Origin of the sequence: Ottowia thiooxydans (assembly GCF_040548795.1) — a bacterium.
GTDB lineage: Bacteria > Pseudomonadota > Gammaproteobacteria > Burkholderiales > Burkholderiaceae_C > Ottowia > Ottowia thiooxydans_A.
Genome location: NZ_JBEPSH010000002.1, coordinates 1 through 113648 on the forward strand (window position 1 = coordinate 1; position 113648 = coordinate 113648).

The 113648-nt window shown below is 58.6% G+C and carries 109 protein-coding genes (1 of these 109 running past the window's edge); 61 read left to right on the forward strand and 48 right to left on the reverse strand.

The features are described 5' to 3' along the window. The first annotated feature begins 237 nt into the window (after nt 1-237). Nucleotides 238-633, forward strand: a complete 396-nt coding sequence (locus ABIE13_RS03635; protein WP_354441256.1) for an SWIB/MDM2 domain-containing protein — start codon at nt 238-240, stop codon at nt 631-633. A 208-nt stretch (nt 634-841) separates the two neighbouring features. Here ABIE13_RS03635 and ABIE13_RS03640 read toward each other — a convergent pair whose 3' ends face one another. Then, a complete protein-coding gene (locus ABIE13_RS03640) occupies nt 842-2089 on the reverse strand; it encodes an MFS transporter (protein ID WP_354441258.1) in 1248 nt (415 codons plus the stop codon). Between the two features lie 51 nt (nt 2090-2140). On the opposite strand from ABIE13_RS03640, the gene ABIE13_RS03645 reads away from it, so the two are divergent. Continuing rightward, complete coding sequence (locus tag ABIE13_RS03645) at nt 2141-3010, forward strand: AraC family transcriptional regulator (protein ID WP_354441260.1); 870 nt, start codon at nt 2141-2143, stop codon at nt 3008-3010. A gap of 26 nt (nt 3011-3036) precedes the next feature. Here the strand turns inward: ABIE13_RS03645 and ABIE13_RS03650 are convergent, their stop codons facing one another. From ABIE13_RS03650 to ABIE13_RS03700, 11 genes are all read right to left on the reverse strand, one after another. Continuing rightward, nucleotides 3037-4455 carry an aldehyde dehydrogenase family protein gene (locus ABIE13_RS03650; protein ID WP_354441262.1) on the reverse strand — a complete coding sequence of 473 codons (1419 nt, stop codon included), beginning with the start codon at nt 4453-4455 and terminating at the stop codon, nt 3037-3039. A gap of 104 nt (nt 4456-4559) precedes the next feature. Then, the gene (clpB, locus tag ABIE13_RS03655; RefSeq protein WP_354441264.1) at nt 4560-7148 is read right to left on the reverse strand and encodes an ATP-dependent chaperone ClpB; all 2589 of its coding nucleotides are present in this window, start codon (nt 7146-7148) and stop codon (nt 4560-4562) included. Nucleotides 7149-7213: 65 nt separating this feature from the next. Then, nucleotides 7214-7747, reverse strand: coding sequence for a thermonuclease family protein (locus ABIE13_RS03660; RefSeq protein ID WP_354441265.1), 534 nt, complete (start codon nt 7745-7747; stop codon nt 7214-7216). A 98-nt stretch (nt 7748-7845) separates the two neighbouring features. After that, nucleotides 7846-8322: a molybdopterin synthase catalytic subunit MoaE gene (moaE, locus tag ABIE13_RS03665; RefSeq protein ID WP_354441267.1), complete on the reverse strand. Its 477-nt coding sequence runs from the start codon at nt 8320-8322 to the stop codon at nt 7846-7848. A 169-nt stretch (nt 8323-8491) separates the two neighbouring features. Continuing rightward, a complete protein-coding gene (locus ABIE13_RS03670) occupies nt 8492-9838 on the reverse strand; it encodes a dicarboxylate/amino acid:cation symporter (RefSeq protein WP_354441268.1) in 1347 nt (448 codons plus the stop codon). Nucleotides 9839-10327: 489 nt separating this feature from the next. Beyond that, entirely contained in the window at nt 10328-10582 is a 255-nt protein-coding gene (locus ABIE13_RS03675; RefSeq protein ID WP_354441270.1) for a MoaD/ThiS family protein, read from the reverse strand. A 6-nt stretch (nt 10583-10588) separates the two neighbouring features. After that, nucleotides 10589-11854 carry a molybdopterin molybdotransferase MoeA gene (locus ABIE13_RS03680; protein WP_354441271.1) on the reverse strand — a complete coding sequence of 422 codons (1266 nt, stop codon included), beginning with the start codon at nt 11852-11854 and terminating at the stop codon, nt 10589-10591. Beyond that, nucleotides 11844-12401, reverse strand: a complete 558-nt coding sequence (gene mobB, locus ABIE13_RS03685) for a molybdopterin-guanine dinucleotide biosynthesis protein B (protein WP_354442336.1) — start codon at nt 12399-12401, stop codon at nt 11844-11846. The genes ABIE13_RS03680 and mobB overlap by 11 nt, the downstream gene beginning before the upstream one ends. Nucleotides 12402-12571: 170 nt before the next feature. After that, a complete protein-coding gene (gene thrC / locus ABIE13_RS03690) occupies nt 12572-13996 on the reverse strand; it encodes a threonine synthase (RefSeq protein WP_354441273.1) in 1425 nt (474 codons plus the stop codon). Between the two features lie 22 nt (nt 13997-14018). Then, nucleotides 14019-15365: a homoserine dehydrogenase gene (locus ABIE13_RS03695; protein WP_354441274.1), complete on the reverse strand. Its 1347-nt coding sequence runs from the start codon at nt 15363-15365 to the stop codon at nt 14019-14021. Nucleotides 15366-15416: 51 nt separating this feature from the next. Next, complete coding sequence (locus ABIE13_RS03700; protein ID WP_354441276.1) at nt 15417-16691, reverse strand: pyridoxal phosphate-dependent aminotransferase; 1275 nt, start codon at nt 16689-16691, stop codon at nt 15417-15419. A gap of 81 nt (nt 16692-16772) precedes the next feature. Here ABIE13_RS03700 and ABIE13_RS03705 point away from each other — a divergent pair, with 81 nt between their 5' ends. From ABIE13_RS03705 to ABIE13_RS03720, 4 genes are all read left to right on the forward strand, one after another. After that, nucleotides 16773-17174 (forward strand): Mth938-like domain-containing protein, encoded by a 402-nt coding sequence (locus ABIE13_RS03705; protein WP_354441278.1) that lies wholly within the window; start codon nt 16773-16775, stop codon nt 17172-17174. Between the two features lie 238 nt (nt 17175-17412). Next, a complete protein-coding gene (locus tag ABIE13_RS03710; RefSeq protein ID WP_354441280.1) occupies nt 17413-17889 on the forward strand; it encodes a peroxiredoxin in 477 nt (158 codons plus the stop codon). Between the two features lie 128 nt (nt 17890-18017). After that, on the forward strand, nt 18018-19751 hold the full coding sequence (locus ABIE13_RS03715; protein WP_354441281.1) for a PhoH family protein: 1734 nt from the start codon (nt 18018-18020) through the stop codon (nt 19749-19751). Between the two features lie 138 nt (nt 19752-19889). Next, entirely contained in the window at nt 19890-21860 is a 1971-nt protein-coding gene (locus ABIE13_RS03720; RefSeq protein WP_354441283.1) for a hypothetical protein, read from the forward strand. A gap of 125 nt (nt 21861-21985) precedes the next feature. Here the strand turns inward: ABIE13_RS03720 and ABIE13_RS03725 are convergent, their stop codons facing one another. Beyond that, nucleotides 21986-22819, reverse strand: a complete 834-nt coding sequence (locus tag ABIE13_RS03725) for a class I SAM-dependent methyltransferase (RefSeq protein WP_354441285.1) — start codon at nt 22817-22819, stop codon at nt 21986-21988. Nucleotides 22820-23026: 207 nt separating this feature from the next. Here ABIE13_RS03725 and ABIE13_RS03730 point away from each other — a divergent pair, with 207 nt between their 5' ends. The 12 genes from ABIE13_RS03730 to ABIE13_RS03785 all read left to right on the forward strand — a co-directional run bounded on the left by ABIE13_RS03730 (nt 23027) and on the right by ABIE13_RS03785 (nt 34845). Beyond that, nucleotides 23027-23554: an OsmC family protein gene (locus ABIE13_RS03730; RefSeq protein ID WP_354441287.1), complete on the forward strand. Its 528-nt coding sequence runs from the start codon at nt 23027-23029 to the stop codon at nt 23552-23554. Nucleotides 23555-23564: 10 nt separating this feature from the next. Beyond that, nucleotides 23565-24536 (forward strand): AraC family transcriptional regulator, encoded by a 972-nt coding sequence (locus ABIE13_RS03735; protein WP_354441288.1) that lies wholly within the window; start codon nt 23565-23567, stop codon nt 24534-24536. Nucleotides 24537-24811: 275 nt separating this feature from the next. Beyond that, the gene (locus tag ABIE13_RS03740; RefSeq protein WP_354441289.1) at nt 24812-26617 is read left to right on the forward strand and encodes a nitrite/sulfite reductase; all 1806 of its coding nucleotides are present in this window, start codon (nt 24812-24814) and stop codon (nt 26615-26617) included. A 59-nt stretch (nt 26618-26676) separates the two neighbouring features. Then, nucleotides 26677-27069 (forward strand): DUF934 domain-containing protein, encoded by a 393-nt coding sequence (locus ABIE13_RS03745; protein WP_354441290.1) that lies wholly within the window; start codon nt 26677-26679, stop codon nt 27067-27069. Then, entirely contained in the window at nt 27066-27899 is an 834-nt protein-coding gene (locus ABIE13_RS03750) for a phosphoadenylyl-sulfate reductase (RefSeq protein WP_436278370.1), read from the forward strand. The genes ABIE13_RS03745 and ABIE13_RS03750 overlap by 4 nt, the downstream gene beginning before the upstream one ends. Continuing rightward, nucleotides 27896-28837 (forward strand): sulfate adenylyltransferase subunit CysD, encoded by a 942-nt coding sequence (gene cysD / locus ABIE13_RS03755; RefSeq protein WP_354441292.1) that lies wholly within the window; start codon nt 27896-27898, stop codon nt 28835-28837. The genes ABIE13_RS03750 and cysD overlap by 4 nt, the downstream gene beginning before the upstream one ends. Nucleotides 28838-29180: 343 nt before the next feature. Continuing rightward, nucleotides 29181-30554: a sulfate adenylyltransferase subunit 1 gene (locus ABIE13_RS03760; protein WP_354441294.1), complete on the forward strand. Its 1374-nt coding sequence runs from the start codon at nt 29181-29183 to the stop codon at nt 30552-30554. Between the two features lie 193 nt (nt 30555-30747). Then, complete coding sequence (gene fdxA, locus ABIE13_RS03765; protein ID WP_354441296.1) at nt 30748-31077, forward strand: ferredoxin FdxA; 330 nt, start codon at nt 30748-30750, stop codon at nt 31075-31077. A gap of 150 nt (nt 31078-31227) precedes the next feature. Further along, entirely contained in the window at nt 31228-32289 is a 1062-nt protein-coding gene (locus ABIE13_RS03770) for an NAD(P)/FAD-dependent oxidoreductase (protein ID WP_354441297.1), read from the forward strand. Then, nucleotides 32286-33590, forward strand: coding sequence for a purine-cytosine permease family protein (locus tag ABIE13_RS03775; RefSeq protein WP_354441298.1), 1305 nt, complete (start codon nt 32286-32288; stop codon nt 33588-33590). The genes ABIE13_RS03770 and ABIE13_RS03775 overlap by 4 nt, the downstream gene beginning before the upstream one ends. 37 nt (nt 33591-33627) lie before the next feature. Then, nucleotides 33628-34386 carry a 3-hydroxyacyl-CoA dehydrogenase gene (locus tag ABIE13_RS03780; RefSeq protein WP_354441300.1) on the forward strand — a complete coding sequence of 253 codons (759 nt, stop codon included), beginning with the start codon at nt 33628-33630 and terminating at the stop codon, nt 34384-34386. Nucleotides 34387-34476: 90 nt separating this feature from the next. Then, on the forward strand, nt 34477-34845 hold the full coding sequence (locus ABIE13_RS03785) for a TfoX/Sxy family protein (protein ID WP_354441301.1): 369 nt from the start codon (nt 34477-34479) through the stop codon (nt 34843-34845). A gap of 128 nt (nt 34846-34973) precedes the next feature. Here the strand turns inward: ABIE13_RS03785 and ABIE13_RS03790 are convergent, their stop codons facing one another. From ABIE13_RS03790 to ABIE13_RS03845, 12 genes are all read right to left on the reverse strand, one after another. Beyond that, on the reverse strand, nt 34974-35387 hold the full coding sequence (locus tag ABIE13_RS03790) for a polyhydroxyalkanoate granule-associated phasin (protein ID WP_354441303.1): 414 nt from the start codon (nt 35385-35387) through the stop codon (nt 34974-34976). A 232-nt stretch (nt 35388-35619) separates the two neighbouring features. Next, on the reverse strand, nt 35620-37182 hold the full coding sequence (gene gshA / locus ABIE13_RS03795; RefSeq protein WP_354441304.1) for a glutamate--cysteine ligase: 1563 nt from the start codon (nt 37180-37182) through the stop codon (nt 35620-35622). A gap of 162 nt (nt 37183-37344) precedes the next feature. Next, nucleotides 37345-38259 carry an SDR family NAD(P)-dependent oxidoreductase gene (locus ABIE13_RS03800; protein WP_354441306.1) on the reverse strand — a complete coding sequence of 305 codons (915 nt, stop codon included), beginning with the start codon at nt 38257-38259 and terminating at the stop codon, nt 37345-37347. A 131-nt stretch (nt 38260-38390) separates the two neighbouring features. After that, nucleotides 38391-39356: a PDR/VanB family oxidoreductase gene (locus ABIE13_RS03805; protein WP_354442339.1), complete on the reverse strand. Its 966-nt coding sequence runs from the start codon at nt 39354-39356 to the stop codon at nt 38391-38393. A 407-nt stretch (nt 39357-39763) separates the two neighbouring features. After that, the gene (locus ABIE13_RS03810; protein ID WP_354441307.1) at nt 39764-40543 is read right to left on the reverse strand and encodes a GntR family transcriptional regulator; all 780 of its coding nucleotides are present in this window, start codon (nt 40541-40543) and stop codon (nt 39764-39766) included. 48 nt (nt 40544-40591) lie between these two features. Next, nucleotides 40592-41086, reverse strand: a complete 495-nt coding sequence (locus ABIE13_RS03815; RefSeq protein WP_354441309.1) for an aromatic-ring-hydroxylating dioxygenase subunit beta — start codon at nt 41084-41086, stop codon at nt 40592-40594. Further along, nucleotides 41083-42411, reverse strand: a complete 1329-nt coding sequence (locus ABIE13_RS03820) for an aromatic ring-hydroxylating oxygenase subunit alpha (RefSeq protein ID WP_354441311.1) — start codon at nt 42409-42411, stop codon at nt 41083-41085. Before ABIE13_RS03820 ends, ABIE13_RS03815 begins: the two co-directional genes overlap by 4 nt. Before the next feature lie 148 nt (nt 42412-42559). Continuing rightward, nucleotides 42560-43540 (reverse strand): Bug family tripartite tricarboxylate transporter substrate binding protein, encoded by a 981-nt coding sequence (locus ABIE13_RS03825; RefSeq protein WP_354441313.1) that lies wholly within the window; start codon nt 43538-43540, stop codon nt 42560-42562. A 71-nt stretch (nt 43541-43611) separates the two neighbouring features. After that, complete coding sequence (locus ABIE13_RS03830) at nt 43612-44355, reverse strand: SDR family NAD(P)-dependent oxidoreductase (RefSeq protein WP_354441315.1); 744 nt, start codon at nt 44353-44355, stop codon at nt 43612-43614. Further along, a complete protein-coding gene (locus ABIE13_RS03835; RefSeq protein WP_354441317.1) occupies nt 44352-45788 on the reverse strand; it encodes an MmgE/PrpD family protein in 1437 nt (478 codons plus the stop codon). Before ABIE13_RS03835 ends, ABIE13_RS03830 begins: the two co-directional genes overlap by 4 nt. After that, on the reverse strand, nt 45785-46582 hold the full coding sequence (locus ABIE13_RS03840; RefSeq protein WP_354441319.1) for an HpcH/HpaI aldolase family protein: 798 nt from the start codon (nt 46580-46582) through the stop codon (nt 45785-45787). The genes ABIE13_RS03835 and ABIE13_RS03840 overlap by 4 nt, the downstream gene beginning before the upstream one ends. A gap of 430 nt (nt 46583-47012) precedes the next feature. Continuing rightward, nucleotides 47013-48311, reverse strand: a complete 1299-nt coding sequence (locus ABIE13_RS03845; protein ID WP_354441321.1) for a glycerate kinase type-2 family protein — start codon at nt 48309-48311, stop codon at nt 47013-47015. A gap of 405 nt (nt 48312-48716) precedes the next feature. Between ABIE13_RS03845 and ABIE13_RS03850 the strand changes: the two genes are divergently transcribed. Next, a complete protein-coding gene (locus ABIE13_RS03850) occupies nt 48717-49604 on the forward strand; it encodes an NUDIX hydrolase (RefSeq protein ID WP_354441323.1) in 888 nt (295 codons plus the stop codon). Between the two features lie 108 nt (nt 49605-49712). On the opposite strand, the gene ABIE13_RS03855 is transcribed toward ABIE13_RS03850, so the two are convergent. Beyond that, on the reverse strand, nt 49713-50669 hold the full coding sequence (locus tag ABIE13_RS03855; RefSeq protein WP_354441324.1) for a DUF808 domain-containing protein: 957 nt from the start codon (nt 50667-50669) through the stop codon (nt 49713-49715). Between the two features lie 197 nt (nt 50670-50866). On the opposite strand from ABIE13_RS03855, the gene ABIE13_RS03860 reads away from it, so the two are divergent. Further along, on the forward strand, nt 50867-52093 hold the full coding sequence (locus tag ABIE13_RS03860) for an IPTL-CTERM sorting domain-containing protein (protein ID WP_354441326.1): 1227 nt from the start codon (nt 50867-50869) through the stop codon (nt 52091-52093). Between the two features lie 65 nt (nt 52094-52158). On the opposite strand, the gene ABIE13_RS03865 is transcribed toward ABIE13_RS03860, so the two are convergent. Continuing rightward, nucleotides 52159-53169, reverse strand: a complete 1011-nt coding sequence (locus ABIE13_RS03865) for a tRNA dihydrouridine synthase (RefSeq protein WP_354442341.1) — start codon at nt 53167-53169, stop codon at nt 52159-52161. 198 nt (nt 53170-53367) lie between these two features. On the opposite strand from ABIE13_RS03865, the gene ABIE13_RS03870 reads away from it, so the two are divergent. The 8 genes from ABIE13_RS03870 to ABIE13_RS03905 all read left to right on the forward strand — a co-directional run bounded on the left by ABIE13_RS03870 (nt 53368) and on the right by ABIE13_RS03905 (nt 59713). Further along, nucleotides 53368-53904: a FecR family protein gene (locus ABIE13_RS03870; RefSeq protein WP_354441328.1), complete on the forward strand. Its 537-nt coding sequence runs from the start codon at nt 53368-53370 to the stop codon at nt 53902-53904. 137 nt (nt 53905-54041) lie between these two features. Continuing rightward, on the forward strand, nt 54042-54485 hold the full coding sequence (locus ABIE13_RS03875) for an OmpA family protein (protein ID WP_354441330.1): 444 nt from the start codon (nt 54042-54044) through the stop codon (nt 54483-54485). Between the two features lie 16 nt (nt 54486-54501). Continuing rightward, nucleotides 54502-55551, forward strand: a complete 1050-nt coding sequence (locus tag ABIE13_RS03880) for a 6-phosphofructokinase (RefSeq protein ID WP_354441331.1) — start codon at nt 54502-54504, stop codon at nt 55549-55551. 152 nt (nt 55552-55703) lie between these two features. Continuing rightward, complete coding sequence (locus ABIE13_RS03885) at nt 55704-56492, forward strand: c-type cytochrome (RefSeq protein WP_354441332.1); 789 nt, start codon at nt 55704-55706, stop codon at nt 56490-56492. Further along, on the forward strand, nt 56456-57793 hold the full coding sequence (locus tag ABIE13_RS03890) for a c-type cytochrome (protein WP_436278371.1): 1338 nt from the start codon (nt 56456-56458) through the stop codon (nt 57791-57793). The genes ABIE13_RS03885 and ABIE13_RS03890 overlap by 37 nt, the downstream gene beginning before the upstream one ends. Nucleotides 57794-57812: 19 nt before the next feature. Continuing rightward, nucleotides 57813-58451, forward strand: a complete 639-nt coding sequence (locus tag ABIE13_RS03895) for an RluA family pseudouridine synthase (RefSeq protein ID WP_354442342.1) — start codon at nt 57813-57815, stop codon at nt 58449-58451. A 131-nt stretch (nt 58452-58582) separates the two neighbouring features. Next, nucleotides 58583-59170, forward strand: coding sequence for a BPSL1445 family SYLF domain-containing lipoprotein (locus ABIE13_RS03900; protein WP_354441335.1), 588 nt, complete (start codon nt 58583-58585; stop codon nt 59168-59170). 150 nt (nt 59171-59320) lie between these two features. After that, nucleotides 59321-59713 (forward strand): VOC family protein, encoded by a 393-nt coding sequence (locus ABIE13_RS03905; RefSeq protein WP_354441336.1) that lies wholly within the window; start codon nt 59321-59323, stop codon nt 59711-59713. 80 nt (nt 59714-59793) lie between these two features. Here the strand turns inward: ABIE13_RS03905 and ABIE13_RS03910 are convergent, their stop codons facing one another. After that, nucleotides 59794-60633 carry an undecaprenyl-diphosphate phosphatase gene (locus ABIE13_RS03910; RefSeq protein ID WP_354441337.1) on the reverse strand — a complete coding sequence of 280 codons (840 nt, stop codon included), beginning with the start codon at nt 60631-60633 and terminating at the stop codon, nt 59794-59796. A gap of 478 nt (nt 60634-61111) precedes the next feature. Between ABIE13_RS03910 and ABIE13_RS03915 the strand changes: the two genes are divergently transcribed. From ABIE13_RS03915 to ABIE13_RS03930, 4 genes are all read left to right on the forward strand, one after another. Next, nucleotides 61112-62722: a sulfatase family protein gene (locus ABIE13_RS03915; RefSeq protein WP_354441339.1), complete on the forward strand. Its 1611-nt coding sequence runs from the start codon at nt 61112-61114 to the stop codon at nt 62720-62722. A 99-nt stretch (nt 62723-62821) separates the two neighbouring features. Further along, nucleotides 62822-63817: a Bug family tripartite tricarboxylate transporter substrate binding protein gene (locus ABIE13_RS03920; protein ID WP_354441341.1), complete on the forward strand. Its 996-nt coding sequence runs from the start codon at nt 62822-62824 to the stop codon at nt 63815-63817. 77 nt (nt 63818-63894) lie between these two features. Continuing rightward, nucleotides 63895-64824 carry a LysR family transcriptional regulator gene (locus ABIE13_RS03925; protein WP_354441343.1) on the forward strand — a complete coding sequence of 310 codons (930 nt, stop codon included), beginning with the start codon at nt 63895-63897 and terminating at the stop codon, nt 64822-64824. A 92-nt stretch (nt 64825-64916) separates the two neighbouring features. Further along, nucleotides 64917-65708, forward strand: coding sequence for an SDR family NAD(P)-dependent oxidoreductase (locus ABIE13_RS03930; RefSeq protein WP_354441345.1), 792 nt, complete (start codon nt 64917-64919; stop codon nt 65706-65708). Between the two features lie 13 nt (nt 65709-65721). Here ABIE13_RS03930 and ABIE13_RS03935 read toward each other — a convergent pair whose 3' ends face one another. Then, complete coding sequence (locus tag ABIE13_RS03935; protein ID WP_354441346.1) at nt 65722-66270, reverse strand: dTDP-4-dehydrorhamnose 3,5-epimerase family protein; 549 nt, start codon at nt 66268-66270, stop codon at nt 65722-65724. Between the two features lie 45 nt (nt 66271-66315). Between ABIE13_RS03935 and ABIE13_RS03940 the strand changes: the two genes are divergently transcribed. Then, nucleotides 66316-67098, forward strand: coding sequence for a glycosyltransferase family 2 protein (locus tag ABIE13_RS03940; RefSeq protein WP_354441348.1), 783 nt, complete (start codon nt 66316-66318; stop codon nt 67096-67098). A gap of 60 nt (nt 67099-67158) precedes the next feature. Here ABIE13_RS03940 and ppk2 read toward each other — a convergent pair whose 3' ends face one another. Beyond that, nucleotides 67159-68064, reverse strand: a complete 906-nt coding sequence (gene ppk2, locus ABIE13_RS03945) for a polyphosphate kinase 2 (RefSeq protein WP_354441350.1) — start codon at nt 68062-68064, stop codon at nt 67159-67161. A gap of 413 nt (nt 68065-68477) precedes the next feature. On the opposite strand from ppk2, the gene ABIE13_RS03950 reads away from it, so the two are divergent. Both ABIE13_RS03950 and bktB read left to right on the forward strand, forming a co-directional pair. Beyond that, nucleotides 68478-69752: a hypothetical protein gene (locus tag ABIE13_RS03950; RefSeq protein WP_354441352.1), complete on the forward strand. Its 1275-nt coding sequence runs from the start codon at nt 68478-68480 to the stop codon at nt 69750-69752. Between the two features lie 207 nt (nt 69753-69959). Next, complete coding sequence (gene bktB / locus ABIE13_RS03955) at nt 69960-71144, forward strand: beta-ketothiolase BktB (protein WP_354441354.1); 1185 nt, start codon at nt 69960-69962, stop codon at nt 71142-71144. A gap of 121 nt (nt 71145-71265) precedes the next feature. On the opposite strand, the gene ABIE13_RS03960 is transcribed toward bktB, so the two are convergent. The 4 genes from ABIE13_RS03960 to ABIE13_RS03975 all read right to left on the reverse strand — a co-directional run bounded on the left by ABIE13_RS03960 (nt 71266) and on the right by ABIE13_RS03975 (nt 75574). Then, nucleotides 71266-71715 (reverse strand): universal stress protein, encoded by a 450-nt coding sequence (locus ABIE13_RS03960; protein WP_354441355.1) that lies wholly within the window; start codon nt 71713-71715, stop codon nt 71266-71268. 87 nt (nt 71716-71802) lie between these two features. Continuing rightward, nucleotides 71803-72546 (reverse strand): 2OG-Fe dioxygenase family protein, encoded by a 744-nt coding sequence (locus ABIE13_RS03965; RefSeq protein ID WP_354441357.1) that lies wholly within the window; start codon nt 72544-72546, stop codon nt 71803-71805. 113 nt (nt 72547-72659) lie between these two features. Next, nucleotides 72660-74339, reverse strand: a complete 1680-nt coding sequence (locus ABIE13_RS03970; protein ID WP_354441359.1) for an acyl-CoA dehydrogenase family protein — start codon at nt 74337-74339, stop codon at nt 72660-72662. After that, a complete protein-coding gene (locus tag ABIE13_RS03975) occupies nt 74336-75574 on the reverse strand; it encodes a CoA transferase (RefSeq protein WP_354441361.1) in 1239 nt (412 codons plus the stop codon). Before ABIE13_RS03975 ends, ABIE13_RS03970 begins: the two co-directional genes overlap by 4 nt. Nucleotides 75575-75677: 103 nt before the next feature. Here ABIE13_RS03975 and ABIE13_RS03980 point away from each other — a divergent pair, with 103 nt between their 5' ends. The 3 genes from ABIE13_RS03980 (at nt 75678) to ABIE13_RS03990 (ending at nt 78735) form a co-directional block, all read left to right on the forward strand. Next, nucleotides 75678-76880 carry a LysR family transcriptional regulator gene (locus ABIE13_RS03980; RefSeq protein WP_354441363.1) on the forward strand — a complete coding sequence of 401 codons (1203 nt, stop codon included), beginning with the start codon at nt 75678-75680 and terminating at the stop codon, nt 76878-76880. A 99-nt stretch (nt 76881-76979) separates the two neighbouring features. Next, a complete protein-coding gene (locus ABIE13_RS03985; protein ID WP_354441365.1) occupies nt 76980-77993 on the forward strand; it encodes a Bug family tripartite tricarboxylate transporter substrate binding protein in 1014 nt (337 codons plus the stop codon). Next, nucleotides 77986-78735, forward strand: coding sequence for an alpha/beta fold hydrolase (locus tag ABIE13_RS03990; RefSeq protein ID WP_354441367.1), 750 nt, complete (start codon nt 77986-77988; stop codon nt 78733-78735). The genes ABIE13_RS03985 and ABIE13_RS03990 overlap by 8 nt, the downstream gene beginning before the upstream one ends. Before the next feature lie 44 nt (nt 78736-78779). Here ABIE13_RS03990 and ABIE13_RS03995 read toward each other — a convergent pair whose 3' ends face one another. The 6 genes from ABIE13_RS03995 to ABIE13_RS04020 form a co-directional block, all read right to left on the reverse strand. After that, on the reverse strand, nt 78780-79655 hold the full coding sequence (locus ABIE13_RS03995) for a DUF1684 domain-containing protein (RefSeq protein ID WP_354441368.1): 876 nt from the start codon (nt 79653-79655) through the stop codon (nt 78780-78782). Between the two features lie 12 nt (nt 79656-79667). After that, nucleotides 79668-81011, reverse strand: a complete 1344-nt coding sequence (locus tag ABIE13_RS04000) for an acyl-CoA thioester hydrolase/BAAT C-terminal domain-containing protein (RefSeq protein WP_354441369.1) — start codon at nt 81009-81011, stop codon at nt 79668-79670. A gap of 75 nt (nt 81012-81086) precedes the next feature. Continuing rightward, entirely contained in the window at nt 81087-82079 is a 993-nt protein-coding gene (locus tag ABIE13_RS04005) for an Ldh family oxidoreductase (protein WP_354441371.1), read from the reverse strand. Between the two features lie 96 nt (nt 82080-82175). Beyond that, entirely contained in the window at nt 82176-83006 is an 831-nt protein-coding gene (locus ABIE13_RS04010; protein WP_354441373.1) for an ABC transporter permease, read from the reverse strand. Beyond that, the gene (locus ABIE13_RS04015; protein ID WP_354441375.1) at nt 83003-83791 is read right to left on the reverse strand and encodes an ABC transporter ATP-binding protein; all 789 of its coding nucleotides are present in this window, start codon (nt 83789-83791) and stop codon (nt 83003-83005) included. Before ABIE13_RS04015 ends, ABIE13_RS04010 begins: the two co-directional genes overlap by 4 nt. After that, entirely contained in the window at nt 83778-84830 is a 1053-nt protein-coding gene (locus ABIE13_RS04020) for an ABC transporter substrate-binding protein (RefSeq protein ID WP_354441377.1), read from the reverse strand. Before ABIE13_RS04020 ends, ABIE13_RS04015 begins: the two co-directional genes overlap by 14 nt. A 144-nt stretch (nt 84831-84974) precedes the next feature. Here ABIE13_RS04020 and argA point away from each other — a divergent pair, with 144 nt between their 5' ends. Further along, the gene (gene argA / locus ABIE13_RS04025) at nt 84975-86321 is read left to right on the forward strand and encodes an amino-acid N-acetyltransferase (protein WP_354441379.1); all 1347 of its coding nucleotides are present in this window, start codon (nt 84975-84977) and stop codon (nt 86319-86321) included. 78 nt (nt 86322-86399) lie between these two features. On the opposite strand, the gene ABIE13_RS04030 is transcribed toward argA, so the two are convergent. Together ABIE13_RS04030 and ABIE13_RS04035 are read right to left on the reverse strand one after the other, a co-directional pair. Then, on the reverse strand, nt 86400-86927 hold the full coding sequence (locus ABIE13_RS04030) for a disulfide bond formation protein B (protein WP_354441381.1): 528 nt from the start codon (nt 86925-86927) through the stop codon (nt 86400-86402). A 442-nt stretch (nt 86928-87369) separates the two neighbouring features. Further along, nucleotides 87370-87912, reverse strand: a complete 543-nt coding sequence (locus ABIE13_RS04035; protein ID WP_354441382.1) for an NADPH-dependent FMN reductase — start codon at nt 87910-87912, stop codon at nt 87370-87372. A 134-nt stretch (nt 87913-88046) separates the two neighbouring features. Between ABIE13_RS04035 and ABIE13_RS04040 the strand changes: the two genes are divergently transcribed. From ABIE13_RS04040 to ABIE13_RS04060, 5 genes are all read left to right on the forward strand, one after another. Continuing rightward, on the forward strand, nt 88047-88874 hold the full coding sequence (locus ABIE13_RS04040; RefSeq protein WP_354441384.1) for an IclR family transcriptional regulator: 828 nt from the start codon (nt 88047-88049) through the stop codon (nt 88872-88874). Between the two features lie 324 nt (nt 88875-89198). Beyond that, the gene (locus ABIE13_RS04045) at nt 89199-90161 is read left to right on the forward strand and encodes an MBL fold metallo-hydrolase (protein ID WP_354441385.1); all 963 of its coding nucleotides are present in this window, start codon (nt 89199-89201) and stop codon (nt 90159-90161) included. A gap of 406 nt (nt 90162-90567) precedes the next feature. Next, a complete protein-coding gene (locus tag ABIE13_RS04050; protein WP_354441387.1) occupies nt 90568-92235 on the forward strand; it encodes an FAD-dependent oxidoreductase in 1668 nt (555 codons plus the stop codon). A gap of 22 nt (nt 92236-92257) precedes the next feature. Then, nucleotides 92258-92482 (forward strand): DUF2783 domain-containing protein, encoded by a 225-nt coding sequence (locus tag ABIE13_RS04055; protein ID WP_354441388.1) that lies wholly within the window; start codon nt 92258-92260, stop codon nt 92480-92482. Nucleotides 92483-92523: 41 nt separating this feature from the next. Continuing rightward, on the forward strand, nt 92524-93072 hold the full coding sequence (locus tag ABIE13_RS04060) for a VOC family protein (RefSeq protein ID WP_354441389.1): 549 nt from the start codon (nt 92524-92526) through the stop codon (nt 93070-93072). 6 nt (nt 93073-93078) lie between these two features. Here ABIE13_RS04060 and ABIE13_RS04065 read toward each other — a convergent pair whose 3' ends face one another. From ABIE13_RS04065 to ABIE13_RS04085, 5 genes are all read right to left on the reverse strand, one after another. Beyond that, on the reverse strand, nt 93079-93372 hold the full coding sequence (locus tag ABIE13_RS04065; protein WP_354441390.1) for a hypothetical protein: 294 nt from the start codon (nt 93370-93372) through the stop codon (nt 93079-93081). Between the two features lie 2 nt (nt 93373-93374). Continuing rightward, the gene (locus tag ABIE13_RS04070; protein WP_436278372.1) at nt 93375-94697 is read right to left on the reverse strand and encodes an ammonium transporter; all 1323 of its coding nucleotides are present in this window, start codon (nt 94695-94697) and stop codon (nt 93375-93377) included. 278 nt (nt 94698-94975) lie between these two features. Then, nucleotides 94976-95356, reverse strand: coding sequence for a RidA family protein (locus ABIE13_RS04075; RefSeq protein WP_354441392.1), 381 nt, complete (start codon nt 95354-95356; stop codon nt 94976-94978). A 30-nt stretch (nt 95357-95386) separates the two neighbouring features. Further along, complete coding sequence (locus tag ABIE13_RS04080) at nt 95387-96088, reverse strand: aspartate/glutamate racemase family protein (RefSeq protein WP_354441394.1); 702 nt, start codon at nt 96086-96088, stop codon at nt 95387-95389. A gap of 4 nt (nt 96089-96092) precedes the next feature. Continuing rightward, nucleotides 96093-97106: a Bug family tripartite tricarboxylate transporter substrate binding protein gene (locus tag ABIE13_RS04085; RefSeq protein ID WP_354441395.1), complete on the reverse strand. Its 1014-nt coding sequence runs from the start codon at nt 97104-97106 to the stop codon at nt 96093-96095. A gap of 51 nt (nt 97107-97157) precedes the next feature. Here ABIE13_RS04085 and ABIE13_RS04090 point away from each other — a divergent pair, with 51 nt between their 5' ends. Beyond that, nucleotides 97158-98204 (forward strand): helix-turn-helix transcriptional regulator, encoded by a 1047-nt coding sequence (locus ABIE13_RS04090; protein ID WP_354441397.1) that lies wholly within the window; start codon nt 97158-97160, stop codon nt 98202-98204. A gap of 45 nt (nt 98205-98249) precedes the next feature. Here the strand turns inward: ABIE13_RS04090 and ABIE13_RS04095 are convergent, their stop codons facing one another. Beyond that, nucleotides 98250-99542, reverse strand: a complete 1293-nt coding sequence (locus ABIE13_RS04095; protein ID WP_354441399.1) for an O-acetylhomoserine aminocarboxypropyltransferase/cysteine synthase family protein — start codon at nt 99540-99542, stop codon at nt 98250-98252. Nucleotides 99543-99781: 239 nt separating this feature from the next. Between ABIE13_RS04095 and ABIE13_RS04100 the strand changes: the two genes are divergently transcribed. The 16 genes from ABIE13_RS04100 to ABIE13_RS04175 form a co-directional block, all read left to right on the forward strand. Further along, the gene (locus ABIE13_RS04100) at nt 99782-100054 is read left to right on the forward strand and encodes an oxidative damage protection protein (protein WP_354441401.1); all 273 of its coding nucleotides are present in this window, start codon (nt 99782-99784) and stop codon (nt 100052-100054) included. Next, nucleotides 100051-100479 carry a hypothetical protein gene (locus ABIE13_RS04105; RefSeq protein WP_354441403.1) on the forward strand — a complete coding sequence of 143 codons (429 nt, stop codon included), beginning with the start codon at nt 100051-100053 and terminating at the stop codon, nt 100477-100479. The genes ABIE13_RS04100 and ABIE13_RS04105 overlap by 4 nt, the downstream gene beginning before the upstream one ends. A 13-nt stretch (nt 100480-100492) precedes the next feature. Next, the gene (gene mnmC, locus ABIE13_RS04110) at nt 100493-102493 is read left to right on the forward strand and encodes an FAD-dependent 5-carboxymethylaminomethyl-2-thiouridine(34) oxidoreductase MnmC (RefSeq protein ID WP_354441404.1); all 2001 of its coding nucleotides are present in this window, start codon (nt 100493-100495) and stop codon (nt 102491-102493) included. Between the two features lie 161 nt (nt 102494-102654). Then, the gene (locus ABIE13_RS04115) at nt 102655-102969 is read left to right on the forward strand and encodes a DUF2322 family protein (RefSeq protein WP_354441406.1); all 315 of its coding nucleotides are present in this window, start codon (nt 102655-102657) and stop codon (nt 102967-102969) included. A gap of 350 nt (nt 102970-103319) precedes the next feature. Next, nucleotides 103320-103895 (forward strand): sigma-70 family RNA polymerase sigma factor, encoded by a 576-nt coding sequence (locus ABIE13_RS04120; RefSeq protein ID WP_354441407.1) that lies wholly within the window; start codon nt 103320-103322, stop codon nt 103893-103895. Between the two features lie 9 nt (nt 103896-103904). Next, nucleotides 103905-104687: an anti-sigma factor gene (locus ABIE13_RS04125; RefSeq protein ID WP_354441409.1), complete on the forward strand. Its 783-nt coding sequence runs from the start codon at nt 103905-103907 to the stop codon at nt 104685-104687. Nucleotides 104688-104723: 36 nt separating this feature from the next. Continuing rightward, on the forward strand, nt 104724-105398 hold the full coding sequence (locus tag ABIE13_RS04130; protein ID WP_354441410.1) for a DUF4336 domain-containing protein: 675 nt from the start codon (nt 104724-104726) through the stop codon (nt 105396-105398). Between the two features lie 264 nt (nt 105399-105662). Continuing rightward, nucleotides 105663-106400 carry a GntR family transcriptional regulator gene (locus tag ABIE13_RS04135; protein ID WP_354441412.1) on the forward strand — a complete coding sequence of 246 codons (738 nt, stop codon included), beginning with the start codon at nt 105663-105665 and terminating at the stop codon, nt 106398-106400. A gap of 28 nt (nt 106401-106428) precedes the next feature. After that, nucleotides 106429-107637, forward strand: coding sequence for a CaiB/BaiF CoA transferase family protein (locus ABIE13_RS04140; protein ID WP_354441414.1), 1209 nt, complete (start codon nt 106429-106431; stop codon nt 107635-107637). After that, a complete protein-coding gene (locus ABIE13_RS04145) occupies nt 107634-108413 on the forward strand; it encodes an enoyl-CoA hydratase/isomerase family protein (RefSeq protein ID WP_354441416.1) in 780 nt (259 codons plus the stop codon). The genes ABIE13_RS04140 and ABIE13_RS04145 overlap by 4 nt, the downstream gene beginning before the upstream one ends. 240 nt (nt 108414-108653) lie before the next feature. After that, nucleotides 108654-109109 (forward strand): cupin domain-containing protein, encoded by a 456-nt coding sequence (locus tag ABIE13_RS04150; protein ID WP_354441418.1) that lies wholly within the window; start codon nt 108654-108656, stop codon nt 109107-109109. 116 nt (nt 109110-109225) lie between these two features. Beyond that, the gene (locus ABIE13_RS04155; protein ID WP_354441420.1) at nt 109226-110089 is read left to right on the forward strand and encodes an amidohydrolase family protein; all 864 of its coding nucleotides are present in this window, start codon (nt 109226-109228) and stop codon (nt 110087-110089) included. Next, a complete protein-coding gene (locus tag ABIE13_RS04160) occupies nt 110086-110847 on the forward strand; it encodes an SDR family oxidoreductase (RefSeq protein ID WP_354441421.1) in 762 nt (253 codons plus the stop codon). Before ABIE13_RS04155 ends, ABIE13_RS04160 begins: the two co-directional genes overlap by 4 nt. 138 nt (nt 110848-110985) lie before the next feature. Continuing rightward, on the forward strand, nt 110986-111957 hold the full coding sequence (locus ABIE13_RS04165) for a C-terminal binding protein (protein ID WP_354441422.1): 972 nt from the start codon (nt 110986-110988) through the stop codon (nt 111955-111957). A gap of 32 nt (nt 111958-111989) precedes the next feature. Further along, nucleotides 111990-113183, forward strand: coding sequence for a fumarylacetoacetate hydrolase family protein (locus ABIE13_RS04170; protein WP_354441423.1), 1194 nt, complete (start codon nt 111990-111992; stop codon nt 113181-113183). A gap of 197 nt (nt 113184-113380) precedes the next feature. After that, nucleotides 113381-113648 carry the beginning of a tripartite tricarboxylate transporter substrate binding protein gene (locus ABIE13_RS04175; RefSeq protein WP_354441424.1) on the forward strand. 713 nt of this gene lie beyond the right edge of the window, so only the first 268 of its 981 coding nucleotides appear in the window; its start codon is at nt 113381-113383; its stop codon lies off the right edge, out of view.

A 113648-nucleotide genomic window follows, 5' to 3' on the forward strand; every position in this document is an offset into this window, starting at 1 on the left:
GCGGCCCAGCGACAAAACGGACCCCCACGCTCGCCACTTCGTGGACTTCGCTGCCCCCTGAGGGGGCCTTTTTGTCTCGGGGCGGCCCAGCGACAGAAAAAAGCAACATCACAGAGGGAAAAAGGACATTTTCCTCTTGGAAGGGTGCTACTTATCCAGTAGCATGGCGATCAGCCTGCAAGGTGCAAACACTGCGCCGGCCAAATGTTCCCAATTTCAAACAAAGAGGATCCAACCATGGCAACTGCAAAGAAAGCTCCCGTCGCGGCGCCGGCCAAGAAAGCCGCTGCTCCAGCCAAGAAAGCCGCCGCTCCGGTGAAAGCCGCTGCTCCTGCCAAGAAAGCTGCTGCACCTGCGAAGAAGGCTGCCGCTCCAGCCAAGAAGCGCACACCAAACGCTGCCTTCATGAAGGCTATGACACCTAGCGCCGCTTTGGCTGCAGTGATCGGCAACAAGCCAGTTCCACGCACTGAAGTGACGAAAAAGGTCTGGGAGTACATCAAGGCCAACAAGCTGCAAGACAACGAGAACAAGCGCAACATCAATGCAGATGCCAAGCTGAAGCCTATCTTCGGCAAAGCACAAGTCACGATGTTCGAGATGACCAAACTCATCAACGCGCACCTGTCTTGATCCACGCGCCTTTGGGCCAAAGAAAAGCCAGCTCTTGTAGCTGGCTTTTTTATTGCCGGGCCGTCCCAAAATAAAAAGTACCCCCCAAGGGGGCGCCCGGCATAGGGGGCAGCGGACTACGCGAAGCAAGGAAGCGTGGAAAATTCCTTTAGTCGTGAAGTCAGCAGGGTTCACGACATGGTCAAAACAATGCGGGATCCTCCTCCTGTCAGGCCGCAACGGGAGAAGCGGTTTTGCGAGCCTTGCGTACATTGAACGCGCTGGCGATCAGCACAGCTTGCGTCAACGCCAGCACAAGCCAAAGGTTCTGGTACTGCCCTTTGTCCATCATGACGCCAAACAGCAGCGGCATGGCCGCTTGACCGATGTCAAGACCGGAATAGACCACTCCGTACACGCGACCCGACGCATTCGGAGGTGCCGATCGCTTGACCAGCATGTCGCGCGAAGGGCCTGCGCTGCCGGCTGCGAAGCCCATCATGCCGAACAGCACCGGTACCATCCACACCGGCAAATCTCCGAAACCGAGCCAAAGCGATATACAGACGACCACTCCAAAACCTATGCCCACGATGCGCTCACAACGCTCCGGGTTGCTGATAAGAAACCCACCCAACACCATCCCGGCTGCAGCCGCCAGCATATAAATCGTCAGGCACATGGCCACAAGCCCTGGAGGCACCGCGTGCAGCTTGCCAGCAGCCTCGGGAGCGAAGGTCTGCACAGCGCTGAGAGCGGCAGCGTAGAAAAAGAAAAAACCAAAGCACATCCAAACCGCTGGAATGGCGAGAAAGTCAAACCGCCCTTCCCCTTTTGCCTCTCCTTGCGAATTGCTCGCAGGAGCAACCGGCAGATGCAAATGTGCCCGGTACACCAGCAGTAAGGCCAAGACGAGGACAATCAAGGAACCCGCGGCGACCAATGCCACGCGCCACGAATAGGTGATGGCCAACGGCACGAGCATCGCAGGCGCCAGTGCCCAGCCCAGACTGCCCGTGATGCCATGAACACTGTAGGCGTGCCCCAATCGGCCAGCACTCACCTTGCGGTTGAGCAAGGTGTAGTCCACCGGGTGAAAAACACCGTTGCCTATGCCGCCCACTACAGAAAAAAACATCAGCATGCCGTAGCTGGTACTGGCGGCAAAGCCGAAGGCCGCGAAGGCCAGCAATGTCAGTCCAAAAAACAGTATGGGTCGCGGGCCAAAACGGTCCACCATAAACCCGGAGGTGGTTTGAACAGCGCAAGAGACAACGAAATACACGGTCATCAAGAAACCGAGTTCGGTGTAGCTGACATTGAATTCCGTCTTAAGCCATGGAAAAAGCGGTGCAAGAAGCAGGTGGCTGTAGTGGCTGAGCAAGTGCCCGGCACCCACCAGTCCAATCACAGACGCATCGTCTTTCAGGGACGCAGGTCCGGAGGCAGCAGCAGGGTCAACGATGGATGAACTCATAATTCGCAATGCTACGTCAGAGCACGGTTTTCCACTATTCGATAAACTGCCATGGATCGTCGAATACACGCCATGCCACTCGCTCACGCCGCCAGGCAACGCCTTTTTGCCGACCAATCCCTCTTGGTCGCCGACCCTATGGCGTTCGCTCCATCGAGCCAGCACCCTGTTCGCACGCGCCCTCGGAATCTTCCTGCTGAGTGGCACTTTGAGCGGCATCACCATGCGTGGGCACAATTGGCCTATTGCACAGATGGCCTCCTGCAAGTGGTGCTCGGCAGTGATGCGCAGCTCAGCTTTATTGTGCCGCCCTCAAGAGCAATACTGATTCCTCCGAACGAGCCTCACGCCATCACAGCGCTTCAGGCAGCCCGCATGCATACGCTATATATAGACGGGGCTGCGCTACCTCAGGACTGGACGACACCTCGCGTCCTGGCAGTGAGCGGTCTGTTTCGTGAATTGGCGCTCGCACTCGATGACAGCAATCTGTCGATCGCGCGTGAAGGACTCTTGAGTCAGCTTGTTCTGGACGAGCTCCAACGCGCAGACCTGCAGACTCTGGGAGTGCCCTTGCCGCGCATCAGTGACGGTGACAAACGACTGAGCGCACTGTGCGAGGCGGTCATGCGCAACCCTGCCAAACGGGCCACACTGGCTGACTGGGCCAAAAGCGTAGGAGCCAGTGAGCGAACTGCAGCGCGGCTGTTTCACGAAGAGTTGGGCACCAGCTATCAGCAGTGGCGCCAGCAGGTCGTGCTCGCCCATGCCCTGCCGCTCCTGGCCAATGGCATACCCGTCGGGCAGGTCGCGACCCGCTGCGGCTACGCCAGTGAAAGCGCCTTCAGCGCCATGTTCAAAGGTACGCTGGGACAGTCGCCTCGTGCATTCTCTCGTATGCAAGCAAAGCGAAACGGCTGAAGGCATTTCGAGGCCCTCTTTACGCCCTAAAGCAGCTTTCTGATCCAGCCCATGATGCGCTCAAAACGCGCGCCATAGGGCGGGTACAGCAGGCCCCCTTGCGCCCAACGCGATTGCACCAACACACTTTTCTGGTGGGTAAAGCGCAGAAAGCCAGCCTCGCCGTGGTAGGCGCCCTGACCGCTCTCGCCTACTCCGCCAAACGGCAAGCGTTCATGCGCGACGTGCAGCAAGGTGTCATTGATCGTGACGCCGCCACTCACAGTTCCTCTGAGCACTTTGTCCCGGCGCGCAGTGTCTTCCCCAAACCAATACAAGGCCAAAGGCCTTGGACCGGCATTGATTCTGACCAACACTTCATCGATTTGGTCGTAGAGCACCACGGGTAGAACCGGGCCAAAAATCTCTTCGTCCATGATCCGCATGTCCGGCCGCACATCCAACACCAGCACAGGACGCATGCGACGGCTGGCGTCGGTGGTGCCCGTGGCTGCAGGTCCCACGTCCATCACCTTGGCATCCAGAGCCACTGCGTCGTCGAGCAAGCCCTTCAACCGAGCCTGGTGATGCTCGTTCACAATGGCAGCATAGTCTGGATTGCCTTCGACTTGCGGAAACATCTGAGCGATCGCACCTCGGTAAGCATCGACGAACGCGGCCTCCATATGCCGTGGCAGCACAAGGTAATCTGGCGCGATGCAGGTTTGACCGCCGTTGAGCAACTTGCCATGGGCAATTTTCAGCGCAGCGTCACGCAGATCCTCACAGGAAACGTCCACAATGCAAGGTGACTTGCCTCCAAGCTCCAGGGTAACGGGGGTCAGATTGCGGGCGGCAGACTCCGCCACTTTTCGCCCTACCGCTGTAGAGCCCGTGAAGAAAAGGTGATCGAAAGGCAGCGCCGCGAAAGCAGCCGCCTCTTCGGCCCCACCTTGCACCACGGTCATTTCGCTCTCGGGGAAATATTTCTTCACCAACTTGGCCAATAAGGCCGAAGTGCCAGGTGTCAGTTCGCTGGGTTTGACCATCACCCGATTACCTGCAGCAAGCGCTGTGGCCGCAGGGCCTAACGTCAGTTGCAACGGGTAATTCCAAGGCCCAATGATGCCCACCACGCCGAGGGCCTGGCGCTCTATGCGTGCCGTTGAAGGCTGCAGGTAGATCGGCGTACGTACGCGCTTGGGTTTGCTCCAGTGGACCAGATTCCGCTTGAGCTCGGCAAACGTAGCGCGCAGCACAAACATATCGGCGATATCCGTCAACGCAGCGCCCCGTCCTCCGAAATCCGCGTCCACAGCCGCCGCCAGTGCTTCGGCGTTGTCTGTCAGCAAGCGTTCAAGCAGATCCAGGCGCCGACGACGCTCTTCAATCGGCGTGTCGATCTGGGCTCGGCTTGCGCGAAACTGCTCGTCAAAAACAGCTCGCAGGTGGCTCGGTAAAGTCATGTCCGAATGATAGAGAAAAGAAAGGCACACCGGCATGATGCCGGTGTGCCTTTCTTGGGCTGAGGCGGATAACCCGCCCCTATGCCAGCTAACGAGCAATCACCTCAAGTCGTGAACTTGAAGACTCCAGGCTCTTTGATGGGGTCAACCGACACGTCAATGTCTGACTTCGGCGGAAATTTACCTTCCAGCAAAAGCTTGGAGAGCGGGTTCTCGATGCGCTGCTGAATGGCCCGTTTGAGAGGCCGCGCACCGAAGACAGGGTCGAACCCCACCTTGGCAAGTTCATCCACCGCCTGATCCGACACCCTAAGCTGCAGATCCATCTTGGCCATGCGCTCTGTCAACGTACGCAGCTGTATGCGGGCAATCGAGCCAATCTGCGATGCATCCAGACCGTGGAAAACGACGATCTCATCGATCCGGTTCAAGAACTCTGGCCGGAAGTGGTTCTTCAGTTCGCCGAACACAGCGTCTTTGACGTCGTCGTAGGGCTGGCCAGCCATGCTCTGAATCATGGGCGAGCCAATATTGCTGGTCATGATGAGCACAGTGTTCTTGAAGTCCACAGTTCGGCCCTGGCCGTCTGTCAGTCTGCCATCGTCCAACACTTGAAGCAGAACGTTGAAAACGTCCGGATGAGCCTTCTCGATTTCGTCAAACAGGACCACGCTGTAGGGCTTGCGACGAACGGCTTCGGTCAGGTAGCCGCCCTCGTCGTACCCCACGTAGCCAGGAGGCGCGCCAATCAGCCGAGCCACACTGTGCTTTTCCATGAATTCGCTCATGTCGATGCGAATCATGTGATCGGTACTGTCGAACAAGAATCCAGCCAAGGCTTTCGTCAACTCGGTTTTACCTACCCCGGTAGGACCCAGGAACAGAAAGCTGCCAAGGGGTCGGTTGGGATCGCCAAGACCCGAGCGTGATCGGCGAATGGCATTGGCCACCGCGCTGATCGCCTCTTCCTGCCCCACGACACGTTGGTGCAAGGCATCTTCCATCTGCAGAAGTTTTTCGCGCTCGCCTTCCATCATCTTGCTGACAGGAATGCCCGTGGCGCGGCTGACCACTTCAGCGATTTCCTCTGCGCCCACCTGGGTACGAAGCAATTGCGGTGCAGTCTGCGCCTTGTTGCCTTCGCTGGCCTGAGCTTCCTTCAGCTGCTTTTCCAGAGTGGGCAGCTTCCCGTACTGGAGCTCCGCAACCTGGTTGAAATCACCTTTGCGAGTGGCCTCCTGAATCTGGAACTTGATGTGGTCAATGTCTTTGCGCAGCTGTTCACTGCCTTGAGCATTGGCTTTTTCAGCCTTCCAGATCTCATCCAGGTCGGCGTATTCCTTTTCCAGCTTGCCAAGGTCTTCTTCGATCAGGCCCAGCCGCTTTTGAGAGGCTTCGTCTTTTTCCCTTTTCACCGCTTCGCGCTCGATCTTGAGCTGAATCATGCGGCGATCAAGCTTGTCCATCACCTCAGGCTTGGAATCAATTTCTATCTTGATCTTGGCTGCGGCCTCATCGATCAGATCGATGGCCTTGTCTGGCAAAAAGCGGTCCGTGATGTAGCGGGCACTCAGCTCGGCAGCGGCAACAATGGCCGGGTCAGTGATGTCGACACCGTGGTGAATTTCGTATTTTTCCTGCAAGCCGCGCAAGATGGCGATGGTGTCTTCCACACTTGGCTCGCCCACCAGCACCTTTTGAAAACGCCGCTCCAACGCAGCATCTTTCTCCAGATACTTGCGGTATTCGTCGAGTGTGGTGGCTCCAATGCAATGCAACTCACCGCGGGCCAGCGCAGGTTTGAGCATATTGCCGGCGTCCATGGCGCCTTCGGCCTTTCCAGCGCCCACCATGGTGTGGATTTCGTCTATGAAGAGAATGATGCGCCCTTCCTCAGCCGCGACCTCTTTCAACACAGACTTCAGGCGCTCTTCGAACTCGCCCCGGTACTTGGCTCCGGCCAAAAGGCCAGCCATGTCCAGCGAAAGGACCTGCTTGTCTCTCAGAGTGTCCGGAACTTCGCCGGCGACGATGCGCTGAGCCAGGCCTTCAACGATGGCCGTCTTGCCCACGCCCGGCTCGCCGATCAGTACCGGGTTGTTCTTGGTGCGCCGCTGCAGCACCTGGATAGTGCGGCGAATTTCATCGTCGCGACCGATCACCGGATCGAGCTTGCCTTGGCGCGCCCGCTCCGTCAGGTCCAGCGTGTATTTTTTCAATGACTCGCGCTGCGACTCGCCTTCCGCAGAATCCATGGTCTGGCCGCCGCGGACCGCGTCAATGGCTGCTTCAAGGCTCTTGCGGGCCAGCCCGTTCTCCCGAGCCAGGCGTCCTGCCTCATCCTTGGCGTCCGCCAAAGCCAGCAGGAACAATTCCGCAGCGATGAACTGGTCACCGCGCTTTATGGCTTCCTTTTCGGTCGCCTGAAGCAGCTTGTTCATTTCCTGGCCGACGTTGACCTGCTCGTGCCCATGCACGCTGGGCAAGCGCTTGATGGCCGCTTCAGTCTCCTGCGCCAGTTTGGCTACGTTGACGCCTGCACGCTGAAGCAATGCCTTTGGCCCCTCGTTTTGCCGCAGCATGGCTGCCAGCAGGTGAACGGGCTCGATATAGGCGTTGTCATTTCCGAGGGCGAGTGTCTGTGCGTCGCCCAGTGCTTCCTGAAATTTGGTGGTAAGTTTGTCCAATCGCATGAATAGCCTCCAATTGAACCCCAGTTGAGGGCCTGCACCCGGGCTTTCAAGACTAAAACTCAGACTTAAGAATACGCCTTGGCTCCACACGGGCCATGTTTTTTTCGAAATTCGGCGGGAGACATGGGCGTCTGCTCTGAAAAAACACCCCTGCCCTGCTCACGCGCAACCGCTTCTTGACGCCAATATTTGCCACGCCGGCCTTGGTAGACCGGCGTCCAAGACCAACCCTGCTCCACCATGGCCGCAGCAATGTCCAGCTTGTCCGAAGTCCTGCGGACCGACGCGATACCACGGCCAAATCGGTCATAGGCGCGCACGGTGACCAGCACAGGTCCTCCTTTCACCAAAGCTTGCATGGCCGCTCTCGCCTCAGGACCGTAAGTCTGGCAAATCTCCGGTGCGTCGACGCCGTCCAACCTCAACTTGCGGCGCCGACCGTCTGGCTCCGATCGCACCCAGATCGAATCGCCGTCGACCACGTAGGTAACCTCGGCCTTCCAGGTCTGGCCAGCTCGGGGCCTGGCACCTTCTTGCGCTTGGGCCGCCAAGCCGAGGGCGAACAACAACATCGCGGACAGGTATCGCGAAAAGTGCATCAACATACATCTCATTGAAAAAGACCAGCCAACGCGAGGGCGCGCGGTCAAGGTCATCGTTTGAAGGCGGCGTAGCGCCACCACTTGGCGCCGCAAACTCAGGAATTGGCAGCCTGAATGCCCCAACGGGCCAGCGCCGCGTCGTCTGAAGTCCTGGCATCCACCCACCGCGCCCCATCAGGGGTTTCTTCTTTCTTCCAGAACGGCGCCTGGGTCTTCAAGTAATCCATCAGGAATTCACAGGCCTGAAAGCTCTCCCCCCTGTGTGCTGAGGTCACAGCCACCATGACGATCTGGTCCTGCGGGGCGAGCAAACCCACACGGTGGATGACACGCACCCCAAACAGGTCAAAGCGAGCGTGCGCCTCGTCAATCATGGCCTCAATGGCCTTTTCGGTCATACCGGGATAGTGCTCAAGCTCCATCGCTGCCACGGATTGCCCATCGTTGCGATCACGAACCGTGCCGATGAATGCACAAACTGCACCCACCCGCGCATCGCCAGCGCGAAGTGCGGCCACTTCCTTGCTGAGGTTGAAATCTTCGGTCTGGATGGAAACGCGTGCAGAAGCCATTGAGAGATTGTGCACTGCCCCGGGACCTTCATGGGAGTCGCGCACAAGCTGTTTCTTCTCCAGGAGCGTTACACCCACCGAAGGGGCGCGCTCTTAAGGGAAGAGGCTCCAGGGACTCCAAGGGCTCCTGAGACCAAGCACCCTCGCAGCGCTTCGAAATGCCCGGTTTTCATGAACGTACGTTCATGGTCTCCGTCTTGGCATCCAGCACCTCTTCTGGCTCTTCGTTCAGCTCGACGGATTCACCATTCAACACTTGCCGCATACGCTGGGCATCCAGTTCACCGGTGAGCTTGCCAACCACCACAGTAGCGACGCCGTTGCCCACCAGGTTGGTCAGCGCGCGCGCCTCGCTCATGAAACGGTCAATGCCAAGAATCAACGCGATCCCCGCTACGGGCACCTGCCCCACAGCCCCCAGCGTGGCTGCCAGCACAATGAAGCCACTGCCTGTCACACCTGCAGCGCCCTTGGAAGTCAGGAGCAGAACAAAGAGCAAGGTCAGTTGATGAGAGAGGTCCAGGGGCGTATTGGTCGCCTGGGCAATAAATACCGCAGCCATCGTCAAATAGATCGAAGTGCCATCCAGGTTAAAGGAGTACCCGGTTGGAATCACCAGCCCGACCACGGATTTGCGCACACCCAGATTCTCCAGTTTGGCCATCATGCGCGGCATCACGGTTTCCGAAGAAGAGGTCCCCAGCACAATCAAAAGCTCCTCTTTCATGTACTTCAGAAATTTGAAGATAGAGAAGCCCGCCCAGCGAGCCACAAGCCCGAGCACGACAAAAATGAAGATCAGGCAGGTGGCATAGAAGGTCAGCATCAAAGAGCCAAGCTGTACCAGCGAACCCAGTCCGTATTGGCCGATGGTGAATGCCATGGCACCAAACGCCCCTATAGGCGCAGCCTTCATGATGTAGCCGACGATGACGAACAGTACGTGGGAGAATTTCTCGATAAAGTCGAACACCAAGGTTCCGCGCCCGCCGAACTTATGCAGTGCGAATCCGAACAGCACCGCGAACAGCAGCACCTGGAGAATCTCGCCCTTTGCAAACGCGTCCACAATGGTCTCGGGAATCACGTGAAGCAGAAAATCAGCCGTTGTCTGCATCTGCCCAGGCTTTGTGTAGCTCTCTATGGACTTGGTATCTAGCGTAGTGGGGTCCACATTCATGCCCACTCCGGGCTTGACCACGTTGATGACCACCAGACCGACCACCAGTGCCAACGTGCTGAGGATTTCGAAGTAAAGCAAGGCAATGCCGCCTGTCTTGCCCACGCGCTTCATGTCTTCCATGCCCGCAATACCCACCACCACCGTGCAGAATATGATGGGCGCAATGCTCATCTTGATGAGCTTGATGAAGCCATCGCCTAGCGGCTGCATTTTGACAGCAGTGCCTGGCGCAAAATGTCCTAGAGCGACCCCCAGCACGATGGCCAGGATCACCTGAAAATAAAGAGAATGATAGATCGGACGATTTCGCGAATCGTCTCTTAGTTCGAGCATGAATGCCTCCCGGCTGATGGCTTGGAACGCCCTCTTTCTGGCTGCTGGCCTTCCTCGATCCACACGGGGGAATAGGTAAGGTTGGAGTCGCGCTGCTTTTGACAGCGCACCTCATTGCTTGCCACGCTGCCGCGCACGGCAGCAGGTGTCAGAGGACGGGTGGTTAGGCCTTGATAGGTGCTGGATGTCAACGCGCGACAGAACGCATCGGGCCCTGTAGCTCAATAGTCTGAATAGACTGAGTACGGCGAGCGGCTGTCACGCTTTATTGGACGGCTTCGAATCTGCAGCCCCGTTGTACCGGCGCATTTTTCAAAAAAACCGCTCTGGACGTACCATCCATCAAATCCCCTCGAAATCTCGCTATAGCGAAGATGATTGCGGGAATTTCATGGCTGGCGCGCACATTCCCCTATTTTCCTTCGGCGCGGGGATGCATGCAAACTTAAGTTGTACATTGCCAACGAAAGCCCTCTCGTCAGTGAAGTGTCAGCCGCCTGTCACTGGAGGAAAAAATGCCAGCTCTGCCCCGTCGATCAATTCGGCCGCCTCTGAACTCATGATCTGATTCAATGCGACTCGCACTGCCTTGCCCCGGGCGAGGACTTCCGCATGAATGCCGCCGCGTGCGATCAGTTCGTCACGTAGCGCTTCAATCGTAGTGGCGGAAGTTTGCACTGTCTCGCTGCCCGTCCCCAATGCTTCACGGATGCTGGCAAAGTAGCGGATGGTGATGGTTTTCATGTCGACTTACTGGAACTCCGCCATCGGGATGAAACGTACAAGCTGCCCCTTGGCAATGGTTGCGCCTGCGGGGTTGTCTACCAGACCATCGGCCCAGTGCGCGGAGGTGAGCACTCCCGAACTTTGATTCGGATAAAGGTCAAGACCCCCGTCGGCATTGCGCCTGGCCCGCAGGAATTCGCGTCGCTTATCGGCTTTGGGCCAATCGAAATCAGCCCTGACAGCAACTGATGCAACACCTACTTCGCTGGCACCTTGGAGCTTGAGCAAAAAGGGCCTGACCAGCATTAGAAAAGTCACGAAACTCGAAACCGGGTTACCGGGCAGTCCGACGAAATGAGTGCGGTCAGCACCAGCAATGGCATCAGATCGCTTCACGTGACCGTATGCGAAAGGCTTTCCAGGCTTCATGCCAATCTGCCAAAGATCAAGTGCGCCTAGCTCTTCGACAGACGGCTTGATATGGTCCTCTTCTCCGACAGATACGCCGCCGCTGGTGAGAATCAAATCATGTTGATCGGCAGCACTCTGCAGCGCACTCAGCGTAGCCGACCGCTGATCAGGAACGATGCCCAGATCGGTCACTGCGCAACCCAATTGACGGAGTAGCGCGCGGAGAAAGTAGCGGTTGCTGTTGTAGATGGCCCCAGGTTTCATGAGTTCTGGTGGCGTTTCCCCTGGCATGACCAGCTCGTCGCCGGTGGAAAACAGGGCCACACGCGGCCGCGCACTCACCTGAAGACGATCCCGGCCTATGCCCGCCGCAAGTCCAATGCTGGCCGCACGGAGGCGCTCTCCCCTCTTGAGGATCACCGCACCGCGCGTGACATCTTCGCCTGCACTGCGCACCCATTGACCTTTGGCCGGTGGAGCATGGATGCGCACGCGTGCACCGTCGTCCAAGGCCTCTGCGTCTTCTTGCATGACTACCGCGTCAGCGCCAGCAGGAATGGGTGCACCGGTAAAAATTCGCGCAGCACTTCCCGCCAGGAGCGGTGCACCCGCATGCCCTGCAGCGATGCGCTGCGTGACAGGCAGCACCGCCCCGGAAGAGGTCACATCTGCTGCACGGACAGCGTAGCCATCCATGGCGGAGTTATCTTGGGGCGGCACCTGCAGACCCGAAACGACGTCTTCCATCAAGACCCTGCCATCGGCCTCGAAGGTATCTACCAGCTCCCGACCAGATAATGGGGTTGCTTGCGCAAGCACCCTCTCCAAAGCCTCGTCAAGGGGCATCAGCGGAGGACGGCGAGGTGAATCAGCAGGCATCGGTCAGACTGAGCTTAAGATTTGGAGAAGAATCGTATTCGAAGCGATCTTGATTTTCGAGCAACCACGCCGCCACCGCTTCCGTAGCATTCAGATCCAGCAAAGGATAAGAGGGCAGAACCGAAAGCTCGCCCGGTGAATCAGTGGCCATGGCGGCCATGAACTCGTCGTTGATGTAGCGCGGAGGCTCGCCGCACGCAGCGCGCCAGACTTCAATCTTCAGTAAGTCTGCGTGTTTGAAGCCTTCGACGAAAACCCAGTCTACGCGGTGGTCAAGTTCCGCAATGAGATCTCGCACCGAGAGCTGCGTTTCACGCTCGAACTCGCGCATCAGCGCCAATCGCCGCCCAGACGCCACCACAACCTCAAAGGCCCCCGCTTCGCGATGACGGAAGCTGTCCTTGCCGGGATGATCCAGGTCGAACTTGTGGTGGGCGTGCTTGGCAACGGAAACCCGCAAGCCACGCGCTTTGAAGACAGGAATAAGACGCTCAATCAAATGTGTCTTGCCGGAGCCGGAGTACCCGGCAAAGCAAACCACTTTCATGGGCATATCAGAAGGTGTGAATGCATCCGGCATGCTCGAAAGGACCGTCAAAAGCCGCCCGATCAAGGCGCAAAGCGCAGCCATAGCTCGTGCTATGGCGAGTATTTGTTACGCGGAGCGGGTGGTTTTTGGCGGTCAAGGCGGGCATGAGGGATTCGTTCACACCTTCTCTAGCAATTGGCGGCGATGAGTCGCTGCACGGCACCTGAATCTGCGGACATGATCTGCACGCGGCGCGGCAGCGCTTCGATGCCCTCGAACTTGGCGGGCCGATCAGGCTCGCGACCCAGTGCCTCTACGATGGTCGCAGCAAATTTGATCGGCAGCGCAGTTTCCAGCACGATCATGGGCACGCCCGCCTGCTCATGCTCACGAGCGACTTTCACGCCATCGGCGGTATGGGTATCCACCATCACGCCATGCTGTTCAAAGAGTTGGCGAATCGTGTCAAGGCGATCGGCATGGGAGCTTTTGCCGCTCACAAATCCGTAAGTCGAACTGGCTTGCTTAAAGGCAGGGTCTGCACTCAGATCGAAGCTGCCTGAACTTGCCAGGGCATCCGTGAAGAGTTTCTTCACCCGGGGACCATCTCGCCCAAGTAGATCGAACACAAAACGCTCGAAGTTGCTGGCCTTGCTGATGTCCATGGACGGGCTGGATGTCTCATGCGTGTCCGCAGCCGAACGCACACGGTAGAGGCCGGTGCGAAAGAACTCGTCGAGCACATCGTTTTCGTTGGTGGCAACCACCAGTTGATGGATGGGCAAGCCCATCATGCGCGCAACATGGCCGGCGCAAACATTGCCAAAATTGCCGCTGGGAACCGCAAAGCTGACGCGCTCGTCGTTGGAGGCCGTAGCCTGGAAATACCCAGCAAAATAGTAGACCACCTGAGCCAGCAGCCGTGCCCAGTTGATGGAATTGACAGTCCCAATGCTATAGCGCCGTTTGAACGCCAGATCATTGCTCACTGCCTTGACGATGTCCTGGCAGTCGTCAAACACACCTTCGACCGCGATATTGTGAATGTTCTCGTCCTGCAGAGAAAACATCTGCGCCTGCTGAAACGCACTCATGCGCCCGTGAGGACTCAGCATGAATACGCGAATACCCTTCTTGCCCCGCATGGCGTATTCCGCCGCACTGCCAGTATCGCCACTGGTCGCGCCAAGGATGTTGAGCTGCTGGCCCCGTCGTGCCAACTCATACTCGAACAGATTGCCCAACAACTGCATGGCCATGTCCTTGAAGGCCAATGTGGGGCCGTTGGACAGTGCCTCGAGGAAAAATCCGTCGCGCAGCTTTTTCAAAGGCACGATGGCTTCAGAGCCGAAGACTTCCGACGTGTAAGTCTTGGCGCAAATGGCCTTGAGATCAGCAGCCGGAATGTCGTCTATATACAGCGACAGGATTTCAAACGCCAGCGCAGCATACCCCTGTTGGGCATGAACCTCGCGCCACGCCGCCAGGGTGGCGGCATCGATCTGGGGGTACTGCTGCGGTAGGTACAGGCCACCATCGGGAGCCAGTCCTTCAAGAAGGATGTCGCAAAATTTGCGGGGGGTGGTGTCGCCGCGGGTGGAGATGTAGTTCATTGTCAGGAAATTCTTCTGGAGTTCAGGCCAGCTCTTCCTTGCGGATACGCACCACGCCACCCAGCACTGCGGGCAATGCCTCCATCAGCACCAGGGCTTTATTCATCGTGCCTTCGGTAGTGTCATGGGTCAGGATGATCAGATCAGTCTGATCTGGCGTGACCTCGCCTGCGCCGGCGTCGGTACCAGCCACTTCATCGGCTTCGCGCTGCAACACAGCATTGATGCTGATATTGGAATCTGCCAGGATTCGCGTGACCTGAGACAACACGCCCGCTTCGTCTTTCACGCGAAGGCGCAAATAGTAGCTGGTGATGATCCTGTCCATCGGCAACACGGAGACATCACGCAGAGAGCCAGGCTGGAACGCGAGATGCGGCACGCGATGCGCCGCGTCGCTGGTGGCCAGACGCGTCACGTCCACCAGGTCAGCAATGACTGCACTTGCCGTCGGTTCGCTGCCGGCGCCCTTACCGTAGTAGAGCGTGGTCCCCACGGCATCGCCATTGACGACCACTGCGTTCATGGCACCTTCCACGTTGGCAATGAGGCGTTTGGCCGGCACCAGGGTAGGATGTACTCGCAACTCCACGCCTTCGCCTTCGCGGCGCTTGGTGATGCCCAGCAGTTTGATGCGGTAGCCCAGTTGCTCCGCATAGCGGATGTCGGTGGCAGCCAGCTTGGTGATGCCCTCGATATACGCCTTGTCGAACTGAACCGGGATACCGAAAGCGATGGCACTCATGAGGGTCGCCTTATGAGCGGCATCCACGCCTTCGATGTCGAATGTCGGGTCTGCTTCTGCATAGCCCAGACGTTGCGCTTCCTGGAGCACCACGTTGAAGTCCAACCCCTTGTCGCGCATTTCGCTGAGGATGAAGTTCGTGGTGCCGTTGATGATGCCGGCGATCCACTGGATGCGGTTGGCCGTCAAGCCCTCGCGAAGCGCTTTGATGATGGGAATGCCACCAGCCACCGCTGCTTCGAAAGCCACTATGACGCCTTTTTTCTGCGCTGCTTCGAAGATCTCGGTGCCGTGCACTGCCAGCAATGCCTTGTTGGCGGTCACCACATGTTTGCCTGCGGCAATGGCTTCCAGGACCAGCGCCTTGGCAATACCGTAGCCTCCAATGAGTTCGACAACGATCTCGATCTCAGGATTGGCAATCACCGCGCGGGCATCAGAGACGACTTCCACGCCAGGTCCCACGACCTCACGTGCACGGGCGGTGTCAAGATCAGCCACCATGGTAATGGCAATGCCTCGTCCAGCGCGGCTCTGGATTTCTTCCTGATTGCGCCGCAGAACGTTGAATGTGCCGCCACCGACGGTACCTATGCCAAGCAAGCCTACTTTTATGGGATTCATGAGATAAAGATTCAAACTTACGATCAGTCGCGGAGCATCAAGCCTGATGAATCAGGCGCGTGCGGCTTCTTTTTTTGAAGCAATATTGACCACCGGCGCGGCGTGCGCGTGGCGGGCACGGTATTGCTCCAGGAATTTGGCCAAGCGGCCGATGGCCACCCGAAGGTCGTCTTCGTGAGGGAGGAAAACAATGCGGAAATGCTGGTTATCGGGATAGTTGAAGCCCGAGCCTTGCACCAGCATCACACGCGTTGCGCGCAACACCTCCATGAAGAACTGGCGGTCGTCCTCAATGGGGTACATCTGGGGGTCCAGACGCGGGAACATGTACAGCGCAGCCTTGGGCTTGACACATGTCACACCTGGAATGGCAGAGATGAGGTCGTAAGCCAGATCGCGCTGGCGGCGCAAACGCCCTCCTTCGCAAACCAGGTCCTGGATGCTTTGATACCCGCCCAGCGCGGTCTGAATTCCGAACTGTCCTGGAACGTTGGAGCCAAGTTTGATGTTGGCCAGCATGTTCAGGCCTTCGATGTAGTCGCTCGCCTGGCTCTTGTCACCCGAGACGATCATCCAGCCGGCCCGAAACCCGCAGGAGCGATAGGCCTTTGAAAGCGAGTTGAAGGTCAGCGTGAGGACATCGGTGGATAACGACGCGATGGCCGTGTGCTTGACATCGTCAAACAGGACTTTGTCGTAGACCTCATCGGCCATGAGTACCAGGCCATGCTCACGCGCAATGCCCACAATGCCCAGCAGCAGCTCATCTGAATAGAGAGCGCCGGTAGGGTTGTTGGGATTGATCACCACGATGGCCCGGGTACGAGGCGTGATCTTGGCGCGGATGTCATCAAGATTGGGCATCCACCCGCTGGATTCATCGCAGATGTAGTGAACTGGTTTTCCGCCGGAGAGGCTGGCCACTGCAGTCCACAGAGGATAGTCGGGCGCAGGCACCAGCATTTCATCGCCATCGGACAGGAGCGCATTGGCGGCCATTCCAATCAGGTCGCTGGCTCCGTTGCCCAGATAGATGTCGTCCATAGTGACGCCAGCAATACCCTGCTGCTGGGTGTAGTGCATAACCGCCTTGCGCGCGGAAAAAATGCCCTTGCTGTCTGAATAGCCGGCAGAGTTGGCCAGATTCTTGGCCATGTCCTGCACGATTTCTTCCGGTGCTTCGAATCCAAACGGCAGCAGGTTGCCGATGTTCAGCTTGATGATCTTCTGACCTTCGTCCTCCATCTGCTTGGCGGCGTCCACAATGGGACCGCGTACGTCATAGAGCACGTTGGCCAGCTTGGCCGATTTCTTGATCGCCTTCATGAGGAAACCCTCCAGTGAGCGTTCTCGCTTGGGAAAACCTACAATTTGACCACAGTTCACTACTGAGTTTGAGCGTATCTCATGAAATTTCAGCCCGACCTCGTTGGCGCCGCCACCATCAGCGGCTATGGCCCTGACTGGATCGCCGTTGGCGGCGAGCGCATTACCAGCAGCTTCCTGCTCCATGCCAATGGCGAACGCGTAGCGTGGGATTGCGATAATTTCGAACACCTGAGTGCCGCGCATTTCGAACGCCTGGCTGCGGCCTCCCCGGAATTGGTGGTATTTGGTAGTGGAGAAAGGTTGCGTTTTCCGCGCCCGGAGTGGCTGAGGCCACTGATTGAAGCCAATATCGGCATCGAAACCATGGACACACCCGCCGCCTGCCGTACCTACAATATTCTGGCTGGTGAAGGTCGCCGCGTAGTGGCGGCTCTACTCATAGAAAGTGGCAACCAAGCAACGAAGCGTGAAATGAGGTAAAATCCAGGGTTGCCGACTGCTGCGGCGCCCGACAAGCGGCCTCAAGCTTGGATCATCATGGTGAAACATGACGATCACAGCCAAGAAAACTTAACTTAAGTACACAAACCTTGAGTTATGGAGGCCCAGAGTGAGGTCAAAAGCCTTCCACTTTCACTTCTATGAAGTACGGGTGCAGCGCCGGGAGACGGCGTGCCGCGTCTAAGAAAAACCCGTCACGAGAGAGATTGAAGTTCATATGGCGATCGTTGTCAACAAACCCCTGCCCGAATTTGAAGCGATCGCCACAGGCGACATCAAAGTTACCAACACCTCTCACCTCGGCCAGGCGCTGATTCTTTATTTCTATCCCAAAGACAATACGCCCGGTTGCACAACCGAGGCCATGCAGTTTCGCGACAAGTACAAAGACTTCGTGAAAGCCGGAGCCATTGTGTTCGGCGTTTCGCGCGATAACATGAAATCGCACGAAGACTTCAAGACCAAGCTTGAGCTGCCTTTCGAGCTGATTGCTGACACCGAAGAAAAAATGTGCCACATGTTCGGTGTGGTGAAAAACAAGATCATGTACGGCAAGAAGGTCAAAGGCATTGAGCGCAGCACCTTCCTTGTCAACGCCGAAGGCCTGCTGGTGCAGGAATGGCGTGGCCTCAAGGTTCCAGGTCATGTTGAGGATGTCCTGAAAGCCGTCAAGGTGATGAAAAAAGCGGCTTGAGGTTCCAAGCCTCTCGCAGTTGTGCATAATGGCCTGAATGCCGTTGCACACCGGATCGATCGACTCCATACAAGGCCGCCTTGGCTTCAAGGCGGCTTTTTCGTTTTAGCTTCACGTCTACATAACTCATGCCTCTGCCTCCTCCGCCCGCCAAACGCGGCGCACAGTTGTCTTCAGAAGCCATAGACCAGTCCACTCGGCGAGGCAAGCCGCGCGCGGCCCATGCCACGTCGGCAGAAGCGACTGAAGCGCCCCGGCCCGCAGCCCGCTTGCTGGCAGCACCGCCCCCCCCTGCCGTGTCCACGGTAACCAGCGCTACGTCTTCGTCCGCGTCAGCGTCTCCGGTAAGCAACTCGGAAACCACTGCAGTGGCCCCAAAAAGGACCGCCACCACGAACCGCAAGCAGTCGTCAGCGCCTGCACCCCAGCCCGCACCGAAGTCCGAGGCCAAACGCAAACCCAAGAACACGGGGCCAACGCGCTTGTTTGTGCTCGACACCAACGTCCTGCTGCACGACCCTATGGCCTTGTTCCGCTTCGAGGAACACGACATTTTCCTGCCCATGATCGTGCTGGAAGAACTCGATGCTCACAAGAAGGGCATGACCGAGGTCGCTCGCAACGGTCGGCAGACCAGCCGCTCGCTGGATGCCCTGGCGGGCGTCAAGGACGCTGACATGACGGCGGGATTGCAGCTGGACTCCACCGGCTACAGAGAAGCGGGAGGTAAGCTCTATTTCGAAACCACTCCCCTGGAAACCACCATGCCTGTGGCGCTGCCCCAAGGCAAGGCGGATAACCAGATTCTCGGAGTGCTCGCTGCACTGACGAAGAAGCACCCGTCCCGCGAGGTCATTCTGGTGTCCAAGGACATCAATATGCGCGTCAAGGCCCGTGCGATGGGCCTGTGTGCTGAAGATTACGAAAACGACAAGACGCTGGAAGACGGCGATCTGCTGTTCTCTGGTTCGCTCGCGCTGCCATCGGATTTCTGGACCCGCCAGAGCAAGACGGTGGAAAGCTGGCAATCTGGCAGCCACACCTACTACCGCATCAGCGGGCCTATCGTGCCCAGCCTGATGATCAATCAATTCGTCTACTTCGAATCTCCCGGAGAGCCAAGCCTTTACGCCCGCGTATCGGAAATCCGAGATAAGACCGCCGTCCTCAAGACATTGAGGGATTTCGGTCATTTGAAGAATGCAGTTTGGGGAGTGACCAGCCGCAACCGCGAGCAGAACTTTGCTCTCAACTTGCTGATGGACCCTGAAATCGACTTCGTCACCCTGGCCGGCACCGCCGGAACGGGCAAAACCCTGCTGGCGCTGGCCTCTGGATTGACGCAAGTGCTGGATGACCGCCGCTACACGGAAATCATCATGACCCGCGCCACAGTCAGCGTCGGGGAAGACATAGGCTTCCTGCCGGGCACCGAAGAAGAAAAGATGGGCCCCTGGATGGGTGCGCTCGATGACAACCTCGAATTCCTGGCCAAAGGAGAGACAGGCGGCGCCGGTGAATGGGGACGTGCGGCGACCAACGAGCTGATCCGCAGCCGCATCAAGATCAAGAGCATGAACTTCATGCGCGGCCGCACCTTCATGAACAAGTGGATCATCATCGACGAAGCGCAGAACCTGACGCCCAAGCAGATGAAGACCTTGATCACCCGAGCGGGGCCTGGCACCAAGATCATCTGCATGGGCAACCTGGCCCAGATCGACACGCCCTATCTCACAGAAGGCTCTTCAGGCCTGACCTACGCGGTGGACCGCTTCAAGGGCTGGCCCCATGGCGGCCACATTACGCTTGCTCGCGGTGAACGCTCCCGCTTGGCGGATTTCGCGAGCGAAGTGCTGTAGCGTCCCGGCCGGTTTGCCCGAGAAGCCTGGGCTCCGCCCTCTCGGGCGACAAGCTGCGGCTGCTCATGGCACCGACCAAAACGGGCGTCAAAAAGCGGGATAATTGAATATAACTATAGATTTCATTTTTTAAGTTATATGAATCGATATACGCTTGCCCTGGTGGCGCTGCTCGCTTTGGGTGGCTGTGGTGGTGGTGGTGATGCAGAGCCTCAGCCAACGCCTTCTCCCCAGCCTACCGACCCAGTCCGTTTCACGCAAATAGCACCCGCTCCCCAGGATCAGCCAACGCACGTTGCGTCTGAAGCGATCGAATATGAGCTCGGACATTTGCCGGTTCGGGGCATCGCGCCATTCCCAAGCGTCTTTCTCACGCCAATACATGGAGCCATCCGTTTTCCGCAAGCGAGTTTGCCTAAAAGCGGGCGCGTGAATGACCGCTTCCCTATCGTCTTGCTCTTGCACGGCAATCACGAAGTCACGGACCCAAGCTACAGAGGCTACGACTATCTCGCCCAGAATCTGGCCGAACATGGCTATGTGGCGGTATCTATTGACGCGAATGCCATCAACGCCAGCACAGATGACCCCTTTGATCCATCCAACTTCGGGGACACCTCCAGCGTCTCGCGAGGACAGTTGATCCTGGGAACTCTGGACCAACTGCGCAAGATCGACAGATCCGGTGGCCCCGGCTGGATGTCTGCCCTGAAGGACAAGCTCGATTTCGAACGTATCGGGGTGATGGGCCACTCTCGTGGAGGCCAGGGCCTCACCAACGCCTTCAAGTTCAACCTGCAGCGCGAATCCGTTACACCCATCGAATTGAAGAATCAACTGGCTAACAGGCCAGATACCTTTGCCAGATATCCTGAACTGTTAGCTGCCGTCGTGAGCCCCGGCGTAGTCGACAACGAACTATTTGTGAAAGCCCTTGAAACCGAGGAAGTCACCTTTAGCCCGAGCGCCAACACCGTCAGGCCTTATAACTTTCGAGGCGGGCTCCTGCTGGCCCCCACTGATTTCTACGGCACTGTTGGCTTGGCCAACATTCCGCTGGCAGTCGTGTTGCCTTCGTGCGACGGCGATGTATTCAATATGCAGGGCGCCCGCACTTACGATAACAACCGCTATAGCTTCGACTACGACACTGCGGCAGATATCCAAGTGTTGGTACGTGGGGCCAACCACAACTACTACAACACAGAGTGGAGAAGAGATGACACTAACCCTCCTTACCTTCCCCACGATTCCTATTGCGATGCGCAGCGTGACCAAACGCCTCACATGAGCCCTGAGGATCAGCGCCGCGGCGGCCTTTTCCTCATCAACGGCTTTATGCGCCATTTTGTGGGGGGCGAATCGGCCTTCGGCTCGTACTGGGACGGCTTGGCACAATTGCCTCGTGCGGCCTGCCCCGAGGGCGAATGGCCGTGCGATGCACGAATTGCTCTGACCATACAGAAAGACGCCACCAGCCGCCTGAGCATCCATCGGTTTCAATACGCCGACAGCATGGGAAGAAATGATCTGGGCGGTGCCGTCAGTTTGAGTGGCTTTGATGCGGCTGCTTTGTGCGAAATGCCTTATGGAAACTCAGAATCCGAAGGGGCATGCATGCCCGCCCGGTTACCTGGTTTCGAAACCAAAGCCTTGGCCGCGGGTGGACTGCGCTCCATTTCCGAGCATATTCAGCTGTCCTGGAGCAGTCCGAAGGCCAGCATGTCCACCAAGCTGGATGGGGCCTCTGCAAAAGCGTTCGACACACTCTCTTTCCGCGTTGCCGTTGTGCGACCCTTTGGCCAGGAGATTGAGGTGTCCTTGACGGACGCTTCCGGGAAATCGGCGTCCGTGAGAGCGAGCCGCTTCAGTGACGCACTCTATTCAGGCCCGAAAGCACCGCGCTCTGGTTCACCTCTGATACCGGATATTGCTGACCTTCCCTTTGGCAATGGCGAACCCGTGCAGTTGATGAATATGGTTGCGATACCGCTCAGCGCCTTTCCGGGAGTGGATATGAACCGGCTGCAGGAACTGCGTCTGGATCTTCCGGCTCAGTCGGGCAAGATCGCATTGGCCGACGTGCAATTTCAGAAGCTAGGCAGGTAAGGCGCGGCGGTTAAGCCAGCGCTATAACTTCTGTCCTTGGTTTTCAGGTCAGAAAACCAAGGCTCACCAAACAGCTGACTCGCGTCCAATGCGGCAGATCCACCGATGAATTTTCGCGAGGGGCCTCAACGCCGCGTGACCACGACCTCGACGTACTCGCTTGGTACCACCAGCGAGTTCGGCCCTGCGACGTTCAATCGGTTCAGCAACTCGCAGAGGTCGCGCTCCAGTGCGGCCGCCCCCTCGGTCGGTAGCGATGCAAAAGCCTTGTGCACCGGGCCGTACCAAGTGCGGAACACTTCGACGAAGTGAGCCGCCGAGCGGTAGCGGAAGTTGAAGGTGCATGGTGTCAGCGCAATCGCTGCGGCTCTGTCTCCGAACAGCGTGTGCAAGTGCTCTTTGACGCCCCAGCGTGACGGCGGCTGCACACCGGCCGGCGGCGGCACGTGACCACCCAAAACCTTGAAGAGCTGACCGATGAAGCCTTGCGGCGTCCAGTTGGCCAGGCCGATGCGACCACCCGAGCGACACACACGAGCCATCTCCGCTGCCGCCTGGGGTTGATCGGGCGCGAACATCACGCCGAAGGTGGAAAGGACTGCGTCGAAGCTGCCATCCTTGAAGGGCAGCGCCTCGACGTCCGCGGTCTGGAACGTCACATCGAGCCGTTCGGCCCTTGCGCGTTCGGCGCCGCGATCAAGCAGCGAGGCGACGTAGTCGGTCGAGGTGACTTGGCAACCACGACGCGCGGCGGCCAGCGTGGCGTTGCCGTTGCCGGCAGCAACGTCTAGCACGCGTTCGTCGAATCGCAGGTCACAGCTTTCGGCCAGCCGCTCGCCAACCAGTTGCAGCGTGGTGCCAATGACGGCGTAGTCGCCGCTGGCCCATGCCCCTTGCTGGCGCGCCTTAATGGCGCTGAGGTCTGGGGTGGCGGCGGGTACGGTGGCGGCGATGTTCATGGTGTGCTCCTTCAAATAATGGGCAGGGTGGAAACCGTACTATCAGGCGCAATGTCGCGCGCCGTCCTACCCGAACGTCTCCCTGGCTTGCCTCATCGTCCGGGCATGCTGTGTGGTCTATGCCTGCAAAGAGTTGGCGAGGCTCGCGACGAAGCCTAGAATGGTCCTCTCCCTGCCATTTCTGGCGTCCGGAGCCTGGAGACGTCCATGGCCACCTCCCCCATCGCTGCGGCACTCCACCGCTTCGAGACCCTGCTGCAACGCCGACCCGGCGCCGGCCTGCAAGACGATGCGCCGGCCACCGCGCGCTGGGAAGGTGGCGCACGCGTCATTGCGCTGCATGGCAATGGCCAGCGGGTGCTGACCGACATGCCCGCCGAGTTCGGCGGCGTCGGCAACGACGTCACGCCCGGCTGGCTGTTTCGTGCGGCGCTCGCGAGTTGCGCCACCACCAGCATCGTGTTGCAGGCTGCTCGCGAAGGCATTGCGCTCGGCGCGCTGGAACTGCGCGCTAGCAGCCGCTCAGACACGCGCGGCCTGCTCGGCATGCAAGGCGCCGATGGCAAGCCGGTAGACCCTGCCCCGGGCGAGCTGCAATTGCAGGTACGCATCTCGGCCGACGATGTGGCCCCCGAGCTCCTGCGCGTATTGGTGGAGAAAGCCCTCCGCTGCTCACCCATTCCCAGCGCGACGCAGCAGGCCTTGCCCTTGGCTGTGCACATCGACACGAACTGAGGCGCCTTCCATGGACGCCCTATCCGAAACTCTGCGCGTGGTCCACCTCGTGGGCGCGATATTCATCCATGCCCGATTTACCGCGCCATGGTGCTACCAGTCGCCGCCAGCCGACATGGCGGCGCCCTTTCTCGAGCCCGGTGCCGAGCGCGTGGTGATCTTTCACCTCATCACCGAGGGGGAGTGCTGGTGCGAGTTGGGCACCGAACCGCCCGTGCGCCTCGTGGCAGGCGACGCTATCCTCTTTCCGCAAGGCGATGCGCATCGCATGGCTTCAACGCCCGGCCTGCCGCCCGCCCGGGGTGCGCCCCTGGCCGAAGTGCTCGCGCGCCGGCCGCGCCAACTGGCCTATGGCGGCGGCGGCGACACGACCCGGCTGGTGTGCGGCTACCTCGCTTGCAGCGAACGACTCGCGCAACTGCTGCTGGCGGGGCTGCCGCCGCTGATCAAGGTCAGCGTACGCGGCTCCAACGCCGGCAGGTGGCTCGAATCCTCCGTGCGATATGCGCTGGCCGAGGCGCGATCGCCGCGTCCCGGAGGCGCCGGCGTGCTCGCCAAGCTCTCGGAGGTGCTGTTCATCGAGGTTCTGCGGCAGTACATGAACCAGCAAACCGATGGCCGCACCGGCTGGCTCGCGGGTGTGGGCGACCGCATTGTCGGCGCCGCGCTGCACGCAATGCACAAAGAGCCGGCCCGCGCATGGACGCTGGACGACCTTGCGCTGGTGGCTTGCACCTCGCGCTCGGTGCTGGCCGAGCGCTTTGCACGGCTGGTCGGCAGCTCGCCGATCCAGTACCTCACGCATTGGCGCATGCTGCTCGCCGCCAACCTGCTGAGCCACAGCAACGCACCCCTGATCCACATCGCGCAAGAGATCGGCTATCAAACCGACACCGCTTTCAGCCGAGCTTTTCGCCGCGAGTACGGCACGCCTCCCGCAAGCTGGCGGCGGCGCCAGGTTGCGCGCCTCCTACTGCACTGATCTGATTTTTGCTTTTTTTTAGCAGCCACCAATACTCCTCCACCAGGCGTTGAAAGCAATAAGCCGTTGATTTCCTTGCTGGTATTGATTTAAATGCTATAAAAATTAAAGCATCTTACTAGCGTGATTTTTCGCTTTCAAGTGAGCGATTACTCCTCTTATGACAAATAAGCATATATCAACAACAAACTATTGGTTTGATTTGGAATAAAGCACCGGTAAATTCCGTCTACGACTGAACCCGCTCAGCGGGCCTGACCCACGGAATAAAACTGATGTACCAATACACCGAATTCGATCGTCAATTTGTCACCCTCCGAGCTCAGCAGTTCCGAGACCAATTAGATCGCTGGCAGAAGGGGGAACTGACAGACGAGCAGTTTCTGCCCTTGCGCCTTCAAAACGGCTGGTATGTTCAACGCTACGCCCCCATGGCGCGCATTGCCGTCCCGTACGGCGAGATCAGCACCACACAACTACGGATGCTGGCCCGCATTGCGCGAGACTATGACAAGCCGGACGCCGCGCTGCTGGCCCAGGCCCAGGCCACTCAGGATGAGTTGCAAGCAGCCCAACCCGGCTTGACGCTGGCCGCCCCACCGCTGGTTTACGGCTACGGCCACTTCACTACGCGCACCAACGTTCAGTTCAACTGGATTCCGCTCTCGAAGGCCGCAGACGTGATGGATCTTCTTGCCAGCGTGAACATGCACGGCATCCAGACGAGTGGCAACACCATTCGCAACATCACCTGCGAAGCGCTGGAGGGTATTGCGCCCGATGAGATCGTAGACACGCGCCCCTTCGCGGAAATTGTGCGTCAGTGGAGCACGCTGCATCACGAATTCGCTTTCCTGCCACGCAAGTTCAAGATTGCCTTCAATGGCTCTGAAGAAGACCGGGCTGCCACCGGCTGGTACGACGTTGGCGTGCAGGCTCAGCGCAATGAGGCTGGCGAGGTTGGATTCACGGTCAAAGTAGGCGGCGGCATGGGTCGTACGCCTGTGATTGGAACCGTCGTTCGTGAATTCCTTCCCTGGGATCAGCTTCTGAACTTCCTTGAAGCGGTCATTCGTGTCTACAACAGTTACGGCCGTCGCGACAACAAGTGGAAAGCCCGCATCAAAATTCTCGTCAAGGCCGAGGGCCAGAAGTTCATTGACGAGGTGGAGTCGGAATACCGCTCCATCGTCGAACAGGACGGCGCGCCGCACACCATCACGCCCGCTGAATTAAGCCGCGTCTCGGCCAGCTTCGTCCAACCTGAACTGCGCCCAACCAATCTGCCTAGCCAGACGGATGTCCAGTCCAAGGCTTACCAACGCTGGTTGACCCAGAACGTACGCGCTCACAAGTTGTCAGATCTTCGTGTGGTCACGCTCTCCTTCAAACGCCCTGGGGCAGCGCCCGGTGATGCCGATGCGTCAGTATTGGAGGCAGTGGCCGAACTGACCGAGCTGTTCAGCGCAGGTGAGGCTCGCATCACCCATGAGCAGAACCTCGCTTTGCCTTGGGTCCATGAAAGCGACCTGCCTGCCCTCTACGAGCGTGCCAAAGCCCTGGGCCTGGCTCGCCCCAACATCGGCCTCATCAGCGACATGATCGCTTGCCCGGGCGGCGACTACTGCTCCCTGGCCAATGCCCGCTCGCTGCCTATCGCCGCTGCGTTGACCGAGCTCTATCAAGACATTGACGAAGTCACTGACTTGGGCCCCATTGACCTGCACATGAGCGGATGCATCAACAGCTGCGGCCACCATCACAGCGGACATATTGGCATTTTGGGTGTGGATAAGGACGGCAAGGAGTGGTATCAGGTCACCCTTGGCGGATCCGATGGATCCGCGCTTTCAGGACCCGCCCATCCCGGCAAGGTCGTGGGCCCATCTTTCACGGCAGCCGAAGTGCCGAGCGTCGTGGAAGCGGTGCTGGAAACCTACCGTTCGCTGCGAACCAGCTCTGCCGAGCATTTCATAGACACGCTGCGTCGTGTGGGGCATGAGCCCTTCAAGCTGGCCGCCAATGGCGCCCGCAGCTCAGGGCACCGCGCCAATCGTGAAAACGAAGAGGCACTGGCTTAAGTGATCAGGGAAACGGTTCGTTGACCGCCTTCCGTTTCCCCTAGCTCCCCATAAAAATCATGAACATTCTCACGACAGACTCCGCCGCTGCAGACACTTCCGAATCCCTGCAAATTGCCAACGACGCTGACCTTTCAGCTCTCGCGACGGAAGGCGCGATCCAGGCTGCCAAACTTATTGAGCTGAACTTTCCAAAATTCACAGATGGCCGGGCTTTCAGCCAGGCCGTCCTCCTGCGTCGGCGCTTTGGATTCGAAGGCGATATTCGCGCCACGGGTGACGTCCTGGTGGACCAATTGGTACAGATGTCGCGAAGCGGATTTACCAGCGCCGTGCTGGCGCCTGGCGTAGACCCTGCTGTTGCCGAAAGACAGTTCAAGCGTTACGCCGGCTTCTACCAAGGCGACGCGCAACAGCCCCTTCCTCACTTTGCCCGGCCGGAGACCGTATGAATGCCGCCGTCAGCGCCCTACCCTCTTCGCGGTTCGATCCCTCCGAAGTGATGGCCTCGTCGGCTATAGATCTTTATGCGCGCCCATCTCCGGACTTCGATGCGAAGCTGCATGAGACCGTGGTCACGCTGCTCAAGGCCGCAGCGACGGGCCAAGTCTCCCAGGCAAGCAGCCTTGGCGCCGAGGACATGATCATCACGCATCTCATCAACACCCATGCGTTGCCGATAGGGATTTTCGTGCTCGACACTGGCGCGCTGCATGCCGAAACAGTGGCGCTGATCGAACAGCTCAAAGCTCAGCAGGAGCAGCACGCTCACGCCCCACTCACGATCTATCAACCGTCCCAGGAAGCGGTCATACAGTTCGTGGGCCGTGAGGGAAAAGATGCCATGTACAAGAGCATTGAGCTTCGCAAGTCTTGCTGCAACATCCGCAAGATGGAGCCTTTGTCCCGTGCATTGGCCGGCAAGAACGCCTGGGTGACCGGACTTCGCCGCGAACAATCCGGTGCCCGCGCGGAGGTGAGTCTGGTGGACCGTTCCGAGGTAGAAAGCAAAGGTCTGCTCAAGTACAACCCTCTGGCCAACTGGACCTGGTCAGACGTGTGGCACTTCATTGCGGAGAACAAGGTTGCGTACAACCCGTTGCACGATCAGTTCTACCCCAGCATAGGCTGCGCACCCTGCACGCGCGCCGTGACAGTAGGCGAGGATTTTCGCGCCGGTCGATGGTGGTGGGAAAACGAATCCGCCAAGGAATGCGGCCTGCATGTCAAGCCAGCTTTATCTTCTTCCCTCAGCCCATCAGCATCACAGGCTCACGCATGAACGCCCGCACTGACCACGAACTCTTGCACCCCAGGCCTCAGCTGAGCAATGCCCATCTGGACGCTCTGGAGGAAGAAACCATCTTCATTCTGCGCGAGGTAGCCGCATCTTTTGAACGCCCTGCCTTGTTGTTTTCGGGCGGCAAGGATTCGCTGGTGCTTCTCAAATGCGCGGAAAAAGCCTTTGGCGTGGGGAGACTCCCCTACCCCTTGCTGATGATAGATACCGGGCACAATTTTCCAGAAGTCACGGACTTCCGGGACCAGCGTGCCAAGGAGCTGGAAGCCAAGCTCATCGTACGAAACGTGGAAGACAGCATGGCGCGTGGCACGGTGCGCCTGGCGCACCCAGGTGAAAGCCGCAATGTCCATCAATCCGTCACCTTGCTGGAGGCCATTGAAGAATTTCGCTTTGACGCACTCATCGGTGGAGCCCGGCGAGACGAAGAGAAGGCGCGCGCCAAAGAACGCATCTTCAGCCATCGCGACAGCTTTGGCCAATGGCAGCCCAAGGCCCAGCGGCCTGAGCTCTGGACCTTGTTCAACACGCGTCTGAGCAACGGCGAGCACTTCCGGGTGTTCCCCATCAGCAACTGGACAGAGCTCGATGTGTGGCAGTACATCGAACGCGAAAACATCGACCTGCCGAGCCTCTACTACGCGCACCAGCGAGAGGTGGTGGAGCGCAGGGGCTTGCTCGTTCCTGTCACGCCGCTCACGCCCGCCAGGGAAGATGAGACTGTGCAAGCGCGCACTGTGCGCTTCCGTACGGTAGGCGACATCACCTGCACCTGCCCGGTGCCCAGTCTGGCGAGCTCACCAGGTGAGATTGTGATCGAGACCCTGGCTGCGGATGTCAGTGAGCGCGGCGCCACGCGGATGGATGACAAGACCTCTGAGGCTTCCATGGAGAAGCGTAAGAAAGACGGGTATTTTTAGCCCACCCCTGAGGCGCTGCGCGCCTTCCCCTCAAGGGGACGCACCAGCGTCTCGGCGAAGCCTTCGCCGTGGTGCTCACGAAGGGCGGCGGGGGACTTTTGAGCAGCCCTGTGGCGCCTTCGGCGTCTTCCCCTCAGGGGGACGCACCAGCGTCTCGGCGAAGCCTTCGCCGTGGTGCTCACGAAGGGCGGCGGGGGACTTTTGAGCACCCCTGTGGCGCCTCCGGCGCCTTCCCCTCAAGGGGACGCACCAGCGTCTCGGCAAAGCCTTCGCCGTGGTGCTCCCGGACAACGGCGGGCTAGGGCCCGGCCTTTGATGCTCTAACCTATTTAGAGGTGATGTGATGACAATTGAATTGACGGTTTCTCCTGAAGTTTCGGCGGGGATTGAATCCAAGGATGACACGCGGACTGCGCTGCGGTTTATTACTTGCGGAAGCGTGGATGATGGCAAGAGCACTTTGATTGGGCGGTTGCTGGTGGACAGCAAGTCGGTGTTGCAGGATCACCTGGCGGGCGTGATGAGGCAGGGTGAGACGGATCTGGCGCTGCTGACGGACGGGTTGTCTGCCGAGCGTGAGCAAGGGATCACGATTGACGTGGCTTATCGCTACTTCAGTACCGAATCGCGCAAGTTCATCATTGGTGATGCGCCGGGGCATGAGCAGTACACGCGCAATATGGTGACGGCCGCTTCTCAGGCGGATGCGGCGGTGGTGCTGGTGGATGCTACCAAGCTGGCCTGGCAAGACGCAGGGCTTGAGCTGCTGCCTCAGACCCGGCGCCATACACTGTTACTGCAGTTGCTGCGTGTGCCTTCGGTGGTTTTCACGGTCAACAAGCTGGATGCCGTGGCAGACCCGGCACTGGCTTTTGCGCATATACGCGGTGCCTTGCAAGCCTTTGCCAACGAGGCAGGCGTGCAGACTGCAGCAGTTCTGCCTATATCCGCTCTGAAAGGTTGGAATGTCGTGGAAGCGGGTCAGCACGAGGCTGGCTGGTGCGGCTACGAGGGTCCCACCCTGCTGCAGATTCTGGAATCTCTGCCGGTCACCCCGCGTGAGACAGAGCTGCCGCTCGCTTTCCCTGTGCAATGGGTAGAGAAATTCTCCTCTTCCAGCGACACATCACAAGGCCGCCGCGTATTTTGGGGTCGTGTGGCGACGGGGCATGTCGGCCCTGGCACGCACATCAAGGTCTTGCCCAGCGGTCAATCAGCCGTGGTGGCACGCGTGCTCAACCACGCCCGTGCGCCCAAAACTGTCTCGGCCGGCCACAGCGCAGGGATTGTGCTGGACCGTGAGCTCGATGTGTCTCGTGGTGACTGGATTGTTGCGGTCCCAGTGCCAGCTTCCGCACCGGCTGATGATGATGGTTTTGGCGACACACCTGGCTCCGCATGGCCTGCAACGCGGGAGATCAATGCCACCATCGCGTGGCTGGATGACGAAGCCCTGGTCGCCGGGCGCGTTTACTGGGCTCTTCATGGCCATCGCTGGGTCAAAGCCAAGGTCAAGCGCGTGGTGGAGCGCCTGAACATCCAGACACTGGCACGGGAAGAGGCGAGCCAGCTTGAATCCAACGCCATAGGGCATGTAGAACTGGCATTGCAGGAAGCCATTCCTGCGACACCTTTCCAGCACAGCCGTGCGCTGGGCTCATTGATCCTGGTGGATACTTCGAATCACAAGACCGCAGGGGCTGCACTCGTGCGTTGAACTCTGCTGTTTCTCTTGGCAGATCATCGAGATGGCCAAGGGCCTGGGCAAGCTGCCTGCCAGCCATAACCGCTCTGACGGCGCGGCCACATTCCCCGTGAACGCTCGCGGGGATAAAATCGCTGGATTTTCCAGATTACGCCTGCAGCCGAGCGCCGGAATAATTTATCAACTTTGATCCCGTAACAATAAAATGACCCACGTCGTCACCGAAGCCTGCATCCAATGCAAATACACCGATTGCGTGGACGTCTGCCCGGTCGATTGCTTCAAGGAAGGTGCGAACTTCCTCACCATCGATCCCGATGAATGCATCGATTGCGCTGTCTGCATCCCTGAATGTCCGGTCAACGCCATCTACGCAGAAGAAGACGTCCCCAAAGACCAGCAGCATATGATCAAGATCAACGCTGACCTGGCTCTTTCTGCCAACTTCAAGACCATCACAAAGCGCAAAGACCCGCTGCCCACAGCTGAAGAATGGAAAGACCGCACCGACAAATTGGCCGAACTCAAGCGCTAATTCCGAAACGCGCATCACCAACCATGAAACGGGGCGAGCACATCCCTCGCCTGCGCATGGGTTTGCGCAAAACGTGAGAATCGGCTCAAATACACGGTGGCTGACGCAGGCTTGATCTGCGCCAGCCGCTTTTTTTTGTGAGGGAGAGCCATGAACATCGCTGAAGACGCGTCTTCGCCCATTGAAACCGATGTCGCCATCATCGGTGCGGGCCCAACGGGGCTTTTTTCAGCGTTTGAGCTGGGGTTGCTCGCTGTTTCCTTCCACATCATCGACGCGCTGCCCCGTGTTGGCGGGCAACCAGTGGAGCTTTACGCACAAAAGCCTATCTACGATATTCCCGGCACTTCAGTGTGCTCCGGGCAAGAGTTGGCTGACGGTCTGATGAAGCAGCTTGCTCCCTTCAAACCTCCGCTGCATCTGGGCCATCGTGTAGACGGATTGGAGCGCCAACCCGATGGCCGCTTTCTGCTTACCACTCATCAAGGCCTGCGTCTGCTTTCCAAAGCCGTGTTCATCGCAGCGGGGGTGGGCGCGTTTGAACCCAAGCGGCTCAAGCTCGACGGGCTGAATGAGCTTGAAAACCAACACCTTTTCTACAGACCACCCGACCCTGAGGTCTTGAGCGGCCAGCAGGTAGTCATCGTTGGCGGGGAAGACCTGGCGCTGGAACAAGCCATAGATCTGGCCACACGGCAAGAGGCCCGCCCTGCCCGTGTGAGCTTGCTCTACCGTCGCGATGGCTTTCAAGCCGAGCCCGCCACCGTGGAGCGATTTCGTTCTTTGTGTGCTGAAGGCAAAATTGACTTGGTAGTCGGCCAGGCACAAGGAATCGATGCGTCAGAGGGCCGACTGACCGCTCTGCACATCTTGAATGTGGAAGGCCATCCGCAAACTGTAAGCGCCGACAAGCTCCTGGTGATGCAGGGCTTCACTCCCAGGCTTGGCCCCATTGCAGACTGGCATCTGGCCATGGAGCGCAAGCAAATCGTGGTGGACACGCAAAAATTCCAGACCAGCGAGCCGGGCGTATTCGCTCTGGGCGACGTCAATACCTACCCAGGTAAGCGCAAGCTCATTCTGAGTGGCTTTCACGAGGGCACACTGGCCGCGTTCGCAGTTGCAGAGCAGCTCTCCGGAGCACCCGTGCATTTGCAATACACCACTTCTTCCACGCAACTGCACAGGCTGCTGGGCCTGTCTACTTCATGAACGCCGTAACCGCCTCCACCAACGAAGCCCTGGCTCCCATTGCGCCGCAGAACCGCGCCTTTGGTATGCGCGACCACGCCTCCCTATGGTTCAGCCTGGGGGTGGGTCTGCTGGTCATGCAGGTCGGCTCGTACCTCATGCCGGCGCTGAGCACTCCCCAGGCCGTGGCTGCCATCGTGCTCGGATCCCTCATAGGCGCTGGACTGCTGGGCTGGGTTGCCAAGCTGGGCTGCGACAGCGGCTTGGCAAGTGCCGGGCTGATGCACGCCGTGTATGGTCGCCGTTTCGCTAGCTTGCCCATTGTGCTCAATATCGTGCAACTTCTGGGATGGGGTGCGTTCGAGCTTGTGGTCATGCGCGATGCCACGGTGGCATTGGCGCGGCAGTCAGGCCTCATTGAGGCCAGCACAGGGGCGGCCGGCTTCGGCCTCGCCCCCTTTGCTGCGACCTTGGCCTGGGGTGCAGTAGTCATTGCTCTGATCAGCGGCAGCATGGTGCGCCTTGTACGCCAGCTCATCGCCCGCGTTGCACTGCCTTTGGTGGTTCTTTCTCTGTTGTGGTTGTCGTGGCAGTTTCTATCGCTCGCCCAAGCCCAAGGTCTGTCCTCGCTATGGAACCGACCCGGCACAGGTGGAATGGGCGTATTTCCTGCGCTGGATCTGGTCATTGCGATGCCTATTTCATGGCTTCCCCTCGTTGCCGACTACGCCCGACATGGCCGTAATGGCCGCTCTGCCTTGCGCGGTACCTGGTTGGGATACGCCATAGCCAATATGTGGTGCTACTCATTGGGGGTGCTCGTGGCGTTGGTGCTTCCCAGCCAAGACCTTGTCACGGCCCTGCTGCTCGCTCAAGGTGGGCTGATCGCGCTGTCGCTCATCCTGATAGACGAGGTGGACAACGCCTACGGAGATGCGTATTCGGGTTCTGTCTCTGCCCACAGCCTTTTCCCCAAATGGGGCGTACGTCGGTGGGGGATCATTATTGCCGCTGCTTGCACGGCCTTTGCGCTGGTGCTGCCCATGCATAGCCTGGAGCCGTTCCTGTTGTTACTGAGCTCGGTGTTCGTGCCTCTTTTTGGCGTCATTCTGGGCCGCCTGGCTTTGGGCGCCAACGCCCAGCAGTTGCTGGCCAATGCGCAAGGCGTGCACTGGACTCCAACCCTGATCTGGGTGGCCGGTATTGGGCTCTATCATCTGCTGCCCAAGATCGTACCGATGGCGGGCTCCGCGCTACCCACTCTGGCCATTTGCTTTGCAGCCTCCTACCTCACAAGGCCGCGAAGCAACGAGAACCGATAATCGACCTTGAAACAATCAACACCAAAAGGAGCCATCCATGCAGATCAAGGGTAAAGTTTTCATCGTCACAGGCGGTGCTTCCGGTTTGGGCGAAGGCACGGCGCGCATGCTGGCCGCTGAAGGCGCCACGGTGCTGATCGCCGACATGCAGGCCGACAAGGGAGAAGCGGTAGCCAAGGAGATTGGTGGCGCGTTCCTGAAATGCGATGTCAGCAATGAAGCCGACGGCCAGGCCGTCGTGGCCAAGGCCGTTTCCATGGGCAAGCTGATGGGCCTGGTGAACTGTGCAGGCGTGGGCCCTGCTGAAAAGACGGTAGGCAAGAACGGCCCGCACAAGCTGGAAATGTTCACCAAAACCATCATGGTGAATCTGGTGGGCACCTTCAACATGATCCGCCTGGCCGCTGACGCCATGGCCAAGAACGAAGCCGAAGACACAGGTGAGCGTGGAGTGCTGATCAGCACTGCCAGCGTTGCTGCCTATGACGGTCAGATCGGCCAGGCCGCCTACTCTGCCAGCAAAGGGGGCGTGGTGGGCATGACTCTGCCGATCGCACGCGATCTTGCACGCAACGGCATCCGCAATATGACCATCGCCCCGGGCCTTTTCGGAACCCCCATGCTGTTCGGAATGCCTCAGGAAGTGCAAGACTCTCTGGCAGCCAGCGTGCCCTTCCCTAGTCGTCTGGGCACCCCCCAAGACTACGCCAAGCTCGTGAAACAGATCGTTGAAAACGACATGCTCAACGGCGAAGTAATTCGTCTGGACGGTGCTATCCGACTGGCACCGAAATAAGCTGCTCGCGTGCTGCACCCAATGAGAAGGACCGATTAGCTGGGTGCGACCCGCGTCCCAATGCGGCAACTCCTGCGGAGCCCAAACATCATGTCTACCCAGCCCGAAACGATCGCATTCCTGTTTGATCAGCTTGGCGACCTGCCCGGGCTGCGCTCGCGGCGAATGTTTGGCGAATACTGTGTGTATGTAGACGACAAACCCGTCGCCTTTGTTTGCAATGACATGCTGTATGTCAAGCCCACAGACGCCGGGGTGGGCATCATGGATCCGCCGGTGTGGGGAACGTTCTATGAAAAGGTGAAGCCGCACCTTTTGGTCACAGCAGACAGGTGGGACGAACGCGAATGGCTGCGTTCACTGGTGATGGCCACAGCCGAAGCACTGCCCAGGCCCAAGCCCAAAGCAGCTCCAAAAACCGCCCCCAAGCTAGCCTCGAAAAAAAGCCGCTCACGCTAAGCGGCTATTCATGGCCCGGGGTGAATAGTGAACCCTAAACCCCGTCCGTTCGGGCCGAGCTTGGCCTGTCCTGAGCTATTCGGCGGGTTGAAGCCCTGCGCAGCGCTTCAACTATTCAAGTTCTGTGATCAACCGCGCGCTAGGCGCTTGGCGTTCGCGACCGCCTTGGCGCGCACAGGCGCCAGCCCCGCATTGAGCATGCCAAGCGTTGCACTCTGCCACAAAGCCAGTGCTGACTTGCTTGCAGGCGTGGCTTGCCCAGTCCAGGGGGGACCCCAGGGCTGTGCCATGGCCATCAACAGGGAGGGGCCGGACATCGCGGCATGCATGACCATGGCTACCCACGCTTGACCAAATGCCACCTGCTTCTCTACCACCATTTGCGTGAACTCTTTTTGGTCACGCGCCGAGGGCATGCCGCCACTGCCTGCAGTCATGCGGGCCATGCGATGGGCGACAACCTGAGGGGCAGCGAGCGCGAGGTCCGTGCTTTGACGAAAGAGCGTGGCGACTTCTCGACTACGACCGCGACTGGAGGACATAAGTTACTTCCTAAAAATGCAATCTTTACAGTCCGTGCTCCATATAGCTTCGGGGACTGCTTCACAACGCTATTCAATGCCATGCATCGGACGCTAGGCCGCATGCGTGGCGCGTTTACGCTGCATCAAGAATTACTTATCCACTATAAACACTTTTAGGGTCGAGAAGGTAGAGAGCGCCCTCCAAAGCGCTGTGTGATGGAGCGCTCAAGCTGCCCGCCTACAGGACTTGTCAGACGGATTCTGCGTTGGCCATCAGAGCGCCTGTGCGCAGGCCCAGCCGATCGGGCGAAGTATAGGCCTCACGGTACTGCTCGAATGGCATCGTGTCCGAGGCTTCGATCCGCTTGCGCGATTGCACCGACTCTGCAGCAAGCTTCTCAAAATGCTGTTGCCACTCATGCGGATAAGGCAACGCAAGCAATTCGATGCGTGTTTGAGTGGATCGCTCACGCACGAAGCCCATGAAACTGTTCCCAAACTCGCTTTGCATGGCGCTCAGCACGCGCGCGGACGGCAAGTTCTCAGGCGCACGCATGGCCGCCACCGCCGCATCGAGAGCTGCGCGGTAGGCGTTGCCACCATGAGCTGCATCAAGAGCGTCTGCGATGGGATCAAACTCACTCAGTAATTCGTTGCCCCATTGCTGCAGCGAGATCTCCCCACCATCACGCTCGAGCATGAGCCCTGGCTCCCGACCTCGAGCTGCTGTGCGGTGCTGGTTGCGCCCGAGGGCTGCAATTTCCTGCGGAGTGTCTGGAGGACTGTCCGAAAACAACGCGTGCAAGAGGAACATGTCAATGAAACGGCCCGTCTCCGCGGTAATACCAATAGGCACAAACGGATCCAGATCCATCAGGCGCACTTCGACGTACTCCACGCCTCTTTCGCGCAGCGCATGCAAAGGGCGCTCCCCCGGGAAAATCACTCGCTTGGGCCGGATGGTGCCGTAGAACTCATTTTCGATCTGCAGCAAGGTGGTCGCCAACTGGTTGTAGTCGCCGCCAGGATTGCGCAAACCCACGGATTCGTAAGCTGGGTAAGGGCGTGTCAAGGCGTCTTCCAGCGAGGCTCCGTAGCCTTCGAGGCTGTTGTAGCTGACCGCCAGAGATGTCTGGGCTTCGCTCTGGTAACCCAGACGCCCCATGCGAAGCGAAGTGGCATGGGGCAGGTACATGGTGTTTTCACTGAGCGCCTCAAGTTCGTGAGGTCGCCCTTCAACGAAGCAGGAACACACCGCGGGCGAAGCGCCGAACAAAAACAGCATCAGGAAGGCATGCCGGCGAAAATTTCGGATAAGACCAAAATACTCATCGCTGGTCACACCAGGCATGGACCAGTTGTAGTGAATACCCGAAATGGTTTGCATGCGCCGACCATACCGATGGCCCAGGCCCATCCGGTAGACGCTTTTGGCTCGCGCGACATTGGAGCTTCCGTAGAAGCCCAAGGGAATCATTTCATCCGGAGGCAATGCGCACGGCATGCTGGAGACCCAGAGCATTTCATCGCCCGCTTCATCAAGCACGCGATAGGTTTCCTGATGGATCTGCGTCAATTCTTCCAGGCAAGCTTCGACGCTACCGTGCACGCCCGTGACCAGTTCCACCTGCGATTCACTGAAATCGGTGGTGATATGGGGGTGGGTCAGCGCAGAACCCAAAGCAGCAGGATGCGGCGTGAGCGCCAACCGACCATCTGGTTGGACACGCAGGCTTTCTTTTTCGATTCCACGGCGAATACCCCGCAGTCGGTCGCCAGGCAGCGCCGCTAATTGGCTCCTTAGCTTTTTCATATCGTGTCTCATTTCTCAGGCAGGGGGGCGACGGTATCACAGGCGGCAATTCCACGCGCACGCGAGGGCTCCCGGCGGCCTGCCTGCGCTGTGATATGCAGATTTTGACCGCGTTCGGTTCTATAGTACGCGGCTTTTGCGAAACGTGCCTTGCGCGCCTGATCAGCGGTGGGCTGCCATGGCCTGGGTCACTTCGTTGGTGCCCTGGTCTGCTCCGCTCGCCGGAACGCTATCGCCAGTCCGGCTCGTGACTTCTGCCAGATTGGCCAATAGGCGCTCTGGCGTGTCCGGCGTCAAGCCCAGGTGCATCCCTTTGGTCATGGTGACGAAAGCAGCCTCGTAGGTACCTGCGCCTGCGCACAGCGTAGTACGCGAGGGGGAATCCTCGCACGCCAGCACCAGCATGGCGGGAACTACGGCTTCGGGACGGAGCATCTCCAGCACCGGGGCGGGCATCAACCCTTCGGTCATGCGGGTGGCCGCCGTAGGGGCCAGACAATTGACGCGAATGTCATGCTTGGCGCCTTCCAGGCTTAAAGTCTGCATGAGGCCCACCAGAGCCAACTTGGCTGCACCGTAGTTGCTTTGCCCAAAATTGCCGTAAAGACCAGTGGACGATGTGGTCATGACGATGCGTCCGTAGCCTTGTGACACCATGTGCGGCCACACCGCTTTGGTGGTGTGCACGGCGCCCATCAAATGCACATCCAGGACAAGCCGGAAATCGTCAAGGTCCATCTTGGCGAAAGATTTGTCGCGCAGAATGCCTGCATTGTTGACCAGGATGTCCACGCGGCCCCAGGTATCGATGGCCTGCTGCACCATGGCCTGTACCGCAGAAAAGTCTGTTACAGAGGCGCCGTTGGCAATCGCTTCACCACCAGCGGCCTTGATCTCATCCACTACCTTTTGCGCTGCAGATGCCGAACTGCCGCTGCCGTTCACGGTACCGCCCAAGTCATTGACCAGCACTTTGGCCCCGCGTGCGGCCAATCCCAGCGCATGCAGGCGACCCAGGCCACCGCCTGCACCAGTGACAATGGCTACGCGGCCGGAAAAATCGAGGGGGTTGCTCATGCCTTCACTCCTTGTATTCAAACTAGCGGACAAACCCCTGAATGTAATGCCTCGGCAGCTGTTCCATGAAATGCAAAGTCCCGCGGCCGCAGGTTGAGCCCTTGTTGCCGACGAGCGGGCTCAAGGACAGCCTATATGTCCAAAACCAACCGTGTTGATTTTGCGCGCGAGCAGCATGGCGTGAACAGATCATTCGCAGCTTGTTCCGCAGGTGTCAGACAATGGTCCCTGTGATCTGGCACGCCGGCCAAGACGCGCGTGATACAGGTCCCACAAACGCCCTCCTCACACACCGAAGGTATTTGCACCCCTGCATCGGAGAGAGCTTCCAAGGCTGTCTGGTCTTTTTGGACCACGATGACTGCTCCTGAGCTGGCGATCTGGACTTCAAAGCTATCGGTATCGCCTGAAGATTTCGGCTCTCCCGCAAAGTATTCAAAATGGACCTGCTCCTCTGGCCATTGAAGAGCTTTGACGGCATCGAGCACGGCACTCATGAAGCCCGGCGGACCACAGAAATACAGGTGCGCTTTTCCGTGGTGCTTCTTCAGGAGCTCTCCAAGTTCCAGCTTCTGGCTGGGCTCTGCGTCGTCGTGGTGGAAATGAACGTGCGCTGCGAAGGGAGAATTCTTGATGCGGCTTCGAAAAGCGGTTCGCGCCACCGAACGCGTCAGATAGTGCATCTCAAATTGGGAGCCCATACTGTCCAGGCGTTCGGCCATGCAAAGCAGAGGCGTGATGCCTATCCCGCCAGCCAGCAACAAACTGAAAGGCGCGTCATGCGCAAGCGCGAACCGATTCTTGGGAGCGCTGATTTCCAATTCATCGCCCTCGCGCAACTGCTCGTGCATGTATTTGGACCCACCTCTTGAATGCGGCTCCTTCAATACAGCGATGAGATACCGATGCGTCTCTGAGGGTTCGTTGCACAAGGAATACTGCCGCACTATTCCTTCACTTGTTGTCACGTCTATGTGCGACCCGGCCGAGAAGGCCGGCAGCGGCTGTCCATCAGACGGTGCCAATTCAAAGCTGGCTATATCCTGAGCTTCGTCGATGCGCTTTACAAGTTTGACTTTGAGCGACGTTGATGCAATGGGTTTCATGGCTTGCGACAGACTGAATTGCCGAGACTCTCGTTTTGAGAGCAATGCGTGTCAGACAAAGATTCTTAAAAGTGGATCCATTATTCCCGCAATTCGGAGGATGTCAACTCGATGACGCAACCCCTTAAGCCAAGCGCATTAGCGCATCAGCGCACTGGAGTGCGGCTGTGAATCGGCCACAGGGGCGGTTGGTGGTTTAGGCGCACCTGCAGCCTCATAGGTGCGCGCGTTGGAAGCAGGTATTTCCTGGGAGCGCCAAGCTACAGTTTGGCTATTCAGAGGTCTCTACTAACGCTGCAGTGCCAAGCTGGAGCGTGGAGCTCCCAGGGGAACAGCCGACTCCAAGGGCAACCTGGTCAGACGGAGCTCCAGCTTCGTAGATGCGCGTCTCGCAGCGGTCAGGACACGGCCGCTGCTTGGCCGGTTGCACTGCCGCCTCCGCCAGCCGCCATGGACAGTGCCTGAGGAATGGCGATGGGGACGTACTCAGGGTCCATGAGATGGATGGTCTCGAGCGCAACCCGAGCCAAGTGCGCGCTGACCAGCTTGGAGGCTTCCAATGCGGATTTTCGCTCGAAGGCGCGCAGGACCGCAACGTGCTCAGCCTGCGAAGTCATCCATGAGCGCGGCGCGTCTCTCATGTTCATGCTGCGCGCACGCTCCGAGCGAAGCCAACAGGATTCAATCGTCGCCATGATTTCCTGCCCGGCGTGTCTTTTCAACAAGGCGTTGTACTTCAAATGCAACTTTTCCCACGCCGACTTCGACCGTGCATTGATGGGGGTTATCTTATTCATGTCAGCGACAACCGAACGCAATTCGTCGAGCTCTGATGGCGTGGTCTTATTCAAAGTGAGGCCAACCGCAAGCGATTGCGCCAGGATCCAGATGGCGTAGACCCCGTCAACTTCTGATGGCGAGACGGCTTTGACCCTCATCCGGTACTGGTAAGGCGCATCGACCAAACCTTCGGTTTGCAGCATGCGCAGCGCCTCGCGCACAGGCGTGCGGCTCACCCCGAATGTTTGGGAAATGTGAACCGTGTTGAGGATGTCACCGGGCTTTAGCGCTCCGGACAGAATGTCACGCCGCAAGCGCGCATAGACATCCCGAAAGTCACCTGACACGCGCGCAGGCTGGGTTGTCCCTGCAGCAACTTTTTTGCTCTTCTCGTTCATGGCTCGTCCATATGCGACCCCATCGCTCCCCGGAGAGCGCCGAACCCGTCAAAGCATGAAGGTCAGATTGCCCAGCGGCATGTCGCGATTTATCAAGAGGATCTTCTTCAGTTTGACCTTCAAGGTGTCTTCGACTTCCTCGATGTGATGCTCGACCTTGGCTACATAAGTAGCCACTTTGCCAAGCCCGATTTGAGTATAGTCGCCCGGCCGGGCTTCAACGATCAACTGACTTGAGCGGACTTTGTAGAAGCCCGGCGCTGTACCAGTCACGCGCAGATTGCTGACGAAATGGACCGTGCGCGAGCGAGGGTTCTGTGCAGGAAACGGCAACTGCAGAAGATGGTGTACCCGCTCTTGCCTGCTCATTGAATCGTCATAGATCAGGGATGCGCTCTGCGATCTCGGCACGGCGTCGTCGATAGGTGCCCAGTAAATTCCATCTTCCGTGAAAAGATCCAGCCACGGCCGAAGTTCCAGGTCGTCGAGTAGTTCAGCCTCGAGAAAAACCAGATCTCGTATGCGGTCTTGAATGTCACTCACTGCACGGCCCTCCCCTGGGCTGTCATCAGGTCTCGCCATGAGCGCCAAAAGGCCCGGTGCACCGTCTCGCTGGACGGCAAGCCCTCGATCTCGCCATTTTCCAAAGGCTTTTCGTTGTGCATCCCACGCTCCAGGATGAGCCAATCATTCTGCGTAGCGCTCAGCCCTTGCTGGTTCAGTGCGAAAACTTCAATGTCGTCGACCGCCCCATAACCGGCAGGGCCATAAAAGCGCTCATGGCTGCGCAGCATGCCTGCGTTGTATTCATCGGAGACTCCTTCAAGCGCATAAGGGTAGACGGTTACTTCGGTCATCGCCGGCCCGATGGGCCGCCATACGCGCAACTGGTTATGGATAAGCCCGAAATTTGGGAAGATGCAAGCCGCCCCGACACCTGCGATCCACTCAAGCTCGTCTCGGCCATATTTCTCACTCAGCTGGTTGTAGTATTCAGAGTGAGGACCCTCAAACAGCTGCTCGAACTCAGCCGCTGGCTTCTGGTTGATGCCATGGCCAAAGCGCGATCCAAGAACGTTTCCACGAGCCCGCAGCAGGCGCATCTTGGCTGCGTTATCGCCCTTGTGCACACCGAAGTCACCAGTCGAGTCCCCATACTTCTGCTGAAGATTGACGAATGCTTTGTGGGTATACATGAAGTGGTAACCGTCAACGATGTTTTCAGCCTGGAACTTCCAGTTTCCTTCGTACGTACCCACAAACGGCCTTCCCGTCAGGCGTATTTTCCCCACCGGGGACTGTTGCAGTTTTCGCTCTAGAAGTTGCGCTGCGCCTCCGGCCAGGTATTGTTCGAGCGGAACAACGCCGGGGTCCATGCAGGCAAAAATAAAACCGCGGTAGTTCTCTACCCTGGCCACCCGTTGCATACCCTGAGGTTGCACAAAATCCGGGCCGTATCCGTTGGGATCGTCTCGACCGGTTATTCCGGTCAATCTCCCGTCCGTTGCGTAAGTCCAGGCATGGTATGGGCAAACGAATGCGCGGGTATTTCCGCTACGCTCGCGGCACACGACGGCGCCGCGATGGACACAGCGATTCAGCAAGACGGATAGGGCCATGTCTTGGCCGCGAGTAACGATGACTGGCTGAGTACCTATGTGAGCCGTCTTGAAGTCACCAGGCTTCGCGACTTCGCTTTCGTGCGCAACAAAATTCCAGGTTTTCTGGAAGATTCTCTCCTGCTCCAATTCGAATATGCGCTGATCGGAGTACGCACGTCCGCTGACGCGAAACGTGGCTGGGCCTTCCTGGATGAGCGCATCCACTGGATATTCATCCACACGCCAAGAAATCGTTTGAGTTTTCATCGTTGAGTACGTCCCGGAGTTTGCAACCGTGAAGCCAGCGCAATGCCTGGCATCGATAGAAGCCTATGGATAGGCTATTGATGTGCATCCAAAGGTCCGCGCCTGGTTCCAGGTGATCGCGGCCTTCGTGCAATTGCGCGGAGCATTGCTATTCGGGTTTGATATTTGCCATTTTCACAACGCGCTGCCACCGTTCCAGATCGTTCTTCACTACGCTTAGAGCGGCATCAGGATTGCTCCCCACGGCCACCAGTCCATTTTCCCGAAAGGTGCGGGCCAGATCAGGCGATTGGATGACGGTGCGTAGATCGGCGGCTATCTTTTGCGTCACTGAGTCAGGCGTTCCTTTTGGGGCAAACAGTGCAAGCCAGCCTTCCAGGGCATATCCTTTGACGCTATCGCCAATGGGCGGAAGTTCCGGCATGTCTGCAGTCCGTGCAGCGGTGCTCACTCCTACAGGCAAGACCCGACCACCCTTTGCCAGCACAGAAATCACGTTGATGGGCGTCATGACCATGGACACCTGGCCAGCCGTCACGGCATTGAGTCCTGGTGCAGAGCCCTGATATGGCACGTGCAAAATATCCACGCCAGCCATGAACTTGAACATCTCAGTGAACAGGTGGCTGCTCGATCCAGGACCAGAACTTGCATAGGTATATTTGCCCGGATTGGCCTTGGCGAGTCCGACCAGATCTTCCACACTCTTGATGCCAATATCTGGATTGACGCTCAGAACGAATGGCATTGTTGCGATCACTGAAACTGGCTTGAAATCATTGACCGGATCGAAACGCATTATTTTCGGATTGACTGCCGCAGTAGCCGTCATACCGGATGGACCGCCGACCAGCAGCGTGTACCCGTCTGCAGGTGATTTTCGGACGTAGTCCGCACCAAGCGTGGAGCTGGCGCCAGGCTTGTTTTCAACAATGACTGGCTTGTTCCATAGCAGCGAGAGTTTCTGACCGACTACACGCGCGACGACATCGGTCGCGCCCCCTGGACTGAAGGGAACTACGAGATGAACTTGTTTGCTCGGGAATGGTTCGCTAGAGACCGCGGCCATCGGCACCGTTAGCGTTAGAAGCGCCACGAAAACAGATGCAGTTTTGCAAAATAATTTCATTTTTCGCTTTCAAGAAAATGAGAGTCATCGAATTTTTGAAGCCCAGCCGCCTTGTGGCTGAAGTCACCACGTCAATCCATGAAGCGGCCACCGGAAAGATTCAAGGTTTCTCCCGTGACATAGCCGCTATCGTCCGATGCCAGATACATCGCTGCGCACGAGGCTTCCTCTGATCGCCCGGCGCGCCCCATAGGAATGCCTGAAACCAGCGCTGCCATGGCTGCATCCGTTTTGCCCGCCAGCTGAACCTCAAACAAAGAGGTTGCGATCATGTTGACTGTGATGCCTGTGGCGGCGAGCTCGGCTGCCAGCACACGCGAATAAGTAATCAACCCGCCTTTGGCCGCCGCGTAGGGAGCTACATGCTTGTGCGCACCCGTCTTTCCCGACATCGAGACAAAGGAAATAAGGCGCCCTCCCAGCTTGTGCGACACGAGCCTGCGCGCGCATTCCTGAAGCATGCAGGCCGGCCCGACAAGCTCAACATCTATGACGTTCTGCATGTATTGGCGAGAGATGCCGAGCGCGTCTCTCGTTTCGACGGGCGGGGCCACCATGATCAAGATCTGGACAACGCCCACGCGTCGCTCACATTCATCCAGAAATTGAGACGCTGCCAAGGGGTCTGCAAGGTCTACCGAAATGCAATCTGTATCTGCACCCAGTTCAGCCGAAGCCGATGCGTGCAGCGATCCCACCAGGACTTTGGCACCACACTCCTTGAATGCCTTGACGACTGCCGGGCCTACACCTACGTTCCCGCCGACCACTGCGACCACGCGCTCCGCGAATTCATTGCTTTGCGACATTTTCATTGCGATACCACGTCCATAAGAGGGTGAGGAGCAACAAGCTTTTCTGTGAAGCACCCCACGTCTTCCATGCGCGACAGCATGGCGATGGAAGAAATCAACTCTGCCGCGCGCTCCGCTCCAAAGAGCGGCGTCACAGAGTCGACAAATTTTTCTTCGAACTCCTCGTCCGTCAGCGGCGCGAGCCTATGTCCGGGCTGCGGCTTGACCACGCTGGTGAAGACTCGGCCCTCAAGATCTGTCAGTTCCACGCGGCTTGTGAATCCAGTTGCCTTCCCATCCAGGCGCTCATCTGGAATGACGGACATCTTGTCCAACAGCCCGTTCTCGCGGAGTTGCATGACGCGTTCTGGGCTGAAGGATTCAACGCCCACCCGGCCGTCCAGCAACGACACCGCTACGATGTAGGGCAGTGAATGGTCCGCCGTCTCACGCGAGGTGGGCGCCCATGGTGCGCTGCGTTTCAACACGAGATGCTCATGTACATCCTGCCCGGTGAATACGCGGACCTCACGAATAGCTGCGGGATCACCAAGCTGACCTCGCACTTCAAGCGCTGCCTGAATGGCGCTCTGTCCCCGGGAGCCTACGGGCCAACGCTTGAACATGGTCCTGCAGATGGCATTCAGTGGCTTTGATGGGTGCAGCTGATCCAGCAAGGCCACTCTTTGTTCAGCGTGGGTGGCCGTTTTCGCGAGGAAACCAAAGTTGCCTTCGAATGGTCTCACCGCACCTTCAACATTGGCCTGCGCGAGCAAGCAAGCATAAATGGCGTGCCTGATGGCGTCGCTGCCATTGAATCGCTTCCACATCGTCAGATCGCCTGCCGCGTTGAGTTCGCCGGATTCGATTTCGAGAGATGCAAAGTGGGGAACTACGGCAATGGCCAGCGCCTCACGCGTCTGAGACTCATCCAGATCCAACAGTCTCGCAGCGGCGCATGTCATGCCTATCGCACAAATGTTCGGATAGTCCCACCCGGACGCACCCAAACGAATGACGTCCATCATGGTGATGATGACCTCATACCCGACTACCAAGGCGTCGAGCATCTTCTGACCACTGCAATGCCGCGTCTCCGCCAGTGCAACCAGACCTGGCACGATGTCGCTCGGATGACCGCCGCACCCAGTTCCTATGTAGACGTCGTTGAAGTCGTAACCCCGCAGCGGTACGCCGTTGACCAGCGCCGCCGTCTCAGGACTTACGACTTCTCCAGTGCCCCAGATCCTGGCTCCCCACGGGACTTGCGAATTCCTGCCATACCTCCGCCCAGCGATGGCTGCCGGATGCCTCAAGGCCCCCAATGCAACCGCAAAGGAGTCGATGAGTACGTGCCGCACTTCGTTTTGCAAGGCCTCACTGCAACCTGCAGGCACTCCGAGTGCGAATCGAGCCAAGGCCGCTTGCGTCAAGTCAACGGCGGGCGAACTCACGTGTAGCCCCCCTGCTCTGCTGGAGTGGCACCTTGGTCCAGCGCGATCCGGATCTCACGTTTGGCGCCTGCCTGCAAAAGGGCGGAGTCTTTGATGACCGTGATCAGTTGAAAGCCCTTATCCGCGTACTGCTTGCCTGTGCGTCCTCCGGAACATTGAATTCCGGCAACGATGCCCGCGCGCTTGCACGCCTGCAGGATATCCTGCACTGCTTGCGCATGTTCCGGCTCTGCCTTGTCCAGATCAGGAGCAAGTCCCAATCCCAAGGCAAGATCGGCAGGCCCGACATAGATACCGTCAAGGCCAGGCGTCGTTGCAATCTCCTCGATGTTCTTCACGCCTTCTCTGGTCTCCACCATGACAAAACACAGAGGTCCATTTCCCAGTGTGTCGGTGTCACGTGCTGCGCTGACGACCGCCGCACGGATAGGACCGAAGGAGCGGACACCCTGAGGCGGATACCGGCAGGCTTCTACCGCTTTCTGTGCCTCGGCGCGGTTATTGACCAAAGGAACAATAACGCCTTGAGCGCCCGCGTCCAATGTCTTGGCGATGAGCCAGGCCTCATTGGCAGGCACCCTTGAAATGGGCACGCTTCCTCTGGCTTCAATCGCGGCGAACATCGCAAGGCAGTCCCCATAGTCAATCAGCCCGTGCTGTTGATCCACACAGACATAGCCGACCCCCGGCGAAACCATCAGTTCGGCTGCGAACGCGGAGGGCAGTGCGGACCAGGCGCCATACACGACGTCACCGCGCTGGAAGCTCTCTCGCAAGTTCGAAAAAGATCTCATGCTCATACCGAAAAATGGATTCATTTAAAGTGGATCCATTATTGCCGTCGTTTTCTGCACGTGTCAACAGGGAATCCGCCCTCGCCTTCGAAGTAACATGAATCGACAGCCGTTCGTACTCGCCAGTGAGCTGGGTGATGGGTTTCTTTGAGGGCGATAAGCGATGGGCGGTGGCCGGAGTCGCGGAGCTGGCTCCGTCTCCGGGTCGCTATGCCGAAGTGACTTTCGGATGTTGTTGGCAGGGCCCCGGAGTAGCGACGATCTTGGTGGCGTAGCGCTGGCGCTTAGACGACCTAAGAATGGGATGAAAAGGTGTGAGCGACTCCCTCACGCCCGACGGCCTCAGTCACGCCTTCTGAGGCAGCGCGGCAGGTCGTGTGATTCCTGGTTTCCAGGTCTCGGAGAGGTCTCCGCCCTTGTTCTGATTCAGTCAGAGAACCAAAATCGCCCTGAAGTCATTTACGTTGGTAAACGTCGGCCCGGAAATCACGAGGTCGCCAATGGCGTCAAAATATCCATAGGCATCATTGCGGTCCAGGTGGTCCGCCACCTTGTGCCCAGCGGAGGCGGCGCGAACGAGGGTGTCGGGCGTCACAAACGCGCCAGCGTTGTCTTCGACTCCATCGATGCCATCGGTATCAGCTGCCAGCGCCCAGACGCCCGGCTGGCCCTGTAGCGCCAAGGCGAGGCCCAGGCAAAATTCGCCAGCACGTCCACCCCGTCCGCGCGGCGCGCCGGCTGGCGGGGGCCGGACCGTCACCGTGGTCTCGCCACCGGAGAGCAAAACGCATGGTTTGGCAAAGGGTTCACCATGGTGGGCCACCGATCGGGCCAGAGCCGCATGCACCTTGCCGACTTCACGCGATTCCCCTTCGATTTCATCACTGAGGATGTATGCGGAAAGTCCGGCAGCGCGCGCCATCTGGGCTGCGGCCTGCAAGGACTGCCACGGCGCCGCAATGAGGTGCACCTCATGGCCTTTGAACAAGACATCGCCAGGTTTGGGGGTTTCCAGCGCACCTGACTCAAGCCTCGCGCGGATGTCCGGGGGCACAGCGATGTCATAGCGCCGAAGGATGGCAAGCGCATCAGCGCAGGTCGTGGCATCCGGCACCGTGGGGCCGCTCGCGATGACGGAGACATCGTCGCCGGGCACGTCGCTGATGGCCAGCGTCACTATCCGGGCGGGAGCGCAAGCCGCGGCGAGCCGACCGCCTTTGATGCGCGAAAGGTGCTTGCGCACGCAGTTCATCTCGGCGATATCTGCGCCGGAGTTCAGCAATTCGCGATTGATGCGCTGCTTGTCTGCAAAGTCCAGGCCCTCTGCCGGCAGAGTGAGCAGTGCCGAGCCGCCGCCAGAAATGAGAACGATCACGAGATCGTCTGCAGTCAGAGTTCCTGCCAGTGCCAGCATGCGTTCAGCGGCGGCCAGCCCTGCTTCGTCAGGCACAGGGTGAGAAGCTTCAATGACGTGAACACGCGCAGCCGACTTGACTTCACGACATGGTGTGTGGCCGTACCTGGTGACAACAAGGCCTGAAAGCGGAGCATCTGTGGGCCAATGGTCCTCTAGCGCGTGCGCCATGGCACCCGCAGCTTTGCCGGCGCCAAGCACAACAGTGCGCCCCCGCGGTGGGGCCGGCAGGTAGGTCGATAACTTGTTCGCGGGTGATGCCTCACGGACAGCACAGTCGAAAAGCTGCCGGAGAAACTCGCGCGGGTCGATCATTTGACGTCCTTGGTTGTCGCCGAGACCGCAATCAGTGTGAGCCGCCTGAGATGGACCGCAAACATGGTTGGACGATCAGGAAGTGGCATTCTCATATTCATGCGGCTGCAGCCTGGATGCGTGCTGAGGACTAGGCAGGATCTGCGGGGAACAGTGCGACTGTCTACAGCGAACGCCGAAATAGTCTAACGCCGATCACCACGCGCCGGATGTGCGCCAACTGAGCAGATGCCGTCCCTTCCCCTTTGGACGGACTCTAGGGGCAGGTGCACCGGGATAACTGTGTTCCGCATCAGACAGGCGCCCTATCTCCGATGAAAAGGGCCGCTGGCATCCTGGTTCGAAAGACGCCTACGCGACCATGCGCCGATCCACAACGGCTGCGATTCACGCAAAATGGAGGCTATGGAACTCAACTCGAACGTGATTGACACCCCCCCACGCGACGCTGCCAGCCTGGTCATGATCAGAGACGGAGCCCAGGGCCTGGAAGTGCTGTTGATGCGGCGTCATACCGATTCAAGCGTGCTGGGCGGAGCATGTGTTTTTCCTGGAGGAAAGCTGGACGCTGCCGACAGCAGTGCCGAGCTGTTGGAACGGCTTGACCGTTCGCCATCCGAGTTGCACGCAAGGCTGGGCGAGCCGGAGCTATCGCCCGCGCACGCAGCGGCTCTTTACGTTGCGGCTGCGCGCGAGGCATTTGAAGAAGCTGGCGTGCTTTACCAGCAGGTTGGCAACGCGGAAGTGGCGACGGTGGATGCTGCTGCACGTGCCAGCCTGAGTGCAGGTGAGACGTTCAATGCCCTGTTAGCCAGGCTTGGCCTCACACTGGACACAGACGCACTGGTGCCTTGGTCGCGCTGGATCACGCCGCGCCGTCCATCGGTCATGAACAAACGCTTTGACACGCGGTTTTTTCTGGCAGTGGCTCCAGCGGATCAGATTGCACGGCACGATAACTTCGAAACCACCGAGACGCTGTGGCTCACGCCGCGCAATGCACTCATCGAGTACAAAGAGGGGCGCATCGATCTGGCACCACCTCAAATCATGGGCTTGGCGCATCTGAGCAGATTCACAACAGTGGCGCAGGCTCGATCAGACGCCCTCACCCGAAAGCCTCCGCTGGTAGAGCCGGAATCATTTGAGGAAGATGGCACTCGTGTGCTCTGCTACCCAGGAGACGAGCGCCATTCGGTTCGAGAACGCGCCCTGCCCACCCCTACACGGCTCGTCTGGAAAGACAAGCGCTTTGAGCCTCCAGGCGGATTCGAGGCATTATTCCAGGAATGAAGTGAGGTTCTAAGAGCCTGTTCATAGTCTCTGCGCGAAATAACCGGGTCATCTTCGTCGGTGAAGTACCTGAATAGCGCGGGAATTATTATTTCGCGGCACAGGCGGTCAACGGCGGATGCGCTTCACCAATTGAACCAGGCCCACCACAGCGGCGCCCGCCACCATGCCCACGACCATATTGACGAGCATGCCTGCCAATGCGCCACCGATGCCCCCCATCCCGGCGGACCAGCCCTCTACCCAGTGGGCCAGCGCTGGCACGCCGTGGACCAGGATGCCGCCCCCTACCAGGAACATGGCAGCTGTTCCGGCAACCGAGAGGAACTTCATCAACCAGGGCGCCATGACCAAAATTCCCCGCCCTACGGACTGCGCAAGTTTCCCCGCCCGCTGGCTGAGATAAAGCCCCAGGTCGTCCAACTTGACGATACCGGCCACCAGCCCGTAAACACCCACGGTCATCAGCAACGCAATGCCCGACAGCACTGTGACTTGTGTCAGGAAGGGCTGCCCTGCCACAGTGCCTAGCGTAATGGCGATGATTTCGGCAGAGAGAATGAAATCGGTGCGTATGGCACCCTTGACCTTGTCTTTTTCAAGTTGCACCAGGTCCACCTCGGAATTGGCGAGCCTGGCGATCCGAGCCGCGCTTGCTGCTTCGTCCTCCCCCTCTTTATGCAAGAACTTGTGAAGAATCTTCTCGAATCCCTCATAACAAAGGAATGCGCCTCCGACCATCAGCAACGGTGTCACCGCCCAAGGAGCAAAGGCGCTGATCGCCAAGGCGGCCGGCACCAGAATGACCTTGTTCAGGAATGAACCCTTGGCCACGGCCCAAACCACCGGAATTTCCCGGCTGGCACTAAGGCCGGTGACCTGCTGAGCATTCAGTGCCAGATCATCGCCCAGCACTCCTGCCGTCTTCTTGGCGGAAAGCTTGGTAAGGACTGCCACATCGTCCGACATAGCCACCGCCTTTCGGGCCGAGACCTTGGTCATGACCGCAATGTCATCTAACAAAGTGGCGATATCGTCAAGTAGAGCGAGCAAGCTGGAGGCCATGGCAGAAGCAAGGGAATGGAGATGGGGGGATTAGATCAGGTTCCAGATCTCTGCACCTCCCAGGCCTTCACGGGAAAACGCCTATGGAAAGGCGCCGCATTGGTATGAAAATCAATGGAGCAGCCCTGTAGGGACATGTAGTACGCCCCTCACTGATTCCTGTTCGAAATCCAGTTCCTCCCTGAAAGCGTACTCGCATGACCCGTTTTAGATGGTTGATCGCCGCCATGGCCGCCTGGTCACTGGCCACCGTCACAATACCTGCCAGCGCCGCCGTCCCTCCGGCTGAACGAGCTGTTTTGGAGGAGATTTACAACAGTACGGGCGGAGCAAGCTGGTCTAACAATGCTAATTGGTTGACAGGTGACCCTTGCGAAGATGCCTGGGCAGGAGTGATCTGCATCGGAGGGCCGGAACACCATGTTTCTGAGCTCCATCTCAGCAATAACGCGCTGAGCGGCACATTGCCGGGCTTCACCGCCCTGGCTTCGCTGCAAAGAGTCAACGTCAGCTACAACAACCTGACAGGCCCCATGCCCGATTTGGCAGGGTTGACGGCCTTGGTCGGCTTCTGGGCCAATGACAACCAGTTCAGCGGTTTTCTTCCTGAACTCTCAGGCCTGACTTCGCTGGAATTTTTCTACGCCAGTGCCAATCAACTGGTGGGGCCCATACCTGATATTTCAGGAATGACGTCTTTGAAGGATTTTCGCGTCAGCACCAATAAGCTCACAGGTACCCCGCCCCCCGCACCCTCAGGCTTACTCCCTGGCGGTTCCAGTCTATGCCCTAACTACCTCCACTCGCCGTCCCTGACTGACGCTCAATGGAGTGCTGCGACGTCCGAGCTCGACTGGTCCAGATGGTGCACCCCGGGGTTTTTGGCTACTGCCAGTGCCGGTGCCGGTGGCAGTATTGATGGGCCGGCAGCAGTGGCTTTGCTGCCTGGTGAAACCGCCTCTTTCACATTGACGCCAGATACCAACTTCGTCATCGATACCACAGGAGGTACTTGCGGAGGAACCCTGGCAGGCAATACTTTCACGACCAACCAGGTTCAGCAAGACTGCACGGTGACGGTGACCTTCAGGCCTGTGACCTACCAGGTGACCCCGAGTGCAGGACCTGGAGGGTCCATCACGCCTGCAACCCCTCAGACAGTGCCAGCGGGCGAAACCGTCGCATTTACTGCAATGCCTAACCTCTCTTACGCCGTAGATACTCTGCTGAGCACTTGCGGAGGGTCTCGCGCGGGCAACCAATTCACGGCAGGCCCCGTGACGGGCGATTGCACGGTGACTGTGACCTTCAAGGCTCTTCCTGTCATGGCCGTGCCGTCGCTTGGCGAGTGGGCCTTGTTATTGACCGGCCTGCTTGCTGCAGGGTTGGGCGCGCTTAGACTGCGTCGACGGGCCACGCCATAGGCTCTGGCCACTACCTGCTCGCGACCGGGCTTCCCTGGGGGGCTTGCGCCCCCAACCCGGCCCCATCAGTGCGTAATCAGCCCGTCTGACTCGAGGTCAACCACTTCCAGTGCGCGAAGAGCCGCAGCATTGGCCAGCCAGGCATCAATGCGGGTGCAGTCATGTACGGTGCGGAATTCGTCAAATGCCGCTTGCGCTTCAGGGTATCGAGTACGCAGAGAGCTCAACCACTGCTTGAGTCGACCCGGCCGGTGGCGCTGTTCCACGCGTAAGCTGATTTGCCGCCAAAATTCGACTATAAGAGGCATCAAATCGCTCCAGGCGACTCGTGGTTCTGCGTCAGCATGGATGGCCAGCCCAACTGAGGGCCCCGCCAATGATTGCATGCGTATAGCAAGCGCCAGGCCGGGGTCACGCACCATGCCGCGACCAATCATCAAGTCCTTGCAGCCGGTCACCTCACGGCATCGGAGGGCATCCTGCACACTCCAGATATCCCCGTTGGCCACCACCGAAAGGCGTACCGCCTCCCGAACTTCCGCCACGCGCTCCCAGTAGACCGGGGGCTTGTACCCCTGGGCTTTCGTCCTCGCGTGAACGACCAACTCGTCGGCGCCAGCCAGGTCTATAGCCTGCGCGCATTCGATGGCCCGCGAGGCGTCCTGCACACCGAGCCTGATTTTGGCCGATACAGCTATTTCTTTTGGCACCGCAGTGCGCACCTCTGCCACGATGCGATGAATGAGTTCTGGCTCGTCCAATAGCACCGCTCCACCACGATGCCGATTCACGGTCTTGGCAGGACAGCCGAAATTGAGATCAATACCCGCCGGCCTCAGTTCGGCAAGGCGTGCCGCATTTTCGGCGAGGCAGCCAGGGTCCGACCCCAGCAGTTGGGGTCTCACCAGCACGCCGGCCGGCGTGCGACTGCCGTTCAGGAGCTCAGGCACCACGCGCGTGAAGACCCGCTTGGGCAAAAGCTGATCCGTGATACGGATAAACTCGGAAACGCAACGATCCACGCCGCCGACACGAGTGAGCACGTCGCGCAGTGTGTGATCGAGAAGGCCCTCCATGGGGGCTAGCAGAATTGCCAAAGTTGAGTCCGGAAAATGGTATCGGGTGGTATTGTCACCTGAGCATCTAGCAATTCCTACAAGGTTGCTATCGCGTACTAAGGTACGATGGCATAAAAGCTATACCACGAGAACCGCTGTCAGCAGCTAGTTCGGGTGCCCGGTCCCGATACCAGGCTAAGCCAGGGAGATTTTCAAATGAAGCCATTCGCCTCCAAAAGTTTCAGTTACAGCCCCTATGCACTTATAGTGGCCCTGCTGATCTCTGCACCAGCTACGGCCCAGGAAGCACCAGCTCAGACTAGCGCGACGCAGGAAGCGCCCGCTGCAGCTATGGTGCAAATAACACCTGCCGATAATCGGCACGGAACCTTGAAGTCCGTCCAGGGAGACGTCACCCTCGTGCGCGGCGATACGCGCCGTCCGGCAAAGTCCGGCGATGGCTTTCTCCATACCGACAGACTACTGGTAGGTGCCAAGAGCGCTGCCGCCTTGACGTTACAGGACGGTACAACCCTCGCCGTGGGCCCAGACAGCGAAGTCGATCTGGAAAAGTTCAGCTATGACCCGACCACTCAGCACGGCAGCATCATGGTGCGGCTCGCTCGCGGCAGTCTGAGAATGGTCACTGGCTTGATCGCCAAGCTAAAACCCGAAGAAGTCAGCGTCAGAACGCCGACTGCTGTCATTGGCGTACGCGGAACTGACTTTATCGTGGAGGCCGAGGCTCCATGAGGATATTCCTAGCGGTAGTTTTACTCGCTACGTTGTTAGGTTGCGCCCCAGCTACTCGAGTGACCCTATTGCCTTTGCCGAGCAAACGGCCAAGCTCCGTGGAAGTCAAGACGACAAGCGAAACCTGGGCAATGACGATGCCCTTCGAAGTTGCCAACGTCACATCGCGCGGTAGCATTTCGGCTGATCGAACCAATGCGGCTGATGTCCAGCAGAGGCACGCAGCACTGCTGGCGGTACAACCAGCTCCACCGGAACGCTTTATCTTGTACTTCGCAGCCGGTGGCTGGACACTGACGCCTGAATCCGAGGCGGCCATGGGAGGCATTCTCGCCCAGGCAACCGCTCGCCCAGGAGGCGAAATCCTGATCGTCGGCCATACAGATACCGTCGGTAGCCTGGAATCGAACGATACACTTTCCAAGCAACGTGCCTCTGTCATCCGCGAGCAGGTCATTCAGCGCGGGTTCCCCCCCCTGCTGGTCCAGGCCGTGGGCCGTGGAGAACGTGAACCCGCCATCGCCACCGGCAATGGCGTGGATGAACCCAGAAACCGGCGGGTTGAAATAGTAGTACGTTAATTGAGAAAAACCTGAGATGCGGATCGGAGTACTCACTGGCGGTGGAGACTGCCCGGGCCTGAACGCGGTGATCCGCGCAGTGACCAAATCGATGCTTCGCTGCTGCCAAGCCGAAGTGATCGGCATCGAAGACGGATTCGCGGGGCTTCTGGAAGGGCGCACCCGTCCCCTTGACTGGGAGGCGGTCAGCGGCATTCTTTTTTCCGGTGGCACTATCCTGGGGACCAGCAATCGAGCCGATCCGTTGGCCGACGAGCAGACGACCCAAGTGGCGCTTGAGCAAGCTCGCAAGCTGGGCCTGGATGCGCTGGTGGCCATTGGGGGCAACGGCACGATGACCATCGCCCACGGTCTTGCTCAGCGAGGACTGAACATTGTCGGCGTGCCCAAGACCATAGATAACGATATTGAAGGCTGTGAACGCAGTTTTGGTTTTGATACCGCGGTGGCGACAGTCACGCAGGCACTGGAGCGCGTGCAAACCACAGGTCAAAGCCATGGCCGCGTCATGATCGTCGAAACCATGGGGCGCTACGCAGGCTGGATTGCACTGGAAGCGGGTATCGCAGGCGCAGCCGATGCCATTTTGCTGCCTGAAATAGATTTCAATCCGGAAGTGCTCATAGAACTCTGCCGCGAGCGCGAAGCCAGGCCCCGCTACACGGTGATTTGTATCGCGGAAGGCGCCAAGCCAAGTGGCGGGCAGATGACGGTCGAACGCACCATCGAAAACAGCCCGGATCCCATACGCCTTGGCGGGGTCGCGCATCACTTGCGCGCGCTGCTCGAGCCACGGCTGCGCAGCGAAGTACGCGCAACCGTTCTGGGCCATGTCCAACGAGGTGGCGCTCCTACACCGTTTGACCGCGTCCTGGCCACTCAGTTTGGCAACCATGCAGCGCAACTGGTGGAGAGGGGACAGTTCAATCGAATGGTGACACTGGAACACGGCACGATGAGCAGCATATTGCTCGCAGAAGTTGCCGACCGTACCCGCCAAGTTCCCCTTGATCACCCGTTACTGGAAACGGCACGCGATATTGGTGTGTGCCTTGGAGAGGGCTGACAACTTGTCCACGCGGCATTTTCAGGCTGATTTTTTCGCATGTAGGCTTTTGCAGGTGTTCGTGGGTTTTTTGTAGGCCCTGGTAGGTGATAAAGGGCCGAATCCGCGATGGATTTGATGGAGCGCCCCCAAAGTCCCGTTACAGTGACGAAATGAAATTTGGAGTATTTGGCATGGCCAGCCTTCGCAAGGTGGCAAGTGCCTCAATAACGGCGTTAGCAGCGGCTGGAACGCTTGCCCTGGTTACAGTTTTGTCTACAGGCGCTGCTAGCGCCGCGCCTGCTTTTGAAGACAGCATCGCCCAGCGCACGCTGGCCTGTGTCGCTTGCCACGGAGAGCAAGGTCGCGCAGGACCGGACGGCTACTACCCACGGCTGGCGGGAAAGCCGGCGGGTTATCTGTACAACCAATTGCTCAACTTCCGGGATGGCAGAAGACACTATGGGCTGATGACGCGCATGGTTGACCTTCTCGACGATGCCTATCTCATGGAAATAGCCGAGCATTTCGCCTCCATGAAGGCGCCCTACCCTCCGCCGTCAGCCTCGTCGACGCCGCCTGCGACCGCAGTCATGGAGCGTGGGCAAACACTCGTACTGCACGGGGACAGCATGTTGCGTATTCCGGCATGCGTCCAATGCCATGGACAAGCCCTGACCGGCGCGCAGCCCAATGTTCCCGGCTTGCTTGGTCTCCCGGTGGACTACCTGATGGCCCAACTCGGGGGCTGGAGAACTGGCCAGCGGCGCGCGCACGCGCCAGATTGCATGGCCACCATTGTTCAGCGCCTGTCTGATCGCGACGCCTATGCGGCGATTACATGGCTTGCCAACCAGCCAGTGCCTGCCAAGGCCGGCGATGCCTCCAGCCTTCCCCTGCGCGTAGAGGGGCCCAACGATCTCAAATGCGGCAGCGCGGCCGCACCGGGAGCACCGCGGTGAAGGCACTGGCAATCAAAACTCTGCTGATCTCCACTGCACTGGTGTTGGTCGCCATGGGCTGGCTATGGCATGTGAATTACAACGACGGCATAGACGTTTCCGGCGCAGTCGAGAAGACCCATGGAAGTGATCAAGTTGCGCAGTTGGAGCGGGGCGCTTACCTGGCCCGTGCTGGCAATTGCATGGCCTGCCACACGACGCGAGGCGGTGCCCCCTGGGCAGGCGGGCGTGGAATTCCAACGCCCTTTGGAACCTTGTATTCAAGCAATCTTACGCCGGACCCCGAAACCGGCATTGGCCAGTGGAACGCAGCCAGCTTCTGGCGTGCGCTTCATAATGGCCGCTCAGCGAACGGGCGACTGCTGTATCCAGCCTTTCCCTACACCCACACCACCCAGTTGGTTCGCAGCGACTCGGATGCCATTTACGCTTACTTGAAGAGCTTGCCTGCAGTGCGCTCTTCAGTACCCGAACACCAACTGAGCTGGCCGTATGGAACCCAAGCTGCGCTGGCCGTCTGGCGCGCGCTTTACTTCAAACCTGGCAGCTACATTGATGAACCGCAGCAGGGTGAACAGTGGAATCGTGGCGCCTACCTGGTGCGAGGAGTGGCACATTGCTCAGCCTGCCACGCTCCCCGTGATGGACTGGCCGGGGCAGACTGGCAGAAGTTCACCGGCGGCCTGATGCCCGCCCAGGGCTGGTATGCACCGTCGTTGATTTCTTCCCGTGAAGCCGGTGTCGGCGATTGGCCCGTGCAGGACATCGTTCAACTCCTGCGCACCGGGTATGCACGCAATGCGTCTGCCAGTGGTCCCATGGCCGAAGTGGTAAGCCAAAGCACCCAATATCTCTCCGCGGAAGATCTCACCGCCATGGCGGTCTATCTGAAATCTCTGCCTGCGCAAGAGTCAGCCTCTTCACCCACTGCTTCAGTCAGCAGGCGGGCAGGAAACGGAGCTATAGCAGGCCAGAAGATCTACGAGAACCGCTGTGCTACTTGTCACGGCGCCGAGGGCGAAGGTCTTGCAGGAGCGTACCCACCTCTTGCTGGCAATCGCGCCGTGACTCTGCCCAGAACTGAAAACCTGATGCAGATGGTGCTGTACGGAGGTTTTGGAGCCTCGACCTCTGGACACCCCCGGCCCTTCGGCATGCCTCCTTTCGTGCTGGAGCTTCGCGATACGGAACTGGCTGCAGTGCTCAGCTACATACGCAACAGCTGGGGCAACCACGCACCAGAAGTCTCGGTATTGGATGTTCATACGATGCGAGCCGAGTCGCGGAGCACCCTTGACTGACTGGATTTCGGGCGTCCCCATGTTTGATGGCGTCGTGCTCTATGAAGACGATCATTTGCTGGCGCTTGAAAAGCCGGCTGGCCTTTTGGCCGTGCCTGGCCGTGGTCTGGAAAAATGGGACTGTATGGCCACGCGCGCATCAATGCGTTGGCCAGATGCATTGGTAGTGCATAGACTGGACCAAGCCACCAGCGGCATCATGCTGATGGCGCGCGGTGCGGATATGCAACGCCGCCTCTCATCAGCTTTTGCGGACCGTCTGGTCCACAAGCGCTACGTGGCGATGGTTCATGGCCTGCCTTCTGAGCCTGAATCCGATGATGGCTGGGGCGAGATCAACCTGCCCATGATGCCGGACTGGCCGCGCCGCCCGCGCAGCAAGATCGACCTGGAAAACGGCAAACCCAGTCAGACCAGGTGGAAAGTGTTGGCACGACATGAGACGGATCAGAGAGCACGCTTGATCCTGGAGCCCGTCACCGGCAGATCGCATCAGTTACGTGTGCACTTGCAGGCAACGGGCCATCCTATTGTGGGCGACACCCTCTATGGACCCAAAGATGGCTCGGAGAGACTCATGCTGCATGCGTGCGAATTGAAGCTGAGGCACCCTGCGCTCGAGACGGAACTGAATTTTGTCAGCCACGTGCCATTTTGAACCGTTGGAAAGCCGCGACAACCCAATCCATACAGATTTGACCGCGGACAACTCGCGGCTTTTTCTGACATTCTTTGTTTTTTTGTTACCGCACAATAACTCCGTCAACAAAACAAATTGGAGTTAGAGAGATGAAAAACCGTACGCCCTTCCGTTCCGCTTGCCTCGCTGCCGCTATTGCCCTGGGCGGCTTCGCCATCGTGGGTTGCACGACCACCCCGCCTAATGCACAGGGCGCGCCACGTGCTGACAAAACTTCCATGGACTCACAGGTCGATGCCACGCTCGCACGCCTGTACAACGTAGTGCCAGGTTCACGCGAGATGGTTCAGAAAGCTGCCGGCGTACTGGTGTTCCCGTCCGTGGTGGGCGGCAGCTTTGTAGTTGGTGCCGAGTATGGCCGCGGTGCATTGCGCGTCGGGGGCCGTACAACGGATTACTACAGCACCACCGCTGGCTCTATCGGCTTCCAGGCCGGCGGACAATCCAAAGCCATCGTTTATGTTTTCAACTCCACAGAAGCGCTGAACAAATTCCGCGCAAGCAATGGCTGGAGCGCAGGTGCTGACGCTACCGTTACCATGGGTCGCGTGGGCGCCAATGGTTCCGTGGACACACAGACCATTCAACAACCAGTCACCAGCTTCGTGCTGACCAACGTGGGTCTGGAAGTCGGTGTGTCTGTTCAAGGTGCGAAGATCAACAAGGTCACACTGTAAACTGACCTGCTGCTCTTGGAAGGCGCCGGTGATGGCGCCTTTTTTCGTCCGGACGTTGCAATGTATCGCCAGGCTTTGTAGAACTGGTACTGCTTGTGAAACTCCTGCAGCCAGAGCACTCTCCCCGGCGCTTTTGGAAAGGTAAGTCCTTTGAGAATCTATGTCACAAGTGTCTTTGTCGATGATCAATCCAAGGCACTGGAGTTCTACACCAAGGTTCTTGGTTTCACCGTCAAGCATGACGTGCCGTTAGGCGAAAGCCGCTGGCTCACGGTGGTTTCAAATGAAGAGCCTGCCGGCACTGAACTGCTGTTGGAGCCCAGCGTTCACCATGCCGTTCCACCTTATAAAAGAGCCCTGCTTGAAGATGGCATTCCGGCCGCGTCGTTTCAGGTAGATGATCTTGACGTTGAATACGAGAGGCTACTAGCCCTTGGCGTCATCTTTACTGTGGAACCTATCAACGCAGGTACGGTTCGCATGGCCGTCTTTGACGACACCTGCGGCAACCTTATCCAACTCGTTCAATTAAGTGGCCGTTAGGCTCAAAGCATCCGCGCGTGACTGAACCGCTTGCCGCCTAAGTTACCTTCACAGCATTGATGAGAGACTCCTCAGCTCATCTATAACGGGCTCAAGACCCCGCCATACAGCAAGCCAAGCACCAGCAGGCCAAGAGCCCATCGGTAATAAACAAACGGCATATAGCTGCGGGTCGACACGAATTTCAAAAAGGCCACGATGACACCGTATCCCACTCCAAAAGCAATCAACGTAGCCAGCGCTGTAGGGCCCGCGGCAATGGGGCTGCCGAGCTCCCAGCTTCTGAAGAGCTGATAGAAGCCGGAACCCGTGACCGCAGGTATGGCCAAGAGAAAGGAATAACGTGCCGCTGCCTCTCGCGTGAAGCCCATCATCAGACCTGCCGTGATGGTGCCCCCGGAGCGGGATACCCCGGGGATAAGAGCCATCGCTTGAGCAAAACCGAACGCTATGCCTTGTATCCAGCTCAGTTGATTCAGAGTGCGTACTTTCCGGCCATACCTGTCCGCAGCGGACAGCACCAGGGCAAAGGCAATCAGCATGAACGCCGTCAGGTAGAGGTTGCGAAGCGAACCCTCAATCCAGTCCTTCAGTAAAACTCCGAAAAAGACAATGGGCAAGGTGCCTACGATAATGAGCCAGCCCAGCCGGGCGTCAGCTTGAGCGTAGGGTCTGGACTTGATCAGCGACGCCGTCCAGGCCCGCAGGATCCTCACGATGTCGTGCCGGAAGTAGATCAGCACCGCTGCCTCGGTGCCCAACTGTGTGATGGCCGTAAAGGCCGCGCCCGGATCCTGCCCTGAGGGGAGCAGAGGCCCCATGATGCGCAGATGAGCGCTGGACGAAATAGGCAGGAACTCCGTCAAGCCTTGAATCAGCCCCAGAAATGCGGCCTCCAACCATTGCATGGACGTCGTCACGATAGGTGCCTTTCTGGCTCGGCCATGATCGGCACGACACCGATAGCGCCCCGGGAGCGAGTTTCACTGCCTCGCAATGCCTCACCAGTCTGAATGTGGGCGGCTCTTCGCCCAAGTTGCGTCCGATCGTGGACCTTCAATGTTCAATCCTGAAAGACGATGGATTCCCTGGTGCGTGGCACATCGACTGATTGGGGTAGCTCTGACTCAAAAAAAACAACACCAGGTAGCCTAAAGAAACGAGAGCGAAAGGCTTTCAATTCTACAAGTCCGAGCTTGAATTAATTCTTCCGCGGCTCTGCGCATATCGGTCATCGTTACGTCATCCAGCCGAGAACCTAGCGTGTGACGCAAGGCCATATCACCTTTAGTTATGGGCCAGGGAATTAATTTCACTACCGGTGCACGTCACGCTTGCCTAGACTGCAGCCAATCCAACAAGCGCTTATCAAACAGCGCAGACAACATAGCCCGCCCTATGCGCCGCAAACCCAACTTCCTTCTGATCACGACAGATCAACAACGCGCCGACCATCTGGGTTGCTATGGCAACCCGCAAGTGCGCACACCCCATCTTGACGGTCTGGCCAAAAGAGGGACGCGCTTTGAACGCATGTATGTCGCCACCGGCGTATGCATGGCAAATCGGGCCTCGTTGATGACGGGCCGTATGCCGTCCGCGCACGGCACGCGCTGCAATGGCATTCCGTTGGCCCGCAATGCCACCACGTTCGTGGACCTGCTGCGCGATGATGGCTACTGGACCGGCCTCGTAGGCAAGTGCCATTTGCAGAACATGACTGATCTGCCTGCTGAGGCCCCACGTCATGTCATTCCCGACGGCTTGCGAGCGCCCACGGCAGTACACGCGGACGCAGTGACCGCCCGGTGGAGCGAAGGCGGCTACGAGCAAGAAATGGTTAGCCGCTGGCGCACAGACCCGGCACACCGTGTGCAGACACCGTACTATGGCTTTGACCATGTCGACTTGTGCACCATGCATGGCGATATGGTTGAAGGCGACTACGCACGCTGGTTGCGCGAAGTAGCAGGTGATATCGATCTTCTCCGCGGCCCCGCGAACGCCCTTGCCGATGACCGGTATCCTGCGCCTCAGGCCTACCGCACACGGGTACCCGAGCATCAGTACCCTTCGGCCTGGGTGGGCGACCAGACATTGGCCTTTCTTGACGGTGCCGCGCAACGCGGGCAACCCTTCTTCTTGCATTGTTCCTTCGCCGACCCTCATCATCCCTTCACGCCCCCAGGCAGGTACTGGGACATGTATGACCCGGAACAGATGGTGCTGCCGCGCTCTTTTTATCAAGCTGCTGACGACTCGTTCGCTCCAGTAGCGGCCTTGCACCGGGAGCGTGCGAATGGAGTCGGCCGTATCAATTCGACCGTAAGCTTCGCCGCTCACGAGCGAGAAGCCAAGGCTGCCCTTGCCTTGACCTACGGAATGATCACCATGATCGACGACGTGGTAGGCCGTATCCTGGCGCAACTCGAACGCACTGGACTCGATGAAAACACCATCGTGGTCTTTACCAGCGACCACGGCGATTTCATGGGGGATCACGGTCTGCTCTTGAAGGCAGCGCTGCATTACCAGAGCCTGGTTCGCGTGCCCTTCATATGGTCCGATCTGGGCACGCCGCCCTCGCAAGTCAAGGTCAGCTCCACACCGGCACTGGCCTCCACCATCGACATTTCCGCCACGATATTGGCACGCGCAGGATTGGCTCCTTTTTACGGAATGCAGGGGTGCGACCTGCAGCCCGTTCTCACGGGCGAAGACCACATTGGCCGGAGCGCCGTGTTGGTGGAGGAAGACGGTCACGCGCCCACCTTCGGGCTGAAGGTTCCTGTCCGTGCGCGCACCGTGGTCACGGACACCCACCGTCTGACCACCTATGACCAAGCCGGCTGGACTGAGATGTACAACCTGCAGAGCGACCCTGATGAGCTCGTCAACCTGATCAACGATCCCGCACACGCCAGCGTACGCGCCACCATGTTCGAAACGATGACACGGGAGCTCATGCTGGCCGACGATCGTTCACCTTTTCCCATGGGTCGCGCCTGATCGGCCAAGCTGGCCGCCAAGCCCGCGCCCAATACCTCATCCCCCTTCCCGCAGACCACGGACTCCAGAATCCTCTCGATGACGCCAGGAGACAAAAAAATGCCCACATCCCAACATATCCGCCGCAGCTGGCTTTACGCTGCCGCCATCGCCGCCTCGAGCCTGTCCATGTGGACCATTCCGGCCGCAGCCGCCGACTTCCCGAGCAAGACGATCACGCTGATCACGCCTACGGTTCCGGGCGGCGCCATGGATGCGGTGGCACGCCTCGTTGCGCAGCGACTCAGCCCGCGCCTGGGCCAGCCAGTGGTCATCGACAACCGACCCGGCGTGGGAGGCACCCTCGGGGTCGGCCAGGCTGTGAAAGCTCAACCTGACGGGCACACGCTTGTCATTGCTGCAGACTCTTACCTGACGGTGTCTCCGCGCTTGCTCAAGGGCGGCGCAACGCAGAACTTCAAAGACCTGGTGCCTGTCATCGAGCTGGGAGCAGCGCCGATGGTGCTGGTCGCACACCCTTCGCTGAAGGTCTCCAATATGGCGGAATACGTAGCCAAAGTGCGCGCTCAGCCGGGGAAAATTGCGTATGCATCCGCGGGCCTGGGCTCACCTCACCATTTGAATATGGCACTGCTGGAACAGCAGCTCGGGCTCAAGCAAAATCATGTGCCCTACAAAGGCGGGCCTCAGGCCTTCAACGACGTCCTTGCAGGGCACTCTGACCTGATGTTCATAGTGATGAGCACTGCAGAGCCCCACATCAAGAGCGGTGCTCTTTTGCCACTCGGTGTTTCGGGCGCCAAGCGCCTGCCCGACTTCCCATCTATTCCCGCCATTTCGGAAGAAGTCCCTGGTTATGAGAGCGAATTTTGGTTCGCAATTTTTGCACCTCCCGGGACACCAAGCGCCATCGCACAACGCCTGAACAAGGACATAGCAGCAGTGCTCGCCGAACCGGAGGTCGTCAAGGGCATGAAGTCTGTGGGCATGAGCACCGTGGCAGATACCAGTTCAAATGCGCTCGAGCGGAAGCTGCGCCGCGATGACGAAAAGATGAACAAGCTGATTCAGAGCCTGGGGCTGAAGCCTGAATAATTCCACTCCCACGCACAAGGTGCAGGTATGACTGGCTTCGGGCATGATCCAAACGTCGAAAGAGGATCCGCCTGATCATGAGTACCTCACCGCTGCACCACCGTATCAGCCTCAGTCAGCTTCGCCTGCTGGTGGCCTTGGCTGAAACAGGCTCACTGCAACGCGCGGCTGACGCAGTCCACATCTCACAGCCAGCGGCCACTAAAGCGCTGCAGCAACTCGAGCAAGGCGCGGGTGAAATGCTGGTGCAGCGCCGCGGAATAGGCAGCGTACTGACTCCACAGGGAGAGATACTGTGCCGCCGTGCGCGTCTGGTGCTGGCAGAACTTCAGGACGCCGAAAGAGAGTTGGGCCTGTGGCACAGCGGTGCGGCCGGGCACATCACGATTGGAACGCTACCCGTCTCTACGCCCCACCTGGTGCCCATTGCTTTGTCGCAGCTCCTGCAGGTTGCCCCCCGGATTACGACGACCGTACTGGAAGGCAATTCAGAAGCGATGTTCAAAGACCTCAAGGCCGGCGGAATTGATCTTCTGGTGGGGCGCTTTTATCCAGGTCAGGACGAAGAATTAAGCACCGAAGCCTTGTACAAATCTGTATTCCGACTGGGAGTGCGGACAGGTCATCCACTGACATCGTCTCCGCACCTTGAATGGAGCGACGTATTGGCCTACCCATGGGTACTTCCGCCCGCAGGTGTCCGAACAAGGCCAGCCCTGGACGACATGTTTCGCCGCGCACTTGTGAGCCCGCCGAAGACTCCGGTGGAATCCACGTCCTATCTCGTCATGCGTTCGCTCATGTTCAATTCCAACATCGTCTGCCCCATGCCTATCGAAGTCTTCCAGGACGACGTGAAACTGGGGTTGACCCAGTTACTGCCTTTTGAGCTGGACCTGACGGTGCCGCCGATCAGCGTGGTCTGGCTTGGCAAGCGCGACCCCAGTCCAGCCGCGCGCGCATTTATCGAACAATTACGCCTCGTGAGCCGCGGCAAAGGACCTTGACTCAAGCGCTAAGCTCGGCACGAAATTATCCTTCCGATACCTCCATTTCGGCTGCTTGCTCTGAGCAGGGACAATCCACTAATATGAGCCGCATGCCCTCGATTCACACCCCCTCCCCTCAACACCTTTTCATACTCACTGGCGCATCGCGTGGCATGGGCCGTGCAATGGCAGAGCAATTGCTGGCACCTGGTCACACCCTGCTGTGCATCTCGCGCGGGGTATCAGACCCTCTGCAATCGCTTGCGGATAAGACCGGGGCACGCCTGACCCAATGGTCTGCCGATCTGAGCGATGGCGCAGCCGCCAGCGCAAGATTAAGTGAGTGGTTGAGTACACAGCAGCCAGGAGCCTGTCTCAGCGCCAGCTTGATCAATAACGCTGGTGTCATACCGGCCATTGTGCCGCTTCGCGATTCCGATCCAGCGGATCTGGCCCAAGCCCTGCGTGTGGGGTTGGAGGCCCCCATGCAACTGACCGCGGCGTTCCTGGACAGCACTCGGGACTGGCAGGCCCCTCGCAGAGTGCTCAACATATCCTCCGGCCTCGGCCGCCGCGCCATGGCATCCCAAGCGGCCTATTGCGCTGCCAAAGCAGGTATGGATCATTTCACCCGCTGTTTGGCGTTGGATGAAGCTGGACAAGCCAATGGCGCCAGAGTTTGCTCCCTCGCGCCCGGCGTCATTGACACGGATATGCAGAGCCATCTGCGAGGTGCCGATCAATCGAGTTTCCCTGATCGCGGAAACTTCGAGCGATTGAAAAGCGAAGGCCAGCTCACATCACCAGAAGATGCTGCGCGCCGTGTACTGGCCTGGCTGCAGCGGCCTGATTTTGGTGCGGAACCCGTAGACGACATAAGAAACTCCAAAGCGATTTCTTAGCTGTCGCCCAACCTCACGCCAGGAACGGGTGCCTGGGAAACAGGGTGCTCAGCGTCGGTTGCTGGCGGTCGGCGTCCGACAGAATGGGGGCTGTGTCTGGCCAGGATACGTTCAAATGCGGATCGTTCCAAGCCACCCCTCCCCTGCCCTTGGGGGTGTATTCCTCAGACACGTCGTTCAGATAGTCGGTCTCCGCATGGCTGTAGAAAGCGTTGGCCAACCCGCGGTGGATAAACAACCGGTCCAGGCGGCCAGGGCTGTCGCCCAGCAGGAACTGCAAGCTCGTCCCAAAGGTGAGGCTGTCAGGACGGACATCTGCCACGACACATGTCGCCAGGCCACGGGGGACATAAATCAGCTTGTCCCAGGGTTCGATATGAAAACCGCGCAGCACCTTCGCTCGCGAACGTGAGTGGTTGCCTTGGCGCAGCCGAGGTTCACGGCCAAGAGCTTGCGCCAATTCACCATGTTGATAGGTCTGCTTGAAGTAGCCCCGCTCGTCATGGCGCATATCCCAGGTGACGACCAGGAGACCGGAAATAGAGGTGCTTAGAACAGGCATGGAGCTCTTGAACACAGTAATGCACCGAGCGGTAAGATGGCCATTATGACCAGTATCCGGGCCACGGTTGTGGTCCCCACCTTTGACCATGGCCCGCTTATTGAGCTGGCGGTGAACAGTGCGCTCCGACAGAGCGTGCCGGTAGAAGTGTTCATCATCGGAGATGGCGTGCCCGAGGGCCACAAGCCCTTTTTGCGCAAATTGGCAGCGCAAGATCCCAGGGTGCGCTTTTTTGATCATCCCAAGAGCCCTGGCAGGGGTGAGCGCTACAGGCACGAGGCGCTCCTGCAAGCGCGGGGTGAGATCATCTGCTATCTATGCGACCGCGATCTATGGCTGCCCGACCATGTGGCGCAATTGCTGCATCTGCTGCAAAACGCCGACTTCGCGCACTCCCTGCCCTTGCATTTGCTGCCCGATCAGACCTTGTTCTTTCCCTTGGACCTGGCTCACCCCGCGTTTCGCGATCAGGTCATCACCCATGGCAATCGCATACCTTTATCGTGTGCGGGCCATACCTTGAACTTTTACAAGCGCATGCCCGAAGGCTGGAGTGATACACCTCACGGTGAGCCCACCGACTGGCATATGTTCCGAAAATTTTTACGCCTTGCAGAATGCAGGTGCGCCAGTGGCACGCTTCCGACTGCCCTCACCTTTCCCAGCCCGCCACGCAAGGCGTGGGCACCGGAGACCAGGATGCTGGAACTGCAAGCATGGCAAGCGCGCATTGCCAGCCCTGTGGAGCAGCAAAGACTGATGCTTCAATTGCTGCAGATGGCAATCAGGTGGCGCGACCACCACATCGCCGGTTTTTTCCCTGCTTGAGTGTCGGCGTCCGCAGCGGACACTGCCTGAGCACGCATCAGCCTCCGAAACGCAATCCTCTCAGTACACCTGCGGAACAATGATCTCGCCAGGGACCTGATGGCGCCGGTAGTGTTCATGGCGAAGCCTGGGCGGCAATGTGATGCTGGGCCGCTCGACTTCTGTGTAGTTCACCTTGCTCAGCAAATGGGCAATGCAGTTGAGCCTGGCCTTCTTCTTGTCATCAGCGGGCACCACCCACCAGGGTGCTTCCGGAATATGGGTGCGATCCAGCATGACTTCCTTGGCCTGGGTGTAGGCCTCCCATTGGCGGCGGCTTTCAAGATCCATGGGGCTGAGCTTCCACTGTTTGAGCGGATCATGTATGCGGCTGAGAAAGCGCAGCTCCTGCTGCTCGTCGGAGATGGAGAACCAATACTTGATGACCTGGATGCCCGAGCGAACGAGCATGCGCTCAAATTCCGGCACTGAGCGGAAGAACTCCTCGTACTCGCTGTCGGTGCAGAAACCCATGACATGTTCTACGCCAGCGCGGTTGTACCAACTGCGGTCGAACAGCACCATTTCTCCCGCGGCAGGCAGGTGCGATACATAACGCTGAAAGTACCATTGCGTACGTTCGCGATTATTGGGTGCTGGAAGGGCTGCCACACGTGCCACGCGAGGGTTCAGGCGCTGAGTGATGCGCTTGATGGCGCCCCCTTTGCCTGCGGAATCCCGCCCTTCAAAAATGATCACCATCTTGTGGCCGCTGCTCACAACCCAGTCCTGCAGTTTGACCAACTCACCCTGCAGGCGGAACAGCTCACGGAAATAGCGCTGCCGCTCTTCCTTGTAATCGTTTGAGTCCAGTGCCATGCCGGCAATTTCGTCGACGTTACGGTCTTCGAGCTCCATCTCCAGCTCTTCATCGTATCCGTCGACCAGCTCCCGGCGAAGTCGCTGCATCAGTTCATCGTCGCTCAAGATCGTTCTCCGCAAATTTCTTTCACGAGGTTAGCGCCGAGATGTGTCAAACGTGTGACTGTCACATGGCGCGGTATAGACCGGAGCCAGGCTTGCTAAAAACACTCTGGGCGACGGGTGCCTCAGGTAAGCCGAACGCTGTTCCGTACTCCTCGTAAGTAGAAGCACCAATTGCGATGGAACTATGTTTTCAGTTGCGTTACTCAACTGCGTAGGCTCGTTACCAATCGACCGCAGCGTGCGCCGATGCACTGGGACACCCCCAAGCCATCCAAGCACACCCAGGGACAGTGTTCAAAACTTTGACAACACCCAATTTGTGCCAGAGGCTGAATACAGTCCTTGAAAAATGAGGGCTGAAAACAATGCCACATATTTAAATCTTATTAAATCCTTCAAGATTATTGCCACTCATGCCGCCCGGAATTTCCCCTGCCGTTGCCCCCACCGCCCCTTTTCCAGCGAATTACCAGCCGGGGTTCACGCCCCCATTGCACTCTAACCACTCCAGCCATGGACTCAGGGCTATCCAGATTGGAACAGGTAGCGCCGCAGCCGATTTAAATCAGCAGTCAGCCAAGTCTAATACCCCAGTCCATTCATCGCCTTCGTTTGATGATGATTTCAGACTGGACTTTTCCCTGGTTGAGGAACTCAATTACCATGAAATCAGTGATGACAATGAGGCCATTAATGACTGGGATGTCCAAAACGAGAAAGCACTTCAACTCTCAAAATTAACTGCAATTGAGCTTGAATGCTGGGAGATGATTAAAAACGCCAGCCATAGCGCTCTTGATGACTTTACAAACATCATACTAACGGCAGCTGGAATATCCCTCAAAACCCAATCAAAGCACAGCCAAACCGAACTTCAAGCCAAGACATCGCTGACACCAGAGTGCGCACTTGACAACATGGTACTTCTGGAAAAGTTGGAAGGAAAGAGAATTTGCGCCTTCGAGAAGATCCAAAAAATCATTGACATAGCCGATGAAAGAATACAGAAATATCAAAAAGACGATGACCTTGATTTCAATTTGACGCTGGCAACTGCGATCAACTCTCATAGAGAAATAGAAAGAATAGAACGTCACAGACCAAAAGTTAATTTTACTACCGACAATCAAGATAAAATTTATTCAAGTTCAAATCTAGAAAACTTTAACAAAGTATTTGATGACCTTAACGTTATTTTTGGAATTCAAAAATCAAACAACATCGACAAAGAAAAACATTATTTTCTTTCTCATTTTCACTTAGACATAAGCAACTACACTTCATTCGCAGCGCACATTTTTAATGAAGCGAGCTTGTTCAATTTATCTACATTTCATCCAAACACTTCACACCAATCAGATAGTGATGAAAAATTCTCTCATTTGCCTTTCGAAATCATCCTTAATAAATCACAAACCGAAGCTTTAATTAAACTCCACCTTGAAGTTAAGGACATTATCAGCTACTACGCGAATAGCCTTAAAGATGACAATACTCCTCCGTCATCACCTCTGCTTGATGTCAATTTTGTAAATACTACAAAAGCACCCCCTGAAATCGAAGTAATGACAGAAACATTACTCGAATTACTCAGGTATTCTCTACGTGAATTCCCAAAGCCGACCCCGCTCAGTCAGTTCTACGCCTCCCACGCCAATAAGGTGAACGTGTTCTTTCAAGATCACTAGGCACTAGCATGAATAAGCCCCAGGTTCACCTAGAGGGGGAACCCTTTCAAGGTACGCAAAGGCAAACCCCCAGGGTTATGCAGACTCTGAGCAGTGCCCTCCATGCATGCTCCTTGGTAGTGGCATACTGAGACGTTTGGCCGGCGGCAGTGGGCTTACGCCCTCCCGGCCATGCGCAATATCAATTCCCAATAAACGGAGATTTACATGGCTCGTGAAGTCGTTGTCGTCAGCGGTGTTCGAACCGCCATCGGTACTTTTGGCGGAAGCTTGAAAGACATCGCCCCCGTCGACCTCGGTGCTACGGTGGTCAAGGAAGCGCTGGCGCGTGCTCAGGTCGAGGGCAAGGATGTCGGCCATGTGGTCTTTGGCCATGTTGTGAACACCGAGCCACGTGACATGTATCTCTCTCGCATGGCGGCCATCAATGGTGGATGCCCCAAAGAGACGCCCGCGATGAACGTCAACCGCCTGTGCGGTTCCGGCCTTCAGGCCATCGTATCTGCAAGCCAGGGCATTTTGCTGGGCGACTACGACGTCGCCATCGGCGGCGGCGCAGAGGTCATGAGCCGGTCACCCTATGCCAGCCTGACCAACCGCTTTGGTGCTCGCATGGGTGACACGAAGCTCGTGGACATGATGATGGGCGCGCTGCATGACCCCTTCCACAACATTCATATGGGTGTCACGGCAGAAAACGTGGCGGTGGAGCACAACATCACACGTGAAGACCAGGATGCGCTGGCGCTGGAGAGCCACCGGCGCGCCGAAAAAGCCTGGGCCGAAAATCGCTTTGCTGGCCAGATCGTGCCCATCATGCTCAAGTCCCGTAAAGGCGAAGTGGCCTTTGACAAAGACGAGCACTTCCGTGCCGGCGCCCAACTGGAAGATTTCCAGAAGATGAAGCCCGTGTTCCTGAAAGAAAACGGCACAGTCACCGCAGCCAACGCCAGCGGCATTAACGATGCGGCCGCAGCCGTGGTGCTAATGGAAGCCAGCGCAGCCAAAGCGCGCGGTGCCAAGCCTTTGGCGCGGCTGGTAGGTTACGCACACGCCGGTGTCGAGCCCAAGACCATGGGTATAGGCCCGGTTCCTGCCACCCAGATGCTGCTCAAAAAACTGGGCATGAAGATCGATCAAATGGATGTGATCGAGGCCAATGAGGCCTTTGCCGCTCAGGCTTGCGCTGTGACCCGCGGTTTGGGCGCAGACCCTGCCAAGGTCAACCCCAATGGTTCTGGCATTTCCCTGGGCCATCCTATTGGCGCGACTGGAACGCTGATTACCGTCAAGGCGATTCATGAATTGCAGCGCATTCAAGGCAGGTACGCTCTGGTGACCATGTGCATTGGAGGCGGACAAGGCATCGCGGCGATTTTTGAACGTGCCTAAGAGCTGGTAGACGATTTAACCAGCCTGCAAATTGGAACAAAGGGGAGCTTACTGGCTCCCCTTTTTGCGTCCATTGAAATTAAAGATATCCGTGCGGACTGAAACCTTCAGAACGCAGGGCTTACTCTTGAACTTCGCCGCGCACCACCATGGTGGTGATCTTGGCGCGTGAAATGACGCTTTGCGTGACGCTTCCGAGGACAAGCTTTTCCAGGCCACGGCGGCCATGCGATCCCATGACCAGGAGATCGGCACCTGTGTTTTCAGCGGCCTCCAGGATGCCGCGCCAGACGGTGTGCGATTCAATCACACGCGAAGTCGCTTGAACGCCCAATGCAGCAGCCCGTTCAGTGGCTACCTGCACAGAGGAATTGGCTTCCGCCGTGGCCGCCCCCAGGTACTGGTCTTGGCCGTAAGCAAAATCAGCGCCCACGCCGGTAAATGGATAGGGGTCAATCACGTAGACGATGGACACAGCGCTGCCAAAGGCATTGGCGAGCGCAGCCGCTTTGTCAACGGCTGCCAGTGCGGTGTCTGAACCATCTACAGGTACGAGGATGTGCTTGAACATAAGTAACTCCTTTTGCTGACCATGCCATTTTGCAGTCTACAAGAACCTCGTGCTTGACGAGGATCAATCAAAGACTCTTGAGCAGGGTCAAGGATCCTGGAATCCACCTGCACGCAAGGTAACGACCAAGGTGTCGCGGTGACCATGGACTGCTTCTTCCACTGGCTGAATAGGGGTTGACTCATGGATCATCCGCCTGTCGTCCAACAGCAGAACTGACCACGGCTCCCTGAGAGTGAAGCGCTGTCCCCTTGGGCCGGCCAATTCGAACACGCGCGTCTCACCACCCTTGATGCCTTCACGCGCCAGCAGAAAAACGGCAACCAGATCCACCCCGTCCCGATGTGCGCCCTCGGGCGTCGGCCGTCCGATGCCGCCGTGAGTATCTATGCGGAACTGATGGGTCTCGATGTACCAGGGCTGTTCGCCTCTCAAGGCCGAGGCTGTCGCGGCCAGCCATTTCAAAAGAGCTAGCCATTCGGGGCTGGCCATGGTGGCTTGCGTCACCGGCTCAAACCAGCGTTCCATGCCACCGTGCAGTGCGTTGTACTCCAACGGTTGCCAATGCGCGCGGTGGTCAATGGCTTGGGCCTCGCCTTGCTGGGTGACGAAAGACGCGTGCCGCCGGGAGCGGTACTTGCCACCGTCCTTCAGATAAAGGTCAGGGGCCAGATGATCCCAATCCTGCGCAATGTCTCCTAGCTTTTCCGCGCTGACCCCCGCGAGCTGACGTACGGTGGCGGCGTCCAGAACCGCGAATCCCTCATCGCGCAACTTTGAATTGAGTTGATCCGGGGCGGTCAGTGGTGGCGGAAAAGGAGTGTGTGACATGATGCACGGCAGAAAAACGCAAGCATAAGTCAGTGACAGTAGTCCAGTCAGATCAAGGTGAATTGAAAGCCTGAAGAATCAGAGGCTTTTGACCAGGATCAGTTGCGTTGCGTTCAGGCGCGCGCCAGGAGCCCCCGGCCAATAACCTGCGCCTGGATTTCCGCAGCGCCTTCAAAGATATTCAGAATGCGTGCATCGCACAGCACCCGGCTGATCTCGAACTCCAGAGCGTAGCCATTACCCCCGTGGATTTGAAGGCTTGCATCGGCGTTGCACCACGCAACGCGCGCTGCCAACAACTTGGCCATGCCGGCTTCGACATCGCACCGATAACCCTTGTCTTTCTCGCTGGCTGCGAAATACGTGAGTTCGCGCGCGAGCACGGTTTCAGCCAGCATCATGGCCAGCTTGTCCGCCACTCTGGGAAAACCCACAATGGCTATCCCGAACTGCCTGCGGTCCTGGGCGTAACGCAGTCCCAACTGGTAAGCCTTCCATGCCACACCTACCGCGCGCGCAGCCGTTTGCACCCTCGCCCCTTCAAAGGTTTGCATCAGCTGTTTGAATCCCTGGCCTTGGACACCTCCCAGAAGTCCGTCCGCAGAAATGGCGAAATCAGCGAAAGCGATCTCATATTCCTTCATACCGCGGTAGCCAAGAACCGGGATCTCACCTCCGCTCATTCCCTGCGCCGGGAAATCGTCTTGCGCAGTACCTCTTGGCTTGGCCGCCAGAAACATGCTCAGGCCCGCATAAGCTTTGGCATCTGGATCACTGCGAGCAAGCACGGTCATAAGGTCGCTGCGCGATGCGTGCGTGATCCAAGTCTTGTTGCCCTCCAGGCGCCACGAGCCGTCTTCTGCCTGCCAAGCCCTGGTACGCAGGGCACCCAGATCAGAACCCGTGTCTGGCTCAGTGAACACCGCCGTCGGAAGCACTGCACCGGAGGCAATCAGAGGTAGCCAGTGCGACTTTTGTTCAGGCGTTCCGGCGAGTGCAATCAACTCCCCCGCGATCTCCGAGCGAGTGCCTAGCGATCCGGCGGCAATCCACGCCCGGCTAAGTTCTTCGGTGACCACACACATGGCCAGTTTGCCCAGCCCCAAGCCGCCGTACTCTTGCGCAATGCAAACGCCGAACACACCCAGGTCCGCCATGGCTTGCACAATCTCATCTGGAATAAGTTCGTCCGCCAGATGCCACCGCTGAGCATGTGGCTCGACGCGTTGGGCGGCAAAGCGCCTGAACTGATCTCGCACCATGTTGAGATCGGCATCACTCAGATCTTCAGACACCTCTTCGCCCGCCAGCAGAGCAGTCATGAGCGCTGCGCGCGTCTCCGGCGTGTTCCCGTGCCGCATCCACCAGGTCACTGAAGCATTGGAACGAAACGCGAGCGCTGCCTGCTCCAGAGCTAGTTCATGAGGGCGAAAAATCTCGTGTGCCCCCATGGGTATGCCGCCGCAAAGTTGCTCCAGGTATTCACCGACACCCACCCTGAGCACAAGCTGGTTGATACTGGAAAGTCCCCGGGCTGCTGCGAGGCGATGGGCCCAATCTGCCGCACTCGCAACTGCTGCTACCGTGGTCGCTATCCACGCCAGCCCATGCAAGGCTCGCTGATGCTGATGAGCGAGGTGGGCGTCAAAAGCGCCATCCGCATAGACCACAGCGCGCGTAGCCTCCAGCGCCTGCTCACCATAGGCCTGTGCAGCTGTCGCCACTTCCATAAGGTGTTCGTTCAAGGCAGCATCCTCTGCGGCGCCTGAAGAAATGCGAATGGATCTTCTCATGGCGTCTGCCCGGCTACGCAATGGCTGTCATGCAGTCGCCCGATCTGTGCCGATGACAAACCAAGAACCTCGGCCAGTACCTGGTCCGTGTGTTCTCCTTGGCGCGGCGCCCGTACAGGTGCACTGCGGGTGCTTTTAGTGAGAGTGGCCGCAGCTCCGGGCGTGGGGTACGTCGCACCCTTGGCATCGACCACCGGAGAGAAGATAGGATTTTGCGCAACCAGCCTCGGCTCGTCGGTCAAAGCCTCGGCCAGCGTGCGGTAATGACCCCAGCACACGCCGTGAGCGTCAAAAGCGCTTGCGAGATCTGCTGCGTCTCGTGAGCCAATGGCCGCTTCCACCAAGGGCGTCAGCACATCGCGGTATTCAAAACGCAAACCTTCATCACTCGCAAAGCTCACGCCGCGCGCGCGCTCTATTCTGCCCACGGCCTCAAGCAGTCCCAGGGCTTCCAGCAGGCCGGCCCATTGGCGCGAAGTAATGGCCACCACCATGAGGCGCTGCGCATCGGCGGTGACAAAATCTCTGCCGAAAGCTCCGAAGAGCGCATTTCCCATGCGGGGTCTGTCACCTTGAGTGAGCACTTCAGCGATCTGCCCGATGTGCCCCAACGAAGCAATGGCTACGTCCGAGAGCGGCACCCGGATTTCCTGGCCTTGCCCGGTGGCCTGCCGGTGGCGTTCAGCCGCCAAGAGTGCGAACGCAGCATAGGCTCCCGTCAGCAGGTCCCAGGCTGGCAACACATGGTTGACAGGCTCTGCCTGCCCGGCATCTGACTCCGGCCGGGTTGGGCCCGTCATGTACGGCACACCAATCGCCGCGTTCACTGTGTAATCCACTGCGGGGGAGCCATCTGCCCAGCCCATCACGCGGGCGGTGATCAGGTCTTCTCGCTGTTTGGCCAGGCGTTCATGTGAAAGAAAGCCATTGGCAGGAAAGTTGGTCACGAAAAGCCCGGCCCCGTCTCCTGGCGCGCAGACGAGCTGAGTAATGAGTTCACGGCCTTCGGGGCTGGAAAAGTTGATTGAGACCGACTGCTTGCCTTTGTTGAGTCCGTCCCAGTACAGGCTGTTGCCGTCTGGCCCTCGCGGCCAGCGGCGTGCATCAGGCCCACCGCCTAGGGGGTCTATGCGAATGACTTGCGCGCCCATCTGGTGCAAGTGCAAGGCGCAAGAGGGTGCAGCGATGAAGGATGCGCATTCGACGACGCGCAAGCCGTTGAGAATGGAGTACATGGGCGCAGTATGCCGTTGCCGCTCAGACAGTGCTGAAATGGGAGGAACCAAGTCTCCTCTACGATAGCCGAGAACATGGAGATGGAAACCGAGCGAGCGAGGAATGACCAAGTTGGAAACACCGAGTGCGTTATCTCTGAAAGGCATCCGTGCCGCCATGGCAGTGTCCATTCACGGCGGCACCGCCGCGGCAGCACGCGCACTGCACTTATCACAGCCTGCCGCCGCCAGGGCGGTTGGCCAACTGGAGAGGCAACTGGGTGTTCTCCTGTTCGACCGAAGCCACCGTGGCATGCACCCGACCAGCGCGGGCGAACTACTTCTTAAACGAGCGCGGGAAACCCTGGCCCACCTGGCCCGTGCAGACGCAGGGCCATGGCGCGTGCCCCTTCAGGGCGGCAGGTTGGCGGGCCATGCGACCTCAGCGCAGTTGGAAACGGTGCTTCTGCTTTCAAAAGCCGGCAGCCAAAGGCAAGCAGCGACCCGCATCGGGGTGTCACAGGCGTCGGTGCAGCAAACTCTGGCCCAAGTAGAACATCTGACCGGTGAACCCCTGTTTGACCGCTTGGCGAGTGGTTTGAGGCCGACGAGCCGCGGCGCATGGGTGGCCCGCCAAGCCGAGCTGGCTCTGGTGGAAATGCGGGCCATGACGGAAGATGCCGCTGCCATGCTCGGGCATATGCGTGGGCATCTGACCATCGGCACCCTTCCCTATTCCACAGGCTCTATCGTTCCTGCTGCCATCCAGAACGTGACCTCCCAATGGGCAGGCTTGAACGTGTCTGTGGTCGATGGTACTTACGAGTCCTTGATCAGCAAGCTGCACCAGGGCGAGATAGACATTGTGGTGGGCGCACTCAGGCCCGAAGCACCGCGCGAGCTGGTTCAGACGCCGCTGTTCCAGGACCCCCTGGCCATCGTGGTGCGGGCCGGCCACCCTCTTCTGAAGAAACGCCGTCTCAAGCTCTCCCATTTGAACACTGTGCAATGGGTATTGCCTATGCCGGGATCGCCTGCAGGCCAGGCGCTAACGCATATTTTTTCGGCAGAATCACTGGCGCCGCCAGAAGGCGTGTACATCAATAGCCCAACCCTCGTGTGCGCCATGCTCCAGCAAAGCGACCGCCTGGCCTTGATGCCCCCCAGCCAATGGCAAAGAGAACTGCAGGCAGGTCTGCTGGCCACCCTGGAAGTACCGGCCCAGTTTTTTCCACGCTCCATTGGTTTCACGGTTCGCACCAATTTCGCCCCTACGCCTGCGCTGCGCGCCTTTCAGAAAGCTTTGCAGGCGGCCAGCCTCGGGTGATAAGTAAAACGCATTGCTACCCTCTGCAATGCATCGAAAGCTTGCACCCGCTGGGTCACGATACGTATGCCGGCCATTGCCGGTGCCCAAGGAGACAAAATGACCCCTAGCAAGAAGATTCTGGCCCTGGCCGGCGAAGCAACCAGCCGCCGCCGTTTCGTGGCCAGCGCTGTCGCCTGCGCACTGCCTGCATTGGCATGGCCGGCCCATGCGCAGGATGGGCCCAAAGGGCCTGTACGTGTGGTCGTTCCCCATCCTGCTGGCGGACCGGCGGACCAGATTGCACGAATCGTGGCCAATGGTCTGGCACAACCCCTGGGCGCCACCATGCTGGTGGACAACCGTCCTGGCGGCGGCGGTATGTTGGGCGCCCAGGCGGTTGCCCAGGCCAAGCCGGATGGCGAGACCTTGCTGGTCAATGCGTCTGTTCACGTGACCTACCCCGCTCTTTTCAAGCAGGTGGCGTTCGATGTGATCAAGGACTTCACGCCTATCACCCAGCTCACCCGCGTTCCCATGCTGCTGGTGATCAACCCCCAGTTGCCCGTCAACGATGTCAAGGGACTGATTGCCTATGCCAAGGCCAACCCTGGGAAGCTGTCATTCGGATCGTCCGGCAACGCAGGCGCTGCCCACCTGGCTGGCGAATTGTTCAAGCAATTGACTGGCGCAGACATGGTGCACGTGCCTTACCGCGGGGCAGCCCCGGCGCTGACGGACCTCATTGGCGGACAGATCCAGGTTATGTTCGACCCGGCATCGTCTTCCATGCAGCACGTGCGCTCAGGCAAGCTGCGCGCGTTGGCCGTGACGTCGCAGACCCGCATGGCTTTGGTGCCTGATCTGCCGACGATGATTGAAGCCGGCTTGCCTGGCTATGTCTTGACCAACTGGTACGGCCTCTGGGCGCCCAAAGGCACGCCCGCTGCGACGGTGCAGCGGATCTACAACGCCGCTTCTCAGGCGCTGAAAACCCCGGAAGTCCAGGCTCAAATCCGCCCGACAGGTGCGGAAGTGGTAGCCAGCAGCCCGGAAGAGTTCTCTCGCTTCGTGGTCGCTGAAAAAGACATGTGGGCACAGATCGTGGTCAAGTCTGGAGCCAAGCTTGACTGACATTAGGCGCGGCCAGTTGCATTCAGACGAGAAACCGCTGCTGCTGCTGATTCCCGGATTGCTATGCGACAAGGCCATTTGGGAGGAGCAGATCAGGGTTCTTTCGCCACTGGTCGATTGCGTGGTGGCCGATCACGGGGCGGCAGACTCCATTGAAACCATGGCACAACAAGCCCTGCGGCTTGTCCCGCCAGAGCGCCGGTTCTCCGTGGCAGGCCATAGCATGGGCGGGCGGTGTGCATTGGAAATTGCACGCATGGTGCCCGAGAGGCTGGACCGGTTGGCTTTGCTTGACACAGGGTTCCAGGCGCGCGAAGAAGGGGCCACAGGTGAGGCGGAAGCCGAAAAGCGCATGAAATTGCTGAACTTGGCGCGCAGCGAAGGCATGCGCTCCATGGGCCGCGAATGGGCGCGCGGCATGGTGCACCCTTCGCGCTGGAGTGAGCCCGTTTTTGAAGACATCCTGCGCATGATCGAGCGGTTTACGCCAGACCAGTTTGAAGCGCAGATTCGAGCCCTGCTGCACAGGCCCGATGCCACGCTGCTATTACCCAGCATTGTTGCGCCCACGCTTCTCGTCTGCGGCCGCCAAGACGTCTGGAGCCCTCTGGCGCGGCATCAGCAAATGCAGGAGCTTATGCCGGGGGCCCATCTGGAGATCATCGAGACGTGTGGCCATATGAGCACGATGGAACAACCAGGTGATGTGGCTCGTGCAATGACGGACTGGTTGATTTTTTAGAGATCCACCGCCGCTTTACTCCTGGGACAGGCTTTGAGTTGCCCTTACCCGGCTTGGTAGGTCGTGGTCCGAACCACACCCTGGACAGGACGCTTCTCACCCGCCAATACCTCGAAGTCAAGGTGGTTTTCATCGGGTGCGATCGGGCATGTCACGAAATTCGTGAACGCACATGGCAGGGCCACTGCGTAATTGAAATCAATCCAATCAATGCGCGTGTTGGATTTGTCCGCGAACTGAAGCTCAATCACACGGCCCGCTCCATAGGTGACAGGACCGTTGGTCAAATCGCGCACGTGGGCTACCGGTTGCACTCCTGTTGGGGTGTCCTTGCCAATGAGTTCGAGCTTGTACGTCTTTCCCTTGTGCTCGAAAGTGAACGTGCCAATGCGTGGCGTGGTCTCGCGAACACCCGTCTCGACAGTGTCCGCTTCGTACTCGACGCGCTCAGTAGGCGTGAAGTAGCCTGCAATGCGCCAATCCAGGTTGTAGTCGAACGCCGTCACCCCGGCGTCTTCCACGCGTGTCGTGATACGCGGGTCGCGCACACGGACGCCGAACAGACTGCTGCCGTCGGTCTTGGTGCGCACGATAGTCTCCACTTCGCACACACCAAAATAGACGGGCAAACTCTTTCCGTGGCCGTACGTTTGATTGCGGCCGGGAATGATTTCCACAGGAGCGGCGGGATACTCGCCATTCACGGACAAACTTGCTCCTGTGCTGGGCGGGGTGAAGATCACCTTGCCTGCTTCGACGGACCAGGTACCAGGAAGCAGCTCGAAAGTCTCTCCGCGAGCGTCTGCTTCCAGCCAATATTGAGCCACCAATGACGTCCAGCCGTAGGGTCTGAACATGGTGGCCACGTGGGCATAGCGCCATTCGCGCCATTGGCCTTCAAGGTGTTCTTTGGTGGGCATGTGGATGCTCCTTTACTTGGTTGATCGTTCGATGAATGCACAGATTTCTTCAAATGAATGCTCACTGGCCCTTGCAACGCCCAGCGGTGTGCCTCCGTTTGAATACGCCACGCGCGAGACCGGGTGAAGCACCTGGATATGGGTGCTGGGTAGAAACGGAACTGCAATGCCGTGCCCCGCACTCTCGTAGTCCAGATGAAGTCTTTCAGAGGCATGGCCATGACGCTGCAGAGTGGTCATGACCACGCGCGAAGCCATGCTGGAAGGCCAGGCTCGATCGTCCATGCCAGAGACACAGGCCACAGGGCCTTTGAAGTTCTCTATAGGAATACGCGTTTTTTCAGCCAGCGGACGGTCGTGCAGGCCATCAATATAGACGTCCGCATGGCGGGAAGGAGGCGCCTCCCCTCCTTCCCATGGTTGCCATGTCACCCCGGCGTTCTGATGCCAGAAATGGGGCAAGGGCTCGCCCTGCCAGGTCCAGGTGGGCCCATTCCAGCCTTCCGCCGGATCTGCAGCGCCCTGCGCGCCAAAGACAAACGAACCAGGCACAAAGGCCGCAACTGCGGCAATCTTGTCGGGGAAGCGACTAGCCAGCAGCAGTGTGAGTTCACCGCCGCGAGACTGTCCGCTGACCACGGGCTTACCGCCGCGTGGAGAGAGCTCAGCCGCTACATAGTCCAGCGCGCGCTCAAAATACTCCAATGGTGTGCGAGAGATGTGGTTAGGCAGTCCTGGAGCCCGAAAGTAGCCGAGCGCGAACGCCTGAATGCCGCGCGCAGCATACTGCGCCGCACGCGTTTCGTTGATACCGCCGCCAGAGCCGTTCATCACGATGACGGTGGGAAAAGGGCCCTGCCCCGTTGGTCGAAACAAGGTGCCTACCAGCCCATGGGCGCGCACCTCAATGCGTTCGGTATCTGGCGCCAACAGCCATTGCACCACTTCTATTTTTTGCTCTTGCGCACCTGCGGTGGTCGCAGGCGCGTCCAGGTATCCGGAGCCAACTTCGGCATGCGCCAGCAGTTCCGTGACGATGGGCACATGCACGTCTGTCGGCTCTGACTTGCCAGTGGCGCCGCTGGCAAGGCATTGAGACCAGAACAGGCCCATGGAATCTGAACACCGGTAGTCGCCGGAGACGGGTACCTGCGCACCGACGTCAATGCACCCTTCGGAATCTGCAAGAAAGCTGGCTTGCGCCGTCCATTCCTCACCATTGCGGAGGGTGCGCGCACGCAGCGTCACCACAGAGCCTGGCACGGCTGCGCTGATCTCGATGTGGCGACGCTGCCAAAGCGGGCCGACCCGGGGAGTGACGGTAATCTGGAGTGGAATGGGGGAAGACGTGTTCATGATCTGTGCAGGGTGGCGCGAACTTGGGTCCAAAATTGAGTGACAGTCGGTTGCGCTCCAGGCGAGACGGGCTAATCAGTCCGTACCTTGTGCGCGCACCTCGAGCGCCGCCAACGCTTCGCTGTGAACCGATATCCTGGAAGGCAATTGCTCTCGCTTCAAGGGCAGCGAATCGAACCGGGCGGGCACATGCCCGCCGGCACCCTGCCAATCCTGCGTGAGCTGCGCGCATAGCTCGGCGGCATCGCGGTTACCCATGGCTTCAGGTGAATAAGCGATCACCAGCGCGGACCGCTCTGGCGCTGGCAATCCTGCAGCAAGACGGCCACCTACCCCGACCCCCGTGATGAGCTCTACCCCCAGGCCTGTGAGTGAACTGATACGCCCCTCGGGCAACAGCGCCGCCGCCCGCGTGGGATCGCTGGTGCGTTGGCCGTCAGCGTCTACTGCGCCGCTGGCAGGCAGTGTTCCACCCGTTGCGCGGGCTTGCCGAAGGGCTGCCAGTGTCATGGGCGACGTTGAAAAATCCAGTACCAACGGCGCCGCATGGGCGCGCGGTGCGGCCACCGCCAGCGGGTTGGTTCCAATGGCTGGAGCAGTTCCCCCCAGGGGGGCGACAAATGCAGATGAGTTGGCAGAGATGATGGCCACTGCGCCTTCACTTGCCAGACTGCGGGCTGCGCAGCCCAGCACGCCCAGCGCCCCCACATTCCGAATACCCAGGATGGCGCAACCTTGCGCCTTGACGGTGTGCGCAGCCAGGCGCACAGCCAACGCCAGCGACACGTGTCCCGGAATGCGCTGTGCATCAATAGAAAGCAAGGCCGCACCAGCTTCACCCCCCGGCGCCAGGGAATCCAGGGCGTCCAGACGCTCCAGGTCTCTGAGAAGCATCTGGATGCCAAATGCAGGGAGCTTCAAAAGCTCAGCCTGAACGAACCAGAAAGCCGCCAGTTGCACATCGGCCTTGGCAGGGTTTCTGGCTTCCAGCGGTTCCTGAAGTGACGCAAAAGGGCCAAGTACCCGCTCGATCAATTCAACCAGGTCTTGTGTGCTGATTTCCGTCAATGCCAATGCTCCACTATCACTTTAGGGCCGATCCTGAGCCCGCTGGGGACATTTCATCATTCAACTGCGCGCTGTTTGACTGGGCCATTCAAAGAATCAATATTTGATCCATGGTACGAACTTGCGTTCGAGGTATCCCACAAACACTGTCGCGGCATAACCAAGGACGGAGATCGTCACAATGCCCACATACATCTTGGACACTGCGAAGGTAGACCACGCGCTCCAGATCAGGTAGCCCAGGCCACTTTGCGATCCGACAAATTCCGCTGCAGCAATGATCACAAACGCGGCGCCTGCTGCGAGCTTCAGGCCGGTGAAGATGGAGGGCAGCGCATAGGGCAGTGACACGGTCAGTCGCTGCTGAAGACGCGTTGCGCCATTGGCTCGCGCCACTTCATTGAACAGCGGCGGCGTCTGCATCACGCCGCTCATGGTGTTGAACAGCAAATAGAAGAAAACGCCAATCGCAATGATGAGGTACTTGCTTGTCTCACCCAACCCGAAGATAAGCAGCAGCAAGGGGAAAATAGCAATCTTGGGAATGGGCAGCAGGCTCGCAAAAATTGGTTCCAGCAGCTGGCGCAGCGGCCGCACAGAACCCAGTAACAAGCCAAAGAGGACGCCGGGAATGGCTCCCATCAGAAACCCCACCGCAATGCGCAGCAGCGTGGCCTTGATGTGCGTGACGAGCGAGCCGTCAGCCATCATCTTGCCCAGGGTCTCCACAATGGAAGTGGGAGCAGGAAAGAAGCGCGTGTCCAGCATACCGGAGCGGCTGCAGACCTCCCAGATCACCAACAGCAAGAGAGGCGTGAACGGCCCGACGCGGCGTACCCAGGAAGAGCCTTGGGAACTCGCGACGGCCTGTGCCAACTGCTGCTCTATCTGTTCCTTGGAAAGCGAAGTGGTTTGCGGCTGATTCATGACGCGCTCTTTCCCTGCGGGTGTTTGCCCAAAAGCTCCCAGAGCCTGGAAGTAATCTCCCCATAGACAGGGTCTCGCCGCAAGGCCAGGATGTCGCGCGGACGGCCAAACGGAATCTTGATTTCTTCAATGATTCGGCCCGGCCTGGTGGACATCACCAGCACCCTGTCGGCCAGGGTCAGTGCCTCGTCCACGCTGTGCGTGATGAACATCACAGCCTTCGACGTCTGCTCCCATATGCGCAGCAACTCCTGTTGAAGCGAAACACGAGTCTGCTCATCCAAAGCGCCAAAGGGTTCATCCATGAGCAACACGCCGCCATCGTCTGCCAATGCCCGGGCCACAGAAACGCGCTGGCGCATGCCCCCGGAAATCTGGCCGGGGTAGTAGGAAGCAAAGTCCTTCAAACCCATCATGCCCAGCAGCTCGTTGACGCGGTCCGTACGTTCGGCCTTCGGCATGCCGCGCAAACGCAGCGGATAGGCAATGTTCTCGGCGGCAGTCAACCAGGGAAACACACCGTGTTCCTGAAAGACTACCGAGGGGCGGCTACTGGTCTCCACTGTTCCCAAGCTCTGCTTTTCGAGCCCCGCCACGATGCGTAGCAGCGTGCTCTTGCCGCATCCGGAAGGCCCCAGCACGCATACGAATTCGCGCTCCGCTATGTCGAGCGAGACGTCCTCCAGAATGACCCGGGTCTTGCCACGCTCCTCGGCGTCGGCGTAGGCCATCCATAGGTTTCTGACGGAAACGCCATGGCTCACGGGTTGCTTACTTTCCACCATGAGAGAGCTTGACCGCTTTTTCCAGGATGTCCGCGCGGAAAACGCTCTTCATGTCCAGAGTGCCTTCGTACTCGAGGACTTTGCGTTCGTGGAAGAAGCGCTCTTGCTTGGCGACGTTGTCCCAGTTGATCTGGCCGTCTTTGCCAGGAACCGTGAGTGCCAGTGACTTCAATGCCTCTACAGGCAGGTCGGTGTACTTGGAGATGATCTTTTGGATCTCGGGGTCTTGCCAGCCACCATTGCTGAGTTCGTTGACTGCTTTCAAATAGGCACCCACGAAGGCCGCCACGGTGTCCGGGTTGTCTTGCGCAAACTTGGTGTTGAAGATGACCATGCCGATCTCCGTGCCAGCCTGGTAGCTCACGTCAAGAATTTCGCGACCAATGTTCTTGCTCTTAACCGCAGAAGAAATCGGCTCTATCGTCCAGCTCGCGTCCACTGAACCATTGGCCATGGCGGGAATGATGTCGCCTGGGCTCAAGTTCACCAGTTGAACATCTGCCAAAGTCAGGCCGACCGACTGGAGCGCGAGGTGAATCGAATAGATGCCAAAACCTCCCTGGCCGGGGGTGCCGATTCTTTTGCCTTTCAACTGCTTGGCGTCCGTTATGCCGGACTTCTCAGACACCATCAACGGCGCGGGGTTGGGACCTGAATCTGGAATGCGCGAAACGCTGTTCACGATGGAGATGGAGGTGCCAGCCTTGGTGGCATTGAACAGGCCGGCGGCCCATGAGGCGCCACCGGCGGTCACGTTGCCGGTGCTGACGTGCTGGAATGTCTCGCCGGAACTGCCCGCCTTGGAGATGAGCTCAACCTTGAGCCCTGCATCACGGAAGTACCCTTTTTCCTGCGCTACGAAGAAGCCTGCATAGTCTGCATAGGGCGAATACATGAACGAAATCGGCGGCGCCTCAGCGACCTTTTCCGACCCAGCCTTGGCACTCTCCTTGTTGTCGGAACTCGGGCTACAGGCGCTGAGCGCAAACGCAGCAAGCAAGGGAGCGATCCACCAAACGGCACGGGATTTAAAAGTCATGGGAACATCCGTTACAAAACGATCCGCGAGAATACTACACTGCGGTATACCAAAAGGGAATAAACATACTGCCCTGAGCTATACCGAAAATCAGGACCCGCAAGCGCCCTGAGGCCCCGGTCACACCTTTCTTTCCTGCGCCTGATGTCAACTGTCTTCAATTTCACCTTTGTTCCGTGGTTTCGCTCCGTTGCGCCTTATATCCACCTGCACAGAGGCAAAACCTTTGTAGTTGGCGTGGTAGGCGAAGCCATCGCCGCAGGCAAGCTTGCCTCCCTTGCCACCGATCTGGCGTTGATCCAGAGCATGGGCGTGAAGATCGTGCTGGTGCATGGTTTCCGCCCCCAAGTGAACGAGCAGCTCCGAGCGAAAGGCCATGAGCCCCGCTACTCGCAAGGCATACGCATCACGGACGAGGTGGCGCTTGACTCCGCCCAGGAAGCAGCCGGCCAGTTGCGCTATGAGATTGAAGCAGCGTTCAGCCAAGGCCTGCCCAACACCCCCATGGCTGGCGCCACCGTGCGAGTGATCTCTGGTAACTTCATCACTGCGCGCCCGATTGGGATCATTGACGGCGTTGATTTCAAGCATTCCGGCGTGGTGCGCAAGATCGATGTGGCGGGTATCACGCGCTCATTGGACGCGGGCGCACTGGTGCTGATTTCCCCATTTGGTTTTTCACCCACAGGGGAAGCCTTCAACTTATCGATGGAAGAAGTGGCGACGTCGGTGGCCATTGCATTGCAGGCGGACAAATTGCTTTTCGTGACGGAGACGGCAGGCGTTCGCATACGCCCGACTGAGCCAGAGAGCGATGACAACCCCATCGACACGGAACTGCCCCTGGCAGACGCGCAAGCGCTGATGGCACGCCTGCCGACCCCGGAGAGGCCTATCGACCCAGGTTATTACCTGCGCCACTGTGTCACTGCCTGCCTGCACGGTGTGGAGCGCAGCCACATCCTGCCCTATTCCGTAGATGGCGCACTGCTGCTGGAAATCTACGTGCACGATGGTATTGGCACGATGGTGGTCGATGAGAAGCTGGAAAGCCTGCGAGAGGCCACCTCGGATGACGTAGCCGGCATCCTTCAGCTGATTGAGCCCTTTGAGAAAGACGGCACGCTGGTCAAACGCAGCCGTACCGAGATCGAACGCGATATAGGCAACTACAGCATCGTGGAACACGATGGCGTCATCTTTGCCTGCGCAGCGCTTTATCCCTACCCGGAAGCCAAGACCGGTGAAATGGCTGCTCTCACGGTGTCACCTCAATCGCAAGGCCAGGGAGACGGCGAGAAGATCCTGCGCCGTGTAGAACACCGTGCACGCGCCATGGGATTGACCAGCATTTTCGTGCTCACTACGCGCACCATGCACTGGTTCATCAAGCGGGGCTTTCAGCCGGTGGATCCCGATTGGCTGCCTGAAGCCCGCAAGCGCAAATACAACTGGGATCGCAAGAGCCAGGTGTTGGTCAAGAAGCTGTAAATTGATCGGGGCGCCCTGCGCGAGGGGGTGTCTGGAGAGTGGGGACCTATCAAAAGGGGGCACCAGGGCCCCCAATCATTACTTGCGCGGAAGACGCAGCAGGGTTACCAGAATCACGATGGCGAAGATTACAAACCATACGAACGACCAGTTCGCAATGGTGCCGCCCAGGAAAGTCCAGTCAATGGCGCTGCAATCGCCACTGCCCTTGAAGATCATGGGAATGGCGCTTTGCAGCGGGAACGATTCAATCATGCCGTAAATGTCTCGCCCGCAGGTGGCGAATTCAGGTGGGTTCCATTGCAACCAGCTCTGGCGAGCGGCTGTGAAAGCGCCCAGGCCCGAGACGATCACAGCCAGGATGCCCCATAGACGCCATGCACCTGGCTTCTTGGAGAATGCGGCGAATGCGCTGAACACACCCACAATGATCAGGGCGTACCGCTGCACGATGCACATAGGGCAAGGGTCCAGCCCTACTACGTTCTGAAGGTAAAGAATGCCGAAGGCCAGCATGGCCGCGCAAATGATCGCAATGGCGGCGAAAACCCGGCGGGGGTGAGCAAAACAGTTTTTGAGCAAGATGATTTCCGAAAAATGGTTCATACGCACCCTGCCTGCTCCATCTACCGACGGATAAGAAGGTGATTGCAAACAACGTGCATGGTCCTGACACAAAAATACATCAAGAGGTTCCATGATTTGGATTATCTCTTGCGCCAGAAGTGCAAAAACCCGCCGAGCGGCGGGTTTCCAGGGGATTGATGGAGATTAGGCGCAATGCTGTTCACTTAAGCACACAAATACCCGTTCGGACTGAGCTTGCCGAAGCCGGGTGCGACGCTTCGACAGGCTCAATGATCAGCATTTTTAGTCCCGAAGAGTTAGGGCAAAAACAATCCGTTCGCGCTGAGCTTGTCGAAGCGTTGCGCAAGGCTTCGACAAGCTCAGCCCGAACGGTGTTGTTTGTTCAAACGACACTTGCCGCTTGACGAAAACCATAGAACCTCAGCGCGAACGGACTGGGTTCAACTGAACAGCATTGCCTTTAGGCGGTCTTTTTCACCCAATCAATAAAGGCGCTGGCAAAGCCTTGCACGAACTCCTTGCTGTTCGCGCCGATTTCGCCGTTTTCCACCAGGCCGTCTTTCCAGTGAATGAACGCTTCATGTCCAGACAGGGTGGGCATGGCCAGGTAGGCCAAGACGTTTCGCAAGTGCTGCTGCGCCAGGGCTGTGCCAATGGCTCCCACGGAGACACCGACCACTGCAGCCGGCTTGCCAGCCCACACGCTTTTACCCCAGGGCCGCGAAGCATGGTCAATGGCATTCTTGAGCACGCCAGGGATTGAGCGGTTGTACTCAGGCGTCACAAACAACACGCCGCTGGCAGCCTTGATCTCCTCACGCAGGCGCGTGACTTCCGGCGCCGGGCTGCCATCATCATCCTGGCTGTAGAGGGGCAGGTCATCGATTCGGATGAAGTTCACCTTGACGTCGCCCGGGAAGAGCTTGACCAACGCCTCGGCAAACTGCTTATTAAATGAATCCTTGCGGATACTGCCCACCACGACCGCGATATTGAGGCTCATGCGTTTCTCCAGAAAAAGATCAAACTGATGTTGAACAATCATGGCAGTTCCCAAACAGCCCTGCCGCTGCAGACCTTTGCTTTCTGCGATAAGAGCGCCCACAAACTGCCTCGGCTCTGATAATGCAAAGATCCATGCCTGACGATACTACCCTTCCCTCATTCCCGCCTGACGACGCCGCCGCTGAATCCAAGCGACAACGCAGAATTCAGTCCATCGAAGTAGGCATGCGCCTGATCGATACGCTGACGGATGCGGCGCAGCCCCTACCCTTGAAGGACATTGCCCGCCTGGCCGAAATGCCTCCGGGCAAGGCTCACCCTTACCTGGTCAGCTTTATGAGCGTGGGTCTGGTCAAGCAGCACCCGCTGACGGGACTGTACGAGTTAGGCCCAGGCGCACTGAAGTTGGGGCTGGCCGCATTGCAACAGCTGGACCCTGTGACCGAGGCCAGCCAGGAAGCCGCTCTGCTGGCAACCAGTTCCGATCTCAGCATTGCGCTGGCAGTTTGGGGCCAGTTGGGGCCTACCGTGGTCCGCTTGGACGAGCCCCGGTACCCCCTTCATGTGAACCTGCGGGTGGGTACCGTGATGTCGCTCTTCAACACCATCACTGGCCGGGTTTTCGCCGCTTACCTGCCTGAAAAAATGGTCCGCACCATGCTGGAAGACGAACACCGCCGCGTGGTGGGAGGACGCTCCGCCGCCTTTGATTCGCCGGAAATACAGCAATTACTCGAGGAAATTCGCGCCACGGGAATGGGACGCGGTCTTTCCATGCCTCAGCCGGGCGTGAACACCCTGTGCGCCCCGGTGTTTGCGGCCGACGGAAAGATCGCCCTGGTCATCACCATGATCGGCCCACAGGGCGTGTTTGACGCCAGCATGGATAGCCCGGCGGGCCGGCAACTGCGCGAACACGCCGATAGAGCCTCTCGCCGCTTAGGCTACTCCGGGCGATAAAATTAAACATTAACGAACTTATTGACCAATAACAAAATTCGAGGGAGAATTCAACCTGGAAACGGCAGTTGGACGCGCCCGAGGAGGTCGTCATCGGGCGCGTTGGCAAGACGTGAGGACGCGACAGGCTCGTGCCTGTAAGGACGAACAACGCCGCCAGCGTGGCCGAGGGCGGCCTGCTCGGGTGCGTAGCGCTCTCACCTCACTGGCCAATGTGATCGAAGCAGCCACACGGAGTGCTCATGCGACTCTCCTTATGATTACAAGCGGTCAACTGCCGTTTCCAGGTTCAGTCCATACCAGCCACCCACGGAAAGACGCCCCATGAGCGAAAAGAAATTTGCATCCCACGCCGATCTGGAAGAAAAGAAGATCAGTTGGGACAAGCTCTCTGACAACGCTTACGCCTACACGGCTGAAGGTGACCCCAATACCGGCATCATCATTGGTGATGACAGCGTGATGATCATTGACGCTACCGCCACCCCCGTAGCGGCGCAGGGCGTGATTGAAAAAGTAAGGGCCATCACAGACAAACCGATCAAGTACGTCGTACTCACGCACTATCACGCTGTGCGCGTACTGGGTGCGAGCGGCTACAAGAACGAAGGCCTGGAGCAGATCATTGCCAGCCAGGACACCTACGACCTCATCGTAGAGCGTGGCCAGCAAGACATGGACTCAGAAATTGGCCGGTTCCCGCGCTTGTTCCAGGCTGTCGAAAGCGTGCCGGGTCTCACATGGCCCACACTCACCTTCAATGGAGAGATGACACTCTGGATGGGCAAGCTGGAAGTCAAGATCAAGCAAGTGGGACGCGGCCACACGAAAGGCGACACCATCGTCTACCTGCCTGGCCAGAACATCTGCTTCTCCGGCGACCTGGTGGAGGCTGACGCCGCCTGCTATACGGGCGACGCCTATCTGGCCGATTGGCCTCAAACACTGGACAACCTGGCGGCCATGAAGTTCGACAAGCTCGTTCCCGGCCGTGGACCCAGCCTGATGACGCCAGAGGCAGTGGAAAGCGGGCTCAAGTACACGCGTGATTTCACCAGTGCGCTGTACACCAGTGCGCAGGAAGCGGTGGCCCAGGGCATGGATCTCAAGGCCACCATGGCGCATACGCGCAAGAAGATGGACCCTGATTTTGGCCATGTCTTCATCTATGAGCATTGCCTGCCGTTTGATGTGACGCGCGCCCATGATGAGGCCAGTGGCATTCGTGATCCGCGTATCTGGACTGCGGAGAGGGATCAGCAGATGTGGCACTCGCTTCAAGAGTAACCCCCTGAGGCGCTGTCGCGCCTTCCCCCAAGGGGGACGCCACTAGCGGCCGGGCAAAGCCCGCTCCGCGGTGGCACTGGGATGGACTGCTCCGCGTCCTTCTGTTTTTGGCTCCCTCTCCCGCAGGCGGGAGAGGGTTGGGCGGGCCGGCCAACCGGTGAGGGTTAGCGCATCTATTGGGAATGAGCTCCTTTAAGCGCAAGTGCTGTCCGAACTCATCCTGCCAATGTAGACCTTAAAAGGGCGATGGTGCTCAGACCCCGACCCTCACCCCTACCCGCTCGCGGGAGAGGGAGTCAAGCAGAGACTTCTGCTCCCGGTGGCAGGAAAGGGAGGCAAGCCAAGTGCTCTTCCCTCGCCAACCGGGGAAGAACTCTTAAGTAGATAGAACACGCTGGAGACAACAGTGCAAAAGACATTCACGTATCCGAAGTTCGAGTTTGTTCGCCCGCCTGAATTGGTTGAGGGGCGAGTTGGGCATTACCCTGTGGTGGTGGTGGGAGCCGGGCCTGTGGGGTTGGCCACTGCCATTGATCTGGCCCAGCAAGGTCAGCAGGTTTTGCTGCTGGATAACGATGACACGGTCTCGCTGGGCTCGCGCGGTGTGTGCTATGCCAAGCACACGCTGGAGGTACTCGACCGCATGGGCTGTGGCGATAAGTTTGTGCGCAAAGGCGTTTCCTGGGATGTGGGGCGGACGTTCCTGCGTGAGAGCGAGGTGTTCAACTTCAACCTGCGGCCGGAAGAGCACCACCACCGTCCGGGCATGATCAATCTCCAGCAGTACTACCTGGAGCAATACCTGGTGGAACGCACAGATGAATTGCCAGGGCTGGAAAAGCGATTCAAGAGCAATGTGATCTCCGCAGTACCGAGCGACGACAAAGTCACTGTGCAGGTAGACACTCCAGAGGGGCCCTACTCCCTGACCACCGATTGGCTGGTGGTGGCAGACGGCGCACGCAGCCCCATCCGCACCATGCTGGGCCTGGACATAGAAGGCAAGGTCTTCATGGACCGCTTCCTGATTGCCGACGTGGTGATGAAGGCCGACTTTCCCGCAGAGCGTTGGTTCTGGTTTGATCCGCCATTTCACCCCAATCAATCCGTGCTGCTGCACAAACAGGCCGACAACGTCTGGCGCATAGATTTCCAGCTGGGTTGGAACGCCGATCCAGTGGAAGAGAAAAAACCAGAGAAGGTCATCCCACGAATCAAGGCGATGCTGGGCGATGAACGCGAGTTCGAACTTGAATGGGTCAGCATCTATACCTTCCAATGCCGGCGCATGAACAGCTTCAATCATGGGCGCGTGCTGTTCGTGGGTGACAGTGCACACCAGGTTTCGCCATTTGGCGCGCGCGGTGCCAACAGCGGTATTCAGGACGCAGACAACCTGGCCTGGAAACTGAAGTTGGTCATGGACGGCAAAGCACCGGCCACCCTGCTCGATTCCTATACGGAAGAGCGTAGTTACGCGGCAGACGAGAACATCATGAACTCGACCCGCTCCACGGATTTCATCACACCCAAGAGCAATACCAGCCGCATGTTCCGCAACGCTGTGCTGGAGCTTGCGGCGCAGCATCCGTTTGCGCGTTCCCTGGTGAACTCAGGGCGTCTGTCTGTGCCGACGTGGTTGGCCGAATCCAGCCTGAACACACCAGACGTGGATGACTTCGCAGGCAACATGATTCCAGGTGCTCCCATGGCGGATGCACCGCTGCAGACTGACAAGGGAGAAGGCTGGCTACTGAGCGAGATGGGTAATCGCTTCCAGGCCCTGCACTACGTGGAAGATGCAAGTCTGCTTGACGCCAACACCGCGCAATCCATGGCGGAGTTGGCCCTGAGCACCGTCGCAGTAGAGCCGATGGTGGTGGCTCGCCAGGGCGTGGCTCCTGCCGGGCTTAAAACCCTGATCGACAGCAAAGGCTGCATAGCCCAGCGCTACGACATGAAACCTGGCACCACCTATCTCAGCCGCCCCGATCAACATGTGGCCGCGCGTTGGCGCGCATTGGACACGTCAAAGCTCAACGCAGCAGTGGCGCGTGCCACCTGCAATGGCTAGAACCGATTCAAGGAGCAGAACCATGCCTCTGAACACCCAGCCCAATTTCTCTGAACCCGGCAAGCGCTACTTCAATGCGTATTCACCAGGCGACGACTTCTATGAAGCGCTGATCGACACGCACCGCGACCTGAGCGACGAACAAAGCGCCATGGTCAATGCGCGATTGGTGTTGCTGCTGGCCAATCACATTGGCGACATTGCGGTCTTGCGCGAAGCCATGCAGATCGCCCGCTCAGGTGTCTAAGCACCCATTCAAATCTTCACGAATATCCAAGGAGACTCCCCATGGCCATGATTGAAAAAATCCACCACGTCGCCTACCGCTGCAAGAATGCGAAGGAGACCGTCGAGTGGTACGGAAAATACCTGGAGATGGATTTCATTCTTGCCATTGCAGAAGATGAAGTGCCTTCCACCAAGGAACCTGACCCCTACATGCACGTCTTCCTGAATGCTGGCAACGGCAACGTGCTGGCCTTCTTTGAGCTGCCCACCCGGCCAGAGATGGGACGCGATGAAAACACGCCGACCTGGACACAACATCTGGCCTTGAAAGTGGATTCCGTGGAGACCATGATGAAGGCCAAAGCCAGGCTGGAAGCAGATGGCATTGAGGTACTTGGTCCGACGGACCACACCATTTTCAAGTCGATCTACTTCTTTGACCCCAGCGGCCATCGGCTGGAGTTAGCGGCGAATACCTCTACCCCCAAAATGGACAAGGCGCTTGATCGCGTGAAGTGGGACATGCTCAATGAATGGGACCGCACCAAAAAAGCACCTGCCCATGCACGCTGGATGCACGACGGCAGCGCCCCGGTAGACCAGCACTAACCCCACTCACCTCAATCGACCGACATAACGGGCGAGAAGACTGCGCTCTTCAGACGCTGCGGCCGCGGCCGCAGGCGCAGGTGCCGGTGGCTTGGGAAACATGGCCTGTTCAAGGCGATCAGCCAACTCGCCCAATTCCGGCAGCCCGTCCTCACGCGCACGCGCTCGTGCGTAGCGCACGATCTCCGCAGCGTATTCGGCGTTCTTGGCCATCCACTCAGTGTCGGTCACACGGCCGGTTTTACGGCGCAGCGTTACATGCATGTGTGCTGCAATCGCCAGACGCTGAGTTTCCTTCATGGCTAAGCTCCCAGTTTTTCCCGGTGCAAGGCGAGGTCCAGGCCCTCGATTTCTTCGTCTTCATTGACGCGCAAGTTGACGATCAAGCTGGTTACCCACAGCAACAAGGCAGTCATGAGGCCGCTGTAAGCCATGACGGCCAGTGCGCTCACGATCTGCGTTGTCATGCTCACGCTCACACCTCCGATGATCGGATCAGCCAGCAGCCCGGTCATGACGCAGCCCACCAGGCCACCCACGCCATGCACCCCAAAGACATCCAGCGAATCGTCTGCACGCAGCAAGCGCTTGAGACCTGTGGCGCCCCAGTAGCATGCGAGTCCTGCCACCAAACCTATCAATAGTGCAGAGGCGGGCGTGACAAAGCCGGAAGCCGGTGTGATCGCTACAAGCCCCGCTACTGCACCAGAACAAGTACCCAATAGCGACGGGCGCCGCCGGCCAATCCATTCCGCCAGCATCCAACCCAAAAGCCCGGCCGAGGCTGCGATATGGGTCACAGCCAACGCAAGGCCGGCACGGCCATCCGCTGCAACAGCGGAGCCTGCGTTGAAGCCAAACCAGCCTACCCACAGCAGTGCGGCACCGGTCATCGTCAGACCCAGGTTGTAGGGCTCGAACGGTTCTTTGCCGTAGCCACGGCGAGGCCCGAGAAACAGAGCGCAGGCCAGGCCCGCCGCGCCCGCATTGATATGCACCACGGCACCGCCCGCAAAATCCAGTGCGCCCAGCTTTGCCAGCCAGCCACCCGGCTCCCACACCCAGTGTGCGATGGGTGCGTAGACCACCAGAGTCCACATGGCCACAAACCAAAGCATGGCGGAAAAGCGCATGCGCTCCACGAAAGCGCCCACGACCAGTGCAGGCGTGATGATGGCAAAAGCCAGCTGAAACATCGAATACACAGACTCTGGGATGTTCGGCGCCAGGTGGCTCACCGACACCATGGCCGCCTCTTTCTGATAGTCCAGCCCGGCAAACCAGAACCTGTCTGTTCCACCTATCCACGCGTTGCCCGGCGTAAAGGCCAGCGAATACCCCATTGCAAACCACAGCACACTCACCAGGGCAGCCACAGCCAATACGCAGGCCATGGTGTTCAGCACATTCTTGCGGCGCACCATGCCCGCATAGAACAGCGCAACGCCTGGCAAGGTCATCAGCAGGACCAGGGCGACGGACACCATGCCCCAGGCAGTATCTGCGGGCTGCAGGGTGGACTGTTGAACCAGCGCCGGTGCAAGTGGAGCCGGCTCGGCCTGCGCAATCAATGGGGCAGCCAGCACCGCCATCCAGGAAAGGTCTCGAAGCCATCTCAAAACCATCTCGCGTCCTCTGGTTACCAAAGATACGAAATGCAATGCATAAGACGTGCCAGAAGATCGAGCTGCAACGAAGGGGCCCTGACCACAGTTGGGAACCTATGTACGCACGTGAGTAGCAGGGCCACCCAAAGTCCGCCCCACCCAGTTTCAGTGCCCGGAAATGCAAAACGCCCCAAACCGGGGCGTGAAAGGCGGCGTCAAATACGCTGGATCGAAGCGACTGCCAAAGCTCTGGGATGCTTTTCACATAGAACAGAGGTTTGGCAGGGATCTCGTACTCAACCCTGGTGGGATTTGCGAGCAATGACTTGCATTTCCACGCAGGCCTCAGGGATGGCAATGCCGGCAATCATCGCAGTGCCCGTGGGTTTGCAGGGCAAATGCTTGCTGAGAGCCTCCAGAACGGCGGGCAGGTGCTCGTGCGCCGAGATGATCAACGTGTAGTTCACGATGTTCTTCAAAGTGCCGCCGCACTTGGACAGATAGTTTTCAATATTGCGCAGCATGAGCTCCGTCTGCGCTCCAGCACCATCTGCAAGCTTGTGAGCGTCGTAATCCATGCCCAATGTGCCGGACACAAAGATCCATTCTTCATCGTACATGGCGCGGGAATATGGCGCGTTCGCAAACGGCATGGGAGTAATCACGGGAATTTGCATGGAGTCTCCTGAATAAAAATCTAGAACTTGTCAAACTGCGAGCATTTCGCGAACGATCGCGCGCGCGTGCAACTCGGTCGAATCAAAGAGGGGGACAGGTGAAGAAAGCCAGGCCTGCAGCTCAGCGAGTTCAGTGCACCCCAGTACGATGCCTTCAGCACCACGAGTGGCCAGGTTGGCGCATATGCGATTGACCACCGCAGCGGATTCAGCGCCAGCGTGACCGCTCGCCAGTTCGCCAAAAATCAGCGAATCCAGTTCGGAGCGCTCATGCTCGTCAGGCAGCACCAGTTCAAACGCTTGCTGCTCGCTGAATGCCCGCATGAAGAAATCTGCCTTTAACGCATGGCTGGTACCTAATATGCCCAAGCGCTTGGCCTGAGGCATTTGGGCGCGAATGGACCGCGAGGTTTCCGAGGCAATATGCACCAGGGGCACACCCGCCGCCTTCTGTACCGCATCCGCGGCAAAGTGGCCTGTGTTGGCCAAAATGGCTACCAACTCCGCTCCGGCGGCCTGCAACTGCCTGGCAGCCGCCTGCATGCGTGCGCTGGCGTCCTGCGGTCGCCCCTCGTTCATGTCTTGCAGAACTTCTGCAAAATCCAGGCTCACGATCACGCAACGCGCCGAATGCGGAACGCCTAGCGCCGCTTGAACCTGTTCGTTCAGCAGGCGGTAGTAGACCAGCGTGGAAGGCCACGCGACTCCGCCAATAAGGCCAACTGTTTTCATGCCTTCAGTCCAGCTTGAAACCCAGCTTGCGGATCACTGGCGCATAGCGCTGCCCATCACGCACGATGCGCTCTGCCATGATGGCCGGACTGATCGCCGCAGCAGGCTCAAAGCCGAAGGTGCCAAGCTTTTCAATGACATCAGGCTGCCTCACGGCCCATTCGGCCTCCTGCGCCAAACGCTGCGCGATGGCCGAGGACATGCCTGCCGGCCCTGCAAAACCAAACCAGACCGAAAGATCCATGCCTTTGTAGCCCGACTCGTCCAGGGTGGGCACATCAGGCAAGGCGCCAAAACGCTTGGACGACGTCACGGCCAAAATGCGGGCCCTGCCGGTTTTCACAAACTGAACATACGGGGCCAAGCCGTCAAAAACCAGGTTGACGTCACCTGCAATCAGACCTTGCGCCACTTCCGCACTGCCTTTGTAGGTGATGCGAGTGGCGTCAATTCCGGCCAACTGGGCAAACTCTGCCTGCGCGATGTGGGCCAAAATGGCGGCTGAACCTATATTCAAGGTGCCAGACTGTGCTTTGGCCCGCTGCACAACTTCTTGAATGGTTTGTGCATCGCCTGGCCTCGTACTGCCAATCACCGTAATGGGCGAGGTGATTGCCAGCGCTACCGGGGTAAAGTCCTTGACCGGGTCGTACGGCAGTTTGTTGTACAGCGAAGGATTGAGCACAAACGTCTGGTCCATGGTCCAGATGAGGGTGTGACCATCAGGCGCTGCACGCTTGAGGTCTTGCACACCAATGATGGTGTTGCCGCCCGCCTTGTTGTCGATGAAGATCTGTTGACCAAGCCTGTCTGCCATCTTGCCTGCGATGAGGCGTGCCGTGGCGTCGGCTCCGCCACCCGCTACAAACGGCACAATCAGCCTGATGGGCTTGGCGGGCCAGGTCTGAGAAAAAGCGCCGGGAACAGCTAAGGCCGTGGCACCGGCAGCTACTGCTCGCAGCACGGCTCGCCTGGCTGGCGTATGCTTTGAGACTTGGCTCGCTTCGCGTATCGTCATGAAAAAACTCCTTTGCAGACGCAAAGGTAGCGCCTCGCCGGAGAATCCGCTATGCCGATCCGCTCACATTCTGTGCCGTTTGCTTCTATGCCGGCCATTCCTGAAGATGACTTCAACGCCACCATGTGGCGCTTGCAGGCCACGCGGCACGGCGGCTTGCCCACGCTGCGCGGTAGCCTGCACAACGCCCATTGGCCGGACGACGGCGGCCAGCTGACGCAACTTCGCCACACGCCCTGGGAAGGTGCTACCGCACTTTTCTTTGACTTTCGCTTGCAGCGCGACCTGCATATCCGCCTGGAGCCACAAGACGAGTTGCTACTGACTTTTTTTCTTGCAGGAGAAGTCAAGGGCAGCATCGGGGCAAGCCGTGGCCATTTGCGCTCACTGGACTTTCAGCGAGGCCGCGCACTGCTTCGCACGCCCAATCACGATGGTGGCTATCTGATTCAGGTCCCTGGCGCTTGCCGGAATGCCTTTGTGCAGTTTCGCCTGCGTCGCGCGCAAATACCCTTGTGGCTGCGCTCGCTTGGTGTCCACATCGACGTGCACCAGATGGAGCGCCTCATGCATCTGAACAACGGCACCGTTCTGTGCAACGCGGCGCTGACGGCAAGGGTACGGGCAGCCCTGGAGCGCATTCGCAGCCAGAAAGTGGAGGCACCGTCGTTCGCCCCCTTGTTCCAGGCACACTCGGTTGAGCTGCTCACGTACGTGCTTTTGGATCTCATGGAGCTATTGCGCCCTGCACGTTCCAGCACCAAAGCCGATGGGAGTACCGCGCTGCGCAAAGTGCGCAGTTGCATGGACGAAGCGCCCGCTCGAGACTGGACCGTGGCCGAGCTGGCTGCCGAAGCCGGTTGCAGCGAAGCCCAACTGCAGCGCAGCCTGCGGGCCAATACCGGGCAATCTGTACATCAATACCTGCGCAACGCGCGGCTTGATCTTGCCGCGCGTCTACTGCGCGAGACAGCCCTGCCCGTCCGCCAGGTCTCCGAAGAAGCCGGCTGGCAATGCCAGGGCCGCTTTGGCGCGGCGTTTCGCGAGCGCCACGGCATGGCACCGCTGGCATTCCGCCGTGTCGGCGAACCGAACTAAAAAACCTCAGTTCGCCAGGGCGGCGTGGCCCGACCAGTCCAGTTTTTACACTGCCGCCAGCGACTGCTCCAGATCGGCCAGGATATCGTCGATGTGTTCGATACCCACGCACAGGCGCACGGTTTCTTCTTTCACGCCAGTCTTGGCCAGTTCCTCAGGCGCGAGCTGGCGGTGCGTTGTGCTGGCTGGGTGCGTAGCCAATGATTTGGTGTCTCCGATGTTCACCAGACGGGTGAAAAGTTGCAGCGCATCGAGGAACCTCGCACCGGCTTCACGACCACCGGCAGCGGCTTTCACACCAAACGTCAGCAGACCGGACGCACGCCCTTTCATGTAGTGCTGTGCCAAGGCATGGTCTTCATGATCGGGAAGTCCTGCATAGCTGACCCAGGCCACTTTGTCATGTTTTTGCAGGAACTGCGCCACTTTCAAAGTGTTTTCGCAGATGCGGTCCATGCGCAGCGCCAGGGTTTCGATACCCTGAATGATCTGCCACGCATTGAAGGGCGAAAGTGCAGCGCCCATATTGCGCAGAGGCACGACGCGCGCCCGGCCAATGTAGGCGGCAGCACCCAGCGCTTCTGTATAGACCACACCGTGGTAGCTCACATCGGGTTCGTTCAGACGAGGAAAGCGCTCTTTATGCTCTGCCCACGGGAATTTTCCGCTGTCCACAATGATGCCGCCCAAGGTCGTTCCGTGGCCGCCCAGATATTTGGTGAGCGAATGGACGACGATGTCCGCGCCGTGATCGATCGGGCGCACCAGATAGGGTGAGGCCACGGTGTTGTCCACGATCAGCGGAACGCCATGCTTGTGTGCAATGGCGGCCACGCTGGCGATATCCGTCACGTTACCAGCCGGGTTGCCAATGGTCTCCACAAAGACGGCCTTGGTTTTGGCATCGATCAGTTTCTCGAAGCTCTGCGGATCGCGGTGGTCTGCAAAGCGGGTCGTGATGCCCAACTGCGGCAGCGTGTGTGCGAACAGGTTGTAAGTACCGCCATAAAGGGCGGTGCTGCTGATGATGTTGTCGCCTGCTTCGGCGATGGTTTGAATGGCATAGGTGATGGCTGCCTGGCCACTGGCCACGGTCAAGCCTGCAATGCCGCCCTCGAGCGCTGCCACGCGCTTTTCCAGCACGTCGCAGGTGGGGTTCATGATGCGGGAATAGATATTGCCCGGCACCTTCAGATCAAACAAATCAGCCCCATGCTGGGCGCTGTCAAAAGCGTACGCCACTGTCTGGTAGATAGGCACGGCGACCGCCTTGGTAGTGGGGTCGGGCTGGTAGCCGGCATGGACCAACTGGGTCTCAAATTTCCATGTTTCTGACATGTGAGTTCTCCTTTTCTTTCAAGTTTTAGTGTCGGGGCACAAAGCCACCTGCTCACAAAGGGGCTATGGCGGGCCGGCGTTCTGCACCGCTCGGGTAAAGTTGAGGGTTTGGAACACTGCCGGCGTCCGCCAATTCGGGTGCTGGTGTGAATTCTCATTGAAAATCCAGCAACTGCTTAAGTCAATTTAGTCAGTTGCTAATTACAACACCCACCAGCTTACGCGAGAGGCAGTAAAAAATGGCACGCATGATTCAATGCATCAAGCTCGGCAAGGAAGCCGAAGGCCTGGATTTCCCCCCTTACCCCGGCGAACTCGGCAAACGCATCTGGGAAAGCGTCAGCAAAGAGGCCTGGGCCGGCTGGCTCAAGCACCAGACCATGCTGGTCAACGAAAACCGGCTCAACCTGGCTGACCAGCGCGCACGCCAGTACCTTGCCCGGCAAATGGAAAACCACTTCTTTGGCACCGGTGCTGACCAGGCCATGGGCTACGTACCGCCAAGCGCTTGAGTGAACTTGAATCCAGTGGCTCAGAGCACCTGATCCCGGGCCTGCGCCGGCAGTATCACTTTCGGCCTGGTTCCAGCGGACTGCGGGCCTGGGATGTTCACAAGCTCATCCGGTTGGCACAGGAGCAAAATTTGCCCCTGCTGGAAGTACCTCTTTCCGAGATCCGCGAACTCGATGAGCCCTACTGGTTCGAACATGAAGGCACGCCGCCTACACCCCGTGCGATTGTGGAGCACATCAAGCTCATGGACGGCTGCCAACTCGACTGGCCCATCATCCTGAGCTCTGACGGCCGCCTCATGGACGGCATGCACAGGGTGGCTCAAGCTCTGCGCGAGGGGCGCACCCACATCCAGGCAGTTCGCTTCCTGGAAGACCCTGCCCCGCATTACGTGGGCGTGGCGCCAGAACATCTTCCCTACTGACAACGCAAGCCCCATGCAGCCGGAGAATCAGGACACAGTCGTCTGGCGTGAAGATGGCATGCCTGCCAACCCGCGCTTTGGCGACGTTTACCGCAGCCGTGGCTTGCAAGGTGACGCTGGGTGGTCACAGGCGCGCCATGTATTTCTCAAAGGCTGCGGGCTTGTGGTCGATGAAGGTACGAGCGAAAACACGGCTCCGACGGCGTGGGCACACGCTCCTCGTTGGCAGGTTCTGGAAACAGGTTTTGGTCTCGGCCTTAATTTTTTGGCTACCTGGCATGCGTGGACCAAAGACACCGCGCGGCCACAACGGCTTTTCTATAGCGCTGTGGAAGCCTGGCCGCCAGAGGCTGGCGACATTGTGCGCAGCGCAGCACCCTTCCCGGAGTTGATTCCGCTGGCGCAGCAACTGGCCGCGCGCTGGCAGGGTTTGCTTGCGGGCTTTCACCGCCTGGAATTCGAAGGTGGCAGAGTACAGCTCACCCTGGCCGTCGGGCAAGCGCAGCCCATGCTGGGTGAAATGACAGGTCAATTCGACAGTATTTTTCTTGATGGATTCCGCCCACGCCTGAATCCCCAGATGTGGGATCTTCACACCTTGAAGGCGGTCTCACGGCTAGCCCGTCGGGGCGCAGTAGCTGCCAGTTGGTGCGTGAAAGGCGAAGTACGCGAGCGGCTGATCACCTGCGGCTTTGTGGTGGAACGCGTCGCCGGACTGCCGCCAAAACGACACGCCTTGCGCGCCCGTTTTGACCCAAGCTGGCAACCCAAGGGGCGTGCCGAAGCACCCGCCCAGCCCCTCCCCGAAAAAACCACGCCGCGCCGCTGCGTCATCATTGGCGCAGGCTTGGCCGGAGCCTCCTGTGCGTACAGCCTGGCGCACCGAGGCTGGCAGGTCACTGTGCTGGACCAAGCCGCAGAACCAGCTGCGGGTGCCAGCGGCTTGCCCGCCGGGATTGTGTCGCCCCACGTTTCCCCGGACGACCGCCCGCTTTCCCGTCTGACGCGTGCCGGCGCCCAGGCCACTTTGGCACGCGCGCGTGCATTGCTGACAGAAGGAATTGAGTTCGCCGCCACCGGGGTACTGGAGCGGCACGCGCCCGGTGAACGCAGGCTTCCTGCGAGTTGGCCTGCGGAATCAGAAGCAGCCGCCATCCGGGCCACCACCTATTCAGCCACAGCCAACAAGACCATAGAAAAAGCGCATCAGGCTGGCGTGCCATTGAATGAATCTGACCTCGCGCTCTGGCATGAGCAAGCAGGCTGGGTCAGGCCTGCAGCGCTGGTGCGCCGCATGCTGGCGGCGCCGGGCATTGAATGGAAGGCGAATCAGATCGCACAACGAATTGAACCCGCCCCCTCTATCGATGCATCGGCCTGGCGCGTGCTGGACGAAGGAGGTGCGGTATTGGCTGAGGCTGATTTGATCGTCATGGCCGCAGGCTTTGACACACGAGCACTCGCGGGAGACATGTTGCCCTTGAACGCTTTGCGCGGTCAGGTTGCCTTTGGCCCCATGCCTGGCGGCTCTCATGACGCCGCACTACCCGTCTTTCCAGTCAACGGCCACGGCAGCCTGATCTCGCACCTGCCCATTCAAAATGGGGCCATGTGGGTCACGGGGTCCACCTTTGACCGGGGTAACCCTCGCGCAGAGTTGCACGAAGCTGACCACACCCACAACCGCGAACGCTTGGCAGAACTCCTGCCGCTCGCCGCCGCGGCAGTAGGCCGGCAATGGACAGATGGCCAGGCAAAAGCCTGGGCTGCAGTCCGTGCGACCCTCCCGGACCGCCTACCTGCAGTCGGCACCTGGGGTATCGCCACCGTTGCCGGAGGTGCGAGTCAATCAACGCAGACACCCCCACTGCAACTGTGCACGGGATTTGGCGCACGCGGACTGACCCTTACCGTACTGTGCGGTGAAATCCTGGCGTGCTGGCTTCACGGCGAACCCTTGCCGGTGGAGCGAAGTCTTGCTGAACGCCTGCGGGCGGGTAGATTCAATGCCTGAAGGTTCTGGAACTGCGATCAGAACTCTGACGACCGTGCCATCGCGTTGACAAACCCAAGCCCGGCCGCAAGTGTTCCCGTAGCGGACGCGGGGTCAAACGGAAACGTCACGCGCTCCGGCTACGATACGCACACTTGTTCAACCAATTCCCAAGAATTCTCATGGCTTTCGCCGACAACCTGCGTACCCTGCCTTCCGTAGCCCAAATCTCCGCCATCGAACTGCTGGACGATGCCGGCCAAGTGGCCGCAACAATTCCCAACCTGCCGGGCAAGGCCGGCTCTCTGGCGGTGTATGCGGCGCTGGTGGCCAAACACGGGAGCATCAACGTGGCGGCAGCAGAAGAAGGACTGAGCCTGTTTGCAGAACATACTGATGACGCCCGCAAGAATCCGGGCAACCATCCCAATATCGACAGGCTGCTTGAAGTGATCAAAAGCGGTAAGGGCTACCAAGCCAAGGTCATTGCGGGTTAAGCGCTCGACTCAGTCTTCCAGAAAATACTCAGAACGTTCTGAGTCGACTACCCAGGCGAGGGGTCAAGCCTATGCAGCCCTTTGCTATTTGCGAGGGTGCAAGGACAGCGTCGTCAGATAGGCCGCCATGTATTTGCCTGTCCTGCGCTTCGTCCAGCCGTCATTCATGACTTGGCCAGGCACCAGTTTCTCAGGGTCGGTTAACCAAGCCTGATGTCCTTCGTTGTCCAGATCGCTGAGGCGCTCACCTCAAATACTCACCCCAGGGTAACCAGATTCAGAAAAGAAGTAAAAAAAGTTGAATCCATTGTCTGGTTTCAGGCGTACAAGGTTCGGAACACAATGAACTTATGAACGCTGAATACTCCGACGCCAAGCTCATCGCTCTGCTTCAGCGCGTCGCGCTGAAAGACGAGGCGGCCCTTAAGTCTCTGTACGACGCCTGCGCAGGCAAGCTGTATGGCTTGGCACTTCGCGTGCTCAGTCACCGTGAATCTGCAGAAGATGCGCTGCAGGACGCTTTCCTGACCATCTGGCGCATGGCCCCGGAATACAGTGCATCGCTCAGCCCACCCATGGCATGGATGGGCCTGATCGTACGCAGTCGTTCTCTGGATCTGATGCGTCGGCGCGTTGCGGCGCGCTCTCACCTCACGCAGGAGTTAGACGCAGATCTGGCTGACACCCTGCAAACCGATGACCCTACGCCCATGGACATCGCAGAGGCCAGCGAGCAAGCCTGGGCCTTGAATCAATGCCTGAGCCGCATGGAGAGCAAGCAATGCGAGCTGGTCAAACTGGCTTATATGCGCGACTTGAGCCACAGTGAACTCGCGGCCCATACGCAGCTTCCCCTTGGCACGGTTAAAACCTGGATCCGCCGAGGCCTGGATCAACTGCGCCTGTGCATGGCTCGTTTCGCGTAGAGGCCATTCATGAAGATTCACCAGCATCCCGAATTGTTGGAGCGTCTGGCCGCCAGCTATGCCCTGGGCACGCTGCGCGGCCCAGCACGCCGCCGTTTTGAAACCATCGCACGTGAGCAGGCTGCCGTACGCGCAGCAGCTCTCGTCTGGCAAAGCCGAATGTCCAGCCTCAACGAACTACAAACCAGCGTCCAACCTGCACCCGCCGTGTGGACCCGTATCGACAATCTGGTTCGCGCCGATGTAGAGCAAGCCACCCAGGCTGACACGAAACAAGGTTTGGCACAAACCGGGGCCTCCGGCGAGGGACTGGGTGGCTGGCTGCGCAGCCTGACCTTGTGGCGAGTGGCTAGTGCAGTAGGTGCCGTCGCCACCGTGGCTGCTGTAGTGGTTGGTCTGAATCTGCGTCAAGAAATGGGCAGTGAAATTGCCAAGTTAAGAACCGCACCTTCCATTGAATATGTGGCCGTTCTGTCAGACGATAAATCCGCAGCATCCATGCTTGTGACCTTCGACCCCACGAGCAAGAAACTCACTTTGCAACGCGTAGGTAACTACCAAGAAACGCCCGACAAATCCCTTCAGCTCTGGGCCCTGTCTCCTACAGGCAACCCCAAATCACTTGGTGTGCTCGGCAACGACAAGCTAATTCGCCTGACCACCGGAGAAAGCGATGTAAGTGGTGTGCCCAGCTTGGCCATCAGCCTGGAGCCCAAGGGGGGAGTGCCCAGTGAGACTGGCCCTACCGGCCCCGTTCTATTCAAAGGGGCGGTGATTAAAAAGATGATGTGACCCGTTAAAGCACGTTCAAGCTGGCAAGATGGGACCATGCTCGAACCCATTGACAAGAACATCTGGCATGCGGTCCATCACTTCGTAGCTTACGGAGTTCCCATCACCTCACGCATGACCGTGGTGTGTCTGCCGGATCGCAAACTACTGGTGCATTCGCCCATACCCCTGACTGGCGAAATGCGGGCTCAAATGGACGCGTTGGGATCGGTAGCCTTTATCGTGGCGCCCAACCTGATGCATCACCTGTTTTTGGGGCCACTGGCCAAAGCCTATCCTGCTGCTGAGGTGTACGGCCCGAACGGTCTCCGCAAGAAACGCCCCGACCTGGTTTCGCTGAAAGACCTGCCTGCGGCAGAGCACGCTCCATGGTTGCCAGATTTGGAGCATATGGCGTTCGAGGGTTTTCCTGCGGGTAAGGAATCGATCTGGTTTCACAGGCCATCTGCCACGCTCATCGTGACCGACTTGGTCCAATGTTGGCAAGATCCTCTCCCATGGAGAGCCACAGCGTATGCCCTCCTTTCCGGCGTACGCCACCAACTGGCCGTGCCGCGTACTGTGCGAGCGCTGGTCCGCGACAAGCAAGCTGCTGCCCGAAGTGCAAAGCGGCTGCTCGAGTGGCCTTTTACCAGAGTCATTGTGGGCCACAACTCGGTCGTTGAGACCGGCTCTCATGACCTGATGGCCAGTGCGCTCCAGGTGTTCTGAGCATTCCCTAGATGCGCGGCCTCAAATCATTGCAACCCGTAGGCCGGTCGTGAACAACCGCTTTTCACATTTGCTCTGAGCGGATCAGCTCGCTGAAAGGCGGCTCCAGACTTGACCGCCGGATTTGTCTTGTGGGGCTTGAAGCCAATGGGCTCTCAACGAATTGCCTTCAGAATACGAAACGAGCATCCGAAGTTTGAATTCATAACAAATTCAACAATGGATACGTAAATGTATATTGACACGGATACGGAATAAACTATCATGGCAACCATGAAGACAGCCAAGGCGCGCGCGCTCACCTCCACTGCCAAATCTGCAGCCCCCGCTGCAGATGAGAAGCAGCGCGAGACGTCGACGTTCGTGGCCTATAGCCGCATCAAACAGCTGATCCTCGATAACGAACTGGCGCCAGGCGCGCAGGTGCTGGAGCAAACATTGGCCGATCAACTCGGTCTGTCGCGCACCCCGGTGCGGGATGCGCTCACCCGCTTGTCGCAAGAAGGCTTGCTGGAAGTGGTGCCCCGCCACGGCATTCGGGTGCTGCCCATGTCACCAGATGACATGCGCGAAATTTATGAAGTGCTGATCGCACTGGAGCCCGCCGCAACTGAGATGCTGACACTTCGTCGCCCCTCCAAAGAAGAAATCGCCCCGCTGATCGAAGCGTGCGAAGCGATGGAGCAAGCGCTCGAAGACGACGACCTGCCTCGCTGGGCAACTGCAGATGCACGTTTTCACTCCTCATTGATAGGCCTCTGCGGCAACCGTCGCCTGGCCACCATGGTGTCAGGCGTTTGGGAGCAATCTCACCGCGCGCGGATGTTCACACTTCGACTGCGCGCCAAACCGGTGCAGTCCACACGCGAGCACCGCGAAATCGTAGAAGCCATTCTGGCCGGCGACGCAGCCAAAGCGCGCGACCTCTACCGGTCGCATCGTGAGACGGCAGCCAAAGGAATGATGAAGTTGATCGAAGACTTTGGCTTGAATCGCCTATAGGCCAGCGAGCCCTTAACCCCACAAAACGATGACCAACCCACCCTCCCCGCTGCCACTCCAAGGTATTCGCGTTCTCGACGTCAGCCAGGTTATGGCCGGACCCTTCTGCTGCATGCTGCTGGGCGACATGGGGGCAGACGTCATCAAGGTGGAGCCACCGGGAGTGGGGGATCAGACTCGCAAGGCCATGGGCTTTCGGCTCAAAACAGAAGACAGCCCAGGCTTCTTCGCACTGAACCGCAACAAGCGCAGTATTGAAATCGACCTCAAAAGCGAGGAAGGGCGCGAGGTTTTCTACAAGCTGGTGGAGTCCGCGGACATCATGGTCGAAAACAATAGGCCCGGGGTCACGCAGCGCCTGGCCATCGACTACCCCACCTTGCAGAAGATCAATCCACGGCTGATCTACGCCAGCATTTCGGGCTTCGGCCAGACTGGTCCGTGGTCGCAGCGGCCCGGGTTTGATCTCATAGCCCAGGCCATGTCGGGAGTGCTGAGTGCCACCGGCCTGCCGGGTGCGGAGCCTGTGAAGTGCGGCGTCTCCATTGCGGACCTGGGCTCCGGCATGATGGCTATGTACGGCATTCTTTCCGCCTACATAGGGCGACTTTCAACAGGCGTAGGACAGCACGTGGATGCCTCTTTGTTTGAAACCGCACTGACCTTGTCCATCTGGGAAACCACAGAGCTCTGGGGAACAGGCGTCACGCCCAAGCCATTGGGCACGGCCAACCGCATGAGCGCCCCCTATCAAGCGGTGAAAGCTCAGGACGCCTATTTCGTCATAGGCGCGGCAAACCAGAAATTGTGGACTGCACTGTGTCAACTGATCGGCAAACCCGAGATGCTCGATGACCCCCGTTATGCCAATAACGCCACGCGCCTGAAGCATAGGCTCGAACTGATTGCAGAGCTGGAGCCTGTGTTCCAGACGAAGCCCGCATCCTTCTGGGTTGAAGAGCTGCTCAAAGTTGGCATTCCTGCCGGCCCTGTCAATGATTTTGCGCAAGCACTCGCAAGTGACCATGCCATCGAGCGCAAGATGACCATGGAGATGGCGCATCCAGGAGAAGGCACGATTCGCTCGCTTGGCTTTCCCATCAAAATGAGCGATACCCCTCAACAGCTGCGCTACCCACCACCACTGCTGGGCCAGCATACGCAGGAAATACTGGCCGAGCTCGGATTTCAACATGATGCCTTGGCTACCCCAGCGAATGCGGGGGTGGCGTCATGACCAGCGGCCGCGTTACGCTCACCAGAACCGGCACCACGGCGCACCTGCTGTTTGATCGGCCCGAGGCTCGCAATGCACTCACATGGGACATGTACGAGCAGCTCCATGCCCACTGCCAAACGCTGAATGCAGATGAGTCCGTGCGTTGCGCGGTGCTCAGAGGCGCCGGGGAGCAAGCTTTCATCGCAGGCACAGACATCGCGCAATTTCTCGACTTCAAGACGCCGGAACAAGGCTTGCAGTATGAAGCCCAGGGCGAGAAGTACATCGCTGCGGTAGAGACCCTGCGCATGCCGACCATTGCCGTCGTGCAGGGCTGGGCTATCGGAGGTGGCCTCGCTATCGCTGGTGTTTGTGACCTGCGCGTAGCCACACCGGATTCGCGTTTTGGAATGCCCATTGCCAGAACACTCGGCAATTGCCTCTCCAACCGCAATTACGCACGTCTGGCAGCAGGTTTGGGCGCTGCGCGCGTCAAACGCATGCTGATGCTCGCCGACATGATAGGCGCGCAAGAAGCCTTGGAGTGCGGTTTTGTCAGTGAACTCATCGTGGCCGATCAGCTTGATGCGCGCGTAGAGGAACTCACCAAGCGTATTGCCGAACACGCGCCGCTCAGCATGTGGGCAGGCAAGGAAAGTCTGCGCCGGCTAGCTCATGAGGAAGATGCGGGCAAGGACGATGACCTGATTGCGCGCTGCTATGGCAGCCAGGACTTTCATGCCGGTGTCGCTGCATTTGTAGATAAGCGACGCGCCAACTGGGAGGGCCGCTGATGGTAAGTGCCCTCCATTCATAGCCTGATTTCCCCCTGACCGGCGGGCACCTCGCCGCCACAAGAGAAAAAACGATGAAACCTCGTGTGGACAGTTGCGCCTTGTCGATTTGGCACAGCTTCATTTCAGAGCGCCCCGGATCTCTGAGTTTCACGCTCGGCACGTGACAGAGCCTTTTACTGCACCCCATTGGCATCTTGCCGCAACACAAACCGTAAACCTGCAACCTGGAGAAAAGCAATGGCCCCCTACGACAAACAACATCTGACCGTCATTCGTGCTGGCGGTATTTCCACCGACACAACCTATGAGCCGCCGCTGCGCATCGGCTTCGGTATCAGTGACAAAACCATTGACAACCCCAACGCCACCATGGGACGTACCGTTCTTGTGCCAGGGGCCAAGGCCAATGCCACTCACTACCACTCCGTCAATGACGTGGTCTGGTACATCCTCTACGGAAAAATCCATTGCTGGTATGCGCGCCATGACGGCAGCGACCGCAAAGAGGTTGTCATGGAAGCAGGCGACTTTGTATACGTACCCAGCGGTGCGATCCATGTCATTTCCAACGCCTCGGAAACAGAAGAAGCCTCTCTGATCTTCTGCTATGTCGGTGTTCCCAACACCGACGCAGCCAAGACCGTGTGGCTCAGTGAAGACGGCAAGACCGTACTCGACAAACAAACCCACTGAAGCACAGGTCCAACCAAGGCTCCCAACCTTCGCTCCGCCGGGCGTGACACACGCCCGCGGGCGAAGACGCTGAAAACAGCTTGCCTAGCAAACGACAACCAAGCGAAAAAACTGCAATGTCTAGCACGCCCCATCGCGTCATCGACGTCCACCACCACTATTGGTGGCTGGGCAAACGCAGTCACCGCTGGCCCGCTGCGGCGGGCGACACGCTGCACCGCAGCTTCACACCCGAGGACTTTCAGGCCGCAATGAAGAAAGCCGGAGTGCATGCGGCGTTACTCATTCAGTCGCTGAACGATTATGACGAGACCAAGGAGTTCCTGGCCATTGCGGCGAAGGTGCCCCACATTCTTGGTGTGGTCGGCTGGGTTCCGCTGGGCGATGCCGATGTCACCGCACAGCATCTGGACAAGATGGAGCACGGCGAATTGCTGGTGGGCATTCGCCATCTGATCAATTTCGAGCCAGACCTCAACTGGTTGCTGCGCGACGGCGTCATCGCATCGATCGGTGAAATCGCTCGGCGCGGACTGGTGTTTGACATCGTGCCGATCAATGCAGTGCAGTTCGATGCGGTGCTGGACATCGCCGCACGTTATCCGCACATGTCAGTGGTGCTGGATCATCTGGCAAGGCCCCCGGTAGGACAAGCCGATTCGGTTGAATGGTCAGAGCGCATTACGCGTGCAGCGGCGCTCCCCAATGTGTCGATCAAGCTGTCAGTTGGTCTGGATGTGCTCATGGGCTGGACATGGTCTGTGGAGCAGCTACGCCCGTACGTGCATACGGTATTGCAGGCTTTCGGCCCGGCGCGTGTCATGGCAGCCAGCAACTGGCCGGTGTGTCATCTCGCCGCGGACTACAGCACCGTCTGGAATGGAATTCATGCGCTCTGCGCGGACCTGTCCGCCGCGGATCGCGCTGATGTACTTGGTGGAAACGCCATCCGAATTTTTAAACTGCGCAAGTCAATATGACCCTCTTCGATTTGAAAGGACGAGTGGCACTCGTCACCGGCGGTGGCCGTGGTCTGGGTGAAGCCATGGCCGCAGGCCTCGCGCAAGCTGGCGCCCATGTGGTCCTTGCTGGCCGCAGCACCCATGAATTGGAAGCGGCCGTTGCCGCGATCCGCGCACAAGGCGGCATTGCCAGCTATGTGATCGTTGACCTGATGCAGGATGGTGCGCACGAACAAGTGGTCAGGGACGTTGTGGCCAAAGCCGGCCGGCTTGACGTGCTGCTGCACGCTGCGGGCATGCAGGTGCGCAAAAATGCCATTGACATCACGGCAGACGATTGGGATCGGGTCACAGACATCCACCTCCGCACGGCATTTCTTTTGGCGCAGGCCACCGCACGGCACGCCATGGCCGAACAGGCAGCCGCCAAGATCATCTTCGTCGGCTCACTCACCTCGCACATCGGATTTCGTGGCATTGCACCCTACGCTGCAGCCAAGAGCGGCGTGGCAGGACTCGCACGCACGCTGGCGGCCGAGTGGGCCACATCGGGCATCAACGTCAACACCATCATTCCGGGCTACTTTCACACCAAGTTGACCGGCGATCTGCTGGCGGATGAGGAAAAGCACCGTTGGGTCATGTCGCGCATTCCCATGAACCGGCTGGGTGACCCCCAGGACCTCGCGGGTGCTGCAGTGTTCTTCGCCTCCACTGCTTCTGACTATGTCACTGGCGCAGAGATCCGCGTCGACGGCGGCTGGCTTGCCAGTTGAAAACAGAGTTCCCATTCACAACGCAACTCAGAATTTTCCTGAACACACCAAGAAGGAGACCACGATGATTTGTCCGACGGCCACTATGAAATCCGAACACCATTCGAAGTTCGCCAACTCCTACCGGAGTGACCCAGCGTGAGAGCACTCATTACCGATACGGAGATGGCTGATCCCGACATCGAACGGAAATTGCTGGAAGCAGCGGGTTTTGAAGTGACGGTTGGCCACTGCAAGACCGAGGCCGACGTTATCGCTTGCGCGCAGGGAATGGACGCACTGTTAGTCACCTACGCGCCTGTCACCGCTGCAGTCTTCGCTGCGTGCCCCAGCGTGCGCATGATCAGCCGCCACGGCATTGGCGTGGACAGCATCGACACCGATGCCGCCCTCGAACACGGCGTGTGGGTTTCCAACGTGCCGGACTATGGCTATGACGAGGTCCCAACGCACGCCATTTCTCTGCTGTTTTCGCTGCTGAGGCACATCACCTTCCACGATCGCCAGGTGCGAAGCGGCGTCTGGAATTTCGCGCAGACAGGGCGCATCGACCGTATTGCCGACATGACGTTGGGCATTGTGGGGTTAGGGCGCCTGGGTCGCTTCACGATGGAATTGTGCAGGCCGTTCTTCAAGCATGTGGCGGCTTTCGACCCATTTCTACCTGACGACAAATGGCCCGCAGGCGTTGAAAAGTGCTCGCTGGAAGAAGTGTTTCAGAAAGCCAATGCAATCAGCCTGCACCTGCCTTTGAATGCTGATACACGTCATATCGTGAACCAGCAACTTTTGTCCTGTATTCCCGAGCGTGGAGCCTACCTGGTCAACACGTCGAGGGGTGGACTGACCGATCTGGACGCCGTGCTTGCGGCATTGGACAGCGGACGGCTTCGCGGGGTGGGACTGGATGTGTTGCCGGTCGAGCCACCTGCACCCGATCACCCCATTCTTCACCATCCGCGCGCCATTGTGACGCCTCATGCCGCGTTTTACTCGACGGAATCAGTGCTGGATCTACGCCATAAATTTGCCGTCAATGTCGTGGCATGGAAGCGTGAAGGGGTGGCCCCCAATGCCGTCGTCCGGGGGCATGTCGCGGCGACAGCTTGAGCTTCGTTTTATCCGATTACAGAAAGAAATCGATGTCTGTTGTTTCCATCAAACCCGCGCTGAACGCAGCGCAGATTCTTCCCGAAGACGCAGCGGATGCCACGCTGATCGCTCGTGTATGGCTACCGCAAGCCAGAGGCCCGGCAGTTGCCGTGGTCCGCGGTCATGATGTGTACGACATCAGTGAGGTCTTCCCCACCGTACGCGATCTTTGCGAAACGCCTGACCCGGCAGCGAAAGCGGCTTCAGCAAAAGGACCTCGCATTGCATCGCTGCAGGAGATTCTCGACAACACCCCGACCGCAGACCGCGATGACACCAAGCCGTGGTTGCTCGCTCCGGTAGATTTGCAGGCGCTCAAGGCGGCAGGTGTCACCTTTGCGGCGTCCATGCTGGAACGCGTGATCGAAGAACGCGCGCGGGGCAACCCGGATGCTGCGGCCGCCATTCGGGTTGAGGTGGTCAGCCTGGTGGGCGATGATCTATCCCGGCTCAAACCTGGCTCACCCGAGGCCATGAAGCTCAAGGACGTTCTGATCAATCAGGGGGCCTGGAGTCAATACCTGGAAGTGGGAATTGGGCCAGATGCCGAGATCTTTACCAAGTCCCAGCCGATGTCCTCTGTGGGAGCAGGAATGGATGCCGGGCTGCACCCCATGTCGACCTGGAACAATCCCGAGCCGGAGGTCGCGCTGGCGGTCAGTTCCAGCGGCCGTATCGTTGGTGCGATGTTGGGCAACGATGTCAATTTGCGCGACGTGGAGGGGCGATCCGCCCTGCTGCTGGGCAAGGCCAAGGACAACAACGCGTCTTGCGCACTCGGGCCGTTTCTTCGTCTGTTCGATAGGAGCTTCGGGCTGGACGATGTGCGCGGCATGCACATAGAACTGATCATCGAGGGGGAAGACAAGTTTCGACTGGAGGGCGGTTCATCGCTTTCCAAGATCAGCCGTGATCCTGAGGACCTGGTGAAACAAGCCATCGGACCTCACCATCAATACCCGGATGGTCTGGTGCTGTTTCTAGGCACGATGTTTGCTCCCACGCAGGATCGCGATGCCCCAGGCCAGGGCTTCACCCACAAGGTCAATGATCGCGTCACCGTGTCTACGCCGAAGCTGGGGCGTCTGGTCAATCGCATGCTCACCTCGGATCAGTGCGCGCCGTGGACCTTCTCTGCCAGCCATTTATTTCGCAATCTAGCGGCACGCGGTTTGTTGCGCTGATCCGTAATAACACCATAGTCCAAAAATTCATTAACGTATACATTATTGTTCTTGCAATCGTATCCATTGAAAAAGCTGCAGTTTCAGCCTGAGTAGTCGAATACCAGTGAATGTTGGCAAAGCCCACAAGCTTGGTAGCACTCCTTCTCCACCGCAAGGGAAGGAGAACCCATGAATAACCACCAGGAGACAAAAACATGATCCCGCGCGTTTCTTCACGATTTCTTCGCCGCATCGGCCAGATCGGCATGTTGGCACTGGCCATCGGTCTGACCCCAGCCGTTCACGCCAACGCCTACCCGGACCGTCCCATTGAACTGGTCGTTCCGACTTCACCAGCGGGCGGTACAGACGTATTGGCGCGTTTGTTCGCGGACGCTGCTCGCAAGCAGTTGCCGCAATCCATGGTCATAGTCAACCGTCCCGGCGCCGCTGGCGCTATCGGCATGCGCAGCGTGGTGACAG

Excerpts from the sequence above, each read along its gene's own strand:
- ABIE13_RS03635 (WP_354441256.1), top strand. The coding sequence starts at position 238 with ATGGCAACTGCAAAGAAAGCTCCCGTCGCGGCGCCGGCCAAGAAAGCC.
- ABIE13_RS03640 (WP_354441258.1), bottom strand. The coding sequence starts at position 2,089 with ATGAGTTCATCCATCGTTGACCCTGCTGCTGCCTCCGGACCTGCGTCC.
- ABIE13_RS03645 (WP_354441260.1), top strand. The coding sequence starts at position 2,141 with ATGGATCGTCGAATACACGCCATGCCACTCGCTCACGCCGCCAGGCAA.
- ABIE13_RS03650 (WP_354441262.1), bottom strand. The coding sequence starts at position 4,455 with ATGACTTTACCGAGCCACCTGCGAGCTGTTTTTGACGAGCAGTTTCGC.
- clpB (WP_354441264.1), bottom strand. The coding sequence starts at position 7,148 with ATGCGATTGGACAAACTTACCACCAAATTTCAGGAAGCACTGGGCGAC.
- ABIE13_RS03660 (WP_354441265.1), bottom strand. The coding sequence starts at position 7,747 with ATGCACTTTTCGCGATACCTGTCCGCGATGTTGTTGTTCGCCCTCGGC.
- moaE (WP_354441267.1), bottom strand. The coding sequence starts at position 8,322 with ATGGCTTCTGCACGCGTTTCCATCCAGACCGAAGATTTCAACCTCAGC.
- ABIE13_RS03670 (WP_354441268.1), bottom strand. The coding sequence starts at position 9,838 with ATGCTCGAACTAAGAGACGATTCGCGAAATCGTCCGATCTATCATTCT.
- ABIE13_RS03675 (WP_354441270.1), bottom strand. The coding sequence starts at position 10,582 with ATGAAAACCATCACCATCCGCTACTTTGCCAGCATCCGTGAAGCATTG.
- ABIE13_RS03680 (WP_354441271.1), bottom strand. The coding sequence starts at position 11,854 with ATGCCTGCTGATTCACCTCGCCGTCCTCCGCTGATGCCCCTTGACGAG.
- mobB (WP_354442336.1), bottom strand. The coding sequence starts at position 12,401 with ATGAAAGTGGTTTGCTTTGCCGGGTACTCCGGCTCCGGCAAGACACAT.
- thrC (WP_354441273.1), bottom strand. The coding sequence starts at position 13,996 with ATGAACTACATCTCCACCCGCGGCGACACCACCCCCCGCAAATTTTGC.
- ABIE13_RS03695 (WP_354441274.1), bottom strand. The coding sequence starts at position 15,365 with ATGAATCCCATAAAAGTAGGCTTGCTTGGCATAGGTACCGTCGGTGGC.
- ABIE13_RS03700 (WP_354441276.1), bottom strand. The coding sequence starts at position 16,691 with ATGAAGGCGATCAAGAAATCGGCCAAGCTGGCCAACGTGCTCTATGAC.
- ABIE13_RS03705 (WP_354441278.1), top strand. The coding sequence starts at position 16,773 with ATGAAATTTCAGCCCGACCTCGTTGGCGCCGCCACCATCAGCGGCTAT.
- ABIE13_RS03710 (WP_354441280.1), top strand. The coding sequence starts at position 17,413 with ATGGCGATCGTTGTCAACAAACCCCTGCCCGAATTTGAAGCGATCGCC.
- ABIE13_RS03715 (WP_354441281.1), top strand. The coding sequence starts at position 18,018 with ATGCCTCTGCCTCCTCCGCCCGCCAAACGCGGCGCACAGTTGTCTTCA.
- ABIE13_RS03720 (WP_354441283.1), top strand. The coding sequence starts at position 19,890 with ATGAATCGATATACGCTTGCCCTGGTGGCGCTGCTCGCTTTGGGTGGC.
- ABIE13_RS03725 (WP_354441285.1), bottom strand. The coding sequence starts at position 22,819 with ATGAACATCGCCGCCACCGTACCCGCCGCCACCCCAGACCTCAGCGCC.
- ABIE13_RS03730 (WP_354441287.1), top strand. The coding sequence starts at position 23,027 with ATGGCCACCTCCCCCATCGCTGCGGCACTCCACCGCTTCGAGACCCTG.
- ABIE13_RS03735 (WP_354441288.1), top strand. The coding sequence starts at position 23,565 with ATGGACGCCCTATCCGAAACTCTGCGCGTGGTCCACCTCGTGGGCGCG.
- ABIE13_RS03740 (WP_354441289.1), top strand. The coding sequence starts at position 24,812 with ATGTACCAATACACCGAATTCGATCGTCAATTTGTCACCCTCCGAGCT.
- ABIE13_RS03745 (WP_354441290.1), top strand. The coding sequence starts at position 26,677 with ATGAACATTCTCACGACAGACTCCGCCGCTGCAGACACTTCCGAATCC.
- ABIE13_RS03750 (WP_436278370.1), top strand. The coding sequence starts at position 27,066 with ATGAATGCCGCCGTCAGCGCCCTACCCTCTTCGCGGTTCGATCCCTCC.
- cysD (WP_354441292.1), top strand. The coding sequence starts at position 27,896 with ATGAACGCCCGCACTGACCACGAACTCTTGCACCCCAGGCCTCAGCTG.
- ABIE13_RS03760 (WP_354441294.1), top strand. The coding sequence starts at position 29,181 with ATGACAATTGAATTGACGGTTTCTCCTGAAGTTTCGGCGGGGATTGAA.
- fdxA (WP_354441296.1), top strand. The coding sequence starts at position 30,748 with ATGACCCACGTCGTCACCGAAGCCTGCATCCAATGCAAATACACCGAT.
- ABIE13_RS03770 (WP_354441297.1), top strand. The coding sequence starts at position 31,228 with ATGAACATCGCTGAAGACGCGTCTTCGCCCATTGAAACCGATGTCGCC.
- ABIE13_RS03775 (WP_354441298.1), top strand. The coding sequence starts at position 32,286 with ATGAACGCCGTAACCGCCTCCACCAACGAAGCCCTGGCTCCCATTGCG.
- ABIE13_RS03780 (WP_354441300.1), top strand. The coding sequence starts at position 33,628 with ATGCAGATCAAGGGTAAAGTTTTCATCGTCACAGGCGGTGCTTCCGGT.
- ABIE13_RS03785 (WP_354441301.1), top strand. The coding sequence starts at position 34,477 with ATGTCTACCCAGCCCGAAACGATCGCATTCCTGTTTGATCAGCTTGGC.
- ABIE13_RS03790 (WP_354441303.1), bottom strand. The coding sequence starts at position 35,387 with ATGTCCTCCAGTCGCGGTCGTAGTCGAGAAGTCGCCACGCTCTTTCGT.
- gshA (WP_354441304.1), bottom strand. The coding sequence starts at position 37,182 with ATGAAAAAGCTAAGGAGCCAATTAGCGGCGCTGCCTGGCGACCGACTG.
- ABIE13_RS03800 (WP_354441306.1), bottom strand. The coding sequence starts at position 38,259 with ATGAGCAACCCCCTCGATTTTTCCGGCCGCGTAGCCATTGTCACTGGT.
- ABIE13_RS03810 (WP_354441307.1), bottom strand. The coding sequence starts at position 40,543 with ATGAACGAGAAGAGCAAAAAAGTTGCTGCAGGGACAACCCAGCCTGCG.
- ABIE13_RS03820 (WP_354441311.1), bottom strand. The coding sequence starts at position 42,411 with ATGAAAACTCAAACGATTTCTTGGCGTGTGGATGAATATCCAGTGGAT.
- ABIE13_RS03825 (WP_354441313.1), bottom strand. The coding sequence starts at position 43,540 with ATGAAATTATTTTGCAAAACTGCATCTGTTTTCGTGGCGCTTCTAACG.
- ABIE13_RS03830 (WP_354441315.1), bottom strand. The coding sequence starts at position 44,355 with ATGAAAATGTCGCAAAGCAATGAATTCGCGGAGCGCGTGGTCGCAGTG.
- ABIE13_RS03840 (WP_354441319.1), bottom strand. The coding sequence starts at position 46,582 with ATGAGATCTTTTTCGAACTTGCGAGAGAGCTTCCAGCGCGGTGACGTC.
- ABIE13_RS03845 (WP_354441321.1), bottom strand. The coding sequence starts at position 48,311 with ATGATCGACCCGCGCGAGTTTCTCCGGCAGCTTTTCGACTGTGCTGTC.
- ABIE13_RS03850 (WP_354441323.1), top strand. The coding sequence starts at position 48,717 with ATGGAACTCAACTCGAACGTGATTGACACCCCCCCACGCGACGCTGCC.
- ABIE13_RS03855 (WP_354441324.1), bottom strand. The coding sequence starts at position 50,669 with ATGGCCTCCAGCTTGCTCGCTCTACTTGACGATATCGCCACTTTGTTA.
- ABIE13_RS03860 (WP_354441326.1), top strand. The coding sequence starts at position 50,867 with ATGACCCGTTTTAGATGGTTGATCGCCGCCATGGCCGCCTGGTCACTG.
- ABIE13_RS03865 (WP_354442341.1), bottom strand. The coding sequence starts at position 53,169 with ATGGAGGGCCTTCTCGATCACACACTGCGCGACGTGCTCACTCGTGTC.
- ABIE13_RS03870 (WP_354441328.1), top strand. The coding sequence starts at position 53,368 with ATGAAGCCATTCGCCTCCAAAAGTTTCAGTTACAGCCCCTATGCACTT.
- ABIE13_RS03875 (WP_354441330.1), top strand. The coding sequence starts at position 54,042 with ATGCCCTTCGAAGTTGCCAACGTCACATCGCGCGGTAGCATTTCGGCT.
- ABIE13_RS03880 (WP_354441331.1), top strand. The coding sequence starts at position 54,502 with ATGCGGATCGGAGTACTCACTGGCGGTGGAGACTGCCCGGGCCTGAAC.
- ABIE13_RS03885 (WP_354441332.1), top strand. The coding sequence starts at position 55,704 with ATGAAATTTGGAGTATTTGGCATGGCCAGCCTTCGCAAGGTGGCAAGT.
- ABIE13_RS03890 (WP_436278371.1), top strand. The coding sequence starts at position 56,456 with ATGCGGCAGCGCGGCCGCACCGGGAGCACCGCGGTGAAGGCACTGGCA.
- ABIE13_RS03895 (WP_354442342.1), top strand. The coding sequence starts at position 57,813 with ATGTTTGATGGCGTCGTGCTCTATGAAGACGATCATTTGCTGGCGCTT.
- ABIE13_RS03900 (WP_354441335.1), top strand. The coding sequence starts at position 58,583 with ATGAAAAACCGTACGCCCTTCCGTTCCGCTTGCCTCGCTGCCGCTATT.
- ABIE13_RS03915 (WP_354441339.1), top strand. The coding sequence starts at position 61,112 with ATGCGCCGCAAACCCAACTTCCTTCTGATCACGACAGATCAACAACGC.
- ABIE13_RS03920 (WP_354441341.1), top strand. The coding sequence starts at position 62,822 with ATGCCCACATCCCAACATATCCGCCGCAGCTGGCTTTACGCTGCCGCC.
- ABIE13_RS03925 (WP_354441343.1), top strand. The coding sequence starts at position 63,895 with ATGAGTACCTCACCGCTGCACCACCGTATCAGCCTCAGTCAGCTTCGC.
- ABIE13_RS03930 (WP_354441345.1), top strand. The coding sequence starts at position 64,917 with ATGCCCTCGATTCACACCCCCTCCCCTCAACACCTTTTCATACTCACT.
- ABIE13_RS03935 (WP_354441346.1), bottom strand. The coding sequence starts at position 66,270 with ATGCCTGTTCTAAGCACCTCTATTTCCGGTCTCCTGGTCGTCACCTGG.
- ABIE13_RS03940 (WP_354441348.1), top strand. The coding sequence starts at position 66,316 with ATGACCAGTATCCGGGCCACGGTTGTGGTCCCCACCTTTGACCATGGC.
- ABIE13_RS03950 (WP_354441352.1), top strand. The coding sequence starts at position 68,478 with ATGCCGCCCGGAATTTCCCCTGCCGTTGCCCCCACCGCCCCTTTTCCA.
- bktB (WP_354441354.1), top strand. The coding sequence starts at position 69,960 with ATGGCTCGTGAAGTCGTTGTCGTCAGCGGTGTTCGAACCGCCATCGGT.
- ABIE13_RS03960 (WP_354441355.1), bottom strand. The coding sequence starts at position 71,715 with ATGTTCAAGCACATCCTCGTACCTGTAGATGGTTCAGACACCGCACTG.
- ABIE13_RS03965 (WP_354441357.1), bottom strand. The coding sequence starts at position 72,546 with ATGTCACACACTCCTTTTCCGCCACCACTGACCGCCCCGGATCAACTC.
- ABIE13_RS03970 (WP_354441359.1), bottom strand. The coding sequence starts at position 74,339 with ATGAGAAGATCCATTCGCATTTCTTCAGGCGCCGCAGAGGATGCTGCC.
- ABIE13_RS03975 (WP_354441361.1), bottom strand. The coding sequence starts at position 75,574 with ATGTACTCCATTCTCAACGGCTTGCGCGTCGTCGAATGCGCATCCTTC.
- ABIE13_RS03980 (WP_354441363.1), top strand. The coding sequence starts at position 75,678 with ATGACCAAGTTGGAAACACCGAGTGCGTTATCTCTGAAAGGCATCCGT.
- ABIE13_RS03985 (WP_354441365.1), top strand. The coding sequence starts at position 76,980 with ATGACCCCTAGCAAGAAGATTCTGGCCCTGGCCGGCGAAGCAACCAGC.
- ABIE13_RS03995 (WP_354441368.1), bottom strand. The coding sequence starts at position 79,655 with ATGCCCACCAAAGAACACCTTGAAGGCCAATGGCGCGAATGGCGCTAT.
- ABIE13_RS04000 (WP_354441369.1), bottom strand. The coding sequence starts at position 81,011 with ATGAACACGTCTTCCCCCATTCCACTCCAGATTACCGTCACTCCCCGG.
- ABIE13_RS04010 (WP_354441373.1), bottom strand. The coding sequence starts at position 83,006 with ATGAATCAGCCGCAAACCACTTCGCTTTCCAAGGAACAGATAGAGCAG.
- ABIE13_RS04015 (WP_354441375.1), bottom strand. The coding sequence starts at position 83,791 with ATGGTGGAAAGTAAGCAACCCGTGAGCCATGGCGTTTCCGTCAGAAAC.
- ABIE13_RS04020 (WP_354441377.1), bottom strand. The coding sequence starts at position 84,830 with ATGACTTTTAAATCCCGTGCCGTTTGGTGGATCGCTCCCTTGCTTGCT.
- argA (WP_354441379.1), top strand. The coding sequence starts at position 84,975 with ATGTCAACTGTCTTCAATTTCACCTTTGTTCCGTGGTTTCGCTCCGTT.
- ABIE13_RS04030 (WP_354441381.1), bottom strand. The coding sequence starts at position 86,927 with ATGAACCATTTTTCGGAAATCATCTTGCTCAAAAACTGTTTTGCTCAC.
- ABIE13_RS04035 (WP_354441382.1), bottom strand. The coding sequence starts at position 87,912 with ATGAGCCTCAATATCGCGGTCGTGGTGGGCAGTATCCGCAAGGATTCA.
- ABIE13_RS04040 (WP_354441384.1), top strand. The coding sequence starts at position 88,047 with ATGCCTGACGATACTACCCTTCCCTCATTCCCGCCTGACGACGCCGCC.
- ABIE13_RS04045 (WP_354441385.1), top strand. The coding sequence starts at position 89,199 with ATGAGCGAAAAGAAATTTGCATCCCACGCCGATCTGGAAGAAAAGAAG.
- ABIE13_RS04055 (WP_354441388.1), top strand. The coding sequence starts at position 92,258 with ATGCCTCTGAACACCCAGCCCAATTTCTCTGAACCCGGCAAGCGCTAC.
- ABIE13_RS04060 (WP_354441389.1), top strand. The coding sequence starts at position 92,524 with ATGGCCATGATTGAAAAAATCCACCACGTCGCCTACCGCTGCAAGAAT.
- ABIE13_RS04065 (WP_354441390.1), bottom strand. The coding sequence starts at position 93,372 with ATGAAGGAAACTCAGCGTCTGGCGATTGCAGCACACATGCATGTAACG.
- ABIE13_RS04070 (WP_436278372.1), bottom strand. The coding sequence starts at position 94,697 with ATGGTTTTGAGATGGCTTCGAGACCTTTCCTGGATGGCGGTGCTGGCT.
- ABIE13_RS04075 (WP_354441392.1), bottom strand. The coding sequence starts at position 95,356 with ATGCAAATTCCCGTGATTACTCCCATGCCGTTTGCGAACGCGCCATAT.
- ABIE13_RS04080 (WP_354441394.1), bottom strand. The coding sequence starts at position 96,088 with ATGAAAACAGTTGGCCTTATTGGCGGAGTCGCGTGGCCTTCCACGCTG.
- ABIE13_RS04085 (WP_354441395.1), bottom strand. The coding sequence starts at position 97,106 with ATGACGATACGCGAAGCGAGCCAAGTCTCAAAGCATACGCCAGCCAGG.
- ABIE13_RS04090 (WP_354441397.1), top strand. The coding sequence starts at position 97,158 with ATGCCGATCCGCTCACATTCTGTGCCGTTTGCTTCTATGCCGGCCATT.
- ABIE13_RS04095 (WP_354441399.1), bottom strand. The coding sequence starts at position 99,542 with ATGTCAGAAACATGGAAATTTGAGACCCAGTTGGTCCATGCCGGCTAC.
- ABIE13_RS04100 (WP_354441401.1), top strand. The coding sequence starts at position 99,782 with ATGGCACGCATGATTCAATGCATCAAGCTCGGCAAGGAAGCCGAAGGC.
- mnmC (WP_354441404.1), top strand. The coding sequence starts at position 100,493 with ATGCAGCCGGAGAATCAGGACACAGTCGTCTGGCGTGAAGATGGCATG.
- ABIE13_RS04115 (WP_354441406.1), top strand. The coding sequence starts at position 102,655 with ATGGCTTTCGCCGACAACCTGCGTACCCTGCCTTCCGTAGCCCAAATC.
- ABIE13_RS04120 (WP_354441407.1), top strand. The coding sequence starts at position 103,320 with ATGAACGCTGAATACTCCGACGCCAAGCTCATCGCTCTGCTTCAGCGC.
- ABIE13_RS04125 (WP_354441409.1), top strand. The coding sequence starts at position 103,905 with ATGAAGATTCACCAGCATCCCGAATTGTTGGAGCGTCTGGCCGCCAGC.
- ABIE13_RS04130 (WP_354441410.1), top strand. The coding sequence starts at position 104,724 with ATGCTCGAACCCATTGACAAGAACATCTGGCATGCGGTCCATCACTTC.
- ABIE13_RS04135 (WP_354441412.1), top strand. The coding sequence starts at position 105,663 with ATGGCAACCATGAAGACAGCCAAGGCGCGCGCGCTCACCTCCACTGCC.
- ABIE13_RS04140 (WP_354441414.1), top strand. The coding sequence starts at position 106,429 with ATGACCAACCCACCCTCCCCGCTGCCACTCCAAGGTATTCGCGTTCTC.
- ABIE13_RS04145 (WP_354441416.1), top strand. The coding sequence starts at position 107,634 with ATGACCAGCGGCCGCGTTACGCTCACCAGAACCGGCACCACGGCGCAC.
- ABIE13_RS04150 (WP_354441418.1), top strand. The coding sequence starts at position 108,654 with ATGGCCCCCTACGACAAACAACATCTGACCGTCATTCGTGCTGGCGGT.
- ABIE13_RS04155 (WP_354441420.1), top strand. The coding sequence starts at position 109,226 with ATGTCTAGCACGCCCCATCGCGTCATCGACGTCCACCACCACTATTGG.
- ABIE13_RS04160 (WP_354441421.1), top strand. The coding sequence starts at position 110,086 with ATGACCCTCTTCGATTTGAAAGGACGAGTGGCACTCGTCACCGGCGGT.
- ABIE13_RS04170 (WP_354441423.1), top strand. The coding sequence starts at position 111,990 with ATGTCTGTTGTTTCCATCAAACCCGCGCTGAACGCAGCGCAGATTCTT.